The sequence below is a fragment of the Brevundimonas sp. GW821-FHT09G01 genome (genome assembly GCF_059416065.1).
This window is the reverse complement of record NZ_JBWKOL010000001.1, coordinates 271,894-383,913: the sequence shown is the minus strand read 5'-3', so window position 1 is coordinate 383,913 and position 112,020 is coordinate 271,894. Positions and strand designations below refer to the sequence as shown.

Genomic DNA, 112,020 nt, shown 5'->3' with positions numbered 1-112,020 from the left:
AGCTGATGTCGCCGAACTGCGAGTACAGCAGGGTCACAGAATCCAGGTCGTTGTCCTGGTCCAGGGTGATGTCGCCGTTGGCCTGGGCGCGCAGGGTCGTCCCGGTGATGGCGGCGCCGATCGACTGGGTGATGCCGGTGTCGGCCTTCAGCTCCACGCCGTTGGTTGCGGTCAGGGCGCCGGCCAGGTTCAGGCCGCCGCTGCTGACGAAGGCGATCCGGTCCGCCGTGATCGGGCCGAGCTGCCCGACATTGTTGGCCAGGTCGCCGAGCGCAAAGGCCCCGCCGGCTGAGCCCTGGACGCGGCTGGCGCTGATCAGGCCGGTTCCCGACTGGGTCAGGTCGCCGCCGACATCGAAGGTCGCGACGCCGGTCATCGACACCGGGCCGCTGAGGCTGACCGAGTCGACATCCCGATAGGTGAAGCCCCCGTTGCGGACCGAGACGAGGTTGAGCGTATCGACGTCGTTTCCGGCCTGGCCAAGGATGACGTCAAGCTCCGCGTCTACAGCCAGCGCGCCGGCGGTGATCGCGCCGCCGGTCTGGGTGACGCCGCCGTCTTGGGACGTCAGCACGATCTGATCGCTGATGAGGTTTCCGGCGATCGAGAAGCCGTCGGCATTGCTGAAGAAAATCCTGTCGCCGGCCGACAGGTTCCCGAGCGTCGTCACCACGTTGGCACGGGTGAAGTTGAGCTCGCCCGTCGCACTGGCGTTGAGGGTCCCGGCCGTGATGACGCCGGCGTTCTGGTTGATGTTCCCCGCACCGGCCGACAACGTCATCACGCCGCCCGCGAAGATGTTGCCGTCCAGCGAGAAATCGGTGACATCCACGAAGCGGAAGTCGGTCCCGGCGAAGCCGGCGGCCAGGCTGCCGATGTCGTTGCCCGGTCCGCCGAGATCGATCCGGCCGTTGGCGAACAGGCTCAGCGCGCCCGTGACGATCGAACCGCTGCTCTGGGTGATGTCGCCGCCCGCCTGGAGCATGACGGCGCTGCCCGAGGTGACAAGCCCCCCGATGTCGATGGAGTCGACGTCGCGGAAGTTGAAATCGCCCGCGCCCGAGTCGACGGCGCCGAGGGTGTCGACGTCGTTCACGCGGGTCAGGATGATGCCCTGCGCCGCGCTTCCGGAGAAGGCGGCGGCGGTGATCGCGCCGCCGAACTGCTGGATCGACCCTGTGTCGGAGTTCAGCATCAATCCGCCGCCGGCGGTTACGTTGTCCTGCAGGGTGAAGCTTCCGGCGCCGCGGTAGCGGATGTCGCCGCCGGCGGTGAGGGAGCCGAGTTGGCCGACCCCGTTGGCGCTGTTGAACAGCAGATCGCCTGCCGAGGTCCCCTGCAGACGGTTGGCGGTGATCACACCGCTCGTCTGGACGATGTCGTTCCCGTCCGCGCCCGCGCCGTCGGAGGCCAGTTCGACGGTCTGGCCCGCCGCGTTGATGTCGCCGGTGATCTCGAAGCCGCCCATGTCACGGTAGGTGACCCCGCCGCTGGTGCTGCTGAGGCCCGCCAGGACCCGGATGTCGTTCTGACCGCCGAAGAACTCCAGCCCCGTGGCCGCCGAGGCGGTCAGACTGTCGGCGACGATCCGGCCGGTCAGGGCGGTCTGGGTGATCCTGCCGGTGGTCGACGTCAGGCTGACGGCGCCGGGCGAGGTGATCACGTTGGCCGCGAAGCCGCCGGCGCTGGTGTAGGTGACGCTCGCGCCGTTCAGATTGACGGTGTCGACGGCGTTGGAGGTTCCCATGGTGAGGCTGCCGCCCGCCGAGAAGCTGCCCGTGGTCGCATCGACGCTACCGCCGGTCTGGGTCAGGGCGCCGGTCGTGCCCAGCAACACCGTCTGGGCGATGATGTTGTTGGAAAGGTCGAGCGGGCCGTTGTTGCCCGTGATCGAGAAGGTGTCCCCGACCTCGATGTAGCCGATCTCGTCGATGTCGATATTGGAACCGGTCAGGATGAAGCTGCCGGCGGTCGCCGTGCCGGTGAGCCGGGCCGCGGTGATGGTCGGCGCGGCGGTCGAGCTGACCGAACCGCCGGCGGAGACGACCGTCAGCGTGCCGCCGGCGTCGATGTTTCCGAGCACGACGTCACCACCGCCCCTCAGCTCCATGTCCGCCCCGGAGCTGATCGAGCCGGCGGAGGTCATGGTGATGCCGCTGCTGACCGAGCTGATGTAGACGGTTCGGCCGTTGGCGGCGGCGGACACCTCGCCGTCGATTTCCAATGCGCTCGACGCGGTGTTGATGATGGCGATGTCGCCGTTGGTCGAGGTGACGTCGCCTAGGACGTCGATGGCGTTGCCGCCCAGGTTGATGGCGACGCCGCCGCCGGCGTCGATCTCCAGCCGCCCGACGTCGAGACCGCCGCCCTGTTGGGTGATGGCCCCGCCGGCCGCCAGAGCGAGGGTCCCGCGGACGGTCTGGGTACCGTCCAGCAGGAAGTCGCTGACGTCCGAGAAGCTCATGTTCCCGGTGACGTCGACATCGCCGAGAACGATGATGTTGTTCGCGCCGTCCAGCGCGACGGACGCCGCCGTCAGCGACAGCGTGCCGACGTTCAGATTGCCGGAGCTCTGAGTGATGGCGCCGCCGGCGGTCAGGTCCGCTGTCTGTGCATTGAGCACGCTGGTGATGTCGAAGTCGTCGATATCGTTGAAGACGAAGGACGAGCCGGCGACGACCAGCCCCAGCGCATCGACGTCGTTGTCGCCGCCCAGCGTCACGCCGCCGGAAAAGGCGCTTACACCCAGGACCTGGGCGGTGATCGTCCCGCCGGCCTGCTGCGTGATCCCGCCGTTCATCGAGGTCAGGTTAACGAACTGGCTTCCCCCGGCGGTGATCGCGCCGGTCAGGTCGAAGCCGCCGGCGTTGGTGAAGCTGATCTGGCCGTTGGTGGTGTTGCTTACGGTCCCGAGGGCGTCGATGTCGTTGCCCGCGTCGTTGAGCGTGATCCCGGTAACCGCCGCAACGTTCAGCGTCCCGCCGGTGATCGCGCCGACCTGGGTGACGGCGCCCGTGTTCGAACGGAGGCTGATCGAGCCGCCCGCCGACGCCCCGCCTATGCGGAGCGAGCCGGCGTTGCGGTAGACGGCGTCGCCGCCGGCCGTCAGGGTGACGTTGCCGCTGACGGCGTTTGCGCGATCCAGGTCCAGGGCGCCCGTCGCGTTGGCGTTGAGGCTGGTGGCGGTGAGGACGCCGCCGGTCTGGACGATCGAGCCGTTCCGGGCGGTCAGCACCGCAGCGCCGGAATTGATGTTTCCGCTCAGGTTGAAGCCGTCGACGTCGTTGAAGGTGAAGTCGCCGCCGGCCGAGACGACGCCGAGGTTGTCGACGTCGTTGTCGCGGTGGAGCGTGATCGCGCCGCCGGCCGAAAGGTTGAGCGTGCCCGCTTCGATCTGCGGGAAGAAGATGTTGTTGGTCTCGGAGATGCCGCCGGCAACCGAAGTCAGGCTGACCGTCTGGTTCAGCGCCCGGATGGTGCCGTCGATGAGGATGCCGTTGGTCTGGCCATAGGCGATGCCGCCGCTGCCCAGGTTGAACAGGCCGAGGATCCTGGTGGCGTTATTGCCTGCGTTGGTCAGGTTGATGCCGGTCTCGGCCCAAACGTTGAGCCCGCCGGCGGTGATGTCACTTCCCGCCGTCTGGGTGACGCCGCCCGTCGCCGAGGTCAGCATGACGTTCAGGGCCGAGGTGATGTCGCCGTCGATCAGGAGGTCGCCCAGGGTCCGGAAGCTGAAATTGTGGGCCCCGACATTGATGACGCCCAGTTCCGCGACCTGGTTCATCTCACCGATGATCGCACCTTGCGTCGTCGTCACGCTGAGCCGTCTGGCGTTGATGTTGCTGCCGCCGTTCTGGATGATTCCGCCGTTGGCGACGTTCAGCGTCACCCCCTGCCCCACCGCGCTGATGGCGCCGGTCAGGTTCAACCAATTGCTGTTGGTCAGGCTGATCCCGCCGCTGGTGGTGTTGGTCAGATTTCCGAAATTGACGAAGTTCAGCCCGCCGGCGCCCTGCGAGATGCCGTTGACCGCATGGATGTTCAGCGTGTCGCCGGTCGAGACGCCGCCGCCGTCGATGACGACCGCGCCGGTCGAGGTGATCGTGGCGGATCCCGTGGTGTTGACCCGGATGTTCAGGTCGCCGGCCGCGTTGAAGGTGGCGTCCTGCGCGGTCAACGAGGTGTAGCCGCTGATACTGTTCGCGCCGGTCAGCGTCAGGACGCCGTCGGTGTCGAGGAATAGGTTGGCGGCGGTGATGGCGCCGCCGGTCTGGGTGATGGCGCCGTGATTCACCAGCACCATCGACCCGCCGACCGTGATGTCGTCGGTCAGCTCCAGTGCGCCGGAGGACAGGCCGAGGCCTTGCACGGCGCTGAAACTCCCGCCGGCGTCGATCCGGCCCAGCCTGGAGACGAAGTTCTCGCCCAGGGTGATGTCGCCGCCGGCGCCGAGCGTCAGGGTGTCGGCGGTGATCGTCCCGGTCTGGCTGATGTCGCCCGTGGTCGAGTAGAGGCTGACCGTGCCGGCTGCGCTGATCGTGGGAACGGAGAGATCGCCGACCTGCCGGTAGAGCAGGTTCTGGCCGGCGCTCAGGCCGCCGATGGAAGCGATCTGGTTGAGGCCGCCCAGGGTCAGGTCGCCGCCGGCGTTGGCGGTGATGCTGCCGGTGGTGATGATCCCGCCGGCCTGGCTGATCGAGCCGCCGTTCAGGGCGGTCAGCGCGACGCTGGTCGTGGCGGTGACGTTTCCGGTCAGATCGAAGCCGAAGCCGTTCAGGAACGTGAAGGCGCCTCCAGAACTGATAACGCCCAGGTTGGCGATGCTGTTGTTGGTCTGGTCGAACGTCAGGTTCCCGGCTGCGCTGGCGCTCAACGTGCCGGCGTTGATGCTCCATCCGGCGTTCTGGGTGATGGAGCCGGCCAGCGAGGTCAGGTTTACGGCCTGGCCGCTCATGAGGACGGCGCTGACGCTGAAACCGTTCGTCTGGCTGAAGGCCGCGCCCCCGCTGTTGCTCTGCAGCCAGGCCAGTTCGCCGATGTTGTTGCCGGCGTTTGTCAGGGTTACGCCGGTCGCGGCGATTGCCTGAAGATACTGCGAGACGATGTCGCTGCCGGCGGTCTGGGTGATCGAGCCGGTGTTCGACCTCAGCGTCACATCGAAACCGTTGGCGGTGATGTCGCCGCCGACGACGAGCGAAGAGTCGTTCCTCAGGAGGATGTGGCCGCTGGCGGTCACCGTGCCGAAATTGGTCACGGCGTTGGCGTTGTTCAGCCAGATGCGGCCGGCGGCCTGCAGGTTGGCGACATTGGCGGTGACCACGCCGCCGGTCTGCTGGATCTGACCCGTGTTCGACCTCAGGCTCAGGTCGCCGCCGCCCGTATTCACGTCGCCGGTCAGGTTCAGGTCGCCGACATTGGTGATGGCGACGTTTCCGTCGGCGGTCACAGCGCCGAGGCTGCCGATGACATTGTTCCGGGTCGCGCTGATCCCGCCGGTGGCCGACAACGACAGGGTGCCCGCCGTGATGATCCCGCCGGATTGGTTGAGCCCCCCCGCGACGTCGGTGATCGACACCGACTGACCCGCCGCGGTGATGTTGCCGACCAATCCGGTGTTCGAGCCGCTGTAGTTGGCGATGACGATGCCGCCGCTCGTCGTGTTGGTGATCGTCCCCAGGTTCTGGACGCTGTTGACGAAGATCGGCCCGACGTTCGGCAGGCTGATGCCGGTGACGGCGCTCAGGTTCAGGGTGTTCGCGACGACGTAGCCCGCGCTGTCCTGATAGATCCGGCCGCCGGACGCCAGCGACAGGGCCTGACTGGCCGTGACCGGCTGCCCGATCGCGAGATCTGTGGTGGTACTGATCGAGACGCTGCCCGCGCCCGAACTGGTCGCGACGAGGCGGCGGATCTGGTTGTTGGCGCCGTTGATCGTGATCGAGCCGTTGGAGTTCGCGCCGAAGAAGCCGACGTCGATGATCCCGGACGTCTGGGTGATCGTGGCGCCGGCGCCGACGGTGCGCAGCACCACGCCCGCGCTGGACCCGGTGCTGATGTCGCCCTGGATGTCGAAGCTGTTGGCGTCGCGATAGAGAATGGAGCCGCCGGTGCTGGCCAAGCCGCCGATCGTCGCGACGTCGTTGGTGGCGGTATTGAGCTGGATGTCCGCCGCGGCGCGCGCGGTCAGCCGGTTGGCCATGATCGCGCCGCTGCTCTGGGTGATGGCGCCCGACGTGGAATACAGGTTCACACTGTCGCCGGCCGCGATGATGTCGTCGGTCAGGACCAGGGCGCCGGCGTTGCGGAAGGTGATGTCGCCCGTTCCACCGACCAGCAGACGCCCCAGTTGGGTGACCTGGTTTTCACCGCCCAGATTGAGGCCGGCGTCGGCTGTGGCGCCGAAAGTGTTGGCGGTGATGACGCCGCTGTTCTGGGTGATCGCCCCGCTGAAGACCAGGAACGACACTATCCCGCTGCCGGTTACATTCCCGGCGAGCGACAGGTCGCCGTTGCTGATCAGGATGATGTCGCCGGAGGTGGTCGACAGGCCAGTGATCTCGTCGATCTGGTTGCTGACCCTGTTGAGGTTGATCCCGGTCTCGGCATGGACGGACAGTTGGCCGACGTTCAGGGGGGCGCCGGTCTGGGTGATCGCGCCGGTGTCCGAGCGCAAGATGAGGCTGGCCGCCGTGACGGCGCCATTAAGGTTGAAGTTCGTGCCGCCGCGATAGCTGATGGCGCCGCCCGCCGTCAGGGTTCCGAGCGTAGCGAGATGGTTGGTGAGGGTTCCCAGGGCGATGTCGCCGGTGGCGTTGGCGTTCAGGGTTCCGGCCCAGATACGACCCATGCCGCTCTGGGTGATCGAACCGTTCAGAGCAGTCAGGTTGACCGTGCCGGCGGTAACCCAGTTGTCGATTCCGCCGGTGATCTCGAAACCGTCGGCGTCAGTGAGGCTGACCGTGCCCGCGCCGTTGTTGTCGAGGCGGCTGATGGTGTCGAAGTCGTTGCCGACGTCGGTCAGGTCGATGCCCGCCCCCGCCTCGGCCCGCAGCGACGATGCCGTGATCGCGCCGACCTGGCTGATCCCGGCCCACGCCGAGTCGAGCCAGACCTGGCCCGTGGCGTTGATCGGGCCGGCGACGATGGCGTCCGCCGCGCGCATCGTCACGTTGGCGGCGGTCAGGGTCGAGCCGGCGTTCTGGGTGATGCTGCCGTCGAACCCGCCCCCGGGGTTGAGCGGCGTTCCGTTGACGAAGCCCGATCCGGCCGAAAGCACGATGTCGCCGTTCTCGCCCGAGGCGGCGGTCGCCGTGATGTCGCCGCCCAGCAGGATGCTGGCGGCCACGCCGCTCTTGGACACGATGGCCGCGAACACCTGGTTGGCGTTGGTCGTCCCGTTCAGGGTCAGGCCCGGCGTCCCGCCGGCGCCGTCGGCCCTCGACGGCACCTCGAAGGTGATCAGATCCAGGTCGTCGGCGCCGGTCGGCGCGAAGGTGACATTGTAGGTCTCGGCCGAGCCGTAGACGACGTCGCCCCCGTTGGTCGCGGTGACGGTCGAACCCGCGGCGGTCGTGATGATCGGCGCGATCAGCGCCAGCGATCCGCCGTTGGTGTTCAGCGAGGCCCCGCCGGCGACGCTGATCGTGCTGTTCGCCGGGGCCCCGGTGAAGGCGAAATTCATGTCGCCGTCGAGGATGTCGCTGTCGGTCAGGCTGCCGGTCGAGGCGAGGAAGCCGCCGGTGTTGATCTGGGCGTTGGCTCCGATCAGGACGCCGCCAGACGACAGGATCCAGATGTTGCCGCCGTTGACGCCGCAGGTGGACATGCAGCCGTTCAGGACGCCGTCGATCGAGGCCGCGCCCGCCACGCGGTTCACCACGATGTCGCTGCGGTTGTTGAAGTAGAAGTTCAGGGCCTCCGTCGGCGTGACGGTGAGGTTGTTCCAGTTGATGATCGAGCGGCCGGCGTTGGTGGTGATGTTCGTCACGCCGCCGCCCGAGGCGACGCCGACGGCTCCGCCGTTGCTGTTGGTCGAGCCGATCGTGCCCACGCCCGTGACCTGGGCCATGGCGGAACTCGCGCCGATCGTCATGGCGGCGAGGACGCCGCACAGGGCCGAGCGCGCCAGAAGTTGGGCTCTACGGGAAGCGATCTGGTTTTTCATGGCGGTCTCTCCGGCGCGTGGCGCCTGAAGTTCAGAACAGTGTGGTCGAGAGCGAGATCAGCAGGCGCGAGGCCGGGCGATCGCCGCCCGGGCCGTAAAGGCTGTCGAACGGACGCGCCCAGCCCACGTCGATATCCATCCTCGGCGTCAGCTGGACCCGCACGCCCAGTCCGCCCGAGGACAGTTCAAGCCTGCCGGCGTCGGGCGCCAGGTTCGTCAGCTCGGCCGTCTCGAAGAAGGCGTAGGGTCGCCAGGCCATGCCCCAGGGCGACGCGAGCGGCGTGGTGGTGAATTCCACCGACGTCGCGAAGGCCCGGTCGCCCGACGCGGCCGACGGATCATAGCCGCGGCCGACGGTCAGGTTTCCGACCGAGAATTCCTCGTAGGACAACAGCGGGTCGTCCGTGTGCTGCCATGACAGCGTCAATGTGCCGACGATCGGCCCCGTGAGGCGCGCGCCGACCTGCAGCTCCCCGCGATAGACCAGGGCGTCCGGCACGCCGAGGTAACGCGACGCCTCGATGTCTCCGTAATCGCTGGCGCCCAGCGCCGTCGTCCCGTGCCGCACCTCGAGATAGCCCGTCATGGCCGCCGAGTGATCCGCCAGCGCGCCCGGCGCCCAGTGACCGTCCAGCCGTGCGAAGAACACCCGCAGGTGATCCTCCGTCAGGGTCGCCAGTCCGCCGCCGAACTCGACTTTCTGGTCCAGGATTTCGAGCCCGGTCGACAGGTTCAGGTTCCGGCGGCGATGGCGCACGATCGGCCAGGCCAGCTTCGCCACCCCGGAGAAGCTCTCGCCTTCCAGCTCGAGCGGCGTCAGCTCCTCGCCCGGCTTGGTCCATGCCCACGACCCCGAAACCTCGACGGTCAGCCCGCTGCCGCCCAGCCGGACCTGTTCGACCAGCTGAATGACCCGCTGTTCCTCCAGATCGCCCGACACATAGGCGATCAGGGACGTCCGCTCGCCCAGCGGCGTCAGGCTGTTGAGGTCGAGCCGGGCGAGACCCAGCTCGCGCCCCACCGTTCGCGATCCGAAATTGTGCGCCCGCAGCGAGGCGTCGATCGGATCGTGCGAAACGGCGATGTCGAGCGCCACCGCCCCGCGTTCGCCGGCGGGTCGCATGGTGGTGCGGATCTGGACGCCCGGGATGTCGGAGGCGAGCAGCAGATAGCGTTGCGCCAGGTTCAGGTCGAACGGTGCCATGCCCTTCAACTGATCCAGATAGCGGGCCACCTGCGCCTGGGCCGGGCCGGCGTCCCCGCTGTAGGTGACGGATGTGACGCGGGCCTCCACGACCTCGAGGACCAGCCGCCCGGTGTTGATCCGCTGCTCCGGGATCGTCACGGCGGCCAGGATCCCCCGTCTCAGATAGAGCGCCGCCAGACGGTCCCGGATTTCACAGATTCTGGAGACGGAAATCTCCTGACCCAGGTGATTTGCCCACGCCGTCGACAACTCCGCCTCGGACAGCGCCAGGCGGTCCTGGCCGGAAGAGCGGACCTCCACGCTCTGCAGGGAGAACTTCAGATCGCTGTCTCTGAAGGGACAGGGCCCCGCCTCGACGCCGGCGAACAGCTCGCCCTGCGGCGCGGCCGCGAGCGGCGCCAGTTGCGAGGGATTGAGCGCCTGGCGGTCCGGCAGGGCGTCCTGCGCGGACGCGGATCCGGCGAACGCCACGAGCGCGACCGCCCCGCCGACGCCGGCCGCCCATCCCCGCCAGGCCTTGCCCACGCCCCTCCCCCGGGGGGCGAAGGCGAGAGCCGCCGCGCCAGGCGCGATCGAACGGAGCAAGGCGTCGCGCCGCCGCATGCGGGCCGGCGCGGAATCCGGAAGATAAGTCGCCATTGTCGTTGAAGCTCTCCCCCATGCCCCAAGGCGCAGTTCGCCCCTCGGCGGCATCCCCTTTGCCGTTGTCATTCCATCCCATTAAGCTTGACCGGCGTCCTGACGGCGCGATGCTGGCGTTCTGATATTTTTCTGATATCTGAGCGAGCTGGCCGCCACGGATGACGCCTGACAATCGTCCGGTCGGCATTGGGGGGCGCACGGTGTATCGTTTCGCCGGTTTCGAACTGGATCAGCGCAGGGCCGAACTCCGCGGGCCTGATGGCGAGTCCATCAAGCTTCGCCCGAAAACCTTCTCCCTCCTGCTGTTGCTGCTGGAAAACAACGGACGGGTCGTCGGCAAGCAGGAGGTGATCGACACGCTATGGCCGAACGTCCACGTGGGCGAGGACGGCCTGTTCCAGTGCGTGCGCGAAGTCCGCGTCGCTCTCGGCGACCACCGGCGCGAAATGCTCAAGCTGGTCCCCGGGCACGGCTACATCCTGAACGTCGATGTGACGGACACCCCGACCACCGTCCGCCCGCAGGACGCCGCCCCGGTCACGGCCGACATCGCCCCCGCAACGCCCCGAACGGACGAGCCGGTCGCTCCCCGCCACGGCGGACGCGGACGCATGATCGCCCTGGTGGTGATCGGGCTGTGCGTGGTCGTCGGCCTGGGTATCGGCGCGTCCGTGTTCGGCCTCGACACCGTCTTCGGCCGCCGGCCGCCGGCGATCGTGGTGATCCCGATCGTCGATGCGAGCGCCGATCCGGAAGGGGCGGAGATGGCGGAGGCCGTAACCGCCCGTCTGATCGACGGTCTCGCCCGGATCGACACGGTCCGCGTCGTCATCGCGCAACCGGAACAGGCCGCGTCGCTGCCCCGGGAGAACACGGATTTCGTCATCCGGGGCGAGCTGCGGCGCGAGGGGCGATCATGGACCCTGCAGGCGCGCATGATCCGCACGGCCACGGGCGAGGTCCTGGCCGTGGCCGGCGCCTCGGCCGACGGAAGCAAAGAGGATCTCGAACTTCAGCAATCCCGGCTGGCGGCGGGGGCCGGACATCTGTTGGCGCAACGTCTGAACGATCTGATGGAGAGCGGCGGCGCCCAGGACTCCACGGCGGACTCCTCCGCCGGAGCCGCCCGGTTCGTGATCGATCAGGCCAGCGCCTCCATCAATCAAACCTCTCGCGAGCGGTTCCATGTCGCCGAGGCGATGCTGCAGGACGCACTCGCCGCCGAGCCGGACAATATCGACCTGGCCGTCGCCCTGGCCGGGCTTCAGCTCCGTGGGGTCCAGATGGCCTGGTACACTCCCCAGGAGGTCGCCGCCATCCAGGCCCAGACCCAGGCGACGCTTGAACGCGCCCGGCGCGTGAAGCCCAACTCCATCGCGGTCGCCGAGACCTACTGCCGCTTTCTCAGCGCGACCAACCGTTTCGTCGAGAGCCTGGTGGAGTGCTCCAGGACCTTGAGCCTGGATCCCTGGGACGGCCTCGCCCTGTATCACGTCGGCCTCGGTCAGGTTCATCTCGGGCGTTTCGACGATGCGCTGGCGACATTTCAGCAGGCCGACCGGATCGACACCCCTCCGGTATCGCGCTGGACCTGGCTCCTCGGCGCCGGGTGGGCCAATCTTCTGCTGGGCCGCCCCGAAGCCGCGCTGCCGTGGCTCCATCGATCCATCGCCATCACCCCGGCGTCCGGACGGTCCCACATGCTGCTGGCCGTGGCCTATCAGCAGACGGGCCGCATCGACGACGCCAAGGCCGCCATGCGCGAGGGGCTCAGGCTGCGGCCCGGCTCGACCGCCCTCAACATCGCCCCGCCCTACGCCAACGCCAGCCCGGCCTATGTTCAGGCGTCCGAGCGACTCATCAAGGTGATGGTCCAGTCGGGTTTGCCGGAGCGCTGATCCGTTAAGAGCCCCTCGGTCGTCGACAGCGGGGGCGCGCGCACATCAGATGCGCTCCCCCGCTCCCTACGCCCGCTCGACCGCCACTGGGCCGCGTCCGGCTCAGAGCAGCCAGTCGTCCATGTCGTGCGGCGACAGCACGGTGGAACTCGCGCCCGCGCCCTCTTCTATCGTCAACAGGGTTTGCCAGCCGCGGCTGGTGTCCCAGACGACCCGCGTATCGAATTCGAAGGGGTGTTCCGTCGGTCGAACCAGCGGCCCGGTATCCGTGGGCTTGAGCACGAAGTGGTCGTTCGGATCCGTCCAGCAGATGATCGGGCCTTCCGCGCCCTTCGGGGACGGCAGGTCTGAAACGCCGGGCAGGACCAGCGGCCCGCCCGCCTTCCCGTTCGTCTCGACCAGAACCGGTCGAACCTCGGGGTTGACCTCCGCCATCGGCGCCGCCTTCGAGACCGCCTGATCCGGCCCGATCGTGATCTGGGCCTGACGCGCGGCCGCGCCGCCGACAGCGTCTTCGACCGACATCCAGGTCTCGTCGCCGGCGAACCAGAGGGCTTCGACCCCGTCCAGGATATCGACCCCTTCATCGCCGACCAGGTCCGTCACCGTCACGGTGCCGTCCAGGTTCAGGACAAAGCTGAAATCGGTCGAGGATCCGAAGTAGTTGGCCTGGTCGTAACCGTCGCCTCCGAAGAGGCGGTCGTTCCCGCCACGGCCGACGATCGAATCGTCCCCGGCCAGCGCATAGACGTCGTCGTCGCCTTCGGTGCCCTCCAGCCAACCGTCATCGCCGGAGGTCCCGTAGCCGGCGACCAGGTAGTCAAGTTCGAGCCACGTCTGGTTCCCGTCGAACCACAGGGCCTCGACCCCGACCAGGGTGTCTTCCCCTTCCAGACCCGTGGTGTCTTTCACCTTGATCGACCCATCGGCCGCCCGGCGGAAGGTGAAGCTGCCGGACGCCCCCGCATAGTTCGCCTGGTCATAGCCGGCGCCGCCGTCCAGATAGTCGTTGCCACCGCGTCCGATCAGTTGATCGTCTCCATCCCTGCCGAAGATGTTGTCTGCGCCTGCGGTGCCCGGCAGCCAGCTGTCGTTGCCATTGGTGCCGTAGGCGGCAACCGCCTGGTTGAGCGCCACATACAGTTCGTCACCTTCGAACCAGGCGCCTTCCATGTCGCGCAGCACGTCGACCTCGCCGGTGGCGTCGTTGATCGCCTGGATCGATCCGTCCGCCTGCCTGACCCACCTGATGTCCGTGCTGTCGCCGGCATAGATCGCGACGTCCTCGCCGGCTCCACCGAACATCTGGTCGTTGCCCGCGCCGCCCCGGAGTTCATCGTCCCCGTCACCGCCGTACATCAGGTCGTTTCCGTCGCCCCCGCTCAGGGCGTCGGCGCCGCCTTCCCCGCGAAGTTCATCGTTGCCCCCGGCGCCGGCGATGATATCGTCCGAGGCGAAGCCGTTGATGACGTCCGCCCCCGCTGTCCCCGCCTGGGCGAGAAGAGCCGCGTCCATCTGGGCGGCCGTCCAGACCACCCCGCCGGCGAACTCGAAGATCTCGACCCGGGTCGCGCCCTGAACCGAGGATGAGTTCTGCCCCATCAGCTGGTAGCGGATCACCAACCGGTCGCTGCCGACATCGATCACCAGGTCCAGTCCAACGCGGGACAGGATCAGGTCCTCCGGCGCGATCCCGGTGCGGAAGACGACACGATCCGCGAGATCGCCGTAGGTCTCCTCCGTTTCGATGATGGTGTCGACGCCGTAGCCGCGACCAAAGACGTAGGTGTCGTTCCCCGCGCCGCCGGTGAGCACGTCATTTCCGGCGCCGGTGTCGATCACATCCGCGGTCGCATAGCCGATCACCGTGTCCGCGCCCGGCGTCTGGTGCGCCAGAAGGGTCAACTGATCGATCTGGGCCGCCGAAAGCTCCGTGCCGTCCGCGAAGATGAACCGCTCCACCCGCCCGAAGCCCAGAACGCCGCCCGAATCCTGGGACCAGAACTGGTTGCGGATGGTCAGGCTGTCGTTCGCGCCCACGATCCGGATGACCAGGTCGCGGCCGACGCGGCTGAAGGACAGATCACTTTGCGAGATGAGCGCCCCGAAGAGCACCGCGTCATTGGGCGCGCCGTAGGTCTGGTCGGTTTCCCGGATCGTATCGTGGTCATAGCCCCGGCCGAACACATAGGTGTCCGCGCCGTCGCCACCGGTCAGGGTGTCGTTCCCCGCGCCGCCGTCCAGCCGGTCTTCGGTCGCGTAGCCCAGGATCAGATCGTTTCCAGCGGTCTGCTGGGACAGCAGCACCAGGGCGTCGACCTGCGGCGCCGACAGCTCCGAGCCGTCCGCGAACTGGAACCGTTCGATGCGCCCGGTGCCCAGCACGCTGCCCGAATCCAGCGACCAGAACTGGTTGCGGACCGTGATCTGATCGGACGTCCCGATGATCTTGATGATCAGATTCAGACCGTCACGCGTCCAGGACAGGTCGTCCATGTCGACGCCCGCCTTGAAGGACAGGATGTCGTCGGCGTCGCCGTAGGTCGCGTCCGTCTCCGAAATCACATCGACGCCGTCGCCACGCCCGAAGCGATAGGTATCGTTGCCGAGGCCGCCCCTCATGAAGTCATTGCCGGCGCCGCCGTTCAGAACGTCGGCGGTGTCGAAGGCGTAGATCTGGTCATTGCCGGAGGTCTGCTGGGCGGCGAGCAGCCGATCCTGCACATCCGCCGCGCTGAGCGCGCTGCCGTCGGCGAAGATGAACCGCTCCACCCGGTCCGTCCCGTAGATGCCCGCCGAATTGCTCGAGCGAAGCTGGCCGACCAGGGTCAGCTGGTCGGTGGCCCCGGCGATCCTGACAATCAGATTGTCGCCCTGCCGCGAGAACTGGAGATCAGCCGCCACGATATCCGGCCCGAAGCGGACCACATCGTCGGCATCGCCCCAGGTGGCGTCGCTTTCGTTGATCGTGTCGCTCCCCGATCCCCGTCCGAAAAGGTAGGTGTCGTTGCCGAGGCCGCCCTGCAGCCAGTCATTGCCGGCGCCGCCGTCCAGGACGTCCCCCGTGTCAAAGGCGATGATCGTATCGTTCCCGGCCGTCTGCATCGCCTGCAGCAACCGCAGGTCCATTTCCGCGGCGGTCCATTCGCTCCCGTCGCCGAAGACGAACCTCTCGATCCTCTGGTTTCCGGCCAGACTGCCTGAGTTGGCGCTGCGCAGCTGATACTGAACGGTCAGGGTGTCCGATGATCCGACAAGGCCGATGACCAGGTGATCGCCGTTTCGGCTGAGGATCAGATCCTCCGGCCGCACATCGGCCGTGAACGCCAGGACGTCGCCGCTGTCGCCCCAGGTCGCCGTGGTCTCAAGCACGGTGTCCTGTCCATAGCCCCGACCGAACCGGTAGGTATCGTTGCCGGCGTTGCCCTGCAGGAAGTCCGTACCGGCGCCGCCGTCGATCAGATCATTCGCCGCCGTGCCCAGAACGTTGTCGTTCCCGGACGTGGACGAGCCGGCCACGGCGTTCGCCTCGGCCTGCGCCGCCGACAGTGTGACGCCGCTCGCGAAGCGGAAGAACTCCACCCGCCCTTGTCGCGTGGGTGTGAAGTGATCCGAGATCGTCAACGTGTCGGCGACACCGGCGATGGTGATGACCAGATCGTCGCCCGTTCGCGTGAAGGTCACCTCGGAGCGCAGCACATTGCCGCCGAACTCCACCGTGTCGGGATGGTCCTCATAGAGGGTGTCGAAGCTCTCCTCGATGACGTCCTGCCCGCTGCCCTTGCCGAACTTGTAGGTGTCGCCACCGCCGGCGCCGCGCAGGATGTCGTTGCCCCCGCCTCCATCCAGGATGTCCGCGGTGTAGAATCCGTCGATCACGTCATTGCCGGCGGTCCTCGCCTCGACCAGCAGCCGCTCACGGATCTGCACGTCCGTCAGCACCACGCCGTCTCCGAAGGTGAAGGTCTCGACGTCCCGCCAGCCGGAGAACCAGCCGGCGTGGTGGAACTGACCGGAGACCGTAAGCTGGTCGGCCAGGCCGTCGAAGGAGATCACCAGATCGTCGCCGGAGCGGGTGAAGACCGCCTTGTCGGAATCGTAGCCCGCCGCGAAGACCACGGTATCCACGTCCTCGTAGGCGACGTTGTCGACGTGCTCCTCGATCACGTCCGACCCGAACCCCGGGCCGAACACATAGGTGTCGCTGCCGTCCCCTCCGCGCAGGACATCGTCGCCCTGGCCGCCGTTGATGGTGTCGTCGGTCTGGAATCCGGCGACAAGATCGTCGCCCGAGGTCGAGGCGGCCGCGATCAACCGAAGCCGCAGATCGTTCGCCGTCCAGACCTCGCCGGTGTGGAAGCGGACGGACTCCATCTCGTTGCTGCGCAGGTTCAGCGTTGAATAGAAGAAATGGTTCTGCACGGTGATCCGGTCGGTCGTACCGGTGATGCTCAGGATCAGGTCGTCGCCGACCCGCGAGAGCACGATGTCGCTCGGCGCGATCCCCGCCCCGAACTGGATCCGGTCGTCGTTGCCCGTGAACAGATTGTCGTTGAAGTCGACGATCACATCCGCGCCGTCGCCCCGGTTGAAGACATAGACGTCGGATCCGTTGCCCCCTTTCATGAGGTCGTTTCCGGTCCCGCCCACGATCACGTCGTCGAAATGCCAGCCCCGGATCGTGTCGTCGCCCGCCGTGCTCGAGGCCGCGATCAGGTCCGCGACGATCGTGCTGAAACTCTTCACGGTGCCGTCGGCCCAGCGGAACTGCTCCACCTGGTTCATGGCGATCGTGCCGAACACCCCGGTCTCGGTCACCACGAACTGGTTCTTGATGCGGACTTGATCGGTCGTGCCGGCGATGGAAACGATCAGATCGTCACTGGCGGGATCCCGCGAGAAGATCACATCCCCGACCGCGACGCCCGCCTTGAAGACCAGCTGGTCAGGTTCGGGGCCGATCACGAATCCGGGCGTATCCTCGATGACGTCCTGGCCGTCGCCACGCCCGAACAGATAGGTGTCCCCCTCGTCGCCCCCGTTCATGTAGTCGTTGCCGGCGCCCCCGTTCAGGGTGTCGGCGTAGAAGTCGCCCGCCAGCCAGTCGTCGCCGTCTCCTCCGGTCGTGACGATCGCGAGGATGGTCTCCCAGTCGATCCGGCTTCCGTCGGCGAAGACGAAGTTCTCGACCCGGTCGAACCACTGCACGCCGAAGAAGCCGAACAGGTCCATCATCCGACCGTCGAACTGGTTCTTGATCAGCAGACTGTCCTGCGTCCCGTTGATGCTGATAAGCAGGTCCTTGGTGCCTTCGACGCGGGTGAACTGAAGATCGGCCAGGCTCACGCCCCCGCCGAAGATCACCGAATCCGTGCCCAGAAGGGTCAGGTAGATCGCTTGGTCGTAGATGGTGTCACGTCCCGAGCCGCGGCCGAATTCATAGACGTCTCCCCCGTCATACCCATGGAAGACATCGTCGCCGGCGCTGGCGAGGAAGCGGTCTCCGGTGCCGAAGCCATGGACCGTATCGGCACCCGCCGTCGTCGCCTGCTGGATCAGCAGGGCCTGGATGGCCTGCCAGGTCAGGGACCCGCCCGCCTTGAACAGGATGGCCTCGATACGGCTGTCCAGGGCGAGGTTGCCGCCCCCGATGAAGGGATTGTCGAGCAGGCCGCCGATGACGCCGCCGGGCGCGATGCCGCCGCGAATGCCCAGCGAACTGTACCAGAACTGATCCTTGATCAGGATGGAGTCCCCGGTGGAGAAGGTCAGCAGCAGGTCCGTGCTCGCGCCGTCGCGCGAGAAGGTCGTGTCATTCATCGACAGACCGTTTTCCACGACGATCATGTCGGCGGTCTGGTTCGCCGGCGTGCTCTGGATGTCGTGGATGGTGTCGTGACCGTGTCCGGCCGAGAAGTAGTAGGTGTCCCCCCCGTCTCCGCCCCGCATCAGATCGGCGCCCGCGAGACCTTCCAACTGGTCCTCCTGGGCCGAGCCGTTGACGGTCTCGCTCGCCGACGTCCCGCGACCGACCACTTCGGCGATCGCGCGAACATCCATCAAAACGCCGTCCGCGAACTGAATCTCTTCCACGCCGAAATCGACGCCCATCAGGCCGCTGCTGAAGTGATTGCGAACGGTGACGGTGTCGTTCGTGCCGATCACCGAGATGACCAGGTCGGTCCCGACGCGGGCGAAGGTCACATCCTCCCGGCTCAGCAGGGCGAAGCGAATCCGGTCGCCTTGTTCCCCCATATCCTGGTCGATGATGGTGTCCCGCCCGAAGCCGGTTCCGAACACATAGACGCCCTGCCCCCCGCTGCCGGTCAGGGTGTCGTCGCCGGCGCCGCCCACGAAGACGAAACTGCCTGAACCGGAACGGGTCAGGGCGTCCGCCCCGGCGGCGCCCAGGCGCACGTTCTCAAGCGCAAGACCGTCCACGAGCTGCGCCAGCGTCAACGGCTGGGTCACACCCGCCATCGCCCGGACAAGGCTGGCGACCACGAAATCATCGCGCAGCAGGTTGCCGTCATGGCGCGCGCCGCCTTCCACGAACGCCTGCAGCAGCGGCGCCCAGGTTCCCGACCAGACGGAGGCCGCGGCCGCGGGATCGGCGGGCAAACCGTCCAGGATACGGTGTATCGCGTCCGCGAGCGCCGTCGGCAGTTCCGCCTCCAGGCGGTCTGTTTCCACCGAATAGCCGACGTCCTGGAAGATGGCCCCAAGCGGTCCCTGGACAGCGAGCCGCACCGTCGCGGCGTCCACGACCGCGTCCCAGGCCGCCCTCAGTTCCGAGGCGTTGGCCGCCGAAGGCGCGCCGCCCGCATTGCGCGGCGTCAGCTCCACCCCGAACCATTTCTCGAGGAAGGCGAGCTTGCGCAGGTCGAAGTCGGGTCCGAGCGCACCGGGCGCCACGCCGTCGACCCCGGCCCAGCGCAGGATGATCGCTTCCGCCCCGGCGCGCAGATCCGCCCACGAGGTGCTGGTCGGCAGCTCGGAGAAATCGTCCACGAGCGTCAGCAGCGCGGGGTCGTCGGTCATCTGGATGCGCAGATCAACCACGGTCCCGAAGCCCTTGAGTTCGGCCTCGGCGGCGGCGGCGACGGAGATCGTCCGGTCGCCTAGCCAGATGGTGTCGGTCGGGCTGGAGCCCAGCAGGACGTCCGCGATGCGACGTTCCTGCCCGTTGATGGTGAAGGTGGCGTCCGCCCGCACCGTATTGCCGCGCACCGAAGCGCCCGCGCCGGTGGGGGCGCCGGCGTTCACCCCGATGGAGGTGATGCCGAGTTCGCTGAGCGTCTTCAACTCACCGGCGTCGGTTACGCCGTCTCCGTCCGCGTCCACCCACACCCGCAGGGTGGCGAAGCCCGCATCGGCGGCGGTGACGGCGCCGTCCGCATTGCTGTCCAGCGCGGAGAGCATCTGGAAGCCCGACGTGTCCGCATTCCCGAACATCTCGCCGATATCGTCGATCCGGCCGTTGCCGTTCAGGTCCCGGACCAGGAAGCCGTCGCCCCCGCGCGTCCACGCGCTCTTTTCGGCGAAGCCGTCGGCGTTCAGGTCGAAATAGGTCGAGGGTCCGCTCGTCAGCTCCAGACCATCCCCATCCAGGTCGAGGATCAGGGGGTCCGTGCCGATCACACACACGCCGAAGCCGGCGCGCAGGGCCAGGTTCATGTACTGCTCGAAGCGTTCCAGCGAAGCGCCGGCGGCCTGGAAGGTCTGGCGGAAGACCACGACGTTGCCGGTGGCTTCACCCGTTTCGATGTCGAGGTTGTAGTTCTGGATGACGATCTGACCGGCGCGCCCCCCGGCGACATTGATCAGCAATTGGTTCGTGGTGGTCAGCCCGAACTGGAACATGCTCATCGCAACGCCGTCGATGAACATCGCGGCGAGACCGAACAGAAGGTTGCCCGTCATGACCGGCGCGGCGCCGAGGACGGGCGTGAGCGGCGCCCACGCGGCCCAGTCGCCCTCCATCCACCACTGCTGAACCCCGCCGAAGATCGGGAACCCGCCGGCGAGGCCGCCGAAGGCGAGCTGATCGTCCAGGTCGGCGTCATGGATGATGGATTGGCCGCCGCCGACGACGAAAACATCCCTGTCCCCATCCCGGGTCGGACCGCCCGGCAGGACGCCGTCCTTGCCGAACAGGTGCACGACACCCGAGTCGGGTCCCCCGCCCAGGGTGACGTTCAGGACGTCGCTCCCGCCGCCGCCGTAAGCGACGGTTCCGTTAGCGTTCGCCGTCAGGACATCACGACCGCCCCCCAGCCGGATCGTCGTATGCCCTTCATCCTGGATGACCTCATCGGCGCCGTCGCCGAATTTGAGATGGTCGAACTCCCGGAACACCAGCCGCCCGTCGAAGGTGAAGGGGCTTCCATCAGTGACGTGGCCTCGGGTGTACTTTACGCCTCCGCTGAGTTGAGTCAGGTCAAGAACATCGACAACACCCTGCTTCTCGCCCGCCGATATCCTCAGGTCTGAGCCGAAGCCTGGAACATTCGTAAGGACCAGCGTATCCGAATACTCTTGGGATAGCTGAAGCGTCTCTATGTCGATCAGAGACAGGGGCGCCTCCCAGTCGCCGACGCCGATCATGAAGGCGGGTTTGTCGGTGCTGCCGCTATAGGACTCGATCCAGGTGACCTGTGAGTTCAGAGCGAATTCCAGCTCGACGACGTCGAGTCCGTCGCCACCGATGATCGTCTCAATGTCGTAAAGCCGGTCGCCTTCCGCATGACCCCCATGACCGGTGGCATACCCCGCTTCCGCGAAGAAGATCCGGATCGCCTCAGAACCTTCGTATGACGAGATGTCCCGCCCCACGCCGCCGTCGAGAATATCGGCGCCTTCGCCCCCGTAGAACCGATCATTGCCCGCCAGGCCGTAGGCGACATCCTCCCCCGCGCCGAGGCGGATGGTGTCCGACCCGCCCCCCAGAAAAACGAGCTGCCTTTCGGGAGCTCCGCTGGGCAGGAAGCGTCCTTCCAGATCTCCGTAGAACCCGGCGGTTGAGTTAAGGGGAGCCCTGATGACGACGTCGATCCGTTGCCCATTGGTGAAGCTGTTTCCGGCCACTCCCAATGGATCTTCACTTCCGAACGTGGCGCTGTAATTCGGGCGATACGCAAGTCCGAGTTCTTGCGAGACCTTGATCTCTTGCCTCACGACGTAACCGACAAGGTCGTAATTATCCACCCACGATTCATCGCCCAGCCAGCTCAGGTGCGGATCTTCCCACCAATAGTTGATTGCGCCCGTATACTGAACGTTATACTGATCATCCTCGTTCTTGTCGCCATACATGAGATGCATCATCTCATGCCACACCACGGCCTCTACGGTTGGATTGAATACGGACCCATTATTGTCGATGAAATTCATCTCGGATATTTGAGACAAATTTATAAGAACAGCGCGCACGTCGATATTGATCGACGGATCGTGCGTGCCATTGACACCGGATGTGCTTTGGATTTTTACCGGATGGGATCGATTCGCCACCCAACTGTTCATAATAGACTGTGCTGACGGCGATTCCCAGTACAACCTTTTTAGGGCGTTCCAGATTACAGCTGGGTCTGAAAACCCTGTTACTTGTATCTTATCAAGAACGTTTTGAGGAAGATCCGCAAGTTCACTGTAATCGTACGACACGGCACCTCATCTCCCAACAAATGGACCGGGCACCCGATCCACGAACAAGAAAATATGTAGAACTACCTGCAGATTCCGGATCGCTTCTCGATCACCCGATCCAAGGCGAACCGGAAGAGCCTCTCCCTTTCCTCGGCCATCAGACGAGGGCGTCGCACCAGGTTGAAGTGTTCATCGATCAGCCCGACCGGCTCCTCGGCGGCCGCCGCCTGCGCGCTGGTGATCGCGACCAGGTCCGCACAGCGCCGCAGGGCTTCCTCCGCCGCATAGTTCGCAGACTTCGAGGACCTGGCTTCGCGATAGGCCGCGCGCCGCAGACAACCCTGCGCGCGGCCGAGGGATGTTGAGGGTTCATCGACAGGGCTGGAGGCGACGCCGGCGCTCGCGCCATCATGCCCAGACGCAAGCTGGCATATAGTCGAATCCGATTGTCCACATCCCGCCAGAAGGAGAGCCACAGCCGCCATCCGCAGAACCGCAATCATCATTCGGACGCCCCAGAACTGGAGGCATCCTTCCTTCGAACCCCTCGCTTCGCAAGCGATAGATTCGCGTCGAACGCGTAAGGACCGCGCGGTCCACGGACGGTTTCGCTACCGGGGTCTTGTGCACACAACGCCCCCGCTGGACGAAGCGCGCGCAGTCAAGCTTGGCCGAAACCCCGTCGGGCATTGAATGCAGCCGGCCCTACTTCGGCCAGTCAACCAGACAGTCGGAGGCGCCCAGCGTCATCAGACTCGCGCTTTGGTCGCGCTTGCCGGATGTTGCGACAGGTCGCCGCAGGCTCCGCTTGATAGCCTCGCAACGCCTTGCCTAGCCCAAGCGAAAGCGGCTTCCAGTCCGCATGCGGCGGCCCATCGCACCGGTATCGCCAGAGTCGTGCGTAGTGGATTGTGAGACCTAAGCTCTCCATGCGATCGAATTCTAGATCTGCTTGGACAGTCCCGGCCTCGTGGGTTGAGAGAAGTGGTTCCTCTTTCAGTATTCAACGGCACATTGAAACCACTGAAGTTTTGGGTTCCCGCATACTCAAAGAGTCGCTTTTCCCGCTTGTCATCATCGCGCTTGTTTGTACCGGCTGTACGCCCGACGCGGACCCTGAAAGCGCTGCAGCCGGCTACCGTCCCACCGCCGCCGAGCTACGGCCAGCTTCAGAACGCGAGCTGCGCCGGTATCTTATAGAAGGAAGCAGGCGTCCGGTTTCCTACTACCCAAACGGGAGGTGGCAGATTTTCGGCTACAGCCCCGATCCGCGGCAGCTATCAGCTGACCGGTAACACCGTTTGCGTGAAAACAGACGGTCACCTTGAGAAACGCTGCGCCAGCCTCTCAATCGGACCCGATGGACCCGTCATGTCCGCGTGGATTGACGCGCCCACTTAGAGAGTCGCCGATTATATCGACCAACACAGAATACCACGCATGTCGTCCGATGCGACAAGCCCCCTGGCCTCTAATGCTCAGAACGCAGACGCGGAGCCCAGGTGATCGCCCCGTTCTCTTGTTAGGGAAGGTGAGCCGCCACGCCGAGCCAATGCACCGCCTGACCCGCATCGATTAGCTCGAACAGCGGGATGGCCAGCAGAAACACCAGCCCGTCGCGGATCGTGAGCAAGAACAGGGACGGGCGGACGCTTAGTTCGTCCGCATCGCGCCAGAGCGAGAATCGCGGCCAGAATCGGGGTGTACGAGCGAAATACCGAGCGTAGCCCTCACCGAATTCCCGCAGAAGGAAAGCCTCCTCCCGGCGAACCGTAAGGTGGAACACCATGACCGCCGCCGCCACGAATGCGGCGCCGATGACAAGGCTCCCGCTTTGCGCGCCGATACCGAACGCCCCGATAAAGCTGAACAGGTAAAGCGGATTTCGGCTGACCGAGTAGGGTCCCCGATCGACGACCTCCGCCTTCTTTCGTCCGCCGATATAGAGGGTGCACCAGGCGCGGCCGACGATGGCAAGGACGATCGCCCCAAGACCGATAGCTTCCACCGACTCATGCCAGGGGCCGTCGACGCCGCCTATGGACTGGCTGACCACCGACAGGGCGATCAGTCCCAGGAGGGCGACGCCGACGGCGACCTTTCGCAGCTTCTGAACAGTACCAAGATCCAGGGCGGGCGCCGGCGTCGGGGTCATATCAGGTCTCCAGTGGACGAAAGAAACTGCGGAACTGTGACGGTTTCGAGCCCGGATCCCGCAGGTCGGGCCGCCGGCACTAGACGATCGTCCCGAAAAGCCGGCCGATGCCAACGGTGGCGCTCATCGCGAGCACGCCCCAGAAGGCGACCCGCAGAACCGACCGACCGATATCCGCTCCGCCCGCCAGAGCGCCCAGGGCGCCCAGTCCCATCAATCCCGCCAACGCCGCACCACCGACCCAGAGGATCACGCCCTGCAGCGGCGCCAACATGACAAGCAGCAGGGGTGGAAGGGCCCCGCACGCGAACGTCAGGGCGGAGGTCAGCGCCGCCTGAACCGGACGCGCCGTGGTGATCTCCGAAATACCGAGTTCGTCCCGCGCATGGGCGCCGAGCGCATCCTTGGCCATGAGTTGCAGCGCCACCTGCCGAGACAGGTCCGACTCGACGCCGCGCGCCGCATAGATGCCCGCCAGTTCCGCGACTTCCGCCTCACGGTCGCCGGTCAGCTCCGCTGTCTCTCGCGCAAGGTCGGCTTTCTCGGTATCGGACTGGGAGCTGACAGAGACATACTCTCCGGCCGCCATGGACATCGCCCCGGCGACAAGGCCCGCGACGCCGGCGATCACGATCCCTTCGCGCGTCACCTCGGCGGCCGCTACGCCCATCACGAGACTGGCTGTCGACACAAGCCCGTCGTTGGCCCCGAGAACCGCAGCTCGCAACCAGCCGATGCGGGCGACACGGTGACGCTCTGGATGCAAGGCGAGACGGCTCACGCGAGCACTCCAGGCCAGTGGCGCAATCTACGCCGAAGGAATGAGATCATCTCCATCAGAGAAGCCTTGGCATTGGGAGGCGCCCTTGGCGTTGATCCAACGCAAACCGCTGAGCGCCCCTAGAGTGTCAGATCGAGCACGACCCGGCCTTCCACCGTCCCGTCCCGCAATCGATCGAAGATTTCATTGATGTCTTCCAGCCGCGCCGTCGTGATGCTCGCCTTCACCTTGTGAGCGGCTGCGAAGTCCAGCGCCTCCTGCAGATCAAGGCGCGTGCCGACGATCGAACCGCGGATCGTCAGTCCGTTGAGCACGGTGTCGAAGATGGAGATCGGGAAGTCGCCGGGCGGCAGGCCGTTAAGCGCCACCGTCCCGCCTCGCGCCGCCATGCCGAGCGCCTGTTCGAACGCCTTGGGCGAAACCGCGGTCACCAGCACCCCCTGCGCCCCGCCGCCCGTCTGACGGCGGATTTCGGCAGCCGGATCCGCCTCGGCGGCGGCGTTGACCGTGACGGCCGCGCCCAGCCGGCGCGCCATGGCCAGCTTGGCCTCATCGACATCTACCGCAGCGACGTTGAGGCCCATGGCGAGCGCGTATTGCACGGCCATGTGCCCGAGGCCGCCCACGCCGGAGATGACCACCCAGTCGCCGGGCTTCGTGTCCGTCACCTTCAGCCCCTTGTAGACGGTCACCCCCGCGCACAGCACGGGCGCGATCTCATTGAATCCGATACCGTCGGGGAGATGCCCGACGAAGTCGGGATCCGCGACCACGTACTCAGCGAAGCCGCCATTGACCGAGTAGCCCGTGTTTTGCTGATCGTGGCACAGCGTCTCCCAGCCCCCGAGGCAGTGACGGCAGTGGCCGCAGGCGGTGTAGAGCCAGGGCACCCCGACCCGGTCCCCCTCCTTCACATGGGTCACGCCGGCGCCCACCGCCGAGACGTGGCCGACGCCCTCGTGGCCGGGAATGAACGGCAGGGACGGCTTGACCGGCCAGTCCCCCTGGGCGGCGTGAAGATCGGTATGGCAGACGCCCGAGGCGGCGATCTTCACCTGGATCTGGCCTGGCCCCGGAAGCGGCACCGGAACCTCCTCGATGGTGAGCGGCTGGCCAAAGGCGCGAACGACGGCGGCTTTCATGGTGGCGGGCATGGGCGTCTCTCCTGTGCAGCGGAGTCTAGGCCTCGCGCCGCGGCGATCCTTGACCTGGATCACGTCGAAGACTCACCCGCGTCGCGCCAATCCGCGCCACGCCCGGTCCCACAGCGGCAGGCCGGCCGGCGGATCCGGCGAGTGGTCCGCAAACGCCCACGGTTCCGGACCGGACCCCCGCGCGAGGCCGGCGGCGAACATCTCACGCATGTTGGCCGTATCGAAACTGACGAGGTTGAGAGCATCGCCGTCGCCGGACATGGACGCGACTCCCAGCGGCAGGTTCGCGCCCGCACAGAAGGCCTGTGTCGCGCCGACCGCCTGAAGGTAGGAATACCGCAGGATCGTTTCGAAGCTGCGGACCAGGATGGCGGGGATGTTTCCGGGCGTCGCCCGGGGAGCGGCGTCGAGCGCGGTGTTGATGAGCAGGTGCACCCGCGCGCCGCTCAGTCGTCCTCTCACCCCGGGCCAACTCATGAGCGCATCCGGCAGGAGGAAGAGCGGCGCGGCCAGCCCGCCGTCCGCATGCATCTCCTGATAGGATCGCCCAACCAACTCGCAGTTTATGAGCCGCGGCGGGAACATGCCGGGAAGGCTGGCGGACGCGGCCAGCACCGTGCGGAACAGCAATAGCGCCGCGTCGAGATCTCCGTCCTCTCCGAGACGCGCGATAAGCCCCATGTCCCACAAGCAGGCCTGCTGGCGGTCGAGATCGGTCGTGGCGACGAAGAGGCGGCGGCCTTCGGCGTGAGCCGCGGCGACCGCCCGAAGCAGATCGGCATCGACGAAGGGCGCGATCAAGGCGTCCAGGGCGCGGGCCCGGAACAGGCCGGCCTCTAGGCCCGGAAGGGCCTTCCGCACGTCGAAGAGGGCCGCCGCGTGACCGTCGGTGTAGGCCTCGACCAGCCGATTGTCCCAGGCGGAACCGAGAAAGGCGAATGGCGCGATCAGGGCGCCGGTGCTGACGCCGGTCACGAGCTCGAAGGATGGTCGGCGGCCGGTCCGGCTCAAGCCGGCGAGCAGGCCCGCGCCGAACGCGCCGCCCGCCGCGCCGCCGGAGACGGCCAGGATGTCGAATGGTTTGCGGCTCAGAGGTGCTCGGGACGGGAAGATTCGATCCGCTAGGGCTGCGGCCGCGCCGGCGAGCCTCACCCCCGGAAACCCGCTCGCCTCCCCCGCCTCCTCGGGGATCCTCCGGCCCGTGCGGCGGCCCCAGAGGCTGGAGCCGCCCGACGGCCGGGGCCGGAGGTCGTCCGGGGGTTCGACGGCGTCTGATCGCGGCTCCGGCTCGCGTCGTTTGTTGTGGTCTGACATGGCGGCTCCTCAAGGGCGCCGGTATCGACCCGTGCCGACGCGGGCCTTGACCGACGTCAAGAGCCGGAGACCACCGGAAGGAGGCGAGTCCGCCGCCCCGCGCCTTGCGTTCGACCCGCACCGCGCCTGTTCTGCGCGATCTGCGCGGTCCTGACGGCGATCCTTCTGGCGGCCCTCTATGTCCCGGGCGCCGCCGGCCTGTTCCACTTCGCCGCCCCCTCCCCGGCCCTCCTGGCCGCTGGACTGGGCGTCGGCGTCGCGGCCGGCGGCTGGAGCGGCGTTCTCCGCGCCCTCGGACGCCGCCGCGTCCGCCTCCGTAGCGACCCTTAGGGGCCGGTGCTTAGGGAGCGCTCCTGAATAACGCGCGTCGGCGCTCCGCCCTATCCCCGAGCTCAAGCCCAGGAGGTTCCGACCATGACGCCAGCCCTGCAAACGCCCTTCGCCCAGTCCTTCCTACCGAACGAGGCCGACGAGTGGGCGGGCGCCGCCCGCCTCACCTTCCGGGCCGGCGAGGAGATCTACGCCCAGGACGAGGACGCCGAGCTGATCTATCGGCTCGTTCGAGGCGCGGTCCGGACCAGCCATCTGCTGGCGGATGGCCGGCGCCAGATCGGCGACTTCTATTACGAGGGCGACGTGCTGGGCGTCGAGATCGGCTCCACCCATCGCTTCTCGGCCGAAGCCCTCGGAGACTGCGAAATTCTCGCCGTTCGCCGCGCGGGCTCGGCCGCCTACGATCCGGGGCGCCTCGAGCGTGTGATCTGGCAGGCGACCGCCGCCGAACTGGGCCGCGCCCAGTCTCACATGCTGCTGCTCGGACGCGCCACGGCCTGCGAGAAGGTCGCCCGCTTCCTGCTCGACATCGCCGAGCGCTTCCGGGGCGAACTCGTCGCTCTGCCGATGAGCCGCCAGGACATGGCGGACTACCTGGGACTGACCATCGAGACCATCTCCCGCATGCTCGGTCGCTTGCAGGCGGACGGCCTCGTGGAGTTCGTCGGCGCCCGCAAATATCGCATCCGCCGTTTCGGCGCCTTGTCGGATATGGCGGCCGCCTGACCCAGGGGCGGAACGGCGGTCGGCATGCTAGGCTGGATGGACAGCCGCGCTGCGCGGCGCCGTTCAAATCCGCCAATGCCGATCCGAACCGCCATCACCCGATCCCAATCGCGCCGATACGGCTACATGGCCGCGATCGGCGGCGCGGTGATCGCGCTCGCCATCCGGCAGGCCTTGAGCGGCGCCTTCGAGGATCGCACCTCCTTCGTCCTTTATGTGCCGGTGGTTCTGGTGGCCGCGGCGCTGGGCGGACGGGGACCGGCGCTGACGGCGACCGCGCTCTGCCTGGCCGCCAGCACCGCCGTCCTGCGCGATGCGCTCTGGACCGATCCGGCCAACCTGATCGACGCCCTCGGCTTCGCCCTCCTGGGGCCGTTCGTGGCGATAGCCGGCGAACGACTGTGGCGGCGCAGCCACGAGGCGGCGAGCCGCCAGGCGCACCTTCAATCGATCCTCGAGACAATTCCGGAAGCGATGATCGTCATAGACGCCAGCGGCGTCATGCAGTCGTTCAGCACCGCCGCCGTGCGCCTGTTCGGCTGGACGCCGGAAGAGGCTATCGGGCGCAATGTGAGCCTCCTGATGCCCGACCCTTACCGATCCGAACACGACGGCTATCTCGACCGTTACATGGGCACCGGGGAACGGCGGATCATCGGCATCGGCCGCATCGTGGTCGGCCAACGCAAGGACGGCTCGACCTTTCCAATGGAGCTGGCCGTCGGCGAAGCCCGGGTCGGCGGGAGCCGCTTCTTCACCGGATTCGTTCGCGATCTGACTGAGCGGCGCGATCAGGAAAGGCGGCTGCAGGAGCTGCAGTCCGAACTCGTGCATGTCTCTCGCCTGACCGCCATGGGCGAGATGGCCTCCTCGCTGGCCCACGAGCTGAACCAGCCGCTATCCGCGATCGCCAGCTACATGAATGGCTCGGTGACGCTTCTCGAAGCCCCGGATCCCGACCTCGACAAGCTGCGGGGCGCGCTGAGACGGGCGGGCGAGCAGGCGCTGCGGGCCGGCGACATCATCAAGCGCCTTCGCGAGTTCGTAGCGAAGGGGGAAACCGAACACACGCTTGAGGATCCAGCCAAGATGATGGAGGAGGCCAGCGCCCTGGCGCTGGTCGGGGTCAAGGACCAGGACGTGCGCGTTGATCTACGTCTGGCCCGCGACATCGGACGGGTGATCGTCGACAAGATCCAGATCCAGCAGGTGGCGCTCAACCTGATCCGCAACGCCATTGACGCCATGGCGGACGCACCGCGCCGCCAGCTCGAAATCCGCGTCCGCGCCGATGACGAGCGCACCATCCGGATCAGCGTCGCCGACACCGGCCCAGGTCTGGACCCCGAGGTCCGTGAGCGTCTATTCCAACCCTTCGTGACCACCAAGAGCACCGGCATGGGCGTGGGCCTGTCGATCTGCCGCACCATCATTGAGGCCCATGGCGGACGCATCTGGACCGAGGACAACAAAGGCGGCGGCGCGATATTCTCCTTCACCCTGCCCCGCGCCGAGGAGAACGGCCGTGGCTGATCTGGTGCATGTGATCGACGACGACGACGGCCTGCGCGAGGCGCTCGCCTTCCTGCTGGACGTCAACGGCATCGAGGCCCGCTTCTACGCTTCGGCGAACGCCTTTCTCGACGCCTTGCCCGTCGCGGACGGCTGCGTGCTCACCGACGTCCGAATGCCCGGGCTGACCGGGTTGGAATTGGTGCGTGAGCTCCGAGCACGGGGCGCGACGTTTCCGGTGATCGTGATGACCGGGCATGGAGACATTCCGTTGGCCGTGGAGGCGATGAAGGCGGGCGTTCTCGACTTCATCGAAAAGCCGTTCGAGGACGAGCATCTGATCGGATCGCTCCGTAACGCCCTGTCCGCCCTGCAGACGACCGAAGCGTCGGATGCGGGGCGTCGCGCCGCCGAGCAGCGGCTCTCGGAGCTGTCGCCGCGCGAACGGGACGTGTTGGCCGGTGTCGTGGAGGGAAAGCTCAACAAGCAGATCGCATTCGAACTCGAGATCAGTCCGCGAACGGTCGAGATCTATCGGGCCAATCTAATGACCAAAACCGGGGCCCGAAACGTCGCGGAGCTGATGCGGATCGCCCTCGCCGCCGGGCTTTGACTTGCTCTAGGTCAATGCGCGTCCGCCCGGCGCGCGCCATGGTCCGCGCGTCGGCGCCTGTCGGCGCCGAGCCAGATTCTCCTTGCCCAGCCCTGATTTCGATCCCCGGCCCGTCCTCCTGATCGTCGATGATGATCCCGAGGTGTTGAAGGCCCTGGCCTTCATGACCGGCGCCCACGGCTTTCGCGTCGAGCGCTGCAGGACCGCAAGGGAAGCGATCGCGCTCGCCGACCCGAAAACGCGTTTCGCCTGCCTGGTCATCGACCAGAGGCTCCCCGACCACCAGGGCATCGACCTTCTCACAATGCTGCGGAGCCGCGGCGTGGCCGCGCCCGCCATCCTGATCACGACAGGGCCCTCCACGGACCTCCGGCGGAAGGCCGCCGCCGCGGGGGCGCCGATCGTCGAGAAGCCGCTGCTCGACGATGCGCTGTTCACCCAAATTCGCCGCCTCATGGCGCGCGATTGACCTCGGTCAAGGCGCTTCCCGCCTAGTCTTCGCGGCGATAGACCGACGCGATCTTGCGGGCGCGGGTCGCGACGTCCTCGCGATGGCGATCGACGACGTCGCGGCGCATGCCGCCGCCTACCCCGCCGATGTTGTGATGGCCGATGATCTCCATACCCGTCATGGCCGCGAAGTGGGCGTCGAAATGCGCCTGCATCGAGGCCCAGGCGCCCGTACGCTCGACCCACTCCTGGGGGGCACCCGATGACGTGAAGGTCACCATCTTGCGCCCGCCAAGGAGCGGCTGGTTGCCGCCGTGCCGACGGGCGGTGTAGCCGAAGTCCATGCCGAACACGCGGTCGACATAGCCCTTCATCATCGCCGGCGTGGCGTTGAACCACAGCGGATAGAAGAAGGCGAAGATGTCGGCGCCGGCGATCGCCTCGCGCTCCCGGGCCACATCGGGCCGGACAGCCGCGCCCAGACGGTCCGGCATTTCCTCCGCGCGCAGCCGCGGGTCGAACCGGAGGCGGTAGAGATCGCGCTCCACCACCTCGGCGCCGGCGGCGCGCGCCGCTTCGGCGAAGGCCTCGGCCATGGCGACGGTGAAGCTCCGCCGGCGCGGATGGGCGACGATCAGGGCGATGCGGGGGGCCAAGTTTCTCATGCACGCATTCTCAGCGCTCGCCCGCCTCGGCGCCTTGATCTGGCTCAAGGTCCTCCATCGCGCTCATCCGTAGCCTGGACGGGTCGAAGGAGACCTTCATGCCCCAACTTGCTGGCCATTCACCCGGTGGGACGCCTGACGCGGTCCGAGCCGCGCACCACCAGATCGGAAACAGCCTTCAGTCGGTGATCGGTCTCCTGGCGCTCGAGAGCCGAGCCGCGCCTCCGGAAGCCGCGACCGTTCTCAGCGAAGCGGGGCGCCGGGTGCGGGTCATCATGCGACTTCATCAGCGCCTGCAGGAGAGCGATGGCGACCAGGTCCGGCTCGACGACCTACTCGGAGACGTCGTGCGCGACGTCGCCGAACTCGACACCGTCGATCGCGACGCCGAGATCGACGTCGATTTCCATCCCCTCTGCGCTCGCCCGGCCACGGCCTCCGCCCTGGCGTTGATCACCGCGGAGTGGGTGGGCAACGCGCTGGAGCACGGGCTCGCGCACCGGGCCGGCCAGGTCACGGTGACGCTGGAGCCGTGCAAGGCCGGCGTCCGCCTGATCGTCATGGATACCGGCGCGGGCGTCTCCCAGGGCGAATGGATCCCCGGTTTCGGCCTGTCGCTGATCTCGCGCCTCGCCGGTCAGTTGCGGGGGCGCATCACCCGCGCCACGAGCGCGCGCGGCACGCGTCTCGAGCTCGTCTGCCCCGGCGTGTGGAGCGATGCGGAATGTCCCTGAACGACCGCACCCTGTTCACGGCCGAACCGATCGAGATCAAGCGCGACGAAGCCCTGCGCGCCCTCGATGGCGCAGTGGCGCGGCTCAGGCCGGCCGATCTGGCCGACCCGGCCCTGCCGGCGAGGCTCGTCGAACGCCTGCTTCCGCGCCCCCCGCGCCTGGGCGCCCGGGTGCGTTACCGGCTGTTCGAGGTCGAGACGGGCGGCCGGGACGACGACCCCGGTCCCGGCCACTGGGGCGCCGGCCTCGAGGCCGCCCTTCGTTTCTATGGCGCGGCGGACTATTTCGGCCTGCGCGCCGGGACGCAGCCGCTGCACCCGCCGGTCGGGGCGATCCGCGGTCGGCGTCTGACGCTGACCGTCATCGACACGGACGGGTCCGACGATCTGGTCGAGCGCATGGACGCCCAGCTCGAGACCGTGCGTCGCGAACTGGAAGAACAGCGGCGTCGGTGCGCAGGCATGCGGGAGATGCTTGAGGCGGCAGCGGAGCGGCTGGTGTCGGACAGACGAAAACGTATCGCCGTGCTCGCCGGGGCGGCGGGCGTCCTTTCCGCGCGGGGCTGGCTGGCCGAAGGCCGAAAGGCCTGAAGGCGCGACTGGGCCGGAGTCCAGGCTCCGGCCCGCCACTTACGCGCTGATGACGACGTGGTCTTCGTCAGCGCTCCAGGGCGGCTTCGAGCCCGGCCAGCAGACGGGCGCGCTCCGCGTCGCCCGGCAGGGCCTGCAGCCGTTCGTTCAGCGCCACGAGGAAGGCCGCGCGCTCGTTATGCCAGTCCGGGCGGGTCGCTTGGCCGGGGGCCAGACGCGCGCCGCCTCGCGGGGCCGCCTCCGCTGTCGTCCGGGTGAGGATCCAGGTCTGGTCCAGCTCGGCGGTGACCGGCCTGAAGCCCTCGCCCGCGAGGCGGGCCGCCAAGGCGGCGATAGCGCCAGGCTCGCCATGATCCAGCAGAACGGCGCCGCCCACCGGGGTCCGCGCCTTCAACCAGGCGACCAGATCGGTGGCGTCCCCGTGGCCGGAGTAGCAGTCGAGGTTGCCGATGCGGGCGCCGACCCGGATGTCCTCCCCCTGGATGCGAACGGCCGCGCGCCCCTCGACCAGCAGCCGGCCCAGGGTGCCTGCGGCCTGGAAGCCGGTCATCAGCACCGTCACCTCCTTGCGCCACAGCAGCCGCTTGAGATGGCGGCGGATGCGGCCGGCGTCGCACATGCCGCTGCCGGCAAGGATGACGTGCCAGCCGCTCAGCCGTTCGAGCCGGTCGCTCTCCTGGGGGCGCATGAGATGGTGCAGCCGGGTCGCGTGCCGCAGCGGCTCGAAGGGATTCTCAGACGCGTCCGGATTCCATCCCCGCCGCAGGAAGACGTCAGTCGCCTCGATGGCGAGCGGGGAATCGAGAAAGACGTCGCAGGCCAGATCGGGCTCGGCGTCCATGATCGCCAGGAGGTCCAGGATCAGCTCCTGGGCGCGGCCCACGGCGAAGGTGGGGAGAAGCAACGGACCGCCGGCGGCGCGGGCCGCCCGCAGTTCCCCGGCAAGGGCGTGGCGCCGCGCGGCCAGCTCCAGATCGATGCGTTCGCGATCGCCGTAGGTGCTCTCCAGGATGACGTGGTCGACGCCCGCGGGCCCGTCCGGATGGGGCAGGAAGGGCTGACGACCGGATCCGATGTCGCCGGAGAAGAGCAGGTTGAGACGGTCGTCCCCCGCCCCCGCCTCGATCTGGATCGACGCCGCCCCGAGGAGGTGGCCGGCCGGCCACCAGGTCGCCTGCAGCTCATGGCCGAGGGGCATGGCCTCGCCGAAGCGGACGCGCTCGAACAGACGCAGGGTCGGATCGACGTCGCCGGAGGTGTAGATCGGCTCCACGGGCCGCAGGCCGCGCTGGGCGTTGCGCCGGTTCAGATGCCGGACCTCGCTTTCCTGGATGCCGGCGGAGTCGGCCAGCATCACCTCACAGAGGTCCCGTGTGGCCCGGGTCGCGAAGATCGGCCCGCGGTACCCGGCCCGCACCAGCTTGGGAAGCAAGCCCGAATGGTCGATGTGGGCGTGGGTGAGCAGGACGGCGTCGATGGAAGCCGCATCGAAGGGAAAGGGCTCGTAGTTGAGCGCCTTGAGCGTCTTCGGTCCCTGGAACATGCCGCAGTCGATCAGCAAGCGCTTGCCGGCCGTCTCCAGCAGCATGCAGGAGCCGGTGACGCATTCCGCGGCGCCGTGAAAGGTCAGTTGAGCGGTCATGTGGCGGGTCCCGGGGACAGAGGAATGGACAGCAGCCAGAGCGTGGTGGCCAGGAGGCCGGCCGCGAGGAGGAGACGCAGGGCCAAGGCCCAGCGCGGCGGCAGCCTCGAGGCTGCTTCCGCCGCGCCGAGGACGACGGCGGTGTGGACCGCCACGCTGATGGCGATGTGGAGACCGCCCAGGATGAGGATCTGCACCGGGACCGGACCGGCCCACGGTTTGATGAAGGCGGGCAGCAGAGCCAGGTAGAAGATCGCCGCCTTGGGATTGAGGAGGTTGGCGGCCAGACCGCGGATGAACGGCCGGTCGTGGTCCGGGCTGGACCCGACGCCGGGGCGCGCCGTCAGGGCCTCCCAGGCGAGCCAGAGCATGTAGGCGGCGCCGACCCAGCGCAGGACTTCCAGCCCCGCTTCGGAAAACAGCGGCGTTCGGGACAGGCCGAACAGGGTCGCCAGAAGCCAGGCGGAGAGCCCGACGGTGATCCCGGCGATCGCCCGCATCGCCGCCGCCCGTCCGCGTGAGGCGGCGAGCAGGGCCAGCCAGGCCAGGTTGGGGCCGGGGGTCAGCTCGATCAGCGCCATCGCCAGGGCGAAGGCCGGCAGCACCTGGGGGTCGACGCCGAGATGCGGCATCAGTGGACCATCAGGCACGGCAGCCGGGCCTCCGTCAGCAGCGTCCGGGTGACGCCGCCGAATACCAGTTCGCGGGTCCGGCTGTGGCCGTAGGCGCCGGTCACGAGGAGGTCCGAGCCCTCCTCCCCCGCAAGTGCGAGCAGCGTCCGGCCCGCGTCCCGGTCGGCCGCGTTCTCGATTGCGGTGGTCTCGGCGCGCACGCCGTGGCCATGGAGAAAAGCCGCGGCGTCGCGAAGGTCCCCGGCGGCGGCTGGCCCGACGGAGGCGATCAGGACCCGCCGCGCCCGGTCCAGCAGCGGAAGGGCGGCGGCCAAGGCCGCCCGGCCCTCTCGGGTCGCCTTGAAGCCGATGAGCACACGGTCGAAGCGCAGCTTCGGCGCCAGCCGCGGCGCCACCAGCACCGGCCGCCCGGCGGCCAGAATGGCGGCGCCGACATCGACCGGGGCCAGGGGGAGACCCTCGACCTGCGGGCTGGACATCACGATCAGATCCGACCGGACGCCCCATCGGGCAAGCAGGGTCTGCGCCAGGGGCGAGACCGCGCCGCGCCATTCGATCGGCGTGTCGGGCGCGGCCGCCCGCGCCCGGGTCTCCATCCGGTCGATCAGATCGAGCAGGTCCCGCTCCTGCGCCTTGAGCAGGCCGTAGGGCAGGCTGACGGGGCGGATCGGCACCGGAACCTCCGCCAGGGCGGCCAGCGTGAGGCCCGACGCGCCCAGGTCGCGCGCCAGTTGCACGGCCGCCGGAACCAGCGAACCCACGGTCTCGGGCGCGTCGAGGTGGACGAGAATGTCGCGAATGGCGGCGGTCATATCAGTGCGCCAGCAAGAGGCTGGGCCCGTCAGGCCGGCGCAGGAAGCTGCGTGTGGCCCCGCCGAAGACGGTCTCACGCAGCCGCGAGCGCCCCCAGGCGCCGGCCACGAACAGCCCCGCCTGCTTGCCTTCCGCTGCGGCGAGCAGGGCCGCGCCCTCGTCGTCTCCTTCGACCAGGGTCGCTTCGCCGACGCCGACGCCGTGCAGCCTCAGATAGGCGTTGAGCGCGTCGATGTCCGGATCGCCGGACTGCCGATCGAGGCCGGTCACGCACTGCAGCACGTGGATGGCGCTGGCCATGGCCAGCAGCGGCAGGGCCGCCCGGACCGCCCGCCCCGCCTGCGGACTGCCGTCCCAGGCGATTGCGGCCGGCCCGGCGAGCCGCTCCGGATCGCCCCGGGCCACCAGGACCGGGGCCCGGTCGGCGAGCAGCGCCTGCCCGAGCAGCTCCCGCGAGAGACCCTCGTCGAGACTCTTCTGGGCGACCACCACCAGATCGGCCAGGGCCGCCTGACGCGACAAGGCCAGGGCCGGCCGCAGGCCGCGGGTCGATACCGCCAGCCGGGGCGCGCCCTCGCCGGCGCCATAGACCACGTCGGCCTCGTTCGCCGCCCGGCGCGCCACGTCCTCTACGCGATCCTGCAGGGCGCGCTCGGCCGCAGCCAGCTCCTCGACCGCTTCGCGCGAAAGCGACGCGCCCAAGGTCATGCCGAGCGCGACCATGTCTGCGGCCGAGTCCGGATAGACCGGCAGAACCTCGGCGACGCCGTCATGCTGGCCCGCCAGCGAGGCGGCGAAGGCCAGGGCCGGGGCGTCTCCGGCGCCGCCCGAGGCGAGGACGAGAATGTGTTTCAGGCTCATGATGGTTCTCCGGTTTGGAGACACACTGGCGGCGTCGGCGGACACCCGCCTTGATCGGCGTCAAACCTCAGAACAGGTGCGAGACGCTGCCCGGCTCCGGCTCGCCGAAAGTGAAGGTCTCCGCGTCGCTACGGCCTTGGACCACGCCGACAGCGGAGACGATGTGGGGCCGGAAACGCAGCACCGCGACCGAACTGCCTGACGGGCAGTAAACGTGCACCTGCGGGTATCGCTCGGCCACGAGGCGATTGATGCGCTCGACCGTCTCCGGCTCGGCGACTTCCACGACGCGGCCGGCCATGGAGAGGCCCACGCCGTTCCCCTGTCCGCCGCTCTCGCACCGGATCGCCACCGAGGCGCGGGGATCGGCCTTCAGATTGGCGAATTTCTGGCTTGTCCGGGCGACGATGAAATAGAGGTTCAGGCCCTCGTTCAGATAGCCGACCGTGGTCGCGTGCGGCCAGCCGTCAGGGCGATTGCACGCCAGGGTCATCAGGCGCTCGCGGTCGAGCACCTCGACCACGGCGGTCACGGCCCGGCCATGAATGGGCTGCGGGTCCCTGGGGCTCATGGTTCCGCCTTCACGGTTTCGAGGTAGGCGATCAGGTCGTCGATCTCGCTGGCGCGGAACACAAAGGCCGGCATGGCCGGATGGCCGGTGACCAGGCCTTCTGCAAAGCCCTCCTCCAGCTGATCCAGCGGATACCGATGCACGATCTCGCGGAACGGCGTCGCCTCGGCCATCGGGCTGACGCCGACGGAACCGATCGCATGGCAGCTGGCGCAGCCCCGGGCGGCGAATTGCCGGCCCCGCAAGGCCGCCGCCGCGGGCGTGTCCCGCTGCGTCGCAACCGAGGCGGTCGGCGGCTCCGGACGGGCGCAGGCGCCGCAGGCCAGGGCGAGAGCTAGGCAGAGGGTCGCGGCGGCGAGACGATGGACGGACATGGCGGATCTCCAGTGCGCCGCATCCTCACGCGAGACCGCGCCCGCGGCGTTGATCCTGATCAAGGCGGCGAACCGCCAGGCGCGGTCTCCTCACCCCGAACCGGAGACCCCGCCATGACCTATGCCAGCCTGCTCGTCGCCGTCGACGACGGACCCGAAAGCGACAGCCGCCTCGAGCTCGCCTGCGACCTCGCCAACGCCTTCGACGCCGGACTCACCGGCCTGTGCGTGGGCTCGATCGCGCCGCCGCTGTATGATCCGATGAGCGGCGGGGCCATGGTCGGCGAGCTGTTCACCCTCTATCGCGACATGGCGGAAGCCGAGGTCGCGAGCGCCCGTTCACGGTTCGAAGCGATCGTCCGGGCGCGAGACATCAAAGCGGACTGGCGCGGCCACATCGGATTTCCGGGCGAGGCCTGTTCCCGCGCCGCACGGGCGGCCGACCTGGTCATCCTGGGCGGGCGCAATTCCCGCGCCCCCTATCATGCGCCGGACGTCGCGGATGTGCTGATGGGTTGCGGCCGGCCTGTGCTGGTGACGCCGCCGACCCGCCTGCGCAACCCCGTCGGCGAACCCGCCCTGATCGCCTGGAAGGATTGCCGCGAGGCGCGCCTCGCGCTGGCCGCGGCGATCCCCTTCCTGCAACGGGCGCGGGGCGTCACCCTCTATTCCATCTGTCCAGCCGAAGAGGTCGAGACGGTGAGGGCCGAACAGGCCGACGTGATCGGCTACCTCGCCCGCCACGAAATTTCCGCCGAAGCGGTGACCGCGCTCAAGATTGAGGCCCCGGCGAGCCGCCAGATCCTGGACGAGGCGCTCGCCCGCCAGGCCGGGCTGATCGTCGCCGGCGGCTACGGCCACGCCCGTCTGCGCGAATGGGCGCTCGGCGGCGTCACGCGCGACCTGATCAACGATAGCCCCCTCTGCCTATGCCTGGCGCACTAGGAACCTCCATGACCGCTCATCCCCGCCATATCCGCCTCGAACTCGCCCGCGAACCGGGCCATCCGCACGGAGACGCCCGAACCGGCTACGACATCGTCGCCTTTCTCGACGATGAAGGCCGGCTCGATCTCGACAGCTGCCGCGCCGAAGCCGATCGCTGCCGCGTGCGGCGCTTCGTCCAGGACGCCACCATCGCCACGGGCCATCTTCGCCATACGACCGGCGACCGCTGGGTGCTGGACTTCCCGGGCGGCGCGCGCGAGGACGCGACGGGCTTCCGTCTCGGCGACGAACGGTTCGTGCCCGGCGAGTACGTCTCCATCACCGCCGGCGACGGCGCGACGCACACTTATTGCGTCGAGCGCGTCGCGGACGTCTGACGCGTGGGCCGCCGCCGCATCCTGATCCTCGACGGTCACCCCGATCCCGACCCCGGGCGCTATTCCCACGCCCTGGCGGCCGCCTACGCCCGGGGCGCCGTCGGGGCGGGCCATGTGATCCACCGCGTCAACCTGGCCGAGATGGAGTTTCCGGTGCTGGCCAGCCGCCACGACTGGGAGTCCGAAATGCCCTGCGCCACGATCCTCGCCCTCCAGGACGAGCTCGCCTGGGCGGAGCATCTCGTGATCCTCTATCCGCTGTGGCTCGGCTCCATGCCGGCCCGGCTCAAAGCGCTGCTCGAGCAGGCGTTCCGGCCCGCCTTCGCCTTCGGCGGCGAGGCCCCTACCCCCGGCGCAGGACGCCTCAAGGGGCGCTCCGCCCGCATCGTCGTCACCATGGGCATGCCGGCCCTGATCTATCGGACCGTCTTCTTCGGCCATTCGCTGAAGGCGCTGAAGCGCGGCGTCCTCGCCCTCGTCGGCTTCGGTCCGATCCGGGACACCGTCCTGGGGAGCATCGAGACCCGCCGCGATCGCGAAGGGCTGCTGAAGCGCATGGCCGCCCTGGGCGCCCGGGCGGGCTAGGCTTCGAGCTTCAGCAGGCCGTCGCTGGCGAAGCGCGCGGCGCACTGGCGCACGAGGGCGGCCAGCTCCGGACGCAGGTCCGGGTCCACGCTGCGGAAGTTGAAGCAGGACTTTCCCTGCATGCGCCGCCGCAGGGCCGGGCTCACGCCGTCCAAAAGGTCCGGGTGGACATAGAGCGGCATGAGGTGGACCGAGACATAGCGCTTGCCGATCGCGACGCCGCCGAACGCCGTCCGGTAGCCGTCGCGGGCCCGCACCTCATGGGTGTCGAGATGATAGCGGGTCGGCGTGTCCGAGACGAGCTCCGCCCACGCCTGGAAGGGCGTGAACAGATCCCGCAGATCTTCAAACACCGTTTCGAGGGTCATGGCGCCCACCCATCGATCACCGCCGCGCCGCATCGTCGTCTGCGGGCGGGTCCGGCGCAAGCGGGGGAAGGACCGTCACCGCGGCGGCGATCCGCTCCAGCTGTCGTTCGGAGAGCTGGAGCCGGTCGTGTAGCCGCATAATCTCGAGCTCGGCCCTCAGGTTGACCCGATAGTCGTGCTCCGCCGCGAAGCGGTCGCGAGCCGCCTGGCGGTTCTGGCTCATCAGGATCACCGGGGCCTGGACCGCCGCCAGGGTGGAGAGGACCAGGTTGAGGAAGATGAAGGGATAGGGATCGAAGGCGCGGTTCCAGCCGGCGAGGATCAGGTTGGTCCCCATCCACAGCGCCATCGCCAGGGCGAAGCCGCCGAGGAAGTTCCAGGATCCGCCGACCACGGCCACGCGGTCGGCGAGCCGGTCCCAGCCGCTGCGGCCGTCGGCCAGCACGGGGGTCAGGCCGGTCGGCGCCTCGGGATCGCCGCCAGGGTCCGGCGGCCGATCACCGCGAAGACGGACAGCGAGGCCGCGGCGGCGACCATCGCGATCAGGGCGTCGGCGAAGGATCCGATCATGGCTCAAACCTCCGCGTCGGGATCGCCGGTCCCGCGCGACGGCAGGCCGCTCCAGATCGAGACCCCGCCGACCACGACGATGAACACGGCGAAGGCGGCGACGATCGCCACGATGAACGGAATGGCGGACGGGGGCATGGGCGCTCTCCTTTGCAAAGACCGACCCTCGCCGCGATCCGCCGCCTCCGCCTTGATCGCGGTCAAACGCCGGCAGACTCCGTCGCGGGCCGGGATGCCGGCCGGACCGTCACTTGGCCGGCCGGGGTCATGCCTCCCACGGTCAGGACACGTTCGCAGATCGTGATCGGCGCCCGGCGATGGCTGATCAGGATCAGCCCCTGCCGGCGATCCCGCAGGCGTCGTTCCAGGCGCCGCAGGACCTGTGCTTCGGCGGCGGCGTCGAGGCCTTCCGTCGGCTCGTCCAGGACCAGCCAGTGCGCCGGTCGCAGATAGGCGCGCGCGAGGCCCAGCCGACGGCGCTCGCCGCCAGACAGGTTCGCGCCGTTGGCCCCCGCCGCCATGTCCAGCCCTTCGGGCGCGGCCCGGACGCGGTCGGCGAGCGCGGCGTCCTCCAGGGCGGCCCACAACATATCGTCCGATGCGTCCGGCGCGGCCAGGGTCAGGTTGTCGCGCACGCTCGCGTCCAGCAGCCGGACGTCCTGGGCCGCGTAGGCGAACAGAGGCCGCGCCGCCCCAGGGACCAGGTCCGCGAGATCCTCGCCGCCCACGCGCCAGTCTCCCGCCGCCGCCTCGCGCAGACCGAGCAGTCGCTCGACCAGGGTCGTCTTGCCGCTACCGGAGGGCCCGCTCAGCGCCAGTCGGGCCGGCGGCCGCAGGACGTCGCCCGTCGCTCCTATTTCCAGGCCGGGGTCGCGCGGCCGGCCGCCCACTGCGGCCGCGGGCCGCGGGGTCAGCGCGTCCAGACGTTCGACCGCCGCGCGCGCGGCCCCACCCTGCCGGAAGGCGGCGGCCAGCGCCCCGGCCGCCTCGACCCCCGTCACGGCGGACAGCGCCGCCAGCGCGACCAGGGGCGTCGAGGCGTCCCGCGCCGCCGCGACCGCGGCGACGAGGGCGAGTCCCGTGATTCCGGCCTGGGCGGCGTTCATCCATCCGCCGGCCGCGTTCAGCCGGGCCGTCGCCCGGTCCATCGGCGCCGCCGCGGCGTCGACCTCGGCGACCGCCCATCCCGCCAGACCGTAGGCCTTGAGTTCCGGCGCCGCGGCTTCGAGCGCCGCGAGCCGGGCCCTGAAGGCGCCGCCGGCGCGCTGGACCTCGGTGCCCGCGGGCGCGGCGAGGCGCGCGGCGAGCCATCCCTGGGCTCCGACGGCCGCCGCCATCGCCGCCAGGATGGCCGCGCCGGCCAGGGGGTGGGCCAGGGCGCCGAGGGCCGCCGCCGTGGCCGCGCCGGCCCCGGCCGCCCAGGGGCCCGAGAGCCGGATGAAGAGGGTCTGCAGGGCGTCGACGTCCTGCACGAGCCGCGACGAGGCCTCCCCGGCGGAAACCTTGAGGACGGCGCCGGGACGCCCGGCGGCGAAGCGGGCGAAGATCTCCGGTCGCAGCCGGGCCAGGCCATGGAGGGCGGCGTCGTGCCCGCTGACGCGCTCGACGTAGCGGGCGCCGGTGCGCAGGATCGCCAGCAGGCGGATGACCGCGCTGGGGGTCAGATAGTTGAAGCCGTGCGCCGTCGCGGCGCCCATGCCGCCGGCCAGGGCGGCCCCGGCGATAAACCAGCCCGACAGGCCTAGCAGCGACACCGCGGCGATGCTCACCGTAGCCCCGGCGACGGCGGCCAGGATCAGCCGTCGTCCCTGCGCCCGGCGCTGCGCGGCCAGCAGCGTCGCCACGCTCCCCGAGGAATCGCTCACAGCGTCACCACGCGATCGGCCATGGCCATGACCGCGGCGGAGTGGGTCGCCACCAAGGTGGTCCGCCCGCGGGCGGCTTCGCGGATCAGGGCGATCATGGCCTGCTCGGCCTGCGCGTCGAGGTTGGCGGTCGGTTCGTCGAGCAGCAGGAGCGGCGCGTTCTTGACCAGCGCCCGGGCCAGGGCCAGCCGGCGGCGTTCGCCGCCCGACAGGCCGCCGCCCCGCTCGTCGAGCGGCCGGTCCAGATCGGCGGTCAATCCCGCCCGCCGCGCGGCTTCGGCGATCCGGGCGGGTGACGCCGAGCGGTCGGCGAGACGGATGTTGTCGCCGAGCGTACCGGGCACGATCATGGGCGACTGGCTGGCCCAGGCGACGCTTCCGGCGAAGTCGCCGCAGGCGGACAGGCGCTCTCCGCCGACCCGGATCTCGCCGGATGTCAGGGGCGCCAGGCCGAGCAGCAGGTGCAGCAGGCTGCTCTTGCCGGCGCCGCTGCCGCCGGCCAGGGCCACCAGCTGACCCGGCCGCACCTCCAGGTCAAAGGCGGCCACGGCCGGCGCCCCGCCGCCATAGGCGATCGTCACCTGATCGAAGCGGACGGCCGGGGCCCGGCGGCCGCGTGCAAGACGCGCGGCGCCCCCAAGGGGCTCCGGCGCGGCCGCAACGAGGTCGGGCACGGCCGCCTCGGCCGCCTGGCGATCATGATAGGCCGCGGCCAGCCGACGCATGGGGGCGTAGACCTCGGGCGCGAGGGCCAGGACGAAGAAGGCCCGGCCCAGGTCCAGCTGCTCGGGCGCGTGAAAGGGCAGCAGCCGCAGCAGGTTAAAGCCGCAGTAGACGGCCACCAGGGCCACCGAAAGGGCCGAGAAGAACTCCAGCACCCCCGACGACAGGAAGGCCAGACGCAGCACCCGGCTGGTCCGACGGGCGAGAGCCTCGGAAGCGCCGGCCACCTCGCGCGTCGCGGCGGCCTCGGCCTCGAACGCCAGAATGGCCGGGAGCGCCCGGACCCGGTCGAGAAACAGGCCGGACAGCCGCGTCATGGCCAGGAACTGCCGACGGCTTTCGTCGGCCGCCGCCATGCCGGCCAGCGCCATGCCGGCGGCGAAAGGCAGAAGGGTGAACAGAAGGATCCCTGCCGCCATCGGGCTGGCCAGGGCCGTGATGGCGATGGCGACAAGCGGCGAGATAGCCGCCGACGCCTTCGCGGGCGCAAAACGCGTGAAATACCCGTCCAGGGCGTCCACCCCCTCGACGACCGCGACGCGCGCCTGGGCGCCCACGCGCCGGCCTGCGAACAGGTCCGCCGCCGCCCGGCGCCGCGCCTCGCCCTTGATCGCCCGGGCGGCCCGCGCGCCCGCCGTAGTGGCGAGCTGGCCGAGCCATCCGCGCGCGGCCAGGCAACCGAAGGCCAGGACCAGCCAGGGGGCGGCTGCAGCCGGCGAGGCGGAGACGGTCGACACCGCCATCGCCAGCCCGGCGGCGAACCCCGCGGCCGGAACGATGTCCAGCACGGTCAGCAAGGCCGCGAGCCCGTTCAGGCGCCGCCACGGCCGCCCGACCTCCCGCAGCCAGCGGGCGGGTCGGACTGGCGGGGAGAGGACTGCGACGCTCATGACCCGCTTGGACCGCAGCGGCGAGGAGGCCGCTTTGATCGAGATCAAGGCGACCGGCGGTCCACGGCCTAGGTGGAGGCGAACGCGGTCGTCGGGACCGCCGGTTCCGGAGCCGCATCATGATCGACCTGGCGGTCGTCGACCTCTCCCGTCTGCAGTTCGCGCTGACGGCCCTCTACCACTTCCTGTTCGTGCCTCTGACGCTGGGCCTCTCCTTCATGCTGGTCATCATGGAGAGCATCTATGTGATGACCCGCCGGCCGATCTGGCGGACCATCACCCGTTTCTGGGGCGTGCTGTTCGGCATCAATTTCGCGCTCGGCGTCGCCACCGGCATCACCATGGAATTCCAGTTCGGCATGAACTGGAGCTACTACAGCCACTATGTGGGGGACATCTTCGGCGCCCCCCTCGCGATCGAGGGCCTGATGGCCTTCTTCCTCGAGGCCACCTTCGTCGGGCTGATGTTCTTCGGCTGGGACAAGCTGAAGCCGGTCGCGCACCTCCTGGTCACCTTCCTGGTGGCGCTCGGCACCAATCTCTCGGCGCTGTGGATCCTGATCGCCAACGGCTGGATGCAGAATCCCGTCGGGGCCCGCTTCAATCCGGACACCATGCGCATGGAGGTCACCGACTTCATGGCGGTGCTGTTCAACCCGGTGGCCCAGGCCAAGTTCGTGCACACGGTCAGCGCCGGCTATGTCATCGCCGCCGTCTTCGTGCTCGGCGTCTCCGCCTTCTACCTGCTCAAGGGTCGTCACAAGGGCTTCGCCAAACGGTCGATGACCGTCGCCGCCGCCTTCGGCCTGGCCGCCTCGCTGTCGGTGGTCGTGCTGGGCGACGAGAGCGGCTACGCCCTGACCGACAACCAGAAAATGAAGCTCGCCGCCATCGAGGCGATGTGGAACACCGAACCCGCCCCCGCGGGCCTCAGCGTGTTCGGCATGCCCGACATGAAGCGGCGCGAGACCCGCTACGACGTGAAGGTCCCCTGGGTGCTCGGCCTGATCTCGACCCGCAGCCTCGACGGCAGCGTGGAAGGCATTCTGCAACTGGTCGCGGTGGCCGAAACCCGGATCGAGTCGGGCGTGATCGCCTATGACGCGCTGGAGAAGATCAAGGCCGACCCCGCAGACGTCGCCGCCCGCGCCCAGTTCGAACTGCACCGCAACGACCTCGGCTACGGGCTGATGCTGAAACGGCATGTGGCGGATCCCCGCACCGCCACGCCTGAGCAGATCGCCGCCACGGCCTGGGACACCGTTCCCAATGTGCCGGTGATGTTCTGGACCTTCCGCTTCATGGCCGCGATCGGCTTCGCCATGATCGCCCTGTTCGCCACCGCCTTCGTGCTGTGCACCCTGCGCAGGCACGAGACGCGCTGGTTCCTGTGGCTCGCGGTCGTCGCCATGCCCCTGCCCTGGATCGCGGCCGAACTCGGCTGGGTCGTGGCGGAATTCGGACGTCAGCCCTGGGCGGTCGAAGGGGTCTTGCCGACCTTCCTGGGCGCCTCGAGCCTGACCGTGCCCCAGCTGTGGACCACGATCATCGGCTTCACCCTCTTCTACGGCGCCCTGGCGGTGGTCGAGGTCGGCCTGATCCTGCGCGCCATCAGGAAGGGGCCGTTCGCCGAACAGGAGGAGTTCGCCCCCTCCCCCGCCCATCCGCCGGTCGCCGAACCCGCTCCCGCCGTCGCCTGAGACCTGAGGAAACACTGAGATGGAACTGCCTCTCGACTATGAAACGCTGCGCTTGATCTGGTGGGGCCTGCTCGGGGTGCTGCTGATCGGCTTCGCCCTGACCGACGGCTTCGACCTCGGCGTCGGCGCCCTGCTGCCCTTCGTCGCCCGTACGGACGAGGAGCGCCGGATGGTGATCAACACCGTGGGCGCGACCTGGGAGGGCAACCAGGTGTGGTTCGTCCTCGGCGGGGGCGCAATCTTCGCCGCCTGGCCGTTCGTCTACGCCGTCAGCTTCTCCGGCTTCTACCTGGCCATGTTCCTGGTGCTGGCGGCGCTGATCCTCAGGCCCGTCGCCTTCAAATACCGCTCCAAGCGGCCCTCCAAGGCCTGGCGGACCTTCTGGGATTGGGCCCTGTTCACCGGCGGCTTTGTCCCAGCGCTGGTCTTCGGCGTCGCCGTCGGCAACGTCCTGCTGGGCGCGCCCTTCCGCCTCGACGGCGATCTGCGGTCCTTCTACGAGGGCACGCTGCTGGGACTGTTCACGCCGTTCAGCCTGATCTGCGGCCTGCTGTCGGTGACCATGCTGGTGCTCCACGGCGCCGCCTGGCTGGGGGTCAAGGCCGAGCGCGGTCCGATCCAGGCGCGGGCGCGGGCCATCGGCGTGATCGCCGCCGTCCTCAGCCTGCTCCTCTTCACCGCCGGCGGCCTCTATGTGGCCTACGGGCCGCTCGGCTTCGCCATCGCCGGCGTCGTCGATCCGGCGGGGGCGTCCAACCCGCTGCGCACCCTGGTCGAGGCCCGGCCCGGTGCCTGGCTGGCCAACTACGCCCTCTATCCCTGGATGATCGCGGCGCCGATCCTCGGCTTCGTCGGCGCCCTGGCCGCCATCCTCGGCCTGCTGCGCCGTTCTGAACCGCTCTCTCTTGTCGGGTCCTCGCTCTCGACCGTCGGCATCATATCGACGGTGGGGCTGTCGATGTTCCCCTTCATCCTGCCCAGCTCGATCGACCCGCAGTCGAGCCTGACCGTCTGGAACGCGTCCTCCAGCCACACGACCCTGTTCATCATGCTGGTGGTCACGATCATCTTCCTGCCGATGATCCTGGCCTACACGGCCTGGGTCTACCGCGTGCTGTGGGGCCGCTCGACCACCGCCGCCCTGCGCACCAATCCCGACCTCTACTGACCGGACCGAGGAGCAACGACCATGTGGTATTTCGCCTGGATCCTGGGCCTTGGCCTGGCCGTCCTGTTCGGCGTCCTCAACGGCGTCTGGCACGAGTTCCAGCTGTTCGACGAAGGGGACGACGGCGCCTCGGTTTCGGCCCCCGCCGATGCGGACTGAGCCGGCCGCCGCATCCGACCCGGCGGCCGCCCTGCTGGCTCGCTATGACGTCAATGCGCCGCGCTACACCAGCTACCCCACTGCGGCGCAGTTCACCCCGGCCGTGGGCGGGCGTGAGCGCGCCCGGTGGCTGGCGGCCCTGCCCGCCGCGCCCGTGTCGCTCTACCTGCACATTCCCTTCTGCAAGCGGCTGTGCTGGTACTGCGGCTGCAACACTCGGGCGATGAACCGGCCGGCGCTGATCTCCAGCTATGTGGATCTCCTGCTGGTCGAGGCGGGCCGGGTGGCCCGGGCCGCCGGCCGGCGCCTGGCGGTTCGCTTCCTCCACCTCGGCGGCGGCACGCCCAACATGCTGGCGCCGGCCGACCTGGAGCGACTTATGGCCGGCCTGTCGACGGCCTTCGATCTCGGCCCCGTCGAGGAGATCGCCGCCGAGCTCGATCCCGAGGTCCTGACACCGGACTGGATCGCCGCCGCCGGCCGCATCGGGCTGACGCGCGCCAGCCTGGGCGTCCAGGACCTGTCTGCGCAGGTCCAGGCGGCGGTCAACCGTCCGGAATCGTTCGCCACCATCGAGGCCGCGGCCGCCGGCCTGCGGGCCGCCGGCGTGCGCTCGCTGAACCTGGACCTGATGTACGGCCTGCCGCGCCAGGGCGTCGCCGAGGTGATGGCGACGCTGGAACAGGTCACCGCCCTGCGGCCGGACCGCATCGCCCTGTTCGGCTACGCCCACGTGCCGTGGATGAAGCCCCACCAGAGACTGATCGACGACACCGAACTTCCGGACGGGCCGCTCCGCTTCGCCCAGAGCCGCGCCGCCGAGCGCTTCCTCGTCGACCGCGGCTGGCGGGCGATCGGTCTGGACCACTTCGCCCTGCCCCACGACGCCCTCGCCCGCGCCGCGGCGGAGGGCCGCCTGCGCCGCAACTTCCAGGGCTACACCACCGACCAGGCCGACACCCTCGTCGGTCTGGGCGTGTCCTCGATCAGCCGCTTCCGCGAGGGCTATGTGCAGAACCCCTCGGAGGAGCGCGACTGGCGCGCGGCCGTCGAGGCCGGCGACCTCCCCGGCGCCCGCGGCGTCGCCGTCACCGCCGGCGACGCTTTTCTCGCGGCGATCATCGAGCGCGTGATGTGCGACGGGGCCGTGGACGTCGCCGCCGTCGCCGCCCGGTCCGGCGCCGACCTGCGCGACACCGCCTTCGCCTGGTCCGCCCTCGACCGCCTCGAGGCCGACGGGCTTATCATTCAGAACGGCGCGACGGTGCGCCTGACCGCCGTCGGCCGGCCGTTCGCCCGCGTCGTCTGCGCCGCCTGGGACCCGACGGCGCGACCCGCCGAGGGCCGGCACGCCCGCGCCGTCTGACGGATTGTCGCAGCACCCGCGCGATTGCGCTGGATCAAAGCTCCCGACCAAGCGGGACCGCAGAACCGTCTCGACGCCGCGCCGACCGAATCCGCGGCCGGAAGGCGTCGGGGATCTACATCATGACTCTCAAGACCGTTTCGATGGCCGCTCTCGGCCTCCTCGCCCTGTCGAGCGCCGCTCAGGCCCAGGACGCCTGGCACGCCCCGCGCGCCGGCGACTGGCTGATCACCGGCCGCGTCACCGACGTCGCCCCGACCACGGACGCCGCCATCGTCACCTCGGCGGGAGCCGCCACGGGGCTTGAGGTCGATGTCGGCGATAGCCTCATGCCGACCCTCGGCTTCACCTACTTCCTGACTGACCACTGGGCCGTCGAGGCCATCCTCGGCACGACCCGCCACGAGGTCCGCGCCCAGGGCGGCGCCACGGACGTCGCCGTCCACGAAACCTGGGTCCTGCCGCCGGTGGTGACGCTCCAGTACCGCCCGCTGACGGAAGGCCGCTTCAGCCCCTATGTCGGCGCGGGCGTCAACGCCATGCTGTTCTACGGCGGCGACGACCGCAACGGCTTCACGGTCGATCTGGACGACGGCTTCGGCTATGCGGCCCAGGTCGGCGCCGACATCGGCCTGCAAGGCCCCTGGAGCCTCAATGTCGACGTCAAGAAGGTCTGGTTCGACACGGACGCGGAGATCAACGGCGGCGCGCTGCGCAGCGAGGTGGATCTCGACCCGTGGGTCGTCTCGGTCGGCCTGGGCCGGACGTTCTGATCCGCCGACTGGCCGATCACGGCGGGGGCGGCCGGCCAGCCGTCCCTGTCACCGCGTTCGGGGCTCCAGCAGGATCGCCGCGCCGGTGAGGCCCGCGCCGGCGATGACGGCCAACCAGATGGCGCCGAGGCCCAGGACCGCATGCGCGGCCGCCCCGAGGGCGGCGCCGCCGACCAGCCCCGCCCACAGCAAGGCCCAGGGCGACCACGCCCAGGCCGGCCCGCCCCGGGCCGCCGCGGCCAGCCTCTGTCCGACCTTGACGAGGGCGCCGGTCATATAGGTCAGCCCCACCCGGGTCTCGCCGTCCTCCTCGAAGACGGCGTTCTCGGCGCCCATGGCCACGGCCAGCAGCGCCATGGGAAGCCAGGATCCGGCCCGGGCGCCGGCGAAGGCGGCGAGGACGAGCAGCAGGGTCACCAGGCCGAGAACCACCGGCCGCTGCCGGGCTCCGGCCGCCCGGCCGACCAGGGACCCCAGAACCACCCCGCCGACGAAGGCCGCGATCAGGGCCCCGGCGATGCCCGCGGCCTGCAGGTCCCGGGCCAGGCCGACCCCCAGACGGGTCGAGTTGCCGCTCATGAAGGAGACGAAGAAGCCGCCGGTCTCGACGAAGGCGACGGCGTCGACGAAGCCGGCGAGCGCCGAGAGCGAAGCGGCGAGCAGCCGCAGGCGGCGCGGAAAGCTCAGCATCGGCCCGGACTCCCGCCCGGCCGGATCGTCATTGGGACTTCATCGAGCCGGTGCGGACGTAGCGGTCGTGCCAGGACAGGGCTTCCTGCAGCAGCATGGGAGACTGCTGACCATACGACTCCCTCAGCGCCCGCGCATAGTAGTCCTCCAGCGCCGGCCGGTAGTCCGGGTGCGCGCAGTTGCCGATCACCACCGCCGCCCGCTGTTTGGGCGACAGGCCCCGGAGATCGGCCAGGCCCTGTTCGGTGACGATCACCTGCACGTCCTGCGGAATGTGATCCACGTGGGAGGCGTGGGGCACGATGGTGGAGATGCGCCCGCCCTTGGCGGTGGAGGCCGACATGAAGATCGAGATATAGGCGTTGCGGGCGAAGTCTCCCGAGCCGCCGATGCCGTTCTGGATGCGCGACCCCATGATGTGGGTCGAGTTGACGCTGCCGAAGATATCCGCCTCGATCATCCCGTTCATGGCGATGCAGCCGAGCCGGCGGATCAGCTCGGGGTGATTGCTGATCTCCTGCGGCCTGAGCACGATACGGTCCCGGAACTCGGACATCCGGGCGTTGAGGTCCCCCGCCGCCTCCGGGCTGAGGGAGAAGGCGGTGGCCGAGGCGCACCGCAGCCGCCCCGTCTCCAGCAGTTGCAGCATGCCGTCCTGGATCACCTCGGTGAAGGCGGTCATGCCCTCGAAGGGCCCCTCCCCCAGTCCCGTCAGCACGGCGTTGGCCGTATTGCCGACGCCGGACTGCAGGGGCAGCAGGGACGGCGGCAGCCGCCCTCTCGCCACCTCGTGCCTGAGAAACTCCACCAGGTGGCCGGCGATGGCGAGATCGTCGGCGCCGGGCGGCGAGAACGGCGCATTGCGGTCCGGGGCGTCGGTCTCGACGATGGCGACGATCTTGTCGGGGTCGCAGCGGAAGCCCGTCTCTCCGATGCGGTCGTCCGCCCTCAGCAGGGGGATGGGACGCCGGTCCGGCGGCAGGGCCGTGCCGTAGTAGATGTCGTGCATCCCCTCCAGCGCCGGGTTCTGCCACCGGTTCACCTCCAGGATCACCTGCGAGGCGCGGTCTAGCCAGGTCTTGTTGTTGCCGACCGACGAGGACGGGACCAGCGTGCCGTCGTCGCGAACGCCCGACACCTCGACCACCGCCGTGTCCAAGGGCCCCAGGATCCCCTGCCAGGCGGCGGGCGCGACCTGGCTCAGGTGCATGTCGAAATATTCCATCTCGCCGCGGTTGATCTTCTCGCGCGCGACGGGATCGGAGTTATAGGGCAGCCGGAATTCGATCCCGTCGGCCTCGGCCAGGGCCCCGTCGAGCTCGGGACCGGTGGACGCCCCGGTCCAGACGCGGACCTGGAAGGGATCGCCCCGCCCGTGCGCCCGTTGGATGCGCGCCGCCAGGGCGGCCGGCACGCTCTTGGGATAGCCGGCTCCGGTGAAGCCGCTGAGGCCGATCGTCGTGCCCGGAGCGATCAGGTCCGCCGCCACTTCGGCGCTGACCACCTTGCGCCGATGCGTCTCTGAATTGATCCGGGTCATGCTGACTGCTCCGCTCCCCCGTCCCATGAAAGGTCGCGGGTCCCACGACCTTGATCCGGATCAACCGGCGACGTCCCACGGTAGGCCGACGGGTTCATCGAAACGCTCATCCGGGATAATTTGGCGGCGGCTGCGCCCTTACTCCCACTCGATCGTGCCGGGGGGCTTGGACGTCACGTCGTAGACCACCCGGTTGACGCCGCGGACCTCGTTGATGATGCGCGTGGCGGTCTTGCCCAGGACGTCCCAGGGGAATTGATAGAAGTCGGCGGTCATGCCGTCTGTGGAGCTCACCGCGCGCAGGGCCAGAACCTTCTCGTAGGTGCGGGCGTCGCCCATGACGCCGACCGTCTTGACCGGCAGCAGCACGGCGAAGGCCTGCCAGATGTCGTCGTACAGGCCCGCCTTGCGGATCTCGTCCAGATAGATGGCGTCGGCCTGTTGCAGGGTCTCGACGGCCTCCGGCGTGATCTCGCCGGGGATGCGGATGGCCAGGCCCGGTCCCGGGAAGGGATGGCGGCCGACGAAGGCGTCGCTCAGGCCCAGTTCGCGACCCAGGGCGCGGACCTCGTCCTTGAACAGTTCGCGCAGCGGCTCGACCAGCTTCAGTTTCATATAGTCCGGCAGGCCGCCGACGTTGTGGTGGCTCTTGATGACGTGGGCCTTGCCGCTGGACGACGAGACGCTCTCGATCACGTCCGGATAGAGGGTCCCCTGCGCCAGGAAGGCGGCGCCCTCGATCTTGGCGGACTCGCGGTCGAAGATCTCGATGAAGACCCGGCCGATGGTCTTGCGCTTGGTCTCCGGGTCCGACTGACCGGCCAGCTCGCCCAGGAACTCCTTCGAGGCGTCAACGTGGATCAGCGGGATATTGTAGTGCTCGCGGAACAGGGTGGTGACCTGCTTGGCCTCATCCTTGCGCAGCAGTCCGGTGTCCACGAACACGCAGGTCAGCTGGTCGCCGATGGCCTCGTGGATCAGCACGGCCGCGACCGACGAGTCCACGCCGCCGGACAGGCCGCAGATCACCTTGGCGTCGCCGACCTGTTCGCGGATCTGGGCGATCTTCTCGTCGCGATAGGCCGCCATGGTCCAGTCGCCCTTCAGGCCCGCGATGCCGTGGGTGAAGTTCTTCAGCATCTGGTGTCCGCGCGGGGTGTGCATCACCTCCGGGTGGAACTGCACGCCGTAGAAGCGGCGGGTCTCGTCGGCGATCACCGCATAGGGCGACCCCGACGACGAGGCGACGACGTCGAAGCCCTCGGGGATGGCGACGATCTTGTCGCCGTGGCTCATCCACACCGTCTCTTCCTCGCCGACGGGGGCCAGGCCCTCCAGCAGGGGCGAGGCCTTCTCGACGGTGATCTCGGCGCGGCCGAACTCGCGGGTGTGGCCGCCCTCGACCTTGCCGCCCAGCTGCTCGCACATGGTCATCTCGCCGTAGCAGATGCCCAGCACCGGCACGCCCGCCTCGAACACCGCCTGCGGGGCGCGGGGACTGCCCTCCTCGTGCACGCTCTCGGGTCCGCCGGACAGGATGATCGCCGCCGGGCTCATCGCCGCCATCGCGGCCTCGGCCTTGGCGTAGGGATGGATCTCGCAATAGACGCTGGCCTCGCGCAGGCGCCGGGCGATCAGCTGTGTCACCTGACTGCCGAAGTCGACGATCAGGACTTTCTGGTGCGAGGCGGTCGTGGTCATGGCGTGAGCGATTCCGGGGAGGGCGTGGAATGGGCGGGGTCTTGGCCGCCTGAAGCGGCAATGGCAAGGGCGGCGAGGCCGTCGGCCTCCAGCACGCCGGTCAGCCGGTCCAGGGCGGCGGCCAGGGCCTCGTCGACGTGGTGAAGGGTCGAGGTCCAGTCCTCCAGCGCCTTCAGCTCGGCGCGGCCGTCCGACACCCCGCGCAGCGCGACCAGCGGCACGCCGAAGGTCTGGGCCGAACGCAGCAGGGCGAAGGTCTCCATGTCGACCATCTCGGCCTCGATGGCCTCATAGGCCGCGCCGCTGATCACCCCCGCGCCGGTGGACAGGGTGGCGGTCGGCACGCCCGGGATCGGACAGGGCAGCGGCAGGACGGCGGGCAGGTCCAGCAGCGGCGTGCGGCCCTTCTCGAACCCGAGCGCGCTGGCGTCCATGTCGCGATAGCCGACCGAGGCCGCCTGATAGACCGCAGCATGCTTCAGCGTCGGAGACCCGCACGAGCCCAGCGAGACGATCAGGTCGGGCAGGTCTCCCCTCGCCTCCAGCCGGGCCAGCGTCGCGGTCAGCACGACCGCAGCCTCGACCGGGCCGACGCCCGTCATCAAGGGCCGGATGCGGGCCTGCAGATGGGCGCCGTATTCCGCCGGGGCCGCCATGACGCAGAGGACCGAGACGTCGCCGTACCGCTCCATGCGCCAGTCGCCGCTCATGCGGCGCGCTCGTACAGGGCGACGAAGAAGCCGTCGGTCTGGGTCGAGGCCGGGGACATTCGCAGGCGGTGTCCGTCGGCCTTCGCCGCCAGGGTTTCGGCCGCGGCGGGGGTCAGGCCCGCGTCCGACAGGGCCGTGGCGACCGGCAGCGGCGCGAACGCCGGATGGGCCGCTTCGAACGCGGCGGCCGAAGCCTCGTTTTCGCGGCTCAGCATCGAACAGGTGACATAGACCAGACGCCCGCCCGGCTTCACCAGCTGCGAGGCCTGCGACAGGATGCGGACCTGCAGGGCGTGCAGGCGCTCGACCTCGTCCGGGGTCAGCCGCCAGGCGTCCTCGGGACGGCGCCGCCAGGTGCCCGAGCCGCTGCAGGGCGCATCGACGAAGACCAGGTCGGCCTGGCCGTTCAGATCCTCGACGCCGCCGCCGTTCTGGCCCAGCAGGCACAGGTCCGCCGCCACGCCGGCGCGGGTCAGGCGGGGGCGGATGTTGTCGAGCCGCTTCTGCACCACGTCGCAGGCGACCAGGGTGCCCTGCGCCTGCATGGCTTGCGCCAGCGCCAGGGTCTTGCCGCCGCCGCCGGCGCAATAGTCGACCACGGTCATGCCGGGCTGGGCGCCCGCCAGCCACGAGACGATCTGGCTGCCCTCGTCCTGGATCTCGATATGGCCGGCCTTGAAGGCGTCCTGCGCCTGCACATTGGGCGGCGGCTCACTGGGCAGGCGCAGGCCGAAGGCCGAGAACGGCGTCGGCTCCGGGGTCAGTCCGGCGGCGCGCAGCTCGGCTTCCACATCCGACACCGTCGCCAGCAGGCCGTTGACGCGCAGGTCGATCGGCGCGCGCGGGGCCATCAGCTCGCGCGCCTCCTCGGCCCAGCGGTCGCCGAAGGTCGCCTTGAAGTCCTCCACCGCGAACTCGGGCAGGCCCGAGGCCACCCAGCCGGGCAGCTCGCCCTCCCCGGCCGCCGTCAGGCGCGCGCGCTCCTGTTTCGACAGCGGGCGCGGACCGTATCCATCACCGGCGTGCAGGGCCTCGATCTCATCCAGCGGCAGGGCGTCGATCAGGCTCAGGGAGCCGATCACCAACGCCCGGCCGTCCTCGCGGCCGCCCATGGCCCAGACCAGCCGTCCGCGGGCGCGCAGCACCTTGTAGACGCGGTCGGCGATGGCCTTGCGGTCCTTGGACCCGGCGTAGCGGTTCGCGGTCCCCCAGGTCTTGAGAACGGCTTCCGCCGGCTGACGGCCCTGGGCGATGCTGTCCAGGATCGAGGCGGCGGCGGCGAGGCGGGCGGCTGGGGTCAATTCAGGTCTTTCAGACGAACAGGGCGACGATCACCATCACCAGCCCGACGGTTGCGGTGACCCACATCAGCGAACGGACGACGGGGACGCCGAAGGCGTAGAGCGGCACGTAGAGCAGCCGCCCGAAGAAATAGAGATGCGTGCCGATGAAGGTGACGGTGGTCCCGTCCTTACCGGCGATATGCGCCATGATCACGGCGGCGATGAACAGCGGCAGCGTTTCGAACAGATTGGTCTGCGCCCGCATCAGGCGTCCGGCCAGCTTGCCCGGCGGCGGATTGTCTCCGTCGCGCGGGCCCGCGTTCCATTTGACGCCCAGTTCGGCGGTGCGGGCGATCGCCGCCGCGCCGATCTGGACCAGGGCCAGGATGAGCGTGAAGGCCAGGAGGATGAATTCAGGCGTCATATCCATGGCTTGCGCTCTCCTGTTTAGCCCTGCCGATAGTTCGGAGCCTCTCGCGTGATCATCACGTCATGGACGTGGCTTTCCCGCAGCCCCGCCCCGGTGATGCGCACGAAGCGCGCCTTCTCCTGGAAGTCGGCGATGGTGGCGGCGCCGACATAGCCCATGGCCGCCCGCAGGCCGCCGACCATCTGGTGCAGCACCGGCGCGATCGGACCCTTGTACGGGGTCTGGCCCTCGATGCCCTCGGGCACCAGCTTCTGGGTCTCCACTTCCTTCTGGAAGTAGCGGTCCGCCGAACCGGCGCCCATGGCCCCGACCGAGCCCATGCCGCGGTACGACTTGTAGGACCGGCCCTGGTACAGGAAGACCTCGCCCGGGCTCTCGTCCGTGCCCGCGAACATCGAGCCCATCATGGCCACGCTGGCGCCGGCCGCGATGGCCTTGGCCAGGTCGCCCGAATACTTGATGCCGCCGTCGGCGATGACCGGCGTGCCGCTTTCCCGGGCGGCGCGGACGGCCTCCAGGATGGCGGTCAGCTGGGGCACGCCCACGCCCGCGACGATGCGGGTGGTGCAGATGCTGCCCGGGCCGATGCCGACCTTCACGGCGTCTGCGCCCGCGTCGATCAGGGCCCGCGCGGCGTCGTAGGTCGCGATATTGCCGGCGATGATCTGCAGGCGGTTGTTCTCGCGCTTGATGCGCTCGACGACCCGCGCGACCTGGGCCGAGTGGCCGTGGGCGGTGTCGATCACCACCACGTCCGCGCCGGCCTCGGCCAGGGCCATGGCCCGCTCATAGCCGTTGTCGCCGACGGTCGAGGCCGCGCCGACCAGCAGGCGGCCCTGCTCGTCCTTGGCGGCGTTCGGGAAGGCGTGGGCCTTCTCGATGTCCTTCATCGTGATCAGGCCGGTCGCCCGGTAGTCCTCGTCGACGACGATGACGCGTTCGATCTTGCGGGTGCGGAGCAGCTCGCGCGCTTCGTCCCGCCCAGCGCCTTCACGGACCGTGACCAGGTCGCCCGTGGTCATCAGCTGCGCGGCGGTGTGGTTCGGATCGGTGTCGAAGCGCATGTCGCGATTGGTCAGGATGCCGACCAGCTTGCCCGACTTGGGATCCACGACCGGGAAGCCCGAGATCTTCTTGCGGGCCACGATCGCGCGGACCTCGCCCAGCGTCGTGTCGGGATTGATGGTCACCGGATTGATGACCATGCCGCTTTCGTAGCGCTTCACTTCGCGCACCTGGTCGGCCTGTTCCTCGACCGTCAGATTGCGGTGCAGAACGCCCAGACCGCCGGCCTGGGCCATGGCGATCGCCAGCCGGCTTTCGGTGACCGTGTCCATGGCGGACGAGGTCAGGGGGATGTTCAGTCGGATGTCCCGCGTCAGCTTCGTCGAGACGTCCGCGTCAGCGGGCATGATCTCGGACGGGCCGGGTTCGAGCAAAACATCGTCGAAGGTGAGCCCTTCGCGTATCTCCATGAGGAGTCTCCGTTTTGCGGGCCGCGTATAACCGTGTCGGCCCCTGAACCGCAAGGCCTCAACGCGTGCTATGTGACGATAGGAACAATTGGCTTGCGCTGCGGCGCTCGCGCTCCGATGTAGGTGAGAATGGTTCGCACCTTGATCAGCACCGCCCGCCGCCTCGCGCTCAAGATCGCGAGCTACGGCGTGATGCACCTGGTCGTGGCCATCCTGGTGGCCTTCGCCATCACCCGGGACTGGCGGCTGGCGCTGGCGGTCGGGGTGGTCGAGCCCTTCTTCCAGACCATCGCCTATTCGATCCACGACCGCGTCTGGCACCGCATCGAGCGCCGCCGCATGCTGTCCGGCGTTGAGGAGGCGTCCGAGGCCGTCACCGCCCGCCTGGGCCTAATGACGCCGGAAGAGCAGACCCGGGCGCACGGGCATCACGGTCACGGCCATCATGGCCACAGCCACGCCCTGCCCCGCTCGTTCAAGCAGATCGCGCTCAAGTCGGTCACCTATGGCCTGATGCATTTCACCGTCGCGGTGCTGGTCGCCTTCGCCCTGACGCGCGACATCCGCATCGCCCTGACCATCGGCATCGTCGAGCCGCTGGTGCAGACGGTCTTCTTCACCGTGCATGACCGCGTCTGGAGCCGGATCGAGGCCCGCAAGGCCAAGCGGGCCGAGGAACTGGCCCAGGCCTGACGCCGGAGTGACGCCGGGCCGCACAATGGTCTAGCCTGTCCGCCTGATGCACGGCTTCGAAGCGATCCTGATCGTGATGGCGGCGGCGGTGGCGATGTCGCTGCTGGCCCAGAAGCTCAACGCCCCCTTCCCGCCCTTCGTCGCCCTGGCCGGCGCGGGCGCGGCCTTCCTGCCCTTCGCCCCCGAGATCACCCTCGACCCCCAGTTGGTGCTGGCCCTGTTCGTCGCGCCGGTGCTGCTGGACGCGGCCTTCGACAGCTCCCTGCGCGACCTGCGCCGCAACGTCGTCCCCATCGCCTTCCTCAGCCTCGCCGCCGTGGCGGTCACCACCCTGGCCGTGGCCTTCACCGCCAAGGCGCTGATCCCCGCCCTGCCGTGGGCCGCCGCGGTCGCCCTGGGCGCCATCGTCGCCCCGCCCGACGCGGCGGCGGCCACCGCCGTGCTGCGCATCATCCCGGCCCCCTTCCGCATCCGCACCGTGCTGGAGGGCGAGAGCCTGTTCAACGACGCCAGCGCCCTGCTGACCTACCGCATCGCCGTGGCCGCGGCCCTGACCACCATGCCCGGCGGCTGGCAGCTGGCCGGCTCCGTCGCCCTGGCCACCGTGGGCAGCGTCCTCTTCGGCCTGGTCGCGGCCTGGACGCAGGCGCGCCTCACCCGACTGCTGACAGAGGCGCCCCCCTCCATCGTCCTGCAGTTCATCGGCAGTTTCGGCGTGTGGATCGCGGCCGAGCGGCTGGGCCTGTCGGCCATCGTCACCATCGTCGTCTTCGCCCTCACCCTGGCCCGGCTGGCGGCCCGCAGCCCGGCGGTGATCCGCGTTCCGGCCTATGCGGTGTGGGAGACCACGGTCTTCGCCCTGAACGTGCTGGCCTTCATGCTGGTGGGCCTGCAGATCGCCCCCATCTGGCGCGACCTGCAGCCGGTGCAGCGCGAGGAGTACGCCGCCTTCGCCCTGATCATCCTGCTGGTCTGCGTCGTCGTCCGCCTGGCCTGGGTGATGGGCTACAACAGCGTCGTGCAGGTCAAGAACCGGCTGTTCGGGGTCCATCTTCCGGCCGGAGCCTCGCCGCCGACCTTCGCCTCGGGCCTGGTCGTCGGCTGGGCCGGGATGCGCGGCGTGGTCAGCCTGGCCGCCGCCTACGCCCTGCCCGCCGGCTTCCCGTTCCGCGACGTGATCCTGCTGGCGGTGTTCGCGGTGGTGATGGGCACCCTCGTGGTCCAGGGCCTGACGCTGGGGCCGTTGATCCGCCTGCTGGGCCTGGGCAACGACGGCGTGCTGGACGGCGAGATCCGCAAGGCCCGCGCCGCCGTCACCGACGCCGCCATCGACCATGTCTCGGGCCGGAACGACGCGCCCGCCAAGCGCCTGAAGGCCGAGTATCACGAGCGCCGCGAGGCCCTGAAGACCGCCGGCGAAGGCGACGGCCGCGTCACCCTGCCCGTCGACGACCTCGCCGAGGATGTCCTGCGCAGCAAGCGCGAACGGCTGCTGGCCATGCGGCTGAACGGCGAGATCAGCGACGCCGCCTACTATCAGATCGAGGAAGAACTGGACCGGCGCGAGCTGGCCCTGACGCCCGTGGTGCGCTGAGGTTCTATTTGGACGTCGCCCAGACATCCTTGACCATCGCCAGGGCGATCGCCGGGGGAATCATGGCGATGCGATCCACCGATCGAACCGACATGTGGGCCTTGAACATCTCCGGAGAGATTCGACGCATATACACCCGGAAAGAGGCCGTCGGGTCGGTGGCGGGGATATCCACGACGACGCCGCTGGCCCTGCACTTTTGAAATCCTCGGACAAGCGACAGCTGACAGAACTGCGTCTGCTTCATGTGGCTTTCAGAACCGCTGCTCAACATCGCGGCGTCGCATTCTCCCCACAGCCCGTCGAAGAACCACTCGCGTCGGAGGGGTTCGAAGACGATGCTGCGGACCTTCCATTCGGCCCAGACTTCACCCGTCAATGTGAAGGCGAACCCCCGATAGGTCCAAACTCTCAGCTCGGAATCGTAGTAGATTTTCGCGATCGAGTACGGGCGTTCGGGGATGTCGGTTCTTTGCGCCCAGTAGCCCTCGTATCCGGCCGGCGCGCTCCAGATCCATCTTCGCAACGGGCCGATCCTGCGGATCTGGCTTCTGGAAACCTGAAGGATCAGGATCACGAGCGCGCTCGCGCAGGCGATGGCCGCCGCCGTGATCAGCCACGGCAATTTGAGCGGGGTAAGCACGGCCGCCGCCGCGCTGAACACAAAGACCGCCAAGGCATTCGCGATACTCTCGGCGAATTTCACTTTTACGAATTCGGTGTCAGCCAAAGCTCCGCCCTCCAAGCGTAGCTTTGTTATGCATGGTTGTGCGAACCCCACAACTTGTTCGGCGCCAGCGGGCCGATCTCGACCCTGACGCCCGTGGCGGGCTAAGGCCTCAGAGCTTCAGATTGCCGTAGGCGGTGCAGCCGGGCCGGTCATCGCTCGGCCTGTTCTCCGCGTCCCGGCACACCAGCGGCCCCAGCCCCTGCTGCCCGGCCTCGCGCCGGACCTCCCACACCACCCGGTCGTCGCGCACGCCCAACAGGCCCATGTCCGGGATGTTGTCCGCGCCGTCGCCCAGCTTGACCGCGATCACCGCGTAGCCCGGATCGACGGCGTCGCGATAGACCCGCACCCCGCGCCGCCGCCTCACGAAGGCTTCGACCCCGCCGGGCAGCACCGATCCCGGCTCGACCGAGTCCAGCAGGGCCCCGCCCTCCCGGTCCGCCCGCGATTCCTCCGCCATCTGGAAGGGCAAGAAGGGCAGCACCGTCAGGCCGACCATGCCCCAGATCACATCCATGCCGATGTCGCGCTGCGGCGCGCCCTGATGGACGATCGGCGCGCACAGGCTGGTCACGGACAGGTCGGCGGGCGGCGCGGGCAGCCGCCCCAGCACCGCAAGGCCGTCGGACAGCGGCAGGCGTCCCATCGCGACCGTCATCGGCGAGTACGGCTTGGGCGCGAACACCAGCGCCTCCACCCCTTCACGGGTCGCGGGCTGGTTCCCGCCGGTCCGGCGCGGGACGGGCGCCTCAGGATGCACGGCGACCAGCGCCCCGTCCTCGAACACGAACCAGCCCCGACTGCGGCGCATCAGCTCGGCGCGCGGATTGGCGTCGGGCTCCCCCGCCAGCGGGACTTCGGGGAAGCCGGTCACGCAGACGCCGCCCTCCGGCCAGGCGCGGTGGAAGCGTTTGGCGGGATAGATGTCGACCGACCGCCCGTCCTCGACGATGCGCACGGCCTCGGATGGGTCGACCGCGGCGGGCGCACCGAGGATCACCGCCACATCGCCCGGCGTATGGCCCAGCAGATCCGATACCGCCACGCGGGTGGTCGTCGGCTCCTGAGCCTGGATCACGCCGATCAGGGCCAGGGCGACGAGGCTCATTTCTTGTTCAACGCCACCAGGAAGACTTCGGCGCTGTCCTTCCGGCTGGAAGCCGGCTTGACGTATTTCACCGTCTCGAATTCCTCGCGCAGCCGGGCCAGCACCCCGCCGGCGTCGCCGCCCTGGAAATTCTTGGATACGAAATGCCCGCCCGGCCTGAGCGTCCGGATGGCGAAGTCGGCGGCGATCTCGATCAGGGCGATGATCTTCAGGTGGTCCGTCTGCCGGTGCCCGACGGTATTGTGGGCCATGTCCGACAGCACCAGGTCGGGCGCCCCGCCCAGCAGGTCCATCATCTGCTGATCGACGCCCGGATGGGTGAAGTCGGCCTGGATCATGGTCGCGCCCGGCACCGGCTCGACCGGCAGCAGGTCGACCCCGACCACCGAGTTCGCGCCGCGCTTGACCGCCACCTGCGCCCAGCCCCCCGGGGCCGCGCCCAGGTCGATCACCCGGCTGCCCTGACGGATCAGGCGGAACCGGTCGTCGATCTCGATCAGCTTGAAGGCCGCCCGGCTGCGCCAGCCCTCGGCCCGCGCCTTCTCGGACCATTTGTCCGACAGCTGGCGCTTGATCCACTGCTGGCTGGACATCGACTTGGTGTCCGCCGTCTTCATCTTGGTGCCCATGCCGCGCCCGGCCGCGGTCCCGCCCGAGGGCGGCTTCACCATGCGGCGGCGTTCGGGCTTGGGCTCTTCGTCGGACATCACAGGGCTATGCCCGTCTGGCCGGCGGTTGGAAACAGACCAACAATAGTCCATATTCCATCCACGCAAAGGAGGCGTGGATGGATATCTCTGTGAGCGACGCGAAAGGTCAGCTGACGGAACTCGTGCGACTCGCCGAGGAGGGCGAGGAGGTTATTCTGACCCGCCACGGCAAGCCCGTCGCTCGAGTCGAAGCCATTAGCGCGCCTCGCGCGAAGGATCGGCGCGCCGTCATGGAAGCCGTCAGGCGGCAGGCTCCGCCCAAGGGATTGAACGACGTCAGCGCGGCGCGAAGTCAGGACTTCCTCTACGACGAGGACGGTCTACCGCGGTGATTGTCGTCGATACGTCTGCGTTGATCGCCATCTTGCTGGACGAGGAACAAGCGACCGCGTGTATGGAGGCTATCGATCAGGCGCCGCGCGTCGTCATTTCCGCAGCAACTCTGGCGGAGACCTTGATCGTCTCCTCTGGCCGAGGGTTTCGGGATCGCATGGCGCGAATGATTGAGGATCTCGACCTCGAGATCGCCCCCGTGACGGCGGCGGCGGCCCAACGCGCCAGCGCCGCCTATGAGGTCTTCGGCAAGGGCTATCACCGCGCACGACTGAACTTCGGCGACTGCTTCGCCTATGAGGCGGCCAAGACGCGCGGATGGCCGCTGCTCTTTGTCGGCAATGATTTCGCCTACACCGATATTTGCTCCGCCCTGCCCTCAACCCCGACAGGTGTCATGTCCGGTGATCTTTTTGGACGGGACGAACTGCCTCGCCAGATCGAGCGTCTCTTTTTTGGCCTCATGCTGCCCGACCCGGCGGCGAGATCGGCGATCGAAGTTCTGGCGGAATCGCGGGACGAACACAGCCTGCGCGGACGCCCCATCCGCGAGGACCGCTTGCACGTCACGTTGATCCACGTCGGCGACTATCAGGGAATGCCGCCGCTGTCGGTCATCGAGGCTCTCAAACAAGCTGGCGAAAGCCTTGCCCCCGCCGCCTTCGACCTCGCTTTCGACAAGGTGTCCAGCTTCTCCGGCGCTCCTGGCAAGCATCCCCACGTGTTACTAAGCGACAGAGGTGTCGAAGCGCTCAGGGCCTTCCGCGCCGATCTTTTCACCGCCGTCATCCGCCAGGGCGTGAAGCCCCTGTCCCGCCAAGACTTCAATCCTCACGTCACCCTGTCCTACGGTGACCGCCGCCTTCCCGAGCGGCCGATCCGCCCCATCGCCTGGCGGCCGGACGAGTTCCTGCTCATCCACAGCGAGGTCGGGCGGTCGATCTATCATACGCTCGGGCGCTGGCCGCTGCGTTGACGCTTTGCCTGCGGGCCTCGCCGCCTATATGAGCAGGCGAAACTCTAACTGGAGCGCGCCCGAATGGCCGAAACCCTCACCCTCACTCTCGACAACGGCGATGGCGCCGGCGGCGACGTGGTCATCAAGCTGCGCTCGGACCTGGCCCCCAACCACGTCAAGCAGATCACCGAACTGGCCGAAGAAGGCTTCTACGACGGCGTCGTCTTCCACCGCGTGATCCCGGGCTTCATGGCCCAGGGCGGCGATCCGACCGGCACCGGCACCTCGGGCTCCAAGAAGCCGAACCTGAAGCAGGAGTTCTCGGCCGAGCCGCACGTCCGCGGCGCCGTCTCCATGGCCCGCACCTCCGACCCGAACAGCGCCAACTCGCAGTTCTTCATCGTCTTCGACGACGCGACCTTCCTGGACAAGCAGTACACCGTCTGGGGCAATGTCATCGAGGGCATGGAACACGTCGACGCCCTGCCCAAGGGCGAGCCGCCGCGCTCGCCGGGCAAGATCGTCAAGGCCACGGTGGCCTGATCAAACAAAAGGGCCGCTCGAAAGAGCGGCCCTTTTTCTATTCGATCTCCACGACCTCGACCCGCGGCCCGTTCAGGACCAGGGCGATCTCGCCGCGCTTCAGCTTCAGCGCATCCTCGCCGAACAGCTGGCGGCGCCAGCCCTTCAGGGCGTCGACGTCGGCGTCGTCGCTCAGGGCGATCTTCTCCAGATCGGCGACGTTGGCGATCAGCTTGGTGGCCACGCCCGCATTGTCGCTCTTGGCCTTCAGCAGCACCTTCAGCAGCTCGACCACCGACGGCGGGGCCGGCTGGTTGTGCGCCGGACGCTCCAGCTTGGGCGCATGCGCCTCCGGATCGGCCATGACCCGCTTCAGCTCGGCGCTGAGCTCCTGCCCCAGCCGCGAGGCGCCGAAGCCCTTGGGCACCGAACGCAGGCGGTTGAAGGCGTCCGGATCGGTCGGGGCCTGGGCGGCGATCTCGTCGATCGCCTCGTCCTTCAGGATGCGGCCGCGCGGCTGGTCGCGCTCCTGCGCCGCCCGCTCGCGCCACACGGCGGCGGCGACGAAGGGGGCCAGGTATTTGGCAGAGAATTTCTTCGGCTTCAGGCGTTTCCACGCCTTCTCCGGATCGGTGTCGTACAGGGCCGGGTCGGTCAGGTCGCCCATCTCGGCCATCACCCAGTCCAGACGGCCGTCCTTCTGCAGGCGGTCGCGCAGCTTGGGATACAGGGCCGCCAGGTGGGTCACGTCGCCGAGCGCATAGACCAGCTGCGCGTCGGACAGGGGCCGGCGGGCCCAGTCGGTGAAGCGGCTGCCCTTGTCGACTTCCTGGCGCAGCATCTGGCGGACCAGGGCCTCATAGGAGACCTGATCGCCGAAACCGGCGGCCATGGCGGCGACCTGGGTGTCGAACATCGGCTTGGGCATGGCGCCCAGCTTCACGAAGATCTCCACGTCCTGCCGGGCGGCGTGGAAGACCTTGAGAATCGATTCGTCGCGCATCAGGGCCAGGAACGGCTCCAGATCGAGCCCCTCGGCCAGCGGATCGATGATCGCGGCGTCGGTCGGCGAAGCGGCCTGGATCAGGCACAGCTTGGGCCAGTACGTCGTCTCCCGCATGAACTCGGTGTCGACGGTGATAAACGGCTGGTCGGCCAGGCGCGCGCAGAATTCTTGCAGCGCCTCGGTGGTGGTGATCGGCGTCATTCGGATGCTATAGCCCCGCGCGCGCCCGTTGTGGCAAGAGCCCCAACATAATTCCGCCCACTGATTCAGGCCCGTGACCGATGAGCGACACCCCCGAGAGCCTTCGTAACGGCCTCACCTACGCCGATGCGGGGGTCGATATCGACGCCGGCGAGATGCTGGTGCAGCACATCAAGCCCTTGGCCAAATCCACGGCCCGCCCGGGTTCCGAGCCCTCGCTGGGCGGATTCGGGGCCCTGTTCGACCTCAAGGCCGCCGGCTTCGAGGACCCGCTGATCGTCGCTACCACCGACGGCGTCGGCACCAAGCTGAAGATCGCCATCGAAACCGGCCGCCACGACGGCGTCGGCGTCGATCTGGTCGCCATGTGCGTCAACGACCTGCTGGCCCAGGGCGCCGAGCCCCTGCTGTTCCTCGACTACTACGCCACCGGCAAGCTGGAGATCGACGCCGCCCGCCGCGTCGTCGCCGGCATCGCCGAGGGCTGTCGCCAGGCCGGTTGCGCCCTCGTGGGCGGCGAGACCGCCGAAATGCCCGGCATGTATTCGGGCGGCGACTACGACCTGGCCGGCTTCTCGCTGGGCGCGGTCGAGCGCGGCCACGCCCTGCCCTACCTCGATCGTCAGCAGGCCGGCGACCTGATCATCGGCATCGGCTCGTCCGGTCCGCACTCCAACGGCTATTCGCTGATCCGCAAGGTGGTCGAGAAGTCCGGGCTCGGCTGGGCCGATGACGCCCCCTTCGCCAAGGACCGCTCGCTGGCCCAGGCCCTGATGGAGCCGACCCGCATCTATGTGAAACCGGTCCTGCCGCTGATGAAGGCCGGCCTGGTCAAGGGCGCGGCCCACATCACCGGCGGCGGCCTGATCGAGAACCCGCCGCGCTGCATCGCGGAGGGCCTGCAGGCCGGCTTCGACTGGGACGCCTGGCCGATGCCGCACGTCTTCCAGTGGCTGGGCGAAGTCGGCGGCATTTCGGATCACGAACTGCGCCGCACCTTCAACTGCGGCATCGGCTTCATCCTGATCGTCAGCCCCGAGAACGCCGAGCCGGTCCTGGAAGCCTTGCTGAACGCGGGCGAGGTCGCCTTCGTCTGCGGCCAGCTGGAAGCGGCCTAGCCGCCGGCTTCAAGGCTGGAATAGCTGACACGCACCACGGTGGCCCGGCCCTCGCTCTGGCGCACCGAAACGGTGACGCCCTGGCGCGTCCAGATCAGGCGGTTGGCGGCCTCGACGGGTTCGGCCGTGAAACCGGCCTGTTCCAGCGGCTGCCGGATCGCGCGCTTCACCGTGTCCAGCGCCGCGCCCCGCGCCTGCAGGGTGCAGGTGCGCCGGACCTCGCCGTCCTCGGCGTCGTCGTCGCCGGCCAGGCGCAGCAGATAGGCCTGCCGCTCGTCGGAACTGACCATGTCGACGACCGCCCCGTCCTCGCTCGCCACGGTGAAGCCCAGGAACTCGACCGCGGCCCGGTCGCTGTCCCCGTTCACGAACGGCAGGCAGACATCGACCAGCACATTGCGCGTGATGTCGTCGGGCGGAAGCGGCGCGGACACGAGGGCGGCGGCGAAAACGGCGGCGAGCATGGTGGACCTTCCCCGAACAATCGGCCGCACTGTTTCCGAGCCCGACGCCCGACGCAAGCGCCCCTTCGGCGTGCCCGGACGTTGACCCGCCCCGGGCGGGGCGGCAAAGGTCGCCCCTCTCCCCGAGGCCTCCGCCCATGACCGCTTCCCCGCCCCGGCGCACCCGCGTCGCCATCCTGATTTCCGGCGCCGGATCCAACATGGCCGCCCTGATCGATGCGGCGCGCAAGCCGACCGCCCCGTTCGAGATCGCCCTGGTCCTGTCCAACCGCCCCACCGCCGGCGGGCTGGCGGTCGCGGCGGCGCAGGGGGTGCCCACCGTCGTGGTCAACCACCGCCTCTTCGGCCAGGACCGCGAGGCGCACGAACGCGCCATCGACGCGGCCCTGATGGAGCATGACATCGAGGTGGTGGCCCTGGCCGGCTACATGCGGCTGCTGACGCCCTGGCTGGTGCGGCTGTGGGCGGCGCGGATGATCAACATCCACCCCAGCCTGCTGCCCAGATACCCGGGCCTGGACACCCACGCCCGCGCCATCGAGGCGGGCGATACCGAGGCGGGCTGCACGGTCCATCTGGTCACCGAGGGCGTCGACGAGGGGCCGATCCTGGATCAGGAAGCGGTGCCGGTCCTGCCCATGGATACGCCCGAAAGCCTGTCCCAGCGTGTCCTCACCGCCGAACACAAGCTCTACCCCCGCGCCCTCACCGCCTTCTGCCGGGCGCTGCATTAGCTTTTCGTAATCTGACATTTTTCCCGGCGACAGCGACCGGGGATGGGCTCAGGTTGCCGCGGATTTTCCAACAGGGGCTCCCATGCTCAGACTCCGCCTCATGGCCTGCGCCGCCGGCGCCGTGCTCACCCTCGCCGCGACGACCGCCACGGCCCAGACCGCCCCGCCCATCGTCGAGATCCCGGCCAGCACCACGCCGCAGATCGGAACCTTCGGTCTCGACACCGCGGGCATGGACACCACGGTCAAGCCCGGCGACGACTTCAACCGCTACGCCGGCGGGACCTATCTGCGGAACACGCCGATCCCGGGCGACAAGACGTCCTACGGCGCCTTCGACATGCTGTTCGACAACTCGCAGGAGGCCCTGCGCGGCCTGATCGAGGACAGCGCCTCCAACCCGTCCACGCCGGAAGCGCGCCAGGTCGGCGCCTTCTACGCCAGCTTCATGGACGAGGCGACGGTCAACCGGCTGGGCGCAAGCCCGCTGCAGGCCGACCTGGCCGAGGTCCGCGCCGCCGACACCTATCCCAAGATCGCCGCCCTGATGGGCCGCACCCAGGGCGGCTTCGGCTCCAGCCTGTTCGGCGTCTACATCGCCGAGGACCTGAAGGACCCGAACCAGAACAGCGCCTACATGGTCCAGGGCGGCATCGGCCTGCCCGACCGCGACTACTATCTGGAAGACGGCTTCGCGACCCAGCGCGCCGCCTATCTGGTCTATGTGACCAAGGCCCTGACGCTGGCCGGCTGGCCCAACCCGGATCAGTCCGCTGCCGACATCATCGCCTTCGAAACCCGCATCGCCCAGCAGCACTGGACCCAGGTCCAGAGCCGCGACATCGAGAAGGGCTATTCGCCGACCACCCTGGCCGACCTGGCCCGCAACGCCCCCGGCTTCGACTGGAACGCCTGGGCCACGGCCGCCGGCATCCAGGACGCCCCGCGCCTGATCCAGTCGCAGGACAGCGCCTATCCGGGCATGGCGCGCGTCTTCTCCGAGACGCCGATCGCCACCCTGCAGGCGTGGCAGGCCTTCCACATCGTCGATCAGGCCGCGCCCTATCTGTCGCAGCCCTTCGTCGACGCCCGCTTCGACTTCTACGGCAAGGCCCTCAGCGGCCAGCCCGAGAACCGTCCCCGCTGGAAGCGCGGCGTGTCCCTGGTCAACGGCTCGCTCGGCGAGGCCCTGGGCCGCGAGTACGTGGCCCACTACTTCCCGGCCGAGTCCAAGGCCCAGATGGAGGCCCTGGTCGCCAACCTGCGCGCCGCCATGACCGAGCGCCTCCAGCACCTGGACTGGATGAGCGACGCCACCCGCCAGCAGGCGCTCTACAAGATGAGCCGCTTCGGGGTGAAGATCGGCTATCCCGAGCAATGGCGCAGCTATGACGGCCTGCGGCTGGTCCCCGGCGACCTCTACGGCAATGTCGAGCGCTCCTCGGCCTTCGAATGGGCCTGGAACCTCGGCAAGCTGACCCGCCCGGTCGATCCGCTGGAGTGGGGCATGACGCCCCAGACGGTGAACGCCTACTACAACCCGCCGCGCAACGAGATCGTCTTCCCGGCGGCCATCCTGCAGCCGCCCTTCTTCGATCCGAACGCCGATCCGGCGGTCAACTACGGCGGCATCGGCGCGGTCATCGGCCACGAGATCACCCACGGCTTCGACGACCAGGGCCGCAAGGTCGACGGCGACGGCGTGCTGCGCGACTGGTGGACCGCCGAGGACGCCGCCAAGTTCGAACAGCGCGCGGCCGTGCTGGGCGCCCAGTATTCGGCCCTCAGCCCCCTGGCGGGCTCGAACGTCAACGGCGACCTGACCATGGGCGAGAACATCGCCGACCTGGGCGGGCTGCTGCTGGCGCTGGACGCCTACCACCGCTCGCTCAACGGCCAGCCCGCGCCGGTGATCAACGGCCTCACCGGCGATCAGCGCGTCTTCCTCGGCTGGGCCCAGGTCTGGCGTGAGAACATCCGCGATGACGCCCTGCGTCAGCAGGTCACCGTGGATCCCCACTCCCCGGCCCAGTACCGCGCCGCCGTGCCGCCGCGGAACATCGACGCCTGGTACGACGCCTTCGGGGTCAAGCCCGGCGACGAGCAGTACCTGGCTCCGGACGCCCGCGCCCGCATCTGGTAGGACGCGCGATCCAGACATGACGACGGCCCCGGAGAGCGATCTCCGGGGCCGTTTTCATTGCGCCTGGAGGCGTTAGTTCGGGCGACGCGGAGTGGTCGCCGCGCCCGCCGCCGCGCCGATCGCGGCGCCTGCGACGGTCGCGCCGGTGTTGCCGCCGATCGCCTGTCCGGCGACCGCGCCGCCGATGGCGCCGGTGGCGGCGCGCTGTTCCATGGTCGTGCCGCACGCCGCCAGCAGGGCGAGAGCGCCGATGGCCGGTGTCAGTTTCAGGATCGTTTTCATTGTTCTGGTTCCTTGGGGAGAAAGACCCGGTGAAAACGAGAGCGGCCCGCGTCCGGTTCCGGACACGGGCCGCTCAAACGGTCAAGCCTCTGAAGGCCTTATCGTTTTAGCCGACGATTTGGTCGTCGGTGAAGAACTGGGCGATCTCGATGCCGGCGTTTTCCAGCGAGTCCGAACCGTGGACCGAGTTCTCGCCGATCGACAGGGCGAACTGCTTGCGGATCGTGCCGTCGGCGGCCTGTTCCGGATTGGTCGCGCCCATGACTTCACGGTAGGCGGCGACGGCGTTCGGGCCTTCCAGCACCTGAACGACGACCGGCTCGGCGGTCATTTGCTCGACCAGCTCGCCGTAGAACGGGCGCTCGCTGTGCACGGCGTAGAATTTCTGGGCTTGTTCGGTCGACAGCTTGACGCGGCGCTGGGCGACGATGCGCAGGCCGGCGCCCTCGATCACGGCGTTGATCGCGCCGGTCAGGTTGCGGCGCGTGGCGTCGGGCTTGATGATCGAGAAGGTGCGTTCGGTCATGACGGTGACTTCTTGTTTGGGAGATTGAAGGTCGCGGGCTTATAGACGCGCCCTCCCCGGTTTCCAACCGCCTCACAATTTTGCCTCTATCGCCCGGCGCATCGCGCCACGCGGGCGCCGGGGCGTATCGAGATTTCGACCGCCGCCATGCTCCAGATCACCGACCTGACCTTCAACGCGTGGGGCCGCAAATTCCTCGAGGACGCCTCCGTCAGCCTGCCGCCCGGCGCCAAGGTCGGCCTGGTCGGCCGCAACGGCATCGGCAAGTCGACCCTGTTCAAGCTGATCCTGGGCGAACTGGCCGCGGGCGGCGACGAGATCAGCCTGCCCAAGACCGCCCGCGTCGCCTCCGTCGACCAGGAGCACCCCGCCACGCCCGTCAGCGTGCTGGAGACGATTCTGGAAGCCGACGTCGAGCGCCACGACCTGCTCACCCGTCTGGAGACGGCCGAACCCGAGGAGATGGGCGAGATCTGGACCCGCCTGATCGAGATCGACGCCGACGCCGCCCCCGCCCGCGCCGCTGAAATCCTGGTCGGCCTGGGCTTCAGCCAGGAGAACCAGCAGCGGCCGATGTCGGAATACTCCGGCGGCTGGCGCATGCGCGTCGCCCTGGCCGCGGCCCTGTTCGCCGAGCCGGACATGCTGCTGCTCGACGAACCGACCAACTACCTCGACCTGGAAGGCGCCCTGTGGCTTGAGGCCCGCCTGAAGAAATACCCGCACACCGCCCTGATCATCTCCCACGACCGCGAGATGCTGAACGAGGTCTGCACCCACATCCTGCACCTCGCGAACCACACGCTCACGCTCTACACGGGCAACTACGACGCCTTCGAAAAGGCTCGCGCCGAGAAGGCCCGTCTGCAGCTGTCGGCCAAGGCCAAGCAGGACGCCGAGCGCGCCCACCTCCAGGCCTTCGTCGACCGCTTCAAGGCCAAGGCCTCCAAGGCCGCCCAGGCCCAGTCGCGCATGAAGCGCCTGGCCAAGATGGAACCGGTCTCCACCACCATCGAGGAACGCGTCGCCCCCTTCATCCTGCCGTCTCCGCCCCGCCCGCTGGCCCCGCCCCTGATCCGGCTGGAACGCGCCAACGTCGGCTACGAGACCGGCAAGCCGATCCTGCGCAATCTCAACCTGCGCATGGACCTGGACGACCGCATCGGCCTGCTCGGCGTCAACGGCGCGGGCAAGTCGACCTTCGCCAAGATGATCGCCGGCGCGCTCAACGTCTCCGAGGGCGAACTGCACCGCGACAAGAAGATGCGCGTGGGCTGGTTCCACCAGCACCAGATCGAGGCCATGGACCCGACGGACACGCCGCTGGAGATCATCCGCCGCGCCATGCCCGAGGCCTCCGAGAGCAGCCGCCGCTCCAAGCTGGCCCAGTGGGGCCTCGGCTACGAAAAGCAGGAGACCACCGTCGCCTCCCTGTCCGGCGGCGAGCGCGCCCGCCTGCTGCTCAATCAGGTGGCGATGGACGCGCCGCACATCCTGATCCTCGACGAACCGACCAACCACCTGGACATCGACAGCCGCCGCGCCCTGCTGGACGCGCTGAACGACTATTCCGGCGCCGTCATCCTGATCACCCACGACCGGTCGCTGATGGAGATGGTCGCCGACCGCCTGTGGCTGGCCGCCGACGGCACGGTGAAGCCCTATGACGGCGACATGGACGACTACGCCAAATTCGTCCTGGACCGCGCCAAGATGGCCGCCGTGAAGCCCAGCCAGATCAAGGAAGAGGCCAAGGCCGCCGAGGCGCAGCCCAACAAGGGCAAGAAGGCCGAGAAGCGCTCGGGTCCCTCCCCCTCGACCCTGCGCCACGCGGTCAAGAAGGCCGAGGAGCGGATGGCCCAGCTGACCGCCGAGATCGCCCGCATCGACGACGACATGGCCAACGCCTCGATCAGCAATCCCAAGGCGCTGGAAGGCCTGACCCGCGCCCGCGCCAAGACCCAGTCCGACCTCGACGCCGCCGAGGCCGCCTGGATCGAGGCCGAGGAGACGCTGGCGGAAGCCACCGCATGACCCCGATCAAGTTCAGCCGCGAGGAGCTGACCGCCATCGCCGGCAAGCTGCGTCCCTATTTCCGGGACGAGTTCGAGGTCGAGTTGCGCGACCTCCCGGCCGAGATGCTGGTCGACTTCCTCGCCCGCGAGATCGGCCCCTTCTTCTACAACCGCGCCCTCTACGACGCCCAGGCCGTCGTCACGAAGAAGGCCGAAGACATCGCCGAAGCCATCGCCGGGCTGGAACGGGCGGAGTGACGCGTGTCTCCTCCCCGTTCGCGTTGCGAATGGGGAGGAGATCGCGCCTTCGGATCAGCCCTGTGCGGCCTGCATGTAGGTTTCCTCGTACGGCTGGACCACGACCCAGCCCTCGCCCTCGAACTTCATCTGGATGCTCTCGCCCGAGCCCCGGCCGACGAAGGTCTTGAACGAGATATCCGTCGCGATCTCCGGCGACAGCCCGCCCGACCACGCCACCGTCGCGTTCGGGTCGGTGAAGATCGGCCCGGTCTCGCGGCTGACCTTCAGGATCAGCGGATCATAGTGGCTGGTGATCGCCACGATGCCGCTGCCGCTCAGCTTCACATTGAACAGGCCGCCGGACATCATCCCGGCCACCCGCTTCATCATGGTGATCTGGTTGCTGATGCTCGTTTCCAGCGCCAGCACGTCGTTGCCGTTGGCGAAGATCGTCTCGTTGTCCAGCCGCAGCAGGGTGATCTTCTTGCCGGTGTCGGCCAGGTAGACGCGGCCCTGCCCCTCCACCTTCATCAGCACCATGCCCTCGCCGCTGACGGCCTTCTTCAGCAGGTTGCCGAGGCCCTGCTCCATGAGGCCCTGACGGGTGAATTTCACCTGCCCGGTGCGCGCCACCATGGCGCCTGCCTTGGCCCAGATCGAGCCGTTCAGCTTCACCTCCAGCAGATACTGGTTCTCCAGCTCGAAGGCGTCGGGGCTGACATCCTTCTCCTTATAGGCGGCGACGAACTCGGCGACGGTCTTCACGGGCATGGGAACCTCAAAAACGGGAACTTCAGAGAGGCGCAGGCTGACCGGAGACTTCCGGCCGGCGCAAGCCTTGTTCGTTGCAAACGCCTCGCAATCTTATAGTTTCCCACCGAACATTCGGGACCCCGACCATGACGAAGACCAAGTTGACCGCCGCCTTCCTCGCCGGGGTGATGCTGGCCCTCAACGGGGGCGGCGCGGCCCTGGCCCACCAGCCCTATCTGCGCCCCAACGTCTTCGACGCCACCGGCCGTGACCACGTCACCGTCGAAACCTCCTTCACCGAGGAGGTCTTCGCCGCCGAAGTCGTGATGCGGTCGGACTTCTTCCACGTCGTCGGTCCCAACGGCGACACGCCGATCACCGCCGTCACCTACCTGCGCGACATCGCCGTGTTCGAGGCCGCCGTTCCCCAGGACGGCACCTACCGTCTGTCCTCCGGACCGCGTCAGGGTCGCACCGCCAAGATGTACCAGTCCGCGGACGGCGTCTGGAAAATGGTCGGCGAGGAAGACGGCCCGCCCCCACCCGGCGCCGAGCTGGTCGATGTCCAGAGCATCACCGTCGCAGACGTCTACGTCACGCGCGGCGCCCCCTCGACCGAGGCGCTGCGGACGACCGGTCAGGGCCTCGAGCTCAAGCCCGTCACCCACCCCAACGACATCATCGCCGGCGAGGACGCCGTGTTCGAGCTGCTGCTGAATGGCCGGCCGCTGGCGAACGCTCCCGTCACCGTCTTCCGCGAGGCGGGCCGCTGGGACGGCCGCAAGGTCGAGGCTGACCTCTACACCGGCCCCGACGGCCGCTTCACGCTGAAAATGTCCGGCCCCGGCGCCTACATGACCCTGATCCGCCACCGCATGGCCGCCCCGGCGGGATCACCGGTGCCCTATGTCAGCTACAGCCACACCCTGACATTCGTGGCCGAGGCGGGGTGAGGAAATCTCCCTCCCCTTCTGGGGAGGGTGGACCGCGAAGCGGGACGGGTGGGCGACGGCCGCACGGTCCAGCAATCTCTGACGCGCCCCACCCTGTCGTCGCTTCGCGCCGACATCCCTCCCCACAAGGGGGAGGGAGAAGCTCCCCCCGCCCTTCTTCCCTTCCCCGGATCACGCCATACTTGCGAATCCCATGCCCATCCGCCGCCTCCCCCCCGAGACCGTCAACCGCATCGCCGCCGGCGAGGTGGTCGAACGCCCGGCCAGCGCCATCAAGGAGCTGGTCGAGAACGCCCTCGACGCCGGGGCCAGCCGGATCGAGGTCCAGGCCGACGGCGGGGGCCTGACCCGCATCCTCATCGCCGACGACGGGCACGGCATGGCCGCCGACCAGCTGGCCCTGGCGGTCGAGCGCCACGCCACCTCCAAGCTGGAGCCGGACGACGCCGGCGACGTCGATCTGCTGCGCATCCACACCCTCGGCTTCCGCGGCGAGGCCCTGCCCTCCATCGGCTCGGTCGCCCGGCTGACCATCACCAGCCGTTCGCGCGACGGCGGCGACGCCCACCAGATCACGGTCGAGGGCGGCGACCAGAAGGCCGTGGCCCCCGCCGGCTTCCCCGGCCCGCACGGCGCCCGCGTCGAGGTCCGTGACCTCTTCTACGCCACCCCCGCGCGCTTGAAGTTCATGAAGTCCGAGCGGTCCGAGGCCATGGCCATCTCGGAAGAGATCAAGCGCCAAGCCATGGCCCACGAGGGCGTCGCCTTCACCCTGGACCTCGACGGCAAGACCATCCTGCGCCTGCCCGCCGAACATCCGGGCGATCACGGCCGGCTCAAGCGCCTCGCCGCCCTGCTGGGCCGCGACTTCGAGGCCAACGCCCTGCTGATCGATCAGGAGCGGGACAACGTCCGCCTGTCCGGCTACGCGGGCCTGCCGACCTACTCCAGAGGCAACGCCGCCCACCAGTATCTGTTCGTCAACGGCCGCCCGGTGAAGGACCGCCTGCTGCAAGGCGCCCTGCGCGGCGCCTACGCCGACTTCCTGGCCCGCGACCGCCACCCGGCCGCCGTCCTCTTCCTCGACATCGATCCGCTCTATGTCGATGTGAACGTCCACCCGGCGAAAGCGGAAGTCCGCTTCCGCGACCCGGCCCTGGTGCGCGGCCTGATCGTCGGCGCCCTGCGTCACGCCCTCGCCGCCGCCGGCCACCGCGCCTCGACCACCGTCGCCGCCGACGCCCTCAGCGGCTTCCGCCCGCACAGCGGAGTGGCGCCGGCCTACAGCCCGTCCTCGCCCTCCGCCCAGGGCTGGAGCGGCTGGCAGCAGTGGGCCGCCCCCGCCACGCAAACCGCCCAGCTCATCCCCGGCCTCAACGAGCGCTCGGCCCGGGTCGAGAGCTTCGACACCGTCCCGGACTTCGCATCGGCGCCACAGAGCAGCGCCCAGGTCTTTGATCCGCTGGACTATCCGCTCGGCGCCGCCCGCGCCCAGCTGCACGGAACCTATATCGTCGCCCAGACCCGCGACGGCCTCGTCGTCGTCGACCAGCACGCCGCCCACGAACGCCTCGTCTATGAGCGGATGAAGACCCAGATGGCCGAGGGCGCGGTCACCCGCCAGGCTCTGCTGGCCCCCGAGGTGGTCGAGCTGGATCCCGCCGAGGCCGAACGCGTCTCCAGCCGCGCCGACGAACTGGCCGAGCTGGGCCTGATCGTGGAAGCCTTCGGCGCTGGCGCCGTCCTGGTCCGCGAGACCCCGGCCCTGCTGGGCGACACCGATGTGCAGGGGCTGATCCGCGACATCGCCGACGACCTGGCCGAACACGGCGCCGCCCTCAGCCTCAAGGAGCGCATGGCCGAGGTCTGCGGCACCATGGCCTGCCACGGCTCCGTCCGCGCGGGCCGCGTCCTCAGCGCGCCCGAGATGAACGCCCTACTGCGCCAGATGGAGGCCACGCCGCACAGCGGCCAGTGCAACCACGGCCGCCCGACGTACGTCGAGCTGAAGCTGGGCGACCTGGAAAAGCTGTTCGGGCGGCGGTGAGGCGGCGGCCGGCGCGCGGCCGAAGCGTCACCGGTCATCGAATCGTGGTGAAGCAGGGCTCCAGCGCGGCGGCGCCGTATCACCGCCGACTGCACCGTCCATGGGAGACTGCCCGATGAAATACGTCACGCTGATCGTCTCGGCGGCGCTGGCCATGGCGGCTTGCGCTTGCGCGTCCGCGCCGGCGCCGACGCCGACGCCTGCATCGGCCCCCAAGCCGGAGGCCCGCTCCTATCTCGTGAGCGACGACGCGTCGGCCGACGTGGACGCTGCATTGGCGCGGGCCCGGCAGTCGGGCAAACGGGTCCTGTTGGTGATGGGAGCCAACTGGTGCAGCGACAGCCGCGCCCTGGCCGGTTGGCTGGCGACTGATCGCTTCGCTGAACTCATCGAACGCAAATACGAACTGGTGTTCGTGAACATCGGGATGCCCAGAAGCGGTGACGGACACAATCTGGGAATCGCCCGTCGTTTCGGCCTTCAGGAGTTGCCGGGCTTGCCGAATGTGCTGGTGCTTACAGGTGACGGCGTTCTGGTGAACCCCACGACGGCCACCAGCTGGCGGAACGCGGAAAGCCGGACAGGCGACGCGATCTACGATGAGTTGACGACCTTGGCCGACCAGGGAGTCTGACGCGGCGCTTACCCTTTTCAGTCCGCCAGCTGGGCGTTCCTTCCGGCGCTCAGCCCCAGCCCCGCCAGCACCAGGCACAGCAGGCAGCAGGTGATCAGCGTCGCCGACCAGGCGCCGGTCCAGTCATGCAGGGCGCCGGCGACCAGCGGTCCCATCGCCGACAGCATATAGCCCAGCGACTGGGTCATGCCGGACAGCCGCGCGGTCTGGGGCGCCGTGGTGGTCCGCAGACCCACGAAGGCCAGCGCCAGGATGAACACCCCGCCGTTGGCGAAGCCGAACAGGGCGGCCCAGATCATGGCCAGCTTCGGCGCCAGGAACAGGCCCAGGATCGCCGTCAGCGCCATCAGGGCCAGGCCGGCGGCCAGGCCGCGCTGGTCCTTCATCCGTCTGACCAGCGGCGCCAGCACCAGTCCGGGGAAGGCCGTCGCCAGCTGCATCACCCCGTGCAGCCCGCCCGCCGCCTCGGGCGCGAAGCCCGCCGCCACCAGCACCGACGGCAGGGACGAGACCATCGCGTAATAGAGGAACGAATTGACCCCGAAGAAGGCGGTGATCTGCCAGGCCAGCGGGGAACGCCAGATCGCCCGCCCCTCGCCCACCTCGGCCGTCTCCGCCGCCGGATCGGTCCGCCGCCGCAGCTGGGGCAGCCACAGCAGGGCGCCGGCCAGCGGCAGGACGATGAAGGCGCCCAACGACACCTGCCAGTCGAACGCCTGGGTCAGCGGCACGACGACGGCCGAGCCCACGCCCGAGGCCAGCCCCATGGTCAGCGCATAGACGGCCGTCAGCTTGGCGATCTGATCGGGAAAGTCGCGCTTCAGCAGGCTGGGCAGCAGGGTGTTGCCGATGGCGATCCCCGCCCCCAGCACCGCCGTCCCCGCGTACAGCAGGCCGATCGGCCCGACCGACCGGGCCAGGATGCCGCCGCCGATCAGGACCAGCGCCAGGAACAGGGCCCGCTCCAGCCCCAGCCGGCGCGCCAGCCCCGCCGCGAACGGCGACACCAGGCAGAAGGTCAGCAGCGGCAGGGTGATCAGCGCCCCGGCCGCGCCGGCCCCGATCCCGAACGCCTTCTGGATCACGTCCAGCACCGGACCGACCGCCGTGAACGGTCCGCGCAGATTGGCCGCGAACAGCAGGATGCCCGCGATGATCCACACGGGGGCGAGGCGACGGGTCGAGGGCATGACACAGGAATCCGGGGGGAGGATTAGGCCTCATCCTAGCGCTGGCGGCGCCTTCCGGATTTCGCTATCCAGCCAGAAAGTATCTGAAAACGGCCAACCGCCATGGATCCCCTCAGCGCCAGCCTCGCCGCCTTCGATCCGGACATCCATGCCGGGCCGGCGTTCGCCATCGCCGTCAGCGTCAAGGACCACAAGGTCGAGGTGCCGACCCACGCCCACAGCAGGGGCCAGCTGGTCGTCGCGCTGCAGGGCGCGGTGACCTGTAGGGCCGAGGGCGGCCTGTGGATGGCCCCCATCGGCAGCGGCGTGTGGATTCCCGGCGGGGTCCCTCACAGCAATCACGTGACCGTCAACGGCGCCATCTGCATGCTGTTCGTCGATCCTGCCGTGCCGGACCTGCCGGAGCGGTGCTGCACCCTGCCCCTGTCCCCGATGGTGATCGAACTGATCCGGCACCTGGCGGCGACCGCCCCGCCGGGCCGGCCCGCCGACGGTCAGACGGACCGCATCACCCAGGTCGTCCTGGAGGAGCTTCGCCGTATCGAGACCACCGGCTTCCACCTGCCGATCACCGACGATCCCACCCTGTGCCTGATCGCCGACGCCCTGATGCAGAGCCCGGACGACCGCGCCTCGGTCGCCGCCTGGGCCGCCCGCGTGGCGATGAGCGAACGCGCCCTGGCCCGGCTGGTGGTGCGCGAGACGGCGCTGAGCTTCGGCCGCTGGCGACAGCAGTTCCACATCGTCACGGCCCTGCAGAAGCTCTCCGCCGGCGCCTCCGTCCAGGCGGTCGCCCTGGACCTCGGTTACGGCTCGGTCAGCGCCTTCATCGCCATGTTCAAGGCCGCCCTCGGCGTCTCCCCCGCCCGCTACATCGCCCGTATGACCCGCCCGCACGCCGTGACCTCGTCCGCCGGGTGGGGGGGCGCTCTTGCGCCGGCAGCGGACGTCGGCGCAGCGCCCTCAAGACGTGCTCGCGCTCAACAGGCTTAGACCTTCGTGACACCAGCCTCGGAGCGGCCCGCAGGCAATGGCGTCGCCCGCGCTGTAGCGGATCGATGGTCTCAATCCGCCCAGGCGAAACCGGACGTTCGGGCAAGACTTCGGGTCTTTGCGGCATTGAGACGCCCGGGCAAATCCCCACCTCGTCGGGATCGGTTGCGAGGAGCACATATGCAGGACCCTGTCGGCGAAGCCTTGAACGCGGAGCAACCCTTGGCGGCCCTTTGGTCCGGCATTGGCGCTCTGGCGCTCAGCGTATTTGCTTTGGTTATGGCGGAGTTCCTTCCGCCAAGCATCCTGACGCCGATGGCGGCGGACCTGTCCGTCTCGATAGGCGCAGCTGGCCAGGCCGTCACAGCCACGGCGATGGTCGGAGCCCTTGCGGCCCTGCTGGTGCCGGTCGTCACCCGCAGGTGGGATCGAAAGACCGTCTTGCTGGCGCTCCTAGCGGCGCTATGCGTGTCCAACGTCCTGACCGCCACATCGTCCACGCTCTGGAGCCTTCTGACGGCGCGTCTTCTGCTGGGGGTGGCGCTTGGCGGGTTCTGGTCGATGGTGGCCGCCACGGCGATGAGGATCGTGCCCATGTCTGTGCTCGGCAAGGCCATGGCCGTCGTCTTCACCGGCGTCACCATGGCCACCGTACTCGCCGCTCCGGTCGGCGCCTGGGTGGGGGACCTGCTCGGGTGGCGAGCGGCCTTCTGGCTCGCGGGAGGGGTCGGTATCGCGGCGCTTCTGGGCGTGTGGATCACGCTTCCCCGGCTTCCCGCCAGAGACGGCATCGATCTGGCCGGGCTTGTCGAGGTCGCTCAACGCCCGCAGGTCCAATGGGCGCTCGCCGGTGTCTTGCTGGTCATCTCCGGGCATTTCGCCGCCTTCACCTATATCCGGCCCGTCCTTGAACAGGTGAGCCGCCTGGATGTGGCGGCGATCTCGATCACCCTGCTCGTATTCGGCATCGCCGGTTTTGGGGGCAATCTGGTCGGCGGCCTCCTGAGCGGACGCGATCCCAGACTCTCCGTGGTGGGCGGCGCGGTCGCGATGGCAGGGGCCATGCTCGTCGTCGTCCTGTTCGGAACTTCGCCGCTTGTGACGATGGCGGCGTTCGGAGTCTGGGGCGTCGGCTTCGCCATGCTCCCGGTGGGGTTCCAGGCTTGGGTGGCCGCCGAAACAGTCGATCGTGCAGAACTGGGTGGCGGCCTGCTGACCGCCACCTTCCAGGTCGCGATCGCCGGGGGCGCTATCCTGGGCGGGGTGCTTGTGGACCGGTTTGATGTTCTGGCTGCGCCCACCTATTGCGCGATCGTGGCGCTCGCCGGCGCTGGACTGGTGCTCCGCCGCAGACGGATCGCCCAGCGTACGGTCGCGGCCAAGGCCGCATGTTGTCCGACTTGAAAGCCGCTCGTCCCTCAGGTCGTCCGCAGGCCTACTCAGACGTCGCCCGAAGCGGGTCCACCGATGACACGCTGAGCAACCTTCTCCACGATCTGCGCATCGTCGGCGTTGCGTATCGATATGGCAGCCTTTCAGCCCCGTGGGGGCTCGACCTGCCCTACGATGGAACCGCGCGGCTACATTGCGTCATCCAGGGCGAGGCGTGGCTGACGCTTGATGACGGTGCGCCTCGCAGACTGGCGGCCGGTGATGTCGCGTTCATTCCCCGTGGCGCCTCCCACAGGCTGACGAGCGCGGCGGGCGAATCCGCCTGTACGGCTGACCGTGACGTCGAAACCGTTGGTGAGCGGGTCTACAGGCTGGAAGACTGTGCGCATCCGGACGCCATCGTCACGACCTGCAGCGTCAGCTTCAACGAACCCTGTCTTCATCCCGTCCTGGAGTTGATGCCGGAGGTCATTTTCGTGACCGGCGCGGGTCTGGATCAAACCCTCACGAACCTCCTGGCGGCCATGTCCGAGGAACTTGTGGTCACCCGGATCGGCGGCGCCACGGTGCTGACCCGTCTGGCTGATGTCGTCATCACACGCGTCATCCGGTGTTGGATCGATGCGCAGGATCCACACGCCCATCAGTGGCTGACCGTCTTCAGCGACGCGCGCATCGGACGGGTCGTTCGCGCTGTCCATCGCGCCCCGGATCGACCCTGGACGGTTACCGAGCTCGCCTCCGCGGCGGGCCTGTCGAGGTCGGCTTTTATCGCCCGGTTCACAAAGGGCCTGGGAATCCCGCCCGGCCGGTATCTGGCCAGGCTCAAGATGCAGCTGGCCAGCCGGCTTCTGAAGGAGAACCGGCTAGCGATCGCTGAGATATCGAGGCGTTTGGCCTACTGTTCAGTCCCCGCGTTCAGCCGCGCCGTCAAACGACATCTCGGCCGCACGCCGGGAGAACTGCAGAGACAGGGCCGAACCGATCAGACGAGGACGAACTAGCGCCGGGTGCGGTCACGGCCAGCGCGGGGCGGTTTCCGGAACGGTCGGACGCGTAGTGGTCGGCGCTGCGATCGTCCAAATCTGCATAAGGATGCAGGCCTGGTCGATGTCGGCGGCTTCGCGCCGGGAGCGGACGTTGCGGGATCACGGAAAAGGCGACCTTCGACCGCCGAAGCAAATATGCAGCGGCTGCGGAGCCGGTTGTGGACCTGTTCCGGTTTTAGGTCCAGAAAGCGACCTCTCGTATAGCTGACACGCGGAAATCCTTGGGATGGGGAGCACCAAAGCCTCGGACGAGTAGGCCGCAACGACGAACCCGTTGTTGCGGCGATCTGCTTGAACCTCGATCCGGCTGATCGCCGTCAAATCCAGCATTTGACCGAAGCGATCTCTCATGACCGACGATCGGCCCACTTGGGCCCATACCCTGCCGACCGCCATCCTGCTGATGGCGCCCTTCGACCTGCTCGCCTCCCTGGCGATGGACATCTATCTTCCCGTGGTGCCGGCAATGCCGGCCGCTTTGCAAACCAACCCAGCCACCATCCAGCTAACCCTCAGCGTCTACCTGCTCGGCCTCGGCCTCGGGCAGGTCATCTTCGGCCCGCTCTCCGACCGACTGGGCCGACGGCCGATACTTCTATCTGGCGCACTCGTCTTCGCACTGGCTTCCGGCCTGTTGGCGATGGCCGCTTCAGGATGGATTTTCGTCATTCTTCGACTCGCTCAGGCGCTCGGCGCGTCGGCAATGCTGGTGGCCACTTTCGCCACTGTGCGTGATGTTTACGGAGACAGACCGGAGAGTGTCCGGATCTATGGCCTGTTCAGCGCCATGCTGGCCTTTGTGCCCGCCATCGGCCCTGTGCTCGGGGCAGTCGTCTCCGAACAGCTGGGCTGGCGTGCGATCTTCTGGCTGCTCGCGGCGCTGACGCTTCCGCCCATCATACACGCTCTGAGGCGGTGGGACGAAACGCGGCCTTTACACGCCGCCGGTCTGTCGAGCCCTCGCCCCATCCTGCGCAATCGCGCCTTCCAGTTGTATACATTGGCGTTCGGGGCGGGAATGGGATCCTTTTTCGTGTACTTCTCGACAGCGCCGCGGCTGCTCATCAACAGGATCGGCCTGTCGGAACTTCAGTTCAGCATCGCCTTCGCAAGCACGGCTCTTGTCATGATCATCTCATCACAGGTTTCCCGCCGTTACCTGGAGCGATGGGGCGTTGCGGGCAGCGTTCGTCGGGGTATGGCGCTACTTCTCACGAGTTCGCTCTGTTTCGCGTTGGGCGCCGTGCTGGGCGAGCGATCTGTCTGGAGCATTGTCCTTCCGTCCTGGATCATGGCGATTGGGATCGTCCTGACAGTCTCGGTCTCCGCCAACGGCGCACTCAAGGTCTTCGGTGATCGTGCGGGTTTGGCGGTTGCCCTCTACTTCGGGGGGCAGAGCCTTATCGTGAGCCTCGTCGGAACCCTGGTCGTGGTCATGTTTGACGGCGCTACGGCCTGGCCCCTCGCGGCTTACACCCTGACGCTGCCGACGCTCGTACTGATCGGTCTGAATGCGTTGCGAAAGCACTGAAGCCAAGGGACGTGCGCTGGCGGCGCACGTCCGTCCGCCGGCCAGTCGCCGAGCGCCGAGCGCCGCCGCTGTCCCGTTGAAGGCGGGGGTAAAGCTCCTGAAACACGGGGTCGAAATCAGGGACGCGGACGTGCTGAACCCGTGCGCCATCTGTGGACGGCTCACCTCAAGGGCAAAGCGGCTGTAGACGGGGGATGTAGCGGCGCTGCACGGCCGTGGGCGCGGCGCTGACAAGCGGTCGTTCCGAGCGGCAGCCAAGAGTCAGAAGCGGCAATAGCCGCCCGACGGACCCCCGCCCCTTCCCCGCGTCCCACCTTCATCGGGGGATGATCTCGGCCATTGCCCCCCCGTCCCCGTTCGTTAAGGTCCCCCCGCATCACAACAGGACCGTAACCTCATGCGTCTTCGCTCGATCTCGCTCGCCGCCCTTCTGGCGGTGATGGCTCCCGTCACGCCCGTGCTGGCCCAGACCTCCATCGCGCCGACCGCCGCCGCGCCCCAGGCCGCCGAGCTGCGCGCCGCGCCGGTGTCGCAGCTGGTCTCCGAGGTCAACATTCCGTGGAAGCGCTTCACCCTGGACAACGGCCTGACGGTGATCGTGCATGAGGACCGCAAGGCCCCCGTCGTGGCCGTGTCCGTCTGGTACAACGTCGGCTCCAAGGACGAGCCCGCCGGTTCGACCGGCTTCGCCCACCTGTTCGAGCACCTGATGTTCGGCGGGTCCGAGAACGCGCCGGGCAGCTATCTGGGCCGCATGCGGAACCTGGGGCCGTCGAACCTGAACGGCACCACCTGGTTCGACCGCACCAACTATTTCGAGACCGTCCCGACCCCGGCGCTGGAAACGGCCCTGTATCTGGAAAGCGACCGCATGGGCTATCTGCTCGGCGAGGTCGGCCAGGACGTGCTCGATCTGCAGCGCGGCGTCGTCCAGAACGAGAAGCGCCAGGGCGACAACGAGCCCTACGGCCTGTTCGAATACGCCCAGCTGGAAGCCCTCTTCCCCGAAGGCCACCCCTACCGCCACTCCACCATCGGCTCGATGGCCGACCTGGACGCCGCCAGCCTGGAGACGGTGCGCAACTGGTTCCGCGAGAACTACGGCCCGAACAACGCCATCGTCGTCCTGTCGGGCGACATCGACGAGGCCACCGCCCGCACCCTGATGCAGCGCTATTTCGGCGCCATCCCGCGCGGCCCGGTCAACACCCCGGCCCAGGCCGACGTGCCGACCCTCGCGGCGCCGATCGTGGCTGTCATGCATGACCGGGTGGCCAACACCCGCCTGACCCGCAGCTGGGCCGTGCCCGGCCTGCTCAGCGACGACGCCGTGCCGCTGGCCGTGGCGGCCCAGGTGCTGGGCGGCCTCGCCTCCTCGCGCCTCGACAACCAGCTGGTCCGCGACGAACAGACCGCCGTCTCGGCCTCCTCGTCGCTGTCGGACTTCCACCGCGTCGGCATGTTCGACATCTCGGTCGACGTGAAACCGGGCCAGGACGCCGCCGCCGTCGGCCGCCGCCTGGACGCCATCATCGCCGACTTCATCGCCCACGGCCCGACCGAGGAAGAGGTCTCCCGCGTCGCCACCCAGTACGTCGCGCGCCGCATCCAGGCCCTGGAGCAGGTGAACGGCAAGGCCAACGTCCTCGCCGAAGGCCAGCTCTATGCGGGCGATCCGGACCACTACAAGAAGGAGCTGGCCGAATACGCCTCGGTCACCCCGGCCCAGGTCACCGCCGCCATGCAGCGCTGGCTGACCCGTCCGGTCTACGACCTGACCATCGCCCCGGGCGAACGCGAAGCCTATGAGGAGGCCGCCGCCGCCCCGTCGGGCGCGACCCCGGTCCCGGCCGCAGAGATCCAGCGCGTCGCCCGCGAGCCCATGCCCGAGATCGGCCAGGTGCCGGACCTGCGCTTCCCGGCCGTCGAGCGCGCCGCCCTGTCGAACGGAATCAAGGTCGTCTACGCCCGGGTCGCCACCGTGCCCGTGACCCGCGTCTCGGTCGAGTTTGACGCCGGCTACGCCGCCGACCGCGCCGACCGCCTCGGCGCCCAGGCCATGATGCTGGACCTGCTGGACGAGGGCACCACCACCCGCGACGCCAATCAGCTGGCCCAGGAAGAGGAACGTCTGGGCGCCTCGGTCAACGTCGGCGCCACCATGGACCGCACATCGGCCGACCTGTCGACCGTGACCGCCAACCTGGCGCCGGGCCTGACCCTGCTGGCGGACGTCGTGCGCAACCCGGCCTTCGCCCCGTCCGAGATCGAGCGCATCCGCGCCACGCGTCTGGCGGGCCTGGCCAGCGAGCGCACCAACCCCGGCGCCATCGCCGCCCGCGCCCTGCCGCCGCTGATCTACGGCGAAGGCAGCCCCTACGGCCGCTCCTTCACCGGCTCGGGCGACACGGCCACCATCACGGCCCTCAGCCGCGCCGACCTGGTCGCCACCCATGACGCCTGGATCCGTCCGGACAACGCCACGGTCTTCATCGTCTCCGACCAGCCCCTGTCCGCGGTCCTGCCCCAGCTGGAAGCCGCCTTCGGCGACTGGCGCGCGCCCTCGACGGCCAAGGGGACCAAGGACTTCACCGCCGCCGTTCCGGCCACCACCAGCCGCATCGTCCTGATCGACCGCCCGCAGTCGCCGCAGTCGCTGATCTACGGCGGCGCGGTCCTGCCGGTCTCGGGCACCGACGACCTGCTGGCGCTCAACGCCGCCAACGTCACCCTGGGCTCGGACTTCCTGTCGCGGATCAACTCGGACCTGCGCGAGACCAAGGGCTGGTCCTACGGCGTGCGCGGCGGGGTCAACGCCCTGCAGCACCGCGTGCCCTACATCGTCAACGCCCCGGTCCAGGCCAACCGGACCGGCGACTCGCTCGCCGCCCTGATCGCCCAGTACGACCGCTTCCTGCAGACCGACGGCGTCACGCCGACCGAGCTGGAGCGCACGATCAACGGCAACACCCGGTCGCTGGCCGGCGGCTTCGAGACCTCGGCCCAGATCTTGGGCGCCCTGCGCTCCAACGCCCTGTACGGCCGTCCGGACGACTACCAGACCACCCTGGCCAGCCGCACCCGCGCCCTGACCGCGGCCCAGATGGACGCCGCCGCCCGCCAGGTCATCCACCCCGACCAGTTCGTCTGGGTCGTGGTCGGCGACGCCTCGGTCGTCCGCCCGCAGCTGGAGGCCCTCGGCCTGCCGGTCGAGGTGCGCGAGACGCGGTAAGAACCCGGTCACCCCTCCATCCCCGGGCCGCCCCGGGGATGGAGGCGGCGGCCCGGACCGCCTCAGGCGTGCCGGCTGTGGTGCCGCTCGGCCATGTACCGACCCGGAGACGTGCCCAGCGTCTTGCGGAACATCGTCACGAAGCTGGGCATGCTCTCGTAGCCCAGGTCGGTGGCCACCTGCTGGATCGACGCCCCGTCGGCCAGCCACTGGACCGCCAGAATGATCCCGAGCTGCTGACGCCAGCGCCCGAAGCTCATGCCCGTCTCGCGGCTGATCAGGCGCACCAGCGTACGCTCGCTCAACCCCACCCGCCTCGCCCATCCCTCCAGCGTGCCGCGCTCGGACGGCGTCGCCATCATCAGTTCGGCCATGGCGCGCAGCCGCGGATCGGTCGGCATGGGCAGGTGCAGGTCCTCGACCCGGGCCCCCGCGATCTCATCCAGCAGCACCGCGACCATCCGCGAGGCCGCGCCGCCTTCCTCATAGAGCAGCGGCAGATGCGCCGCCCGGACCAGCAGTTCACGCAGCAGGGACGTCACCGATACGGTGCAGCAGGCTTGCGGCAGCCGCACCTCCACGTCGGACGCGACGAAGGCGGTGCAGCCCTCCAGCACGCCGGTCGCCTTGATGGCGTGCAGCGCGTCGCCGGGAATCCAGACGGCGCTGCCCGGCGGCACGATCCACAGGCCGCCCTCGATCTCGACGCTGAGCGCCCCGCGCTGCACCAGAAGCATCTGCCCCTTGGCGTGGCGATGCATGTCCAGTTCGAACTCGCCCATGCCCTTTGACGAGACGCCGTAGACGACGACGGGCCGCGGCACCTCGTCAGGCTCCACCCAATCCGTTTCAGGGGATGCGTCCGTCAGAATGGGCATGGCGACGCCCTCCACGGGTTTGGCGCAAATGAATAACAATCAGTCCAGGCGTGGGAATGACGCCACGCCAGCCTCCCGGTACCCCTTCGCCATTGATCCGTCGAGGTCGCTCGGCCTCATCATTAGAGAAGGACGTCTCGTGGACGCTTTCAGCACCGGTCGCGTAGCCGAAACCTTGGGCGACGATCATCAGGACGCCGAACCGGCTGGCCGCGCGGGTCCCGGCCCAGCCCCTCTGGCTCCGAAGCCGCGCCAGGAAGGCCGTCTCAGCGGCATGCTGCGCCGCCTCCTCATGCGCCGCGCCACCGTCACGGCCAGCGAGCCGGTCGCCGAAGGCTTCCGCCTGATCACCCTGGAGAGCCCGGATTTCCGAAGCCTCGAATGGACCCCGGGCGACAAGCTCCAGATCGCGATGGGGTCCGTCTTCGTCGCCCGAACCTATACGCCGATCGAGTGGGACGCTGAGGCGGGCCGCGCCCGCATCCTCGCCTATGCCCACGGGGCCGGGCCGGGCAGCGACTGGATCCGCGACCTGAAGGCGGGCGACGCCTGCGACGTCTTCGGCCCTCGCGCCTCGCTGGACGTCAGCTGGATTACCGGCCCCGTCTTCCTGTTCGGGGACGAGACCGCCTTCGGCCTCGCCGCGGCTATGCGTCGGCAGGGCTATGCCGACAAGGTCGAATTCGTATTCGAGGTCAATGACATGGCCCAGACCCTCCGCGTTCTCGGCGCCCTGGATTTCCGGGCCTTCAGGCCGGTCGAGCGTCAGCCCGACGACGGCCACCTCATGGAGATCGAGACCCGCCTACCCGCGCTGGCCGCCTCCGGCGTCACCTTCGTCCTCACCGGCCGGTCGGTCGCGATCCAGCGCATGCGGCGCGTGCTGAAACGGCTGGAGCTTCCGGTGGAGCGGTTAATGACCAAGGCCTACTGGGCGCCCGGCAAGGCCGGCCTCGACTGACGGAACGCTCCCGCTGGGCTACAAGCGCCCCATGCCCTCCATCCTCTTCGTCTGCCTCGGCAACATCTGTCGCTCGCCGCTGGCCGAAGGCGCCCTGCGCGCCGAGGCCGCGCGGCTCCGCCTCGACCTGATCGTCGACTCCGCCGGCACCGGGAACTGGCATGCGGGCGAGCCGCCGGATGAGCGGGCCCAGCGGACGGCGCTCAAGCACGGCGTCGACATCTCGGCCCTGCGCGCCCGTCAGGTGCGCTCCGCCGACTTCCGCCGCTTCACCCACGTCATCGCGCTCGACCACGAGAACCTGGCCAACCTCAGGAAGCTCGCCCCCGCCGACGCCACCGCCCACCTCAGCCTCCTCCTCGACCACGTCCCCGGCCGCGAGGGCCAGGCCGTGGCCGATCCGTGGTTCGGCGACGAGGCGGGCTTCGAGGTGACCTGGGACGAGGTGACCGCCGCGGCCCGCGCCCTGGCCGCCGACCTCAGCCGCGCCCGGTGATCCTGCGCCAGATCCGCTTGCGCGCCTCGAACACCGAGACGCCCAGGGCGGCGGCGCTGATCCAGAAGGTCGCCTCGGTCGCCACGGCGGCGACCACCGCCAGGATCAGCCGGGTCGTCTTGCCGACCTCGAGGTACAGCCCGACCCCCAGCGCGATCCAGCCGCAGACGGCGCACACCCCCAACAGGGCGGCCAGGGTCCAGAGGAATTTGCGCCCCTTGCGAACCCCGGACGGGGCGGCGGCGACGGTCTCGGGGATGGGATCGGCGGACATGGACGGCGGCTCCTTCAAAAAACTCGGTCCTGATCCGAAAGTCCCGCCCGCTTTCGGAGTCTTTCAGACCGAGGGCGGTTTTCCGGAACGCCGCCGATGAGGGACGCGGGATTGGGCAGGGACCAGGGGTTCGAGGCGCTGGTCGCCGAGCACGGCCCGATGCTGCGCCGCATCGCCGGCAGCTACGAAGCTGATCCGGAGGTCCGGCGCGAGCTGGAGCAGGACATCCTGCTGGCCGTCTGGCGCGCCCTGCCCCGCTTCCGGGGCGAGGCGCCGGTGCGCGCCTTCCTGGCCCGCGTCGCCCACAACCGCGCCGTCACCCACGTCTCGCGCGAGGCCTCGGCGCCGCGCCGGTCGCCGCTGGACGAGGCCCTGCCCTCCGCCGATCCCACGCCTCACGACCGGGTCGAGGCCGACGACCTGCGCGAGCGGCTGGCCGACGCCGTGCGCGCCCTGCCCCTGTCGCTGCGCCAGCCCGCCAGCCTGACGCTGGAAGGCTTCAGCCCCGCCGAGATCGGCCAGATGCTGGGCCTGAACGCCAACACCGTCTCCATCCGCCTGACCCGCGCCCGCGCCGACCTGCGCGCCGCCCTCAATCCGGAGGCCTCGCGATGACCCGACCCGACGACTGGAGCGACCTGTCGCAGGTGTGGACGGCGCCCGAGGCCGCATCCCCCGCCTTCATCCCCGCCGACCTGGAGCGGCAGGTGCGCCGCCGCGCCCTGCTGGCCACCGTCAACTTCCACGTCGAGGCCTGGGGCGCGGTCCTCGCCGGCGCCGTCAGCGGCTGGGTCGCGTTCCGGCATGACGCGCCGCTGCTGGGCTCCGCCGGCCTGGTCTTCGCGGTCTTCGCCCTGGTCGCGACCGTCTGGGCCCGGCGCGGCGCCGTTCCGGGAGAGGCCGAGACCCCCGCCGCCGCCCTCGCCGCCGCCATTCGCCAGGCCCGCTCCGGCCTGCGCTGGGCGCGCGCGGGTCAGGCGATCTGCGTCGCCGCCCTGCTCTTCCTCGCCGCCGTCGGCGTGACCTATCCGAACGCCGCCCTGCCGATGATCTATCTGGGAAGCTTCGTCTTCCTGGGCGCCATGGCCGTCTTCTACGAGCGGCACGCGCGGCGCTGCCGGCGCCGCATCGCGATCCATCAGGCGGCGCTGGAGGAACTGGAAACGGTCTGACCCAACATTCCGCTCATCCCCGCGAAGGCGGGGCCCCGGTTCTGTCCAGCGGGACGCCGGCGTTTCAGGACTGGCGGACGGCTTTGAACCTCGCCGGTCCATCACCCAAGGCACGAGGTCCCCGCCTTCGCGGGGATGAGCGGATCTAAACGGTCCATCGCTCCACGATCCCCGTCGCCCGGCCGCCCGAGACCACCGCCCCGCCCGCGATGGCGTAGACCGTGTCCTCGACCCCGATGCCGACCAGGCCGTGCCGCGGCGTGCGCATGTCGGGGCCCCGTGTCCAGGCGTCGTCCGCCAGGGTGTAGACCCAGGTCTCGCGAAACACCCCGCCCCCGCCGCCTTCGCTCCGGGGCCGGAACCATTCGCCGCCGAAGGCCACCAGACGGCCCGAAACCGCCGCCAGGGCCAGTCCGCCGCCGACCTGCTGGCCCGAGGCTTCCGACATCGGGATCGGCGCCAGGGTGTCCCAGCGGTCCTCGGAGGGAGTGTAGCGGTCCAGCCGCCCCGTGCCGCCGCCGCTGACCGTGCGCCCGCCCGCGACCCAGATGGCCCCGTCCAGCGCCGCGGCGGCCGCGCTGTTGCGCGCCATCGGACAGGGCCGCCCCACCTCCCAGCGGTCGTCGCCGACGCGGTAGATCAGGTGCCGGTCGGTGTCCGCCTGGTCGTTCCAGTTCCCGTTCGCCGCGCCCGCCGGGGTCCGGCCGGTGATCAGGTGCAGGGTCTCGCCCCAGCCCACGCCCACGGCCTCGGCCTGGGGCGACGGCAGGGGCGCGATGGGCTTCCACGCCCCCTCGGCCAGGACCCAGCCGGTCGTCGTATTGGTCCACTCCCCCGCCTCGCTCCGGGCATAGCCGCCCATGACGTACAGGTCGGCGTCGCCCGCGATCAGCATCGGATGGTGCCGGGGCGCCGGCAGGCGGGGCCCCTGCCGCCACCGGCCGGTCCCGGGCTCCAGGATCGCCACCCGGTCCTCGATGTGCAGCGGCTCGCCCGGCCGCGCCATCAGGCCGCCCGCGACATAGATGTCTCCCGCGTGCTGGGCCGCGTAGATCTCCTGGACCGGCCAGGGCATGTCCGGCCCGGCGGTCCACTCGCCCTGCCGCGCTCGCGCGGCGGCGGGGGCCAGGGTCGCGGCCCCGGCGACGGCGCCCGCGCCGGCCAGGAAGGTCCGCCGATCGATCTCGCTCATGCCCAACCCCTTTTCCCGCCCTGTTTCGAAGCTATACTGCCGCCGTCCAACCCCTCCGGGAAGCCTATGTCCGAGATTGTGCGAAAGGCCTGAGGCCTCGCAGCATCGCCTGTGAAGAGCCTCTGAACCGCACGTCGGCGTGATTGCGCCGGCGCGTCTCTTCACGCCTTTCCGGACATTCCGAAATGAACATCTCCCGTGCGGAGCAACGCACGCTGCACGCCCTGGCCCAGGGCGGCGGCATCGTGCTCGAACGCGACGACAGCGGCCGCATCCTGCGCGCCGACTGCTTCACCCGTGACGGCTTCCTGCTGACCGACTGCACCCTGTCGGTGTGGAAGAAGCTGAAGACCAAGGGGCTGATCCACTCGCTGGGCGGCGGCCCCTACCGGGTCAACCGCGACGGCCTGGCGCGCATGCGCAGCCAGCTCGACAACCGGGTCTCGGCCCGCCGCTGACTGGGCCTGAGAAGGACGCGCGCGGCCTACGGGTCCCGCGCGTCCACCCCCTACGTCCGGATTTGACGCATCCGCCCCCTACAGTGCCGCGTCATGACCGAGACCTATCGCATCCGATCCGCCCAGACCTGGGTCCAGGCCCGCGACGACTATCTGGCCGGCATGGACGCCGAGACCGTGTGTCGCCGCCATGACCTGGGCCTGTCGGCCTTCCGCCGCCGCGCCCGCAAATACGGCTGGCGGCGCGTGGATCAGGACGACGCCGCGCCCGGCGATCCGGACCTGTCCATCTACGCCGACATCACGCCGGACGATCAGGTCGAGACGGCCCGGCTGCGCTTCGTCCAGGCCCTCAGCCAGGGCAAGGCGACGGAGGCCGTGCGCTGGCGCCGGCTGTGGCTGGAGCTGCGCGACGCGGTCGACGCCATGGACGCCGAGATGTTCCCGGGCATGAGCCGCGCCCAGATCAATGCGATCCTGGCCACCGACCAGCGCGAAGACGACGAGACCGAGGAAGAGGCCCGCCTGCTCGCCATGCCCTCGCGCGAAGGCTCCGCAGCTCACCCCGTCTCAGTTGAAAAAGTGCACGATGTGCACTCCATTTTTTCCGGAGGCGGACGCACGGTCCCCGTCCCGCCCGGATTCAGCCCGCCGTCGGCAGGGCCCTGAGGAACAGCACCCGCGCCGCGCCGTAGTCGCGGGCGTCCAGCCGTTCATATCCCGGCGTCTCGATCTCCGGCTCGTCCGAGCCGCGCTCGAACACGACCGTCGCGCCGGGTTTCAGCCAGTTGCCTTCCAGCAGCCGCGCCAGCGTCTGTTCGCCCAGGCCCTTGCGGTAGGGCGGGTCCAGGAAGGCGATGTCGAAGGCCTCGCCCGCCGAGCCCGGGCGCACGCCCAGGTCGGTGGCGCTGCGCCGGTGCACCCGCGTGCGGCCCATCAGGCCCCAGGCGTCGGCGTTCTCGCGGATGGCCCCGCGCGCCTCGTCCTCGATCTCGACGAACAGGGCGAAGGCCGCCCCCCGGCTGATCGCCTCATAGCCCAGGGCGCCCGAGCCCGCGTACAGGTCGATGACCCGCGCCCCGTCCAGCGGCTCGGCCCAGGCGGCGTGTTCCAGCACGTTGAAGATGGCCTGCCGCGCCCGATCCGAGGTCGGGCGGGTGCTCTGCCCTTCCGGCGCGGTGATGGCGCGCCCCTTCAGGGTGCCGGCGACGATCCGCATTCAGCCCTCGCCCGCGAACAGGGCCTCGACCTCCGCCCCCGTCAGGCGCGGGCGCTCCCCGGCGAAGGCGTAGTTGCCCGGTTTGGAGTCGATATAGATTTCGTTCTCGAAGGTGAACGCGCCCGGATCGTCGAACGCCTGGATCGACACCATGGTCATCCCGCCGGCCTTCAGCCGCCAGAACAGGCCGGCGCCGCAGGTCGGGCAGAACTGCCGCTCGGCCCACTCCGACGAGTCATAGGTCGACAGCGGCCCGGAGACCTCGACGCTGTCCCCGCAGTCGGCGCTCAGGGACACGCCGCCGGACACGCGGCGGCAGTTCTCGCAATGGCAGGCGTGCATGCCGCCCTGCGGAACCGCGGTGAAGGTCACGGCGCCGCACAGGCACCGGCCGGACAGGCGGGCGTCGCTCATCGTCTCTCCTCCAGGACCCTAGCGGGAGCCACCGCGCGGGCCCGAGCGCGGACCCGAGGGGCGCGAGCCGCCGGGACGCGCCGCGCCGCCGCCGGCCGGCTTGCCGAAGCTGCGCCCGCCCGCGGGCTTGCCGCCCGGCTTGGCGCCGAACGCGGGCTTGGCCCCGAAGGCCGGCTTGGCGCCCGGCTTGCCCGCCGAGCTGCGAGGCCCGCCGGCGCCGCGCGGCTTGTCGATGAACTGGTCGGCCCGCGGAGTGAAGGCGCGCTTCGGCCGCTCGCCCCGGTCGCCGTCCTCGGGCTTGGCGGCGGTGGTGCGTTCGCGGGGCTTGAAGGTCTTGCTGTGCTCGAACTTGGGCTTGGCCTTGGCCCAGCCCTCGCCCTTGGGCGCCCGGCGGCCGGTCTCGCCGCCTTCGCCCGAGGCGGCCTCGGCTGCGCGGGTGCGGCTGGGCTTGCGCGAGGGGTCGGACATGGCCGAGCCGGACGCGCCCTTGACGATCGGCGCCGAGGTCCGGCGGCCCGGGATCGGCGCGGGCGTCGACACCGTGTTGCCGGTGGGCAGGTTCTCGGGGCGGATGTGCTCGGCCAGCATCTCGCGGATCACCCGCGGGCCGACCTCCTCGACCGAGCCGATCGGCAGGGTGCCCAGCTGGAACGGACCATAGGCCAGGCGGATCAGGCGGTTCACGGTCAGGCCCAGGTGCTCCAGCACCTTGCGGACTTCCCGGTTCTTGCCCTCGGTGATCGAGACGCTGATCCACAGGTTGGCGGGGCCGCGGCCCTCGCTGTCGCTCTTCTCGACGGCCTTCTCCAGCCGGGCCTCGATCGGGCCGTAGCGGACGCCGTCCACGGTCACGCCGTCCTTCAGCGAATCAAGCTGCAGCTGGGTCACCCGACCCCGGGCGCGGGCGCGGTACTGACGCACCAGCTCGGTCTGCGGCAGCTCCAGCGCGCGGCTCAGCTCGCCGTCGTTGGTCAGGATCAGCAGGCCCTCGGTGTTCAGGTCCAGGCGGCCGACCGAGATCACCCGCGGCAGGTTGCTGGGCAGGGCGTCGAACACCGTCGGGCGGTCCTGCGGGTCGTTGTGCGAGGTCACCAGGCCGGCGGGCTTGTGATAGCGCCAGACGCGGGTCGCCTGGGCGGCGCCGATCGGCTTGCCGTTGACCGTGATCACGTCGTCGCGGGTCACCAGGGTCGCGGGCGTGTCCAGGATCTTGCCGTTCACCGCCACCTTGCCCAGGCCGATCAGGCGCTCGACCTCGCGGCGCGAGGCGATGCCCGCCCGGGCCATGGCCTTGGCGATGCGCTCGCTGCGCTTGGGCGCCTCGTCGGCGGCGGGCTTGCCGCCCGGCTTGGAGCCGAACTTGCCCGCGGGCTTGTCGCCGCCCGGCCCGTCCTTGCGGGGGCCCTTGGCGAAGGGTTTGCCCTTGGCGGGGCCGCGCGCGTCCTCCGCGCCTTCGACGCGTTTGACGTAGGGTTTGCGGGGGCCGTCGCGGCTGTCGTCTTGACGCGGGCGCGGCTTCTTGTCGTTGTCTCGGGGATGGAAGGCCATGATGAGCGGTTCATGCACATGGCCTTGGCCTGTGCGCAAGCGGCGGCGGACGCCGGCGAGACCCCGGTGGGCTGCGTCATCGTCGACGAATCCACCGGCGAAGTGGTCGCGGAAGGCCGAAACGGCCCCATCGGCGCCCACGATCCGACCGCCCACGCCGAGATCGTGGCGATGCGCGCGGCGGCTCAAAAGCTTGGCAACTACCGGCTCACCGGCCTGACCCTCTATGTGACGCTGGAGCCCTGCGCCATGTGCGCCGGGGCCATCAGCCACGCCCGCATCGGCCGCGTGGTCTGGGGGGCGGACGATCCCAAGGGCGGCGCCGTGGCCCACGGCCCGCGCTTCTTCGACCAGCCCACCTGCCACTGGCGGCCCGCCGTCCAGGGCGGCCTTCTGGCGGCCGAGGGCGGCGACCTGCTGCGGTCCTTCTTCCGCGCCCGGCGCAAAGGAACGGCGTCCGACACGGCGCGTTGATCCGCCGACCCTGTAACGGCAAGGCTTGCTCCGCATGAAGATCCTGATCGCCCCGGCTCTCGTCGTCCTGATGGCGGCGGCGGCCTGCGGACCGAAGCCCTCCGAGGCTCCGAGCGACGGCGATTCGGTGCGCGAGCGGGCGCAGGAGGCCCAGACCGCGCGCCGCCGCACCGGGGCCGAGGTCCAGGACCGCGCCCTGAACCGCGTCATCCGCACCGTCTACCTGTGCGCCAACAGCGAACGCCTGTCGGTCGATTTCGACAATCCGCGCCAGATGGCCACCGTGCGCAACTCCGGCGGCGAGGCGGTCGACCTGTTCCAGGAACGCTCGGCGGACGGCATCTGGTACCGCGCCTCCGGCTATGAACTGCGCGGCAAGGGCATCCTGGCCACCTGGACCGCCGACGGCCAGCCGCCCACCGACTGCCGCGCGGTGGACTAGCCGAAGGCCGCCAGCCGCGCGTCCAGCTTCGCCCGCACCTCGGGCCAGTCCTCATCCAGGATCGCGAACTGGGCCGTGTCGCGGATGCGGCCGGTGAAGGTGATCTTGTGCTTGCGCAACACCCCTTCGTCCCGAGCGCCCAGCTTGCGGATCGCCGCGCCGCTTGCGGGGTTGAGGGCGTCGGTGATGATCTCGACCCGCACCGCGCCCGCGTCGAAGGCGTGGCCCAGCAGCAGGCGCTTGCAGGCCGGATTGACCGCCCCGCCCCGCGCCTCGGGCCGGTAGAAGGTCGAGCCCAGCTCACACCGACGATAGTCGGGCTTGATCTCGTACAGGCTGGTCGTGCCGACCAGGGCGCCGTCCGCCTTGCGCCGCACGGCCCAGGCGATCCGGCTCCCCGCCGCCATGGCGGACAGGGCCGACGCCCACCAGTCCTCGAAATGCGGCCCATAGGCGGCGCTGACCATGATGTCCCAGGCGGCCGGATCGCAGTCTAGCGCCGCCCGGACCTCGTCCTTCAGAGCCTCCGTGAACGGCTCCAGCCGCACGAAGCGGTCCTGCAGGACCTCGGTCCGCAGGATCATCCGGCTCACGCCGCGCCCTCGGCCTTCAGGAAGGCGGCCAGGGCCGCGCGGTCGACGTTCTTGTCCACGAAGCTGTCGCCGATGGCGCGGGCCAGGATCAGGGTCAGGCGTCCGCCCTCGGCCTTCTTGTCGCCCGCCATCCGCTGGATCAGGGCCTCCGCCTTGAAGGCTCCGGCCTCGGCCAGCCGCACGGGCAGGCCTGCCGCCGCCGTCACCGCCTCGACCCGGTCGGCGTCCGTCTGGGCGCAGGCCCCGGTCGCGACCGAGAAGCGGAAGGCCATGGCGCAGCCCAGCGCCACCGCCTCGCCGTGGGTCAGCAGATGCTCGTCGAAGCCCAGCTCGGCCTCGATCGCGTGGCCGAAGGTGTGGCCCAGGTTCAGCAGGGCGCGCCTGCCCGCCTCCTTCTCGTCCTCGCCGACCACGGCGCTCTTGATCTCGACCGAGCGGACGACGGCCCGCTCCAGCGCCGCCGCATCGCCCTTGGCTCCCGCCGCGCCGTCACTGGCCAGCCAGTCGAAGAAGGCCGCGTCGCAGATCAGGCCGTGCTTCAGCACCTCGGCCCAGCCCGAGCGCAGCTGCCGTTCCGGCAGGGTGGACAGCACGTCGATGTCGGCCAGCACCAGCCGCGGCTGGTGGAAGGCGCCGATCAGGTTCTTGCCGCGCGGGGTGTCGATGGCCGTCTTGCCGCCGACCGAGCTGTCGACCTGCGCCAGCAGGGTCGTCGGGACCTGCACGAAGTCGACGCCGCGCATGTAGAGGGCCGCCGCCAGGCCGGCCAGGTCGCCGACCACGCCACCGCCCAGCGCCACCACCACGTCGCTGCGGTCCAGGCCGAAGGCCAGCATCCGGTCCAGCACCCGCTCCAGCTCGGCGAAGGATTTGGAGCCCTCCCCCGCCGGAACGGCCAGCAGCCGGGCGCGGACGCCCGCGTCCTCCAGCGCCTTCAGGACGGCCGGGCCATGGATGGTCGCCACCGTCTCGTCGGTCACCACCACGGTGCGGCCCTTGGCCAGCGGGGCCACCCGCGCGCCGAGCTCGCCCAGCAGGCCGCGCCCCACGACGACGTCATAGGGGCGGAAGTCCCCGCCCGAGACCGGAACCGTCGTCGTCACGTCTTCGCCTCCACCGCCCCATGGGCCTTGAGCGCCTGCACGATGGCCTCGACCGCCTGCGCATGCGCGCCGCCGGCCACGTCGACCGTCACATCGGCCTCGCCGTAGACTGGATAGCGCGCCTCGGCCAGCGTCCGCAGGGTCTCCAGCGGGTCCTTGCCGCGCAGCAGCGGCCGGGTGTCCCGCCGCGCCACCCGCTGGGCGATGGTCTCCAGGTCGGCCCGCATCCACACCGTCATGGCGTTGGTCTTCATCAGGGCGCGGGTCTCGGCGTTCAGCATCGCCCCGCCGCCGGTGGCCAGCACCAGCCGGGGGCCTTCCAGCAGGCGGCGCATGACCCGCGCCTCTCCGGCCCGGAAGTCGCCCTCGCCCAGGCTGGCGAAGATGTCGGACACGGTCATCCCCGCCGCGGCCTCGATCTCGATGTCGCCGTCCGCGAACGGCAGCCCCAGCCGCCGCGCCAGCCGCCGGCCGACCGTCGATTTCCCCACCCCCATCAGCCCGACCAGCGCTATGGTGCGCTGATGCAGCGGAATCGCTTCGGAATCGGTCATCGCCGGCCTCGCATGTGCGGGCGGCGGGCGAACGGCGGGGAGGAAGGGCGCAGGCACGTCATGGTTCCCGTCACCTCTACACGAAGCGACGCTCCGGCGAAGGGGGCGTGGTGAGCAGCCCCCAGATCGAAGCCTTCCTGGAGATGATGGCGGTCGAGCGCGACGCCTCGCCCCACACCCTGTCCGCCTACGGCCGCGACCTGGCCGACGCCGAGGGCGGGGTCGACGGCGGGCTGATGGCTGCGGACGAGACGGCGGTCGAGGCCTGGTACGCCGGTCTGGCGGCGCGGGGCCTGTCCCCGGCCACCCAGTCGCGCCGCCGCGCCTCGTTACGCCAGTTCTACCGCTTCGCCCTGGGCGAGGGCTGGCGGGCGGACGATCCCTCGCGCCGTCTGGACGCCCCGAAACAGGGCCGGTCCCTGCCCCACACCCTGAGCCGGGAGGAGATCGAGCGCCTGCTGGCCGCCTCCGCCGCCCGCGACGGGGCCGCCGGGATCCGGCTGGTGGCGCTGGTCGAGCTCGCCTACGCCTCGGGCCTGCGGGTGTCGGAGCTGCTGGCCCTGAAGGTCGAGGCCGTGCGCCGCGATCCCGCCTGGCTGATCGTGCGCGGCAAGGGCGGCAAGGAACGGCTGGCCCCGCTCAACGCGTCGGCCCGCGAGGCGGTGAAGGCCTGGCTGACCGTCCGCGACGCCGCCCGCAAGCCACAGACGCCCGACAGCCCGTGGCTCTTCCCGTCTCCCATTGGAAAGAACGCCCTGACGCCGCGCCGCTTCGCCCAGTTGCTGGATCAGGCGGCGATCGACGCCGGAATCGATCCGGCCCGGGTCAGCCCCCACGTCCTGCGCCACGCCTTCGCCACCCACCTGCTGGAAGGCGGCGCCGACCTGCGCATCGTCCAGACCCTGCTGGGCCACGCCGACATCGCCACCACCCAGATCTACACCCACGTCGCGACCGACCGGCTCAGCCAGATGGTGCGGTCAAAACACCCGCTGGCGAGGGATGACTGAACCGCCGCTTGCTCACCGGCGTTGACCTGACTAGGTTCCGCCGCCTTCCGATGCGCCGCATGGCGCGCCAGTTCCGGACGCCTTGATGGCCACGCACTACCTCGAGTTCGAAAAGCCGATCGCCGACCTGGAGGCGAAGATCGAGGAGCTGTCGCTGCTCGCCTCGACCGCCGGCTCGTTCGATTCCGAGATCGACGGCCTGAAGAAGAAGGCCGACCAGCTGCGCAAGAAGATCTACGGCGGGCTCGATCCGTGGATGAAGACCCAGGTCGCGCGCCACCCGCAGCGGCCCCACTTCGTCGACTACGTCGAGGGCCTGCTGACCGACTTCGTCGAGCTGAAGGGCGACCGGCAGTTCGGCGACGACCAGGCCATCCTGGGCGGCCTGGCCCGCCTGCGCGGTCGTCCGGTCGTGGTCATGGGCCACGAGAAGGGTCACGACACCCAGACCCGCATCACCCATAATTTCGGCATGGCCCGGCCCGAGGGCTACCGCAAGGCGGTCCGCCTGATGGACCTGGCCGAGCAGTACGGCCTGCCGGTGCTGACCTTCGTCGACACCGCCGGCGCCTATCCGGGCCTCGGCGCCGAGGAGCGCGGCCAGGCCGAGGCCATCGCCCGCTCCACCGAGCGCGGCCTGACCCTGGGCGTCCCCTCCATCGCCACCATCACCGGTGAAGGCGGTTCGGGCGGCGCCATCGCCATCGCCGCGGCCAGCCGCGTGCTGATGCTGGAGCACTCGATCTATTCGGTCATCTCGCCGGAAGGCGCCGCCGGCATCCTGTGGCGCGACGGGACCCGGGCCAAGGACGCGGCCATGGCCATGAAGATCACCGCCCCGGACCTGATGGAGCTGAAGATCGTGGACCGGGTGATCGGCGAACCGGTCGGCGGCGCCCATTCGGACCGCGACGCCGCCATCCAGGCGGTCGGCGATGTGCTGATCGAGGAACTGGACGCCATGGCGGGCCTGTCGCCCGACCAGCTGCGCAAGGCCCGGGCGGACCGCTTCTATGCGATCGGTCGCCTCAGCTAGGCTTGGCCGTTAACCTTCTGAACACCGCCTGCTGCGAAGCATTCTCACGCTTCGCGGGATTGAGTCGCACCCGCCATTGTGGAGTACGGCATGAGTGCGCTGGAGGGGTTGCGCGAAAGCGCGGTGATCAATCTGACCGGCGCCGTGACCATGATCGTCGACGATTCGCCGTTCGGTCTGGACATCACAGCCAGCGCCCTGCTCGGCTTCGGCATCAAGACCCGCTACGCCTGCCACAGCGCCGCCGAAGCCATTGAGATCCTGAAGGACCATCCGGTCGACCTGCTGGTCGTCGATACCGAGATGCCGGACATGGACGGCTATGAGCTGGTCCGCTGGCTGCGCCGCTCGGGACTGGATCCCAACGCCTTCGCCCCGGTGATCATGACGGCCACCCACGTGCGCCGCTCGCGCGTGACCGAGGCGCGGGACTGCGGCGCCAACTTCGTCATAACCAAGCCGTTCAGCGCCGCCGGCCTGCTGGAACGGATCGTCTTCGTCGCCCGCGACACCCGGCCCTTTCTCGAGGTCGGCGACTATTTCGGCCCCGACCGCCGCTTCCGGGAAGGCAATCCGCCGGGCGAGGAGCGTCGGGCCGACGTTCTGCGCAAACTGAGGCACGCCGCCGACAAGGCTGCCGCCGCCCTCACGGAGCAGGGCGAATGACCGTCATCACCCACAACCGGCGCCGATCGCGTCTCTCCAAGATCATCGACGAGGCCGGCGGCTTCAGCGTCGGCACGGCCCTGGCCAACGCCAAGGCCAATCTGGAGGCCCTGCAGCCGCGCTGCGCGGCCGAGGTGGCCGACAGGGTCGCCGAACTGGCCGCGATCGTCCCGCCGCAGACGCCGGAGCAGGCGACGGCCGCGCTGGGCGTCGCCTACCGGACGGCCAACGGCGTCATCGACAGCGTCGGCCCGTTCGGCATGGACGATATCCGCGCCGTCGCCCTGGGCCTGTGCGACCTGATCGACGCGGTGACGCCCGAGCGCCCCTTCGACTGGCGCGTCCTGCCCGTCTACGCCCAGTCGCTGCAGCTGCTGCTGGCCCTGCCCGACGACGCCGACGCCCGCCGCATGGTGCGTGAAAGCCTGGACAAGATGGTCGACCGGAAGCTGGGTCAGCCCGGCTAGACCGGAACCCCGGTCCGCGCCCCGCGCGTCTGCTTGCGCCACAGGGCCGCATACTCGCCGCCCTGACGCGCCACCAGCTGGTGGTGGGCGCCGCGCTCGACTATCCGCCCGGCCTTGAGCACCAGGATCTGGTCGGCGTCGGCGATGGTCGACAGGCGGTGGGCGACCACCAGGGTCGTGCGCCCCGTCCGGGCCTTGCGCAGGGTCTTCTGGATCGCCGCCTCGGTACGGCTGTCCAGCGCGCTGGTGGCCTCGTCCAGGATCAGGATGCAGGGATCGGCCAGCAGGGCGCGGGCGATGCCGACACGCTGGCGTTCGCCGCCCGACAGCTTCAGGCCGCGCTCGCCCACGACGGTGTCCATCCCGTCGGGCAGTTGGCCGATGAAAACCGCCAGCTCCGCCGCCTCCGCCGCCGCCCAGATGGCCGCCTCGTCCGCGTCAGGGCGGGCGAAGCCGATGTTGGCGCGCAGGGTGTCGTTGAACAGGGCCACGTCCTGCGGCACCAGGGCGACGGCCGCGCGCAGGCTCTCCTGGGTCACGTCGTGCACGTCCACGCCGTCGATCAGCACCTGCCCTTCCTGCGGGTCCAGCAGGCGCAGGGCCAACTTCACGATCGTGGACTTGCCCGAGCCGGAGGGCCCGACCAGCGCCGTCGTCGTGCCCGGCTCGGCATGGAAGCTGACGTCCTCCAGCCCGCTGGCGCGGGCGTCGTGGCGGAAGCCGACGTGCTCGAAGGTCAGGGCCGCGCCGTTGACGCCGGTAGCGCGGGTCAGGGGCCGGGCGTCCGGCGCATCGGCCACCTGCGGCGTCTGGCGCGTGACCTTCAGCATCTCCTCCATGTCGATGAAGGACTGGCGGATTTCGCGATAGGCGAAGCCCAGGATGTTCAGGGGCGCATAGAGACTGATCATGATCAGCACCGCCGCGGTCACGTCGCCCGGCCCCATCCGGCCCGCCGCGGCCTCGAACCCGGCCATGACCGCCATGACGCCGAGGCCGACGTTCATGATCACCGCCTGGATGACATTCAGCAGGGCCAGCGAGCTGTTCGCCTTCAGCGCCGCCCGGGTGTAATCGCCCAGCGCGGCGTCATAGCTGCGCGCCGCCCGCGCCTCGGCCCCGAAGGACTTGACCGTCTCATAGTTCAGCAGGGCGTCGACCGAGACGCCCGCCGCCTGGGTGTCGGCGGCGTTCATGATCCGGCGGTGCTCGATCCGCCAGTTGGACAGGGCGAAGGTCGAGACGGCGTAGATGGCCACCACGGCCACCGCCACGGCCCCGAAGCGCCAGTCGTACTTGCCCGCCAGCACCCCCGCCGCCAGCACCAGCTCCACGCCGGTCGGAACCAGGTTGAAGGCGAGGATGCGCAGCAGGAAGTCCACGGCCCGGGAGCCGCGGTCCATGGTCCGCGACAGCGAGCCGGACCGCTTGGTCTGGTGGAAGTCCAATGACAGGCTCAGCGCATGGGCGAAGGTCTCGGTCGCCGCCGTGCGCTGCGCCGCCGAGCGGACCGGCGCGAAGACCACGTCCGAGGCGTTGGGCGCGATGGCCGACAGCAGGCGGACCACGGCCCAGCCCAGCGCGAAGGCCGCGAAGCCCAGGCCGATGGCGACCTCGGCCCCCTGCCCGGCCGCCAGATGGTTGACCGCCGCGCCCAGCACCAGCGGCGCCAGCACGCCCAACCCCTTGCCGGCCAGGGTCATGCCGATGGCCGCGACCAGGCGCAGTTTCAGCTGCGGGGCATTGGAGCGGCCGACCAGACGCAGCAGGTCGCCCAGCGCCTGCAGGGTCGGCGGGCCGTCGACCGGCGCGGTCACGCCGGCCTGGGCCGCCTTCGCTTCAGGACCTTGCCGTCGCCCGGCCCCGCGTTCGCCTCTCATCGCCATGCCCGGCATATGGCCCTGTTGGCCGCCGGGCGGAAGGGCGAACGGACGGTCAGCCGCCGCGGCCGCCGTGCTTGGCGTACTCCAGCCGCGCGATGGTGCGGTTGTGGACCTCGTCCGGACCGTCGGCCAGACGCAGGGTGCGGACCCCGGCGTACAGCTCGGCCAGCGGGGTGTCCCCCGACACGCCGGCGCCGCCGAAGGCCTGGATGGCGTCGTCGATGATCTGCAGGGCCATGCGCGGCGCGGCGACCTTGATCTGGGCGATCTCGGACTTGGCGTTCTTGGCGCCGGCCTGGTCGATCATCCACGCGGCCTTCAGCACCGACAGGCGGCACATCTCGATGTTGATGCGGGCGTCGGCGACGCGCTGTTCCCACACCGAGTGCTCGGCGATCTTCTTCTTGAAGGCCGTGCGGCTCAGCAGGCGTTCCACCATCAGGTCCAGCGCATGCTCGGCCGCGCCGATGGTGCGCATGCAGTGGTGGATGCGGCCCGGCCCGAGGCGCCCTTGCGCGATTTCGAAGCCCCGGCCCTCGCCGGCGATCAGGTTCTCGACAGGAACGCGGACGTTGTCGAGCACGACTTCGGCGTGGCCGATCGGGCGCTCGTCATAGCCGAACACCGACAGCATGCGCTCGACGCGGAAGCCGGGCGTGTCGGTCGGCACCAGGATCTGCGACTGCTGCTGGTGAGTGGCCGCGCCCGTGTCCGTCTTGCCCATCACGATGGTGATGGCGACGTTCGGGTGGCCCATGTTGGTCGACCACCATTTACGGCCGTTGATGACGTAGTGGTCGCCGTCGCGGACGATGCTGGTCTCGATATTGGTCGCGTCGGACGAGGCCACCGCCGGTTCGGTCATCAGGAAGGCCGAGCGGATGTCGCCGGCCATCAGCGGCTTGAGCCACCTCGCCTGCTGCTCGGGGTTCCCGTACATGTGCAACACTTCCATGTTGCCGGTGTCCGGGGCGTTGCAGTTGAACACCTCGGCCGTCCACAGGTGGCGCCCCATGATCTCGGCCAGCGGGGCGTACTCGAGGTTGGTCAGGCCGGCGCCGTGGTCGCCCGGCAGGAACATGTTCCAGAGGCCGGCGTCCTTCGCCTGGGCCTTCATCTCTTCCATGGTCCTGGGCTGGACGGTGTGGTCGGCCCGGACCTCGGCCCAGTAGTCCGCCGAGCGGGGCAGGACCTTCTCGTCCATGAAGCGCTGCACGCGTTCCTGCCAGTGCAGGCCCTTGTCGCTGTGACGGAAATCCATGGTCGTCCTCCGGTACAAGAACGGCGCGGCCCTCTTCAGGGACCGCGCCGCAAAAAATCAGATCGTGATCTTCAAGCTCAGCGCTTCAGCAGCGCCGGCAGCTTCTGGGCGATCATCATGTCGCCGGCGATCTTCAGCTTGCCCTGCATGAAGGCCATCATGCCGTCCAGCTTGCCTTCCGACAGGGCGATGAAGTCGTCCCAGCTCATCGACACGGTGGCGTCGGCGGGCTTGTCGTCGTTGGTGACGGTGTTCGGCGACGAAGCGCCGTCGATGAAGATCTTGCCGGCGTCGCCGAGGTCGATCTTCACGGTCTTGCCCAGACCTGAATTATCGCCGACGGCGCCGCGGATGTGTTCGGTGACTTGAGCCAGATCGACCATGAGCGTCTCTCCCTAGGGACGGTTGAGCTTCCGACCTAGACCTCCCGGCAGCGGCTGCCAAGATCACGCCGGGTCAAGTTCACGCCATCGCTTGCAAAGATGTCAGTAGAAGGCGTTGTCTCGGTCCAGTCCGGGCGTGGTTGCGGGCCCGTCCGCCCTGCCCCGCGCGGCCTGTTCGGCCTGGATGCGATCCAGCCGCTCCTGCCGCGCGCGGCGCTCCGCCGCATAGTCGGGACCGGGCGTGTCGAAGCCGAACTGGCCGCCCTGCGCCTGCGGCTGGGCCTGGGTCGGCTGCACCACGGCCTCGCCGCTCGCCCACCCGGTCGGCTCCGGCGTGCGCAGGGGCGGCAGGGGTTCGACCCAGGCGGTCTGGTGGCCGGGGTCGTAGACATCCTCGCCCGCGGCCTGCGGCTGGATGGCGACGTGGGTGTAGCCGTCGACCAGGTCGCCGACCTCCATGGTTCCGCCGGGCTGGACCTCGCGTTCGACCGGCGCGACGACCTCGACCGCCATGCGGCCGCCGCCGATCGGCGCGGCGCCCGGCAAGGGCATGCGCAGGGCCAGCACGCCCACAGCCGCCACGGCGACGGCGGCCAGCGGGACGACCGCCATCCACGGACGGAAGCCCGGACGGCGGCGCGATACGGCGGGATCGATGGACATAGGGCGGCTCCGCCAAGGAAAGGCGCGAACCGGCGTTTGGTTCGCGCCCTGCCCGTCTATCAGTTCGCGCGGGCCCGCTCACGCTCCAGCCGCCGCTCCAGCAGGACCTCGTACTTGTCGGCATAGGCCCGGCAGGCGGTCGGGTCGATGAAGGGGTTCGGCGTCGCCCCCTGCCGCAGCTGCGCCAGGCGCGTGTCGCCGTCCGACTGTCCCGGGTGGGCGGTCAGAAGGATGTCGCAGGGCATGGCGCGCAGGCTGGCGAAGGTGGAGCGGAAGCCATCGACCAAGGCCCGGTTGGCGGGATCGGTGAAGCGGTAACCGTCCGCCGAGATGGGGTTCAGGCTGGAGCCGAACACCACCGTCTTGCACGTTCCGGCCTCACAGGACCGCCAGCTCCAGCTCATGCTGCCCGGCGTATGGCCCGGCGTGGCGCGGGCCGTGATGGCCACATCGCCCAAATTCAGAATTTCCCCGTCTCGCAGGACCCGGATGCGTTCGACCGGCGGCATCGGCTCCAGAATCGCCGCCTGGGGGTCATCGGCGCCGCTGCGTCCCCGACGAAGAACGGCCGCCGCCGCAGGACTGGCGACCACGGTCGCCCCGGTGTCGCGGGCCAGGGCGGCCAGACCGCCCGCGTGATCGTAGTGCGGCTCGGTGCTGAGGATGTACTTCACATCCTCGATCCGGAAGCCGAGCCGGCGGATGTTGTCCTCTATGGCCGGAACAGCCTGCGGCAGGGCGCCGTCGACCAGCACCAGCCCCTCGGACGTCGAGATCAGGACCACCGTCAGCCCACCGAAGCCCACAAAGAAGGTATTGCCGTAGATTCGCGTCGGGATCTCCACGCCCAGCCATTGGCGGGCGTACTCCGGCGCGATCGGTTGCAGCAGGGGATCGCGGGCGGGATCGGGACGCGCCTGCGCCGCGGGCGGCCGTTGCTGGGGTTCAGCCTGGGCGCAGCCCGCGGCAAGGGCCAGAAGGCCCGCGGTCAGGGCGACGGAAATGCGTCTCATCACTCACTCCTTGATGGGGGAACCCGGCAAGGATGCGGAGCCCGCCTCCGCCGCACAAAGCATCATAACTGGACAGAAGCATGAACTGACCTCATGCCTGAGCGATGGACCGCGCCCAACTTCCCCTGAACGCCCTACGCGCCTTCGAGGCGGCCGCCCGGCACCTGAACTTCACCCGCGCCGCCATCGAGTTGTGCGTCAGCCAGGGCGCCGTCAGCCATCAGGTCGCCCAGCTGGAGCGGCGTCTGGGCGTCACCCTGTTCCGCCGCCTGCCGCGCGGCCTGGCCCTGACCGACGAGGGACAGGCGCTGGTGCCGGTGCTGGCCGACGCCTTCGACCGGGTGGGGGCGACGCTGGACCGCTACGCCGGCGGACGGTTGCAGGAGGTGCTGACCGTCGGCGTGGTCAGCGCCTTCGCCGGGGGCTGGCTGCTGCCGCGCATGGACGCCTTCGCCCGCGCCCACCCGCACATCGACCTGCGGATCATGACCAACAACAACCGGGTCGACCTGGCCGGCGAGGGCCTGGACCTGGCCGTCCGCTACGGCGACGGGGCCTGGCACGGAACCCATGCGGAGCCGATCCTGAGCGCGCCGCTGACGCCGCTGTGCGCGCCCTCGGTCGCCGCCCGCCTGAAGGGCCCCGCGTCGCTGGCCGGCGAGACCCTGCTGCGGTCGTATCGGGCCGACGAATGGACCCGCTGGTTCGAGGCGGCGCACGCGCCCTGCCCGCCCCTGCGCGGCCCGGTCTTCGACAGTTCGGTGCTGATGACGGCGGCCGCCGCCTCGGGCCTCGGCGTGGCCCTGGCCCCCGCAGCCATGTTCGCGCGCGACCTGTCCGCCGAGCGGCTGGTCCGCCCCTTCGACATCGAGGTCCACCTCGGCGGCTACTGGCTGACCCGGCTGAACTCCCGTCCCGACAGCCCCGCCATGGCGGTCTTCCGGGCGTGGATGCACGCCGAGACGGTCCCGGAGGCCGGCACGGTCAATCGGACCGCATAGGGTCGTGACGGACTTCACACAATCTTGAGGGGAACATAATCCCTCGGAGGTTGCGCAAGCAGCGGAATGCTGCGCCCTTTCCACGGAAGACTGACACTTCAGGAGAAGACAGATGCGTTTCCTTCGTAAGGCTTCGACCCGCTGCGCCGCCGCCGCGTTCGTCTTCGCCGCCTCGGCCCTGTCGACGAGCACGGCCATGGCCGCGCCCGGCGACTACTGCCTGCATGCGGACGGCACGGTGTACTGCGGCGTCGAGGAGAACATCGTCGAGGGCGATCCGGGCCTGCGCGCCTGCATTGACCGCTGGGAGCGCGCGATCCGCGACTGCCCGCCCGAATAGGTCCGGGCGACTATCCGGCAGGTCGGCTCACCACCGCGCATGAACCGGCGAGATCACCGCTCGCGCAGACAGTTCCGCAGTTCCGCCGCGGCCTGCAGGCCATTCTTCCACGACATGCGGAACACCTCCCTGCCGCCCATGGACAAGGCGAACTCCTGCTCGTCGGCCATGCCCGCGAGCGCAGCGTCCATGGCCGGCACGGCGATGACCAGTGTGCCGAGCGTGTTCATGCGGGAATCCCGGGCACGATTGTAAGCCCGGATCGTCACCGGCGGTTCGCCCGTCTGAGTCAGCCTGACCGTCACCTCGCCAAAGCGCCGCGGCTTGGGGATATCGTCGCCGGTGAACATGAGCAACGCGCCGTCCCAGCTCTTGTCGACGCCGCTCAGCGCGATCATGCCCTGGGGACCCTGGAACATGGCGGCGCAGAATTCGCCTGGTTCGGCCGGTTCCCGACTCTGGAAGAACCGCCAACTCCCCTCGAGCCAACGCTGGTACTCCGCATCTCTCTCGGCGTTCCTCTCCCGGATCGCCGCGTCAAGAGCGTTGGCCTCTTCCAGTGTCAGGCCCGGCGGCGGCCCGCCGGAGTTTCCCTCGTCGGCGTCGTATCTGCGGCTGAACTGCTCGTGTAGGCTCGCGGCGTACTGCTGCTGGGAAGCGAACGCGCCTTGGGCTTCCAGCGCGCCAAACATGTCCTGCGCATTGACGGGAGCGGCGGTGAGGCCGCCGGCGATGAGAAGCGCGCCTCCCAGATAGGGAATGAGCGCGCGGGCCAGAGCGGGGCGGCGGATGCGTTCAGACATGGGACGTCTCTCCGTTTCGGTGCTGATCGTCGCCGACCGCCCCGGTCAGACATGAGGAAGCCAGAACACCATGACCGCCATGCCGATGCCGCCGGCCATCAGCAGGGTGAAGGCCGCGATGGTCCCGGCCATCGCCCACTTCGGCACGACCGACCGTTGGCGCCGACTGGCGAAGTAGAGCTCGAGGATGATCAGGGGAACGAGGTAGCAGGCGAATTTGAGGAAGGTGCCGACAGGCCCTTCAAGTCGACCTCCGAGCCCCTCGGTTCCCATCGTCAGGATCCACATCATGACGCCGACCCGAAGAAACCAGACGCCGCTCATGGCGAGGAACAGCCGCAACGCCCAGCGCCGGTGAATGTCGATCCGGCGCGCCATGCCGTTCTTCAACGTCATCCAGGCGAAAACCATGATCAGAAGGGCGTTCAGCGTCAGGGGCGACGATCCCAGGAGGGTATCGTCCGCGTCGCGATACCCCCAGATCAGGTAGAGACCGCCCAGGCTGATGACGAACGCCAGACTCACATAGACCCGCCCGGTCCAGCGATGGAGCCCCGGCAGGCGCGCCCGAAGGGCGGGGATCAGTTGCAGCGGACCGGCGGCGGTGACGACGAACGCCAGCGCGACATGGGCCGCCATGGCGAGAAAGCCGACCCCATCACCGGCGACCACGCGGCCCGGGACGACCTCGTTCCAGGCCTGGACATCCCCTCGAAGCGACGTGCCGCCATAGAACAGGGCGATGTAGATCGCGAAGAACGCCTGCCCCGCCGCCGCGACGACGAACCAGAAGATCGTGGAGGCCGTCAGCGCCTTGTCGGCAAGCGGTGCGCGATGCCGTCCCCGCTCAGACCGGGTCGCGGCGGAAAGGCCTTCGCCCGCGGTCTGATCTCGGTTGTCGATCATGTTCATACTCAGTCTGATGTTGCTCGGCGGCGCCCGATCTGCCGCCGCGCGCAAGGCGACCCGGCGGCGGCCCCGGTCGCGGCGGGCGGAGTTGAGCTCTAGCGTGTCACGACGCCGACGAAACCGCCCCGAAACGGAATACAGCCATTCACAAATGAATGGGTTCACGCTTCCCAGGCCAGACCGCCGCCAGCAACGCCACCGCCAGCGCCGACATGATCAGCACGGGCAAGCTCAATCCGAGCGGCTGAAGGTCGTCACCCCCCGGGCGTGTGATGGCGCCGCCGTACAAGCCTCCGAAGGCACAGGCGAGGATCAGAGACCCCACGACAATAAGGACGAGCCCCGCCGCCAGGCGCTCGCGTCCGCGCGCCAGGGCCAGCCATAGGGCCGTCGCCGCCAGGCCCGCGTTCGTCAGCAGTTGCCAGGCCTCATGGAACCGGGCGTGGGCGGGCCAGTCGGGACTGAAGAGGTGGGTGTCGTTCACCTCCAGCACGGGGATCAGCACGACCAGAACAATCGCCGACAGCGTCACAGCCCCGGAGCGCCAACTCCGCCTGCGCCGTGCGGCGGCCCCGTGCGTCGGGTGAGACATGCGCGCGAAGATCGACATGGTTGCGGCTCCCTGCCCTGACGATGCCCTCGTCCCGCTTGCTTTCACCAGCGCCGTGCGTGAATTGGACCTATGCAAGAACGTATCGATTGGCGATCCCTGCGCTTTGACTGGAACTACGCGCGGGCGTTCCTCGCGACGGCCGAGCTCGGCTCGCTTTCGCGCGCCGCCGTCGCCCTGGAACTCAGTCAGCCCACCCTGAGCCGACAGGTCGAGGCCCTGCAACAGACCCTCGGCGTCGTGCTGTTCGAGCGCGCCGGCCGGGGCCTTGTCCTGACCCACGCCGGCCTCGAGCTGCTGGATCATGTCCGGGGCATGGGCGAGGCCGCCGCGCGCACGAGCCTGGCGGCCGACGGTCGCACACAAACCCTCCAGGGTTCGGTGGCGGTCGCGGCCAGCGATGTCTACGCCACCACCCTGTTACCCGATGTCGTGGCCGACATTACGAAGCGGCATCCCGGCCTGACGATCGAGATCGTGGTCGCCAATGATCGAACGGACCTGAGGCGTCGCGAAGCCGACATCGCCGTACGCAGCTATCCTACGGAGCATCCGGATTTGATCGTGAAGCGGCTCGGGTCGGATGAGGGGGGTTTCTTCGCCTCGGCCGACTGGCTTTCCCGCCACCCCACGCCCGTCACGCCGGCGGATATGGAGGGCGTCGATATGATCGGCTACCCGGGCCAGAACTGGCTTCTGAAGGGCCTGCGCGACCTCGGCTTTCCGGTCTCGGAGCAGAACATGCGGATCGTCTCTGATTCCCATCTGGCTCAGTGGGCCATGGTCAGGGCCGGAGCAGGCGTCGGGATCATGACCCTTCGTGTCGGCGAATCCGATCCCACGGTGCAACGCCTGCTGCCGGACCTTCCCCCGCTCACCTTCCCTGTCTGGCTCGTCACCCACCGCGATCTTCGCACGAGTTTGAAAGTGCGCACCGTGTTCGATCAGCTTGCCGTCAGACTGGCCATGGCTCTCCAATCACAAGCGCCCGGCCGCCTCGGCTAGGGGGCGGCGCCATGCGCAGCAATTCAATGATGGCGGGAAGGTTCTGGCGGAGACGGAGGGATTCGAACCCTCGGTACCCCTTACAGGGTACGACGATTTAGCAAACCGTTGCCTTCAGCCACTCGGCCACGTCTCCGGCAGGCGGCGTGCTTAGCCGAGCATTTCGGACGGCGCAACGGGTCAGACGCACGCGAGCGTTAACGGGACAGTCAGTCGGGTTGTGCATGATGCGCGAGAACTCTTCGTCCGAGCATGATGACCGACGCCGCGAGCCGCCTCTCCAGCCCTGACGCCCCGTCGCCGCGCGCGCGGGCCGCACGGCCGTCGGCGACGCGGGCGACGGCGCCGACTCCGGTCGAGGACGCCGGCGCCGCCCGGCGCGGTCCGTTCCGGCCAGAGGTCTGGCTGAACGCGCGCCAGCGGCACGCTTCGCGCCTGGCCGCCCACTATTTCCGCGCCTTCGACGTGCTGGCCGTGGTCGGCATCACCCTGCTGTGCGCCTGGGCCGCCTCGCCCGGCGTGCTGGTGCATGCCGAGGTCTCGCGCATCGCCCCGTTCGCCCTGGGCGCCGGGACCATCCTGGCCCTGCTGCGCTCGCTGGGCCGCTACCGGTTCTCACGGGGCCAGAAGACCGCGACCCACCTGCTGTCGGTCGCCGCGGTCTGCGCGGTCGGCGCCGCCGCCGCCTTCGCCTCGGGCGCCCTGCTGCGTCCGGGCGCCGGCGCCCAATGGACCGCCTGGACCGTCTGGGCCGGGCTGACCTTCGCGGTCCTGATCGCGCTGCACATGGTGTGGAGCGGGCTGGTCTCGCGCTGGCGCGCCACGGGCGCCCTGACCCCGAACATCGTGCTGGTCGGCGCCACCCGTCACGCCGAGGACCTGATCCGCGAGGCGCTGAAGCGCCGCGACCTGAACGTGCTGGGCATCTTCGACGACCGGCTGGCGCGCAGCCCCCGGGCCATCGAGGGCGTGCCGGTGCTGGGCGCGGCCGACGACCTGTTGACCCACAAGATGACGCCCTATGTCGATCGCGTGGTGCTGGCCATCGATCCCAAGGCCGAGGCGCGGGTGCGCGAGCTGACCGCCCGGCTGGGCGCCCTGCCCAACGAGGTCACCCTGCTGGTCGAGCCGAACGGCGCGCAGGAGACGACCTCGGCGCTGGACCGCCTCGCCGCGGCGCCCCTGGCCGATATCCAGGGCTCGGTCGACGCCGACCGCCGCGCCTTCAACAAGCGCCTGCA

102 protein-coding genes and 1 tRNA gene (2 of these 103 cut by a window edge) are annotated in these 112,020 nt (G+C 69.3%); 49 read left to right on the top strand and 54 right to left on the bottom strand.

Translation table 11 applies throughout. The features are described from left to right. Both AC07NB_RS01970 and AC07NB_RS01965 read right to left on the bottom strand, forming a co-directional pair. Positions 1-8,164 carry the 5' portion of a YDG domain-containing protein gene (locus AC07NB_RS01970; protein WP_494571549.1) on the bottom strand. Its footprint begins 6,539 nt before the window's first position, so the window shows 8,164 of its 14,703 coding nt (coding positions 1-8,164); the start codon lies at positions 8,162-8,164; its stop codon lies beyond the left edge, outside the window. 31 nt (positions 8,165-8,195) lie between these two features. Next, entirely contained in the window at positions 8,196-10,010 is a 1,815-nt protein-coding gene (locus AC07NB_RS01965) for a ShlB/FhaC/HecB family hemolysin secretion/activation protein (RefSeq protein ID WP_494571548.1), read from the bottom strand. A 203-nt stretch (positions 10,011-10,213) separates the two neighbouring features. Here AC07NB_RS01965 and AC07NB_RS01960 point away from each other — a divergent pair, with 203 nt between their 5' ends. Beyond that, positions 10,214-11,911: a winged helix-turn-helix domain-containing tetratricopeptide repeat protein gene (locus AC07NB_RS01960; RefSeq protein WP_494571547.1), complete on the top strand. Its 1,698-nt coding sequence runs from the start codon at positions 10,214-10,216 to the stop codon at positions 11,909-11,911. 102 nt (positions 11,912-12,013) lie between these two features. On the opposite strand, the gene AC07NB_RS01955 is transcribed toward AC07NB_RS01960, so the two are convergent. The 6 genes from AC07NB_RS01955 to AC07NB_RS01930 all read right to left on the bottom strand — a co-directional run bounded on the left by AC07NB_RS01955 (position 12,014) and on the right by AC07NB_RS01930 (position 26,963). Then, positions 12,014-21,238: a calcium-binding protein gene (locus AC07NB_RS01955; protein WP_494571546.1), complete on the bottom strand. Its 9,225-nt coding sequence runs from the start codon at positions 21,236-21,238 to the stop codon at positions 12,014-12,016. Positions 21,239-21,639: 401 nt separating this feature from the next. Then, positions 21,640-22,065, bottom strand: coding sequence for a hypothetical protein (locus AC07NB_RS01950; protein WP_494571545.1), 426 nt, complete (start codon positions 22,063-22,065; stop codon positions 21,640-21,642). Positions 22,066-23,081: 1,016 nt separating this feature from the next. Continuing rightward, entirely contained in the window at positions 23,082-23,714 is a 633-nt protein-coding gene (locus tag AC07NB_RS01945; RefSeq protein ID WP_494571544.1) for a methyltransferase family protein, read from the bottom strand. Positions 23,715-23,793: 79 nt separating this feature from the next. After that, positions 23,794-24,495, bottom strand: coding sequence for a VIT1/CCC1 transporter family protein (locus tag AC07NB_RS01940; RefSeq protein ID WP_492313308.1), 702 nt, complete (start codon positions 24,493-24,495; stop codon positions 23,794-23,796). Between the two features lie 119 nt (positions 24,496-24,614). Beyond that, positions 24,615-25,649, bottom strand: coding sequence for a zinc-dependent alcohol dehydrogenase (locus tag AC07NB_RS01935; protein WP_494571543.1), 1,035 nt, complete (start codon positions 25,647-25,649; stop codon positions 24,615-24,617). Positions 25,650-25,721: 72 nt separating this feature from the next. Further along, positions 25,722-26,963 carry a patatin-like phospholipase family protein gene (locus AC07NB_RS01930; protein ID WP_494571542.1) on the bottom strand — a complete coding sequence of 414 codons (1,242 nt, stop codon included), beginning with the start codon at positions 26,961-26,963 and terminating at the stop codon, positions 25,722-25,724. A 414-nt stretch (positions 26,964-27,377) separates the two neighbouring features. On the opposite strand from AC07NB_RS01930, the gene AC07NB_RS01925 reads away from it, so the two are divergent. The 4 genes from AC07NB_RS01925 to AC07NB_RS01910 all read left to right on the top strand — a co-directional run bounded on the left by AC07NB_RS01925 (position 27,378) and on the right by AC07NB_RS01910 (position 30,616). Further along, positions 27,378-28,022: a helix-turn-helix domain-containing protein gene (locus AC07NB_RS01925; protein ID WP_492313311.1), complete on the top strand. Its 645-nt coding sequence runs from the start codon at positions 27,378-27,380 to the stop codon at positions 28,020-28,022. A 75-nt stretch (positions 28,023-28,097) separates the two neighbouring features. Then, on the top strand, positions 28,098-29,555 hold the full coding sequence (locus AC07NB_RS01920; RefSeq protein WP_492313312.1) for a PAS domain S-box protein: 1,458 nt from the start codon (positions 28,098-28,100) through the stop codon (positions 29,553-29,555). After that, entirely contained in the window at positions 29,548-30,147 is a 600-nt protein-coding gene (fixJ, locus tag AC07NB_RS01915) for a response regulator FixJ (protein ID WP_492313313.1), read from the top strand. The genes AC07NB_RS01920 and fixJ overlap by 8 nt, the downstream gene beginning before the upstream one ends. 82 nt (positions 30,148-30,229) lie before the next feature. Then, on the top strand, positions 30,230-30,616 hold the full coding sequence (locus tag AC07NB_RS01910; protein ID WP_494571541.1) for a response regulator: 387 nt from the start codon (positions 30,230-30,232) through the stop codon (positions 30,614-30,616). 22 nt (positions 30,617-30,638) lie between these two features. Here the strand turns inward: AC07NB_RS01910 and AC07NB_RS01905 are convergent, their stop codons facing one another. Next, entirely contained in the window at positions 30,639-31,262 is a 624-nt protein-coding gene (locus AC07NB_RS01905) for an NAD(P)H-dependent oxidoreductase (protein ID WP_494571540.1), read from the bottom strand. 98 nt (positions 31,263-31,360) lie between these two features. Between AC07NB_RS01905 and AC07NB_RS01900 the strand changes: the two genes are divergently transcribed. Then, positions 31,361-31,996 carry a sensor histidine kinase gene (locus AC07NB_RS01900; protein ID WP_494571539.1) on the top strand — a complete coding sequence of 212 codons (636 nt, stop codon included), beginning with the start codon at positions 31,361-31,363 and terminating at the stop codon, positions 31,994-31,996. Then, a complete protein-coding gene (locus AC07NB_RS01895; protein ID WP_494571538.1) occupies positions 31,987-32,586 on the top strand; it encodes a hypothetical protein in 600 nt (199 codons plus the stop codon). The genes AC07NB_RS01900 and AC07NB_RS01895 overlap by 10 nt, the downstream gene beginning before the upstream one ends. A gap of 67 nt (positions 32,587-32,653) precedes the next feature. On the opposite strand, the gene AC07NB_RS01890 is transcribed toward AC07NB_RS01895, so the two are convergent. From AC07NB_RS01890 to AC07NB_RS01865, 6 genes are all read right to left on the bottom strand, one after another. Next, entirely contained in the window at positions 32,654-34,228 is a 1,575-nt protein-coding gene (locus AC07NB_RS01890; RefSeq protein ID WP_494571537.1) for an MBL fold metallo-hydrolase, read from the bottom strand. Beyond that, positions 34,225-34,860, bottom strand: a complete 636-nt coding sequence (locus AC07NB_RS01885; RefSeq protein ID WP_494571536.1) for a LysE family translocator — start codon at positions 34,858-34,860, stop codon at positions 34,225-34,227. Before AC07NB_RS01885 ends, AC07NB_RS01890 begins: the two co-directional genes overlap by 4 nt. Further along, entirely contained in the window at positions 34,860-35,672 is an 813-nt protein-coding gene (locus AC07NB_RS01880) for a universal stress protein (RefSeq protein WP_494571535.1), read from the bottom strand. The genes AC07NB_RS01885 and AC07NB_RS01880 overlap by 1 nt, the downstream gene beginning before the upstream one ends. A 1-nt stretch (position 35,673) precedes the next feature. Beyond that, the gene (locus AC07NB_RS01875) at positions 35,674-36,534 is read right to left on the bottom strand and encodes a hypothetical protein (RefSeq protein WP_494571534.1); all 861 of its coding nucleotides are present in this window, start codon (positions 36,532-36,534) and stop codon (positions 35,674-35,676) included. 67 nt (positions 36,535-36,601) lie between these two features. Beyond that, the gene (locus AC07NB_RS01870) at positions 36,602-37,105 is read right to left on the bottom strand and encodes a pyridoxamine 5'-phosphate oxidase family protein (protein ID WP_494571533.1); all 504 of its coding nucleotides are present in this window, start codon (positions 37,103-37,105) and stop codon (positions 36,602-36,604) included. Beyond that, on the bottom strand, positions 37,102-37,479 hold the full coding sequence (locus AC07NB_RS01865; RefSeq protein ID WP_494571532.1) for a c-type cytochrome: 378 nt from the start codon (positions 37,477-37,479) through the stop codon (positions 37,102-37,104). Before AC07NB_RS01865 ends, AC07NB_RS01870 begins: the two co-directional genes overlap by 4 nt. Before the next feature lie 114 nt (positions 37,480-37,593). Between AC07NB_RS01865 and AC07NB_RS01860 the strand changes: the two genes are divergently transcribed. Genes AC07NB_RS01860 through AC07NB_RS01850 form a run of 3 tightly spaced genes read left to right on the top strand, consistent with a single transcriptional unit; the run spans position 37,594 to position 39,389 of the window. Then, positions 37,594-38,424: a universal stress protein gene (locus tag AC07NB_RS01860; RefSeq protein WP_494571531.1), complete on the top strand. Its 831-nt coding sequence runs from the start codon at positions 37,594-37,596 to the stop codon at positions 38,422-38,424. Between the two features lie 8 nt (positions 38,425-38,432). Continuing rightward, positions 38,433-38,804 carry a hypothetical protein gene (locus AC07NB_RS01855; protein WP_494571530.1) on the top strand — a complete coding sequence of 124 codons (372 nt, stop codon included), beginning with the start codon at positions 38,433-38,435 and terminating at the stop codon, positions 38,802-38,804. Between the two features lie 3 nt (positions 38,805-38,807). Beyond that, positions 38,808-39,389, top strand: coding sequence for an NAD(P)H-dependent oxidoreductase (locus tag AC07NB_RS01850; protein WP_494571529.1), 582 nt, complete (start codon positions 38,808-38,810; stop codon positions 39,387-39,389). On the opposite strand, the gene AC07NB_RS01845 is transcribed toward AC07NB_RS01850, so the two are convergent. The 5 genes from AC07NB_RS01845 to cydD form a co-directional block, all read right to left on the bottom strand. Continuing rightward, positions 39,386-39,757: a hypothetical protein gene (locus AC07NB_RS01845; protein ID WP_494571528.1), complete on the bottom strand. Its 372-nt coding sequence runs from the start codon at positions 39,755-39,757 to the stop codon at positions 39,386-39,388. The two genes, AC07NB_RS01850 and AC07NB_RS01845, sit on opposite strands and share 4 nt — an antisense overlap. Before the next feature lie 16 nt (positions 39,758-39,773). After that, a complete protein-coding gene (locus AC07NB_RS01840) occupies positions 39,774-40,202 on the bottom strand; it encodes a DUF1003 domain-containing protein (protein ID WP_494571527.1) in 429 nt (142 codons plus the stop codon). A gap of 128 nt (positions 40,203-40,330) precedes the next feature. Next, positions 40,331-40,465, bottom strand: coding sequence for a hypothetical protein (locus AC07NB_RS01835; RefSeq protein ID WP_492313330.1), 135 nt, complete (start codon positions 40,463-40,465; stop codon positions 40,331-40,333). A 62-nt stretch (positions 40,466-40,527) separates the two neighbouring features. Then, positions 40,528-42,192, bottom strand: coding sequence for an ATP-binding cassette domain-containing protein (locus AC07NB_RS01830; protein ID WP_494571526.1), 1,665 nt, complete (start codon positions 42,190-42,192; stop codon positions 40,528-40,530). Further along, on the bottom strand, positions 42,189-43,805 hold the full coding sequence (gene cydD / locus AC07NB_RS01825; protein ID WP_494571525.1) for a thiol reductant ABC exporter subunit CydD: 1,617 nt from the start codon (positions 43,803-43,805) through the stop codon (positions 42,189-42,191). The genes AC07NB_RS01830 and cydD overlap by 4 nt, the downstream gene beginning before the upstream one ends. A 122-nt stretch (positions 43,806-43,927) precedes the next feature. Here cydD and AC07NB_RS01820 point away from each other — a divergent pair, with 122 nt between their 5' ends. The 5 genes from AC07NB_RS01820 to AC07NB_RS01800 all read left to right on the top strand — a co-directional run bounded on the left by AC07NB_RS01820 (position 43,928) and on the right by AC07NB_RS01800 (position 48,971). Continuing rightward, on the top strand, positions 43,928-45,505 hold the full coding sequence (locus AC07NB_RS01820; protein ID WP_494571640.1) for a cytochrome ubiquinol oxidase subunit I: 1,578 nt from the start codon (positions 43,928-43,930) through the stop codon (positions 45,503-45,505). A gap of 19 nt (positions 45,506-45,524) precedes the next feature. Further along, complete coding sequence (gene cydB, locus AC07NB_RS01815) at positions 45,525-46,673, top strand: cytochrome d ubiquinol oxidase subunit II (protein WP_494571524.1); 1,149 nt, start codon at positions 45,525-45,527, stop codon at positions 46,671-46,673. Between the two features lie 21 nt (positions 46,674-46,694). After that, positions 46,695-46,832: a cytochrome bd-I oxidase subunit CydX gene (gene cydX / locus AC07NB_RS01810; RefSeq protein ID WP_492313334.1), complete on the top strand. Its 138-nt coding sequence runs from the start codon at positions 46,695-46,697 to the stop codon at positions 46,830-46,832. Beyond that, positions 46,822-48,198, top strand: a complete 1,377-nt coding sequence (hemN, locus tag AC07NB_RS01805; protein ID WP_494571523.1) for an oxygen-independent coproporphyrinogen III oxidase — start codon at positions 46,822-46,824, stop codon at positions 48,196-48,198. The genes cydX and hemN overlap by 11 nt, the downstream gene beginning before the upstream one ends. 122 nt (positions 48,199-48,320) lie before the next feature. Further along, positions 48,321-48,971, top strand: a complete 651-nt coding sequence (locus AC07NB_RS01800; protein ID WP_494571522.1) for an OmpW/AlkL family protein — start codon at positions 48,321-48,323, stop codon at positions 48,969-48,971. A 48-nt stretch (positions 48,972-49,019) separates the two neighbouring features. On the opposite strand, the gene AC07NB_RS01795 is transcribed toward AC07NB_RS01800, so the two are convergent. From AC07NB_RS01795 to guaB, 7 genes are all read right to left on the bottom strand, one after another. Then, entirely contained in the window at positions 49,020-49,661 is a 642-nt protein-coding gene (locus AC07NB_RS01795; RefSeq protein ID WP_494571521.1) for a YoaK family protein, read from the bottom strand. A gap of 28 nt (positions 49,662-49,689) precedes the next feature. Then, positions 49,690-51,228 carry a succinyl-CoA:acetate CoA-transferase ScpC gene (gene scpC, locus AC07NB_RS01790; protein ID WP_494571520.1) on the bottom strand — a complete coding sequence of 513 codons (1,539 nt, stop codon included), beginning with the start codon at positions 51,226-51,228 and terminating at the stop codon, positions 49,690-49,692. Positions 51,229-51,339: 111 nt separating this feature from the next. Beyond that, positions 51,340-52,902 carry a glutamine-hydrolyzing GMP synthase gene (guaA, locus tag AC07NB_RS01785; protein ID WP_291839603.1) on the bottom strand — a complete coding sequence of 521 codons (1,563 nt, stop codon included), beginning with the start codon at positions 52,900-52,902 and terminating at the stop codon, positions 51,340-51,342. Further along, the gene (locus AC07NB_RS01780) at positions 52,899-53,612 is read right to left on the bottom strand and encodes a 5'-methylthioadenosine/S-adenosylhomocysteine nucleosidase (protein WP_494571519.1); all 714 of its coding nucleotides are present in this window, start codon (positions 53,610-53,612) and stop codon (positions 52,899-52,901) included. Before AC07NB_RS01780 ends, guaA begins: the two co-directional genes overlap by 4 nt. Further along, positions 53,609-54,913: an RsmB/NOP family class I SAM-dependent RNA methyltransferase gene (locus tag AC07NB_RS01775; RefSeq protein WP_494571518.1), complete on the bottom strand. Its 1,305-nt coding sequence runs from the start codon at positions 54,911-54,913 to the stop codon at positions 53,609-53,611. The genes AC07NB_RS01780 and AC07NB_RS01775 overlap by 4 nt, the downstream gene beginning before the upstream one ends. A 10-nt stretch (positions 54,914-54,923) precedes the next feature. After that, positions 54,924-55,325, bottom strand: coding sequence for an MAPEG family protein (locus AC07NB_RS01770; RefSeq protein ID WP_494571517.1), 402 nt, complete (start codon positions 55,323-55,325; stop codon positions 54,924-54,926). A gap of 17 nt (positions 55,326-55,342) precedes the next feature. Next, a complete protein-coding gene (guaB, locus tag AC07NB_RS01765; RefSeq protein ID WP_492313343.1) occupies positions 55,343-56,800 on the bottom strand; it encodes an IMP dehydrogenase in 1,458 nt (485 codons plus the stop codon). A gap of 129 nt (positions 56,801-56,929) precedes the next feature. Between guaB and AC07NB_RS01760 the strand changes: the two genes are divergently transcribed. Beyond that, positions 56,930-57,493: a DUF2061 domain-containing protein gene (locus AC07NB_RS01760; RefSeq protein ID WP_291840895.1), complete on the top strand. Its 564-nt coding sequence runs from the start codon at positions 56,930-56,932 to the stop codon at positions 57,491-57,493. A gap of 46 nt (positions 57,494-57,539) precedes the next feature. Beyond that, on the top strand, positions 57,540-59,087 hold the full coding sequence (locus AC07NB_RS01755; protein WP_494571516.1) for a cation:proton antiporter: 1,548 nt from the start codon (positions 57,540-57,542) through the stop codon (positions 59,085-59,087). A 4-nt stretch (positions 59,088-59,091) separates the two neighbouring features. Here AC07NB_RS01755 and AC07NB_RS01750 read toward each other — a convergent pair whose 3' ends face one another. The 3 genes from AC07NB_RS01750 to AC07NB_RS01740 all read right to left on the bottom strand — a co-directional run bounded on the left by AC07NB_RS01750 (position 59,092) and on the right by AC07NB_RS01740 (position 61,632). Further along, positions 59,092-59,817, bottom strand: a complete 726-nt coding sequence (locus AC07NB_RS01750; protein WP_492313345.1) for a hypothetical protein — start codon at positions 59,815-59,817, stop codon at positions 59,092-59,094. Positions 59,818-59,926: 109 nt separating this feature from the next. Further along, entirely contained in the window at positions 59,927-60,925 is a 999-nt protein-coding gene (locus AC07NB_RS01745; RefSeq protein WP_494571515.1) for a hypothetical protein, read from the bottom strand. Continuing rightward, positions 60,922-61,632, bottom strand: a complete 711-nt coding sequence (locus AC07NB_RS01740) for an RlmE family RNA methyltransferase (RefSeq protein WP_494571514.1) — start codon at positions 61,630-61,632, stop codon at positions 60,922-60,924. The genes AC07NB_RS01745 and AC07NB_RS01740 overlap by 4 nt, the downstream gene beginning before the upstream one ends. 80 nt (positions 61,633-61,712) lie before the next feature. Between AC07NB_RS01740 and AC07NB_RS01735 the strand changes: the two genes are divergently transcribed. From AC07NB_RS01735 to AC07NB_RS01725, 3 genes are all read left to right on the top strand, one after another. Next, the gene (locus AC07NB_RS01735; protein ID WP_291840599.1) at positions 61,713-61,967 is read left to right on the top strand and encodes a type II toxin-antitoxin system Phd/YefM family antitoxin; all 255 of its coding nucleotides are present in this window, start codon (positions 61,713-61,715) and stop codon (positions 61,965-61,967) included. Next, positions 61,964-62,944: a PIN domain-containing protein gene (locus tag AC07NB_RS01730; protein WP_494571513.1), complete on the top strand. Its 981-nt coding sequence runs from the start codon at positions 61,964-61,966 to the stop codon at positions 62,942-62,944. Before AC07NB_RS01735 ends, AC07NB_RS01730 begins: the two co-directional genes overlap by 4 nt. Before the next feature lie 63 nt (positions 62,945-63,007). Beyond that, positions 63,008-63,469: a peptidylprolyl isomerase gene (locus AC07NB_RS01725; protein WP_291840604.1), complete on the top strand. Its 462-nt coding sequence runs from the start codon at positions 63,008-63,010 to the stop codon at positions 63,467-63,469. 37 nt (positions 63,470-63,506) lie between these two features. Here AC07NB_RS01725 and rnd read toward each other — a convergent pair whose 3' ends face one another. Continuing rightward, entirely contained in the window at positions 63,507-64,655 is a 1,149-nt protein-coding gene (gene rnd / locus AC07NB_RS01720) for a ribonuclease D (protein WP_492313348.1), read from the bottom strand. An 80-nt stretch (positions 64,656-64,735) separates the two neighbouring features. Here rnd and purM point away from each other — a divergent pair, with 80 nt between their 5' ends. Further along, positions 64,736-65,773: a phosphoribosylformylglycinamidine cyclo-ligase gene (purM, locus tag AC07NB_RS01715; protein ID WP_494571512.1), complete on the top strand. Its 1,038-nt coding sequence runs from the start codon at positions 64,736-64,738 to the stop codon at positions 65,771-65,773. Here the strand turns inward: purM and AC07NB_RS01710 are convergent. Next, complete coding sequence (locus AC07NB_RS01710; protein ID WP_492313350.1) at positions 65,770-66,237, bottom strand: hypothetical protein; 468 nt, start codon at positions 66,235-66,237, stop codon at positions 65,770-65,772. The genes purM and AC07NB_RS01710 overlap by 4 nt on opposite strands. A 137-nt stretch (positions 66,238-66,374) precedes the next feature. Here AC07NB_RS01710 and purN point away from each other — a divergent pair, with 137 nt between their 5' ends. Then, the gene (gene purN, locus AC07NB_RS01705) at positions 66,375-66,971 is read left to right on the top strand and encodes a phosphoribosylglycinamide formyltransferase (RefSeq protein WP_291840294.1); all 597 of its coding nucleotides are present in this window, start codon (positions 66,375-66,377) and stop codon (positions 66,969-66,971) included. A gap of 82 nt (positions 66,972-67,053) precedes the next feature. Further along, positions 67,054-69,114 carry a M13 family metallopeptidase gene (locus tag AC07NB_RS01700; protein WP_494571511.1) on the top strand — a complete coding sequence of 687 codons (2,061 nt, stop codon included), beginning with the start codon at positions 67,054-67,056 and terminating at the stop codon, positions 69,112-69,114. A gap of 72 nt (positions 69,115-69,186) precedes the next feature. On the opposite strand, the gene AC07NB_RS01695 is transcribed toward AC07NB_RS01700, so the two are convergent. Further along, a complete protein-coding gene (locus AC07NB_RS01695; protein WP_291840218.1) occupies positions 69,187-69,396 on the bottom strand; it encodes a YMGG-like glycine zipper-containing protein in 210 nt (69 codons plus the stop codon). Between the two features lie 106 nt (positions 69,397-69,502). Then, positions 69,503-69,922: a nucleoside-diphosphate kinase gene (gene ndk / locus AC07NB_RS01690; protein WP_494571510.1), complete on the bottom strand. Its 420-nt coding sequence runs from the start codon at positions 69,920-69,922 to the stop codon at positions 69,503-69,505. A gap of 147 nt (positions 69,923-70,069) precedes the next feature. Between ndk and AC07NB_RS01685 the strand changes: the two genes are divergently transcribed. Together AC07NB_RS01685 and AC07NB_RS01680 are read left to right on the top strand one after the other, a co-directional pair. Further along, the gene (locus AC07NB_RS01685) at positions 70,070-71,956 is read left to right on the top strand and encodes an ABC-F family ATP-binding cassette domain-containing protein (protein ID WP_492313351.1); all 1,887 of its coding nucleotides are present in this window, start codon (positions 70,070-70,072) and stop codon (positions 71,954-71,956) included. After that, entirely contained in the window at positions 71,953-72,195 is a 243-nt protein-coding gene (locus tag AC07NB_RS01680; protein WP_494571509.1) for a DUF2164 domain-containing protein, read from the top strand. Before AC07NB_RS01685 ends, AC07NB_RS01680 begins: the two co-directional genes overlap by 4 nt. Before the next feature lie 54 nt (positions 72,196-72,249). On the opposite strand, the gene AC07NB_RS01675 is transcribed toward AC07NB_RS01680, so the two are convergent. Next, positions 72,250-72,948, bottom strand: a complete 699-nt coding sequence (locus AC07NB_RS01675) for an AIM24 family protein (RefSeq protein ID WP_291840207.1) — start codon at positions 72,946-72,948, stop codon at positions 72,250-72,252. A 128-nt stretch (positions 72,949-73,076) separates the two neighbouring features. Here AC07NB_RS01675 and AC07NB_RS01670 point away from each other — a divergent pair, with 128 nt between their 5' ends. From AC07NB_RS01670 to AC07NB_RS01660, 3 genes are all read left to right on the top strand, one after another. Beyond that, the gene (locus AC07NB_RS01670; RefSeq protein WP_494571508.1) at positions 73,077-73,883 is read left to right on the top strand and encodes a DUF4198 domain-containing protein; all 807 of its coding nucleotides are present in this window, start codon (positions 73,077-73,079) and stop codon (positions 73,881-73,883) included. A 193-nt stretch (positions 73,884-74,076) separates the two neighbouring features. Continuing rightward, positions 74,077-75,930, top strand: coding sequence for a DNA mismatch repair endonuclease MutL (mutL, locus tag AC07NB_RS01665; protein WP_494571507.1), 1,854 nt, complete (start codon positions 74,077-74,079; stop codon positions 75,928-75,930). A gap of 115 nt (positions 75,931-76,045) precedes the next feature. After that, positions 76,046-76,564, top strand: coding sequence for a thioredoxin family protein (locus AC07NB_RS01660; RefSeq protein WP_494571506.1), 519 nt, complete (start codon positions 76,046-76,048; stop codon positions 76,562-76,564). Between the two features lie 17 nt (positions 76,565-76,581). Here the strand turns inward: AC07NB_RS01660 and AC07NB_RS01655 are convergent, their stop codons facing one another. Beyond that, a complete protein-coding gene (locus AC07NB_RS01655) occupies positions 76,582-77,754 on the bottom strand; it encodes an MFS transporter (RefSeq protein WP_494571505.1) in 1,173 nt (390 codons plus the stop codon). Between the two features lie 102 nt (positions 77,755-77,856). Here AC07NB_RS01655 and AC07NB_RS01650 point away from each other — a divergent pair, with 102 nt between their 5' ends. The 5 genes from AC07NB_RS01650 to AC07NB_RS01630 all read left to right on the top strand — a co-directional run bounded on the left by AC07NB_RS01650 (position 77,857) and on the right by AC07NB_RS01630 (position 85,951). Next, positions 77,857-78,747, top strand: coding sequence for an AraC family transcriptional regulator (locus tag AC07NB_RS01650; protein WP_494571504.1), 891 nt, complete (start codon positions 77,857-77,859; stop codon positions 78,745-78,747). Between the two features lie 180 nt (positions 78,748-78,927). After that, complete coding sequence (locus tag AC07NB_RS01645; protein WP_494571503.1) at positions 78,928-80,151, top strand: MFS transporter; 1,224 nt, start codon at positions 78,928-78,930, stop codon at positions 80,149-80,151. Beyond that, on the top strand, positions 80,136-81,143 hold the full coding sequence (locus tag AC07NB_RS01640; protein ID WP_494571502.1) for an AraC family transcriptional regulator: 1,008 nt from the start codon (positions 80,136-80,138) through the stop codon (positions 81,141-81,143). Before AC07NB_RS01645 ends, AC07NB_RS01640 begins: the two co-directional genes overlap by 16 nt. Before the next feature lie 394 nt (positions 81,144-81,537). Further along, positions 81,538-82,719, top strand: a complete 1,182-nt coding sequence (gene cml, locus AC07NB_RS01635) for a CmlA/FloR family chloramphenicol efflux MFS transporter (RefSeq protein WP_494571501.1) — start codon at positions 81,538-81,540, stop codon at positions 82,717-82,719. A gap of 397 nt (positions 82,720-83,116) precedes the next feature. Continuing rightward, complete coding sequence (locus AC07NB_RS01630; protein ID WP_494571500.1) at positions 83,117-85,951, top strand: M16 family metallopeptidase; 2,835 nt, start codon at positions 83,117-83,119, stop codon at positions 85,949-85,951. A gap of 62 nt (positions 85,952-86,013) precedes the next feature. Here AC07NB_RS01630 and AC07NB_RS01625 read toward each other — a convergent pair whose 3' ends face one another. Further along, a complete protein-coding gene (locus tag AC07NB_RS01625) occupies positions 86,014-86,829 on the bottom strand; it encodes an AraC family transcriptional regulator (RefSeq protein ID WP_291839476.1) in 816 nt (271 codons plus the stop codon). 274 nt (positions 86,830-87,103) lie between these two features. Between AC07NB_RS01625 and AC07NB_RS01620 the strand changes: the two genes are divergently transcribed. Next, the gene (locus AC07NB_RS01620; protein WP_494571499.1) at positions 87,104-87,790 is read left to right on the top strand and encodes a siderophore-interacting protein; all 687 of its coding nucleotides are present in this window, start codon (positions 87,104-87,106) and stop codon (positions 87,788-87,790) included. Positions 87,791-87,821: 31 nt separating this feature from the next. Next, a complete protein-coding gene (locus tag AC07NB_RS01615) occupies positions 87,822-88,286 on the top strand; it encodes a low molecular weight protein-tyrosine-phosphatase (protein ID WP_494571498.1) in 465 nt (154 codons plus the stop codon). On the opposite strand, the gene AC07NB_RS01610 is transcribed toward AC07NB_RS01615, so the two are convergent. Next, the gene (locus tag AC07NB_RS01610) at positions 88,270-88,560 is read right to left on the bottom strand and encodes a hypothetical protein (protein WP_494571497.1); all 291 of its coding nucleotides are present in this window, start codon (positions 88,558-88,560) and stop codon (positions 88,270-88,272) included. The genes AC07NB_RS01615 and AC07NB_RS01610 overlap by 17 nt on opposite strands. Before the next feature lie 96 nt (positions 88,561-88,656). On the opposite strand from AC07NB_RS01610, the gene AC07NB_RS01605 reads away from it, so the two are divergent. Beyond that, entirely contained in the window at positions 88,657-89,175 is a 519-nt protein-coding gene (locus tag AC07NB_RS01605; RefSeq protein ID WP_494571496.1) for an RNA polymerase sigma factor, read from the top strand. Beyond that, on the top strand, positions 89,172-89,732 hold the full coding sequence (locus tag AC07NB_RS01600) for a hypothetical protein (RefSeq protein ID WP_494571495.1): 561 nt from the start codon (positions 89,172-89,174) through the stop codon (positions 89,730-89,732). The genes AC07NB_RS01605 and AC07NB_RS01600 overlap by 4 nt, the downstream gene beginning before the upstream one ends. Before the next feature lie 145 nt (positions 89,733-89,877). Here the strand turns inward: AC07NB_RS01600 and AC07NB_RS01595 are convergent, their stop codons facing one another. Next, positions 89,878-90,924 (bottom strand): Kelch repeat-containing protein, encoded by a 1,047-nt coding sequence (locus AC07NB_RS01595; RefSeq protein WP_494571494.1) that lies wholly within the window; start codon positions 90,922-90,924, stop codon positions 89,878-89,880. Positions 90,925-91,109: 185 nt separating this feature from the next. On the opposite strand from AC07NB_RS01595, the gene AC07NB_RS01590 reads away from it, so the two are divergent. Together AC07NB_RS01590 and AC07NB_RS01585 are read left to right on the top strand one after the other, a co-directional pair. Then, on the top strand, positions 91,110-91,382 hold the full coding sequence (locus AC07NB_RS01590; protein ID WP_492313367.1) for a YjhX family toxin: 273 nt from the start codon (positions 91,110-91,112) through the stop codon (positions 91,380-91,382). Between the two features lie 93 nt (positions 91,383-91,475). Further along, on the top strand, positions 91,476-92,051 hold the full coding sequence (locus AC07NB_RS01585) for a hypothetical protein (protein WP_494571493.1): 576 nt from the start codon (positions 91,476-91,478) through the stop codon (positions 92,049-92,051). Here the strand turns inward: AC07NB_RS01585 and rsmD are convergent. The 3 genes from rsmD to AC07NB_RS01570 are packed head-to-tail and all read right to left on the bottom strand — an operon-like array spanning position 92,026 to position 94,563. Further along, complete coding sequence (gene rsmD / locus AC07NB_RS01580; RefSeq protein ID WP_494571492.1) at positions 92,026-92,601, bottom strand: 16S rRNA (guanine(966)-N(2))-methyltransferase RsmD; 576 nt, start codon at positions 92,599-92,601, stop codon at positions 92,026-92,028. The genes AC07NB_RS01585 and rsmD overlap by 26 nt on opposite strands. Beyond that, a complete protein-coding gene (locus tag AC07NB_RS01575; RefSeq protein ID WP_494571491.1) occupies positions 92,602-93,015 on the bottom strand; it encodes a GFA family protein in 414 nt (137 codons plus the stop codon). A gap of 18 nt (positions 93,016-93,033) precedes the next feature. Continuing rightward, a complete protein-coding gene (locus AC07NB_RS01570; RefSeq protein ID WP_494572554.1) occupies positions 93,034-94,563 on the bottom strand; it encodes a pseudouridine synthase in 1,530 nt (509 codons plus the stop codon). Here AC07NB_RS01570 and tadA point away from each other — a divergent pair. Both tadA and AC07NB_RS01560 read left to right on the top strand, forming a co-directional pair. Continuing rightward, the gene (tadA, locus tag AC07NB_RS01565; protein ID WP_291839590.1) at positions 94,552-95,037 is read left to right on the top strand and encodes a tRNA adenosine(34) deaminase TadA; all 486 of its coding nucleotides are present in this window, start codon (positions 94,552-94,554) and stop codon (positions 95,035-95,037) included. The two genes, AC07NB_RS01570 and tadA, sit on opposite strands and share 12 nt — an antisense overlap. Positions 95,038-95,071: 34 nt before the next feature. Continuing rightward, a complete protein-coding gene (locus AC07NB_RS01560) occupies positions 95,072-95,479 on the top strand; it encodes an MliC family protein (protein ID WP_291839588.1) in 408 nt (135 codons plus the stop codon). Here the strand turns inward: AC07NB_RS01560 and AC07NB_RS01555 are convergent. The 3 genes from AC07NB_RS01555 to AC07NB_RS01545 are packed head-to-tail and all read right to left on the bottom strand — an operon-like array spanning position 95,476 to position 97,729. Next, positions 95,476-96,063 (bottom strand): GNAT family N-acetyltransferase, encoded by a 588-nt coding sequence (locus AC07NB_RS01555; protein ID WP_494572451.1) that lies wholly within the window; start codon positions 96,061-96,063, stop codon positions 95,476-95,478. The genes AC07NB_RS01560 and AC07NB_RS01555 overlap by 4 nt on opposite strands. 5 nt (positions 96,064-96,068) lie before the next feature. Beyond that, positions 96,069-97,175 carry a 3-dehydroquinate synthase gene (aroB, locus tag AC07NB_RS01550; protein WP_494572408.1) on the bottom strand — a complete coding sequence of 369 codons (1,107 nt, stop codon included), beginning with the start codon at positions 97,173-97,175 and terminating at the stop codon, positions 96,069-96,071. Next, positions 97,172-97,729 carry a shikimate kinase gene (locus tag AC07NB_RS01545; protein ID WP_291839584.1) on the bottom strand — a complete coding sequence of 186 codons (558 nt, stop codon included), beginning with the start codon at positions 97,727-97,729 and terminating at the stop codon, positions 97,172-97,174. The genes aroB and AC07NB_RS01545 overlap by 4 nt, the downstream gene beginning before the upstream one ends. Before the next feature lie 110 nt (positions 97,730-97,839). Between AC07NB_RS01545 and AC07NB_RS01540 the strand changes: the two genes are divergently transcribed. The 4 genes from AC07NB_RS01540 (at position 97,840) to AC07NB_RS01525 (ending at position 100,908) form a co-directional block, all read left to right on the top strand. Further along, the gene (locus AC07NB_RS01540) at positions 97,840-98,739 is read left to right on the top strand and encodes a tyrosine recombinase (protein ID WP_291839581.1); all 900 of its coding nucleotides are present in this window, start codon (positions 97,840-97,842) and stop codon (positions 98,737-98,739) included. A gap of 85 nt (positions 98,740-98,824) precedes the next feature. Continuing rightward, positions 98,825-99,775 carry an acetyl-CoA carboxylase carboxyltransferase subunit alpha gene (locus AC07NB_RS01535; protein ID WP_492313374.1) on the top strand — a complete coding sequence of 317 codons (951 nt, stop codon included), beginning with the start codon at positions 98,825-98,827 and terminating at the stop codon, positions 99,773-99,775. Positions 99,776-99,865: 90 nt separating this feature from the next. Beyond that, positions 99,866-100,441, top strand: coding sequence for a response regulator (locus AC07NB_RS01530; RefSeq protein WP_494572409.1), 576 nt, complete (start codon positions 99,866-99,868; stop codon positions 100,439-100,441). Then, the gene (locus AC07NB_RS01525) at positions 100,438-100,908 is read left to right on the top strand and encodes a chemotaxis protein CheE (protein WP_494572410.1); all 471 of its coding nucleotides are present in this window, start codon (positions 100,438-100,440) and stop codon (positions 100,906-100,908) included. The genes AC07NB_RS01530 and AC07NB_RS01525 overlap by 4 nt, the downstream gene beginning before the upstream one ends. Here AC07NB_RS01525 and AC07NB_RS01520 read toward each other — a convergent pair. The 5 genes from AC07NB_RS01520 to bla form a co-directional block, all read right to left on the bottom strand. Next, positions 100,905-102,788, bottom strand: a complete 1,884-nt coding sequence (locus AC07NB_RS01520; protein ID WP_494572411.1) for an ABCB family ABC transporter ATP-binding protein/permease — start codon at positions 102,786-102,788, stop codon at positions 100,905-100,907. The two genes, AC07NB_RS01525 and AC07NB_RS01520, sit on opposite strands and share 4 nt — an antisense overlap. A 55-nt stretch (positions 102,789-102,843) precedes the next feature. Next, positions 102,844-104,052, bottom strand: a complete 1,209-nt coding sequence (locus AC07NB_RS01515) for an acyl-CoA dehydrogenase family protein (RefSeq protein WP_494572412.1) — start codon at positions 104,050-104,052, stop codon at positions 102,844-102,846. 77 nt (positions 104,053-104,129) lie between these two features. Further along, positions 104,130-104,435 carry an SCP2 sterol-binding domain-containing protein gene (locus AC07NB_RS01510; RefSeq protein ID WP_291837630.1) on the bottom strand — a complete coding sequence of 102 codons (306 nt, stop codon included), beginning with the start codon at positions 104,433-104,435 and terminating at the stop codon, positions 104,130-104,132. A 102-nt stretch (positions 104,436-104,537) separates the two neighbouring features. Beyond that, entirely contained in the window at positions 104,538-105,098 is a 561-nt protein-coding gene (locus AC07NB_RS01505) for a hypothetical protein (protein WP_494572413.1), read from the bottom strand. Between the two features lie 59 nt (positions 105,099-105,157). Continuing rightward, on the bottom strand, positions 105,158-106,111 hold the full coding sequence (bla, locus tag AC07NB_RS01500) for a subclass B3 metallo-beta-lactamase (protein WP_494572414.1): 954 nt from the start codon (positions 106,109-106,111) through the stop codon (positions 105,158-105,160). 104 nt (positions 106,112-106,215) lie between these two features. Here bla and AC07NB_RS01495 point away from each other — a divergent pair, with 104 nt between their 5' ends. Together AC07NB_RS01495 and AC07NB_RS01490 are read left to right on the top strand one after the other, a co-directional pair. Continuing rightward, positions 106,216-107,112, top strand: coding sequence for a LysR family transcriptional regulator (locus AC07NB_RS01495; RefSeq protein WP_494572415.1), 897 nt, complete (start codon positions 106,216-106,218; stop codon positions 107,110-107,112). Positions 107,113-107,224: 112 nt separating this feature from the next. Beyond that, positions 107,225-107,452: a hypothetical protein gene (locus AC07NB_RS01490; protein WP_291837617.1), complete on the top strand. Its 228-nt coding sequence runs from the start codon at positions 107,225-107,227 to the stop codon at positions 107,450-107,452. A gap of 53 nt (positions 107,453-107,505) precedes the next feature. Here AC07NB_RS01490 and AC07NB_RS01485 read toward each other — a convergent pair whose 3' ends face one another. Genes AC07NB_RS01485 through AC07NB_RS01475 form a run of 3 tightly spaced genes read right to left on the bottom strand, consistent with a single transcriptional unit; the run spans position 107,506 to position 109,774 of the window. Then, the gene (locus AC07NB_RS01485; RefSeq protein ID WP_494572416.1) at positions 107,506-108,255 is read right to left on the bottom strand and encodes a hypothetical protein; all 750 of its coding nucleotides are present in this window, start codon (positions 108,253-108,255) and stop codon (positions 107,506-107,508) included. 45 nt (positions 108,256-108,300) lie between these two features. Further along, on the bottom strand, positions 108,301-109,329 hold the full coding sequence (locus AC07NB_RS01480; RefSeq protein WP_494572553.1) for a DUF2306 domain-containing protein: 1,029 nt from the start codon (positions 109,327-109,329) through the stop codon (positions 108,301-108,303). Next, a complete protein-coding gene (locus tag AC07NB_RS01475; protein WP_492313381.1) occupies positions 109,310-109,774 on the bottom strand; it encodes a DUF6640 family protein in 465 nt (154 codons plus the stop codon). Before AC07NB_RS01475 ends, AC07NB_RS01480 begins: the two co-directional genes overlap by 20 nt. Positions 109,775-109,846: 72 nt before the next feature. On the opposite strand from AC07NB_RS01475, the gene AC07NB_RS01470 reads away from it, so the two are divergent. Then, positions 109,847-110,779 carry a LysR family transcriptional regulator gene (locus AC07NB_RS01470; RefSeq protein WP_291836357.1) on the top strand — a complete coding sequence of 311 codons (933 nt, stop codon included), beginning with the start codon at positions 109,847-109,849 and terminating at the stop codon, positions 110,777-110,779. Positions 110,780-110,823: 44 nt separating this feature from the next. On the opposite strand, the gene AC07NB_RS01465 is transcribed toward AC07NB_RS01470, so the two are convergent. Then, a tRNA-Ser gene (locus AC07NB_RS01465) sits at positions 110,824-110,915 on the bottom strand. A 119-nt stretch (positions 110,916-111,034) separates the two neighbouring features. Between AC07NB_RS01465 and AC07NB_RS01460 the strand changes: the two genes are divergently transcribed. Next, on the top strand, positions 111,035-112,020 hold the 5' portion of the coding sequence (locus AC07NB_RS01460) for an exopolysaccharide biosynthesis polyprenyl glycosylphosphotransferase (RefSeq protein WP_494572418.1). Its footprint extends 580 nt past the window's final position; 986 of the gene's 1,566 nt are visible here — the first part of the coding sequence; it begins with the start codon at positions 111,035-111,037; the stop codon falls past the right edge of the window.

What these genes read in the sequence shown, in the direction of transcription:
- scpC (WP_494571520.1), bottom strand. Translation starts at nt 51,228, where the DNA reads ATGGGACGGGGGAGCGGAGCAGTCAGCATGACCCGGATCAATTCAGAG.
- AC07NB_RS01965 (WP_494571548.1), bottom strand. Translation starts at nt 10,010, where the DNA reads ATGGCGACTTATCTTCCGGATTCCGCGCCGGCCCGCATGCGGCGGCGC.
- rsmD (WP_494571492.1), bottom strand. Translation starts at nt 92,601, where the DNA reads ATGCGGATCGTCGCCGGCACCCTGAAGGGGCGCGCCATCACCGCGCCG.
- AC07NB_RS01615 (WP_494571498.1), top strand. Translation starts at nt 87,822, where the DNA reads ATGCCCTCCATCCTCTTCGTCTGCCTCGGCAACATCTGTCGCTCGCCG.
- AC07NB_RS01675 (WP_291840207.1), bottom strand. Translation starts at nt 72,948, where the DNA reads ATGCCCGTGAAGACCGTCGCCGAGTTCGTCGCCGCCTATAAGGAGAAG.
- hemN (WP_494571523.1), top strand. Translation starts at nt 46,822, where the DNA reads ATGCGGACTGAGCCGGCCGCCGCATCCGACCCGGCGGCCGCCCTGCTG.
- AC07NB_RS01800 (WP_494571522.1), top strand. Translation starts at nt 48,321, where the DNA reads ATGACTCTCAAGACCGTTTCGATGGCCGCTCTCGGCCTCCTCGCCCTG.
- cydX (WP_492313334.1), top strand. Translation starts at nt 46,695, where the DNA reads ATGTGGTATTTCGCCTGGATCCTGGGCCTTGGCCTGGCCGTCCTGTTC.
- AC07NB_RS01650 (WP_494571504.1), top strand. Translation starts at nt 77,857, where the DNA reads ATGGATCCCCTCAGCGCCAGCCTCGCCGCCTTCGATCCGGACATCCAT.
- AC07NB_RS01610 (WP_494571497.1), bottom strand. Translation starts at nt 88,560, where the DNA reads ATGTCCGCCGATCCCATCCCCGAGACCGTCGCCGCCGCCCCGTCCGGG.
- AC07NB_RS01895 (WP_494571538.1), top strand. Translation starts at nt 31,987, where the DNA reads ATGTCCCTGAACGACCGCACCCTGTTCACGGCCGAACCGATCGAGATC.
- AC07NB_RS01560 (WP_291839588.1), top strand. Translation starts at nt 95,072, where the DNA reads ATGAAGATCCTGATCGCCCCGGCTCTCGTCGTCCTGATGGCGGCGGCG.
- cydD (WP_494571525.1), bottom strand. Translation starts at nt 43,805, where the DNA reads ATGAGCGTCGCAGTCCTCTCCCCGCCAGTCCGACCCGCCCGCTGGCTG.
- AC07NB_RS01935 (WP_494571543.1), bottom strand. Translation starts at nt 25,649, where the DNA reads ATGCCCGCCACCATGAAAGCCGCCGTCGTTCGCGCCTTTGGCCAGCCG.
- AC07NB_RS01920 (WP_492313312.1), top strand. Translation starts at nt 28,098, where the DNA reads ATGCCGATCCGAACCGCCATCACCCGATCCCAATCGCGCCGATACGGC.
- AC07NB_RS01950 (WP_494571545.1), bottom strand. Translation starts at nt 22,065, where the DNA reads ATGATGATTGCGGTTCTGCGGATGGCGGCTGTGGCTCTCCTTCTGGCG.
- purN (WP_291840294.1), top strand. Translation starts at nt 66,375, where the DNA reads ATGACCGCTTCCCCGCCCCGGCGCACCCGCGTCGCCATCCTGATTTCC.
- AC07NB_RS01755 (WP_494571516.1), top strand. Translation starts at nt 57,540, where the DNA reads ATGCACGGCTTCGAAGCGATCCTGATCGTGATGGCGGCGGCGGTGGCG.
- AC07NB_RS01490 (WP_291837617.1), top strand. Translation starts at nt 107,225, where the DNA reads ATGCGTTTCCTTCGTAAGGCTTCGACCCGCTGCGCCGCCGCCGCGTTC.
- AC07NB_RS01555 (WP_494572451.1), bottom strand. Translation starts at nt 96,063, where the DNA reads ATGATCCTGCGGACCGAGGTCCTGCAGGACCGCTTCGTGCGGCTGGAG.
- AC07NB_RS01865 (WP_494571532.1), bottom strand. Translation starts at nt 37,479, where the DNA reads ATGTCCGTCCATCGTCTCGCCGCCGCGACCCTCTGCCTAGCTCTCGCC.
- guaA (WP_291839603.1), bottom strand. Translation starts at nt 52,902, where the DNA reads ATGACCACGACCGCCTCGCACCAGAAAGTCCTGATCGTCGACTTCGGC.
- AC07NB_RS01835 (WP_492313330.1), bottom strand. Translation starts at nt 40,465, where the DNA reads ATGCCCCCGTCCGCCATTCCGTTCATCGTGGCGATCGTCGCCGCCTTC.
- AC07NB_RS01645 (WP_494571503.1), top strand. Translation starts at nt 78,928, where the DNA reads ATGCAGGACCCTGTCGGCGAAGCCTTGAACGCGGAGCAACCCTTGGCG.
- AC07NB_RS01700 (WP_494571511.1), top strand. Translation starts at nt 67,054, where the DNA reads ATGCTCAGACTCCGCCTCATGGCCTGCGCCGCCGGCGCCGTGCTCACC.
- guaB (WP_492313343.1), bottom strand. Translation starts at nt 56,800, where the DNA reads ATGGAGATACGCGAAGGGCTCACCTTCGACGATGTTTTGCTCGAACCC.
- AC07NB_RS01855 (WP_494571530.1), top strand. Translation starts at nt 38,433, where the DNA reads ATGACCGCTCATCCCCGCCATATCCGCCTCGAACTCGCCCGCGAACCG.
- AC07NB_RS01900 (WP_494571539.1), top strand. Translation starts at nt 31,361, where the DNA reads ATGCCCCAACTTGCTGGCCATTCACCCGGTGGGACGCCTGACGCGGTC.
- AC07NB_RS01870 (WP_494571533.1), bottom strand. Translation starts at nt 37,105, where the DNA reads ATGAGCCCCAGGGACCCGCAGCCCATTCATGGCCGGGCCGTGACCGCC.
- AC07NB_RS01760 (WP_291840895.1), top strand. Translation starts at nt 56,930, where the DNA reads ATGGTTCGCACCTTGATCAGCACCGCCCGCCGCCTCGCGCTCAAGATC.
- AC07NB_RS01640 (WP_494571502.1), top strand. Translation starts at nt 80,136, where the DNA reads ATGTTGTCCGACTTGAAAGCCGCTCGTCCCTCAGGTCGTCCGCAGGCC.
- AC07NB_RS01770 (WP_494571517.1), bottom strand. Translation starts at nt 55,325, where the DNA reads ATGGATATGACGCCTGAATTCATCCTCCTGGCCTTCACGCTCATCCTG.
- purM (WP_494571512.1), top strand. Translation starts at nt 64,736, where the DNA reads ATGAGCGACACCCCCGAGAGCCTTCGTAACGGCCTCACCTACGCCGAT.
- AC07NB_RS01520 (WP_494572411.1), bottom strand. Translation starts at nt 102,788, where the DNA reads ATGAGAGGCGAACGCGGGGCCGGGCGACGGCAAGGTCCTGAAGCGAAG.
- AC07NB_RS01630 (WP_494571500.1), top strand. Translation starts at nt 83,117, where the DNA reads ATGCGTCTTCGCTCGATCTCGCTCGCCGCCCTTCTGGCGGTGATGGCT.
- AC07NB_RS01685 (WP_492313351.1), top strand. Translation starts at nt 70,070, where the DNA reads ATGCTCCAGATCACCGACCTGACCTTCAACGCGTGGGGCCGCAAATTC.
- AC07NB_RS01475 (WP_492313381.1), bottom strand. Translation starts at nt 109,774, where the DNA reads ATGTCGATCTTCGCGCGCATGTCTCACCCGACGCACGGGGCCGCCGCA.
- AC07NB_RS01735 (WP_291840599.1), top strand. Translation starts at nt 61,713, where the DNA reads ATGGATATCTCTGTGAGCGACGCGAAAGGTCAGCTGACGGAACTCGTG.
- AC07NB_RS01710 (WP_492313350.1), bottom strand. Translation starts at nt 66,237, where the DNA reads ATGCTCGCCGCCGTTTTCGCCGCCGCCCTCGTGTCCGCGCCGCTTCCG.
- AC07NB_RS01655 (WP_494571505.1), bottom strand. Translation starts at nt 77,754, where the DNA reads ATGCCCTCGACCCGTCGCCTCGCCCCCGTGTGGATCATCGCGGGCATC.
- AC07NB_RS01780 (WP_494571519.1), bottom strand. Translation starts at nt 53,612, where the DNA reads ATGAGCGGCGACTGGCGCATGGAGCGGTACGGCGACGTCTCGGTCCTC.
- AC07NB_RS01670 (WP_494571508.1), top strand. Translation starts at nt 73,077, where the DNA reads ATGACGAAGACCAAGTTGACCGCCGCCTTCCTCGCCGGGGTGATGCTG.
- ndk (WP_494571510.1), bottom strand. Translation starts at nt 69,922, where the DNA reads ATGACCGAACGCACCTTCTCGATCATCAAGCCCGACGCCACGCGCCGC.
- AC07NB_RS01570 (WP_494572554.1), bottom strand. Translation starts at nt 94,563, where the DNA reads ATGGCCTTCCATCCCCGAGACAACGACAAGAAGCCGCGCCCGCGTCAA.
- AC07NB_RS01620 (WP_494571499.1), top strand. Translation starts at nt 87,104, where the DNA reads ATGCTGCGCCGCCTCCTCATGCGCCGCGCCACCGTCACGGCCAGCGAG.
- AC07NB_RS01860 (WP_494571531.1), top strand. Translation starts at nt 37,594, where the DNA reads ATGACCTATGCCAGCCTGCTCGTCGCCGTCGACGACGGACCCGAAAGC.
- AC07NB_RS01875 (WP_494571534.1), bottom strand. Translation starts at nt 36,534, where the DNA reads ATGAGCCTGAAACACATTCTCGTCCTCGCCTCGGGCGGCGCCGGAGAC.
- AC07NB_RS01535 (WP_492313374.1), top strand. Translation starts at nt 98,825, where the DNA reads ATGGCCACGCACTACCTCGAGTTCGAAAAGCCGATCGCCGACCTGGAG.
- AC07NB_RS01845 (WP_494571528.1), bottom strand. Translation starts at nt 39,757, where the DNA reads ATGACCCTCGAAACGGTGTTTGAAGATCTGCGGGATCTGTTCACGCCC.
- mutL (WP_494571507.1), top strand. Translation starts at nt 74,077, where the DNA reads ATGCCCATCCGCCGCCTCCCCCCCGAGACCGTCAACCGCATCGCCGCC.
- AC07NB_RS01740 (WP_494571514.1), bottom strand. Translation starts at nt 61,632, where the DNA reads ATGTCCGACGAAGAGCCCAAGCCCGAACGCCGCCGCATGGTGAAGCCG.
- AC07NB_RS01680 (WP_494571509.1), top strand. Translation starts at nt 71,953, where the DNA reads ATGACCCCGATCAAGTTCAGCCGCGAGGAGCTGACCGCCATCGCCGGC.
- AC07NB_RS01725 (WP_291840604.1), top strand. Translation starts at nt 63,008, where the DNA reads ATGGCCGAAACCCTCACCCTCACTCTCGACAACGGCGATGGCGCCGGC.
- bla (WP_494572414.1), bottom strand. Translation starts at nt 106,111, where the DNA reads ATGAGACGCATTTCCGTCGCCCTGACCGCGGGCCTTCTGGCCCTTGCC.
- AC07NB_RS01955 (WP_494571546.1), bottom strand. Translation starts at nt 21,238, where the DNA reads ATGATGCATCTCATGTATGGCGACAAGAACGAGGATGATCAGTATAAC.
- rnd (WP_492313348.1), bottom strand. Translation starts at nt 64,655, where the DNA reads ATGACGCCGATCACCACCACCGAGGCGCTGCAAGAATTCTGCGCGCGC.
- AC07NB_RS01660 (WP_494571506.1), top strand. Translation starts at nt 76,046, where the DNA reads ATGAAATACGTCACGCTGATCGTCTCGGCGGCGCTGGCCATGGCGGCT.
- AC07NB_RS01545 (WP_291839584.1), bottom strand. Translation starts at nt 97,729, where the DNA reads ATGACCGATTCCGAAGCGATTCCGCTGCATCAGCGCACCATAGCGCTG.
- AC07NB_RS01890 (WP_494571537.1), bottom strand. Translation starts at nt 34,228, where the DNA reads ATGACCGCTCAACTGACCTTTCACGGCGCCGCGGAATGCGTCACCGGC.
- AC07NB_RS01600 (WP_494571495.1), top strand. Translation starts at nt 89,172, where the DNA reads ATGACCCGACCCGACGACTGGAGCGACCTGTCGCAGGTGTGGACGGCG.
- AC07NB_RS01605 (WP_494571496.1), top strand. Translation starts at nt 88,657, where the DNA reads ATGAGGGACGCGGGATTGGGCAGGGACCAGGGGTTCGAGGCGCTGGTC.
- AC07NB_RS01505 (WP_494572413.1), bottom strand. Translation starts at nt 105,098, where the DNA reads ATGTCCATCGATCCCGCCGTATCGCGCCGCCGTCCGGGCTTCCGTCCG.
- AC07NB_RS01515 (WP_494572412.1), bottom strand. Translation starts at nt 104,052, where the DNA reads ATGGATTTCCGTCACAGCGACAAGGGCCTGCACTGGCAGGAACGCGTG.
- AC07NB_RS01795 (WP_494571521.1), bottom strand. Translation starts at nt 49,661, where the DNA reads ATGCTGAGCTTTCCGCGCCGCCTGCGGCTGCTCGCCGCTTCGCTCTCG.
- AC07NB_RS01885 (WP_494571536.1), bottom strand. Translation starts at nt 34,860, where the DNA reads ATGCCGCATCTCGGCGTCGACCCCCAGGTGCTGCCGGCCTTCGCCCTG.
- tadA (WP_291839590.1), top strand. Translation starts at nt 94,552, where the DNA reads ATGGAAGGCCATGATGAGCGGTTCATGCACATGGCCTTGGCCTGTGCG.
- AC07NB_RS01575 (WP_494571491.1), bottom strand. Translation starts at nt 93,015, where the DNA reads ATGAGCGACGCCCGCCTGTCCGGCCGGTGCCTGTGCGGCGCCGTGACC.
- cydB (WP_494571524.1), top strand. Translation starts at nt 45,525, where the DNA reads ATGGAACTGCCTCTCGACTATGAAACGCTGCGCTTGATCTGGTGGGGC.
- AC07NB_RS01880 (WP_494571535.1), bottom strand. Translation starts at nt 35,672, where the DNA reads ATGACCGCCGCCATTCGCGACATTCTCGTCCACCTCGACGCGCCCGAG.
- AC07NB_RS01695 (WP_291840218.1), bottom strand. Translation starts at nt 69,396, where the DNA reads ATGAAAACGATCCTGAAACTGACACCGGCCATCGGCGCTCTCGCCCTG.
- AC07NB_RS01625 (WP_291839476.1), bottom strand. Translation starts at nt 86,829, where the DNA reads ATGCCCATTCTGACGGACGCATCCCCTGAAACGGATTGGGTGGAGCCT.
- AC07NB_RS01745 (WP_494571515.1), bottom strand. Translation starts at nt 60,925, where the DNA reads ATGAGCCTCGTCGCCCTGGCCCTGATCGGCGTGATCCAGGCTCAGGAG.
- AC07NB_RS01485 (WP_494572416.1), bottom strand. Translation starts at nt 108,255, where the DNA reads ATGTCTGAACGCATCCGCCGCCCCGCTCTGGCCCGCGCGCTCATTCCC.
- cml (WP_494571501.1), top strand. Translation starts at nt 81,538, where the DNA reads ATGACCGACGATCGGCCCACTTGGGCCCATACCCTGCCGACCGCCATC.
- AC07NB_RS01905 (WP_494571540.1), bottom strand. Translation starts at nt 31,262, where the DNA reads ATGAGAAACTTGGCCCCCCGCATCGCCCTGATCGTCGCCCATCCGCGC.
- AC07NB_RS01585 (WP_494571493.1), top strand. Translation starts at nt 91,476, where the DNA reads ATGACCGAGACCTATCGCATCCGATCCGCCCAGACCTGGGTCCAGGCC.
- AC07NB_RS01930 (WP_494571542.1), bottom strand. Translation starts at nt 26,963, where the DNA reads ATGTCAGACCACAACAAACGACGCGAGCCGGAGCCGCGATCAGACGCC.
- AC07NB_RS01470 (WP_291836357.1), top strand. Translation starts at nt 109,847, where the DNA reads ATGCAAGAACGTATCGATTGGCGATCCCTGCGCTTTGACTGGAACTAC.
- AC07NB_RS01525 (WP_494572410.1), top strand. Translation starts at nt 100,438, where the DNA reads ATGACCGTCATCACCCACAACCGGCGCCGATCGCGTCTCTCCAAGATC.
- AC07NB_RS01530 (WP_494572409.1), top strand. Translation starts at nt 99,866, where the DNA reads ATGAGTGCGCTGGAGGGGTTGCGCGAAAGCGCGGTGATCAATCTGACC.
- AC07NB_RS01590 (WP_492313367.1), top strand. Translation starts at nt 91,110, where the DNA reads ATGAACATCTCCCGTGCGGAGCAACGCACGCTGCACGCCCTGGCCCAG.
- AC07NB_RS01495 (WP_494572415.1), top strand. Translation starts at nt 106,216, where the DNA reads ATGGACCGCGCCCAACTTCCCCTGAACGCCCTACGCGCCTTCGAGGCG.
- AC07NB_RS01595 (WP_494571494.1), bottom strand. Translation starts at nt 90,924, where the DNA reads ATGAGCGAGATCGATCGGCGGACCTTCCTGGCCGGCGCGGGCGCCGTC.
- AC07NB_RS01945 (WP_494571544.1), bottom strand. Translation starts at nt 23,714, where the DNA reads ATGACCCCGACGCCGGCGCCCGCCCTGGATCTTGGTACTGTTCAGAAG.
- AC07NB_RS01510 (WP_291837630.1), bottom strand. Translation starts at nt 104,435, where the DNA reads ATGGTCGATCTGGCTCAAGTCACCGAACACATCCGCGGCGCCGTCGGC.
- AC07NB_RS01925 (WP_492313311.1), top strand. Translation starts at nt 27,378, where the DNA reads ATGACGCCAGCCCTGCAAACGCCCTTCGCCCAGTCCTTCCTACCGAAC.